Annotated in this window: 90 protein-coding genes and 3 pseudogenes (2 of these 93 running past the window's edge); 52 read left to right on the top strand and 41 right to left on the bottom strand. The window is 64.6% G+C overall.

Translation table 11 applies throughout. The features are described 5' to 3' along the window. The 9 genes from ACZ5BO_RS21335 to ACZ5BO_RS21375 all read left to right on the top strand — a co-directional run. Positions 1–748, top strand: the 3' portion of a protein-coding gene (locus ACZ5BO_RS21335; RefSeq protein WP_025129791.1) for a microcin C ABC transporter permease YejB. Its footprint begins 317 nt before the window's first position; the window shows 748 of its 1,065 coding nt (coding positions 318–1,065); the start codon falls outside the window, past its left edge; it ends in the stop codon at positions 746–748. Beyond that, positions 748–1,770, top strand: coding sequence for an ABC transporter permease (locus ACZ5BO_RS21340; protein ID WP_025129790.1), 1,023 nt, complete (start codon positions 748–750; stop codon positions 1,768–1,770). Before ACZ5BO_RS21335 ends, ACZ5BO_RS21340 begins: the two co-directional genes overlap by 1 nt. A gap of 14 nt (positions 1,771–1,784) precedes the next feature. After that, positions 1,785–3,359, top strand: a complete 1,575-nt coding sequence (locus ACZ5BO_RS21345; protein ID WP_025129789.1) for an ABC transporter ATP-binding protein — start codon at positions 1,785–1,787, stop codon at positions 3,357–3,359. A gap of 345 nt (positions 3,360–3,704) precedes the next feature. Further along, a complete protein-coding gene (locus tag ACZ5BO_RS21350; RefSeq protein WP_025129788.1) occupies positions 3,705–5,120 on the top strand; it encodes a sigma-54 interaction domain-containing protein in 1,416 nt (471 codons plus the stop codon). 287 nt (positions 5,121–5,407) lie between these two features. Further along, positions 5,408–6,799, top strand: a complete 1,392-nt coding sequence (locus ACZ5BO_RS21355; RefSeq protein ID WP_464696379.1) for a GntP family permease — start codon at positions 5,408–5,410, stop codon at positions 6,797–6,799. Between the two features lie 7 nt (positions 6,800–6,806). Then, on the top strand, positions 6,807–7,580 hold the full coding sequence (gene hbdH, locus ACZ5BO_RS21360; RefSeq protein WP_025129786.1) for a 3-hydroxybutyrate dehydrogenase: 774 nt from the start codon (positions 6,807–6,809) through the stop codon (positions 7,578–7,580). A 125-nt stretch (positions 7,581–7,705) separates the two neighbouring features. Beyond that, entirely contained in the window at positions 7,706–9,661 is a 1,956-nt protein-coding gene (locus ACZ5BO_RS21365) for an acetoacetate--CoA ligase (RefSeq protein WP_464696380.1), read from the top strand. A 658-nt stretch (positions 9,662–10,319) separates the two neighbouring features. Then, the gene (locus ACZ5BO_RS21370; protein WP_464696381.1) at positions 10,320–12,860 is read left to right on the top strand and encodes a hybrid sensor histidine kinase/response regulator; all 2,541 of its coding nucleotides are present in this window, start codon (positions 10,320–10,322) and stop codon (positions 12,858–12,860) included. 51 nt (positions 12,861–12,911) lie between these two features. Next, the gene (locus tag ACZ5BO_RS21375) at positions 12,912–13,187 is read left to right on the top strand and encodes a peptidylprolyl isomerase (RefSeq protein WP_007932676.1); all 276 of its coding nucleotides are present in this window, start codon (positions 12,912–12,914) and stop codon (positions 13,185–13,187) included. A 452-nt stretch (positions 13,188–13,639) separates the two neighbouring features. Here the strand turns inward: ACZ5BO_RS21375 and ACZ5BO_RS21380 are convergent, their stop codons facing one another. The 5 genes from ACZ5BO_RS21380 to dgt all read right to left on the bottom strand — a co-directional run bounded on the left by ACZ5BO_RS21380 (position 13,640) and on the right by dgt (position 18,755). Continuing rightward, positions 13,640–14,548 carry a sugar kinase gene (locus ACZ5BO_RS21380; RefSeq protein WP_464696382.1) on the bottom strand — a complete coding sequence of 303 codons (909 nt, stop codon included), beginning with the start codon at positions 14,546–14,548 and terminating at the stop codon, positions 13,640–13,642. Between the two features lie 106 nt (positions 14,549–14,654). Next, on the bottom strand, positions 14,655–15,872 hold the full coding sequence (locus ACZ5BO_RS21385) for an amino acid deaminase (RefSeq protein ID WP_401017934.1): 1,218 nt from the start codon (positions 15,870–15,872) through the stop codon (positions 14,655–14,657). 50 nt (positions 15,873–15,922) lie between these two features. Then, positions 15,923–16,687, bottom strand: coding sequence for an IclR family transcriptional regulator (locus tag ACZ5BO_RS21390; RefSeq protein WP_401017932.1), 765 nt, complete (start codon positions 16,685–16,687; stop codon positions 15,923–15,925). A gap of 133 nt (positions 16,688–16,820) precedes the next feature. Continuing rightward, a complete protein-coding gene (locus ACZ5BO_RS21395; RefSeq protein ID WP_025129780.1) occupies positions 16,821–17,210 on the bottom strand; it encodes a RidA family protein in 390 nt (129 codons plus the stop codon). A 333-nt stretch (positions 17,211–17,543) separates the two neighbouring features. Then, entirely contained in the window at positions 17,544–18,755 is a 1,212-nt protein-coding gene (gene dgt / locus ACZ5BO_RS21400; RefSeq protein WP_464696383.1) for a dGTP triphosphohydrolase, read from the bottom strand. Between the two features lie 379 nt (positions 18,756–19,134). Here dgt and ACZ5BO_RS21405 point away from each other — a divergent pair, with 379 nt between their 5' ends. Next, positions 19,135–19,407 (top strand): hypothetical protein, encoded by a 273-nt coding sequence (locus ACZ5BO_RS21405; RefSeq protein ID WP_464696384.1) that lies wholly within the window; start codon positions 19,135–19,137, stop codon positions 19,405–19,407. A gap of 534 nt (positions 19,408–19,941) precedes the next feature. Here ACZ5BO_RS21405 and ACZ5BO_RS21410 read toward each other — a convergent pair. The 7 genes from ACZ5BO_RS21410 to ACZ5BO_RS21440 form a co-directional block, all read right to left on the bottom strand. Continuing rightward, positions 19,942–20,487 carry a hypothetical protein gene (locus tag ACZ5BO_RS21410; protein ID WP_464696386.1) on the bottom strand — a complete coding sequence of 182 codons (546 nt, stop codon included), beginning with the start codon at positions 20,485–20,487 and terminating at the stop codon, positions 19,942–19,944. Between the two features lie 46 nt (positions 20,488–20,533). Then, on the bottom strand, positions 20,534–20,713 hold the full coding sequence (locus ACZ5BO_RS21415) for a hypothetical protein (protein WP_025129778.1): 180 nt from the start codon (positions 20,711–20,713) through the stop codon (positions 20,534–20,536). A gap of 249 nt (positions 20,714–20,962) precedes the next feature. Further along, positions 20,963–22,396, bottom strand: coding sequence for an RtcB family protein (locus tag ACZ5BO_RS21420; protein WP_464696387.1), 1,434 nt, complete (start codon positions 22,394–22,396; stop codon positions 20,963–20,965). Positions 22,397–22,610: 214 nt separating this feature from the next. Next, a complete protein-coding gene (locus ACZ5BO_RS21425) occupies positions 22,611–22,922 on the bottom strand; it encodes a hypothetical protein (protein ID WP_464696388.1) in 312 nt (103 codons plus the stop codon). A 15-nt stretch (positions 22,923–22,937) separates the two neighbouring features. Then, positions 22,938–23,339, bottom strand: a complete 402-nt coding sequence (locus ACZ5BO_RS21430; protein ID WP_464696389.1) for a hypothetical protein — start codon at positions 23,337–23,339, stop codon at positions 22,938–22,940. Continuing rightward, the gene (locus ACZ5BO_RS21435; protein ID WP_464696390.1) at positions 23,323–23,790 is read right to left on the bottom strand and encodes a hypothetical protein; all 468 of its coding nucleotides are present in this window, start codon (positions 23,788–23,790) and stop codon (positions 23,323–23,325) included. The genes ACZ5BO_RS21430 and ACZ5BO_RS21435 overlap by 17 nt, the downstream gene beginning before the upstream one ends. A gap of 117 nt (positions 23,791–23,907) precedes the next feature. Next, the gene (locus tag ACZ5BO_RS21440) at positions 23,908–24,699 is read right to left on the bottom strand and encodes a hypothetical protein (RefSeq protein ID WP_464696391.1); all 792 of its coding nucleotides are present in this window, start codon (positions 24,697–24,699) and stop codon (positions 23,908–23,910) included. Between the two features lie 745 nt (positions 24,700–25,444). Between ACZ5BO_RS21440 and ACZ5BO_RS21445 the strand changes: the two genes are divergently transcribed. Further along, positions 25,445–26,017: a type 1 glutamine amidotransferase family protein gene (locus ACZ5BO_RS21445; protein WP_464696392.1), complete on the top strand. Its 573-nt coding sequence runs from the start codon at positions 25,445–25,447 to the stop codon at positions 26,015–26,017. A gap of 319 nt (positions 26,018–26,336) precedes the next feature. Here the strand turns inward: ACZ5BO_RS21445 and ACZ5BO_RS21450 are convergent, their stop codons facing one another. The 4 genes from ACZ5BO_RS21450 to ACZ5BO_RS21465 form a co-directional block, all read right to left on the bottom strand. Beyond that, positions 26,337–26,729 carry a hypothetical protein gene (locus ACZ5BO_RS21450; protein ID WP_025129771.1) on the bottom strand — a complete coding sequence of 131 codons (393 nt, stop codon included), beginning with the start codon at positions 26,727–26,729 and terminating at the stop codon, positions 26,337–26,339. A 133-nt stretch (positions 26,730–26,862) separates the two neighbouring features. Beyond that, the gene (locus tag ACZ5BO_RS21455) at positions 26,863–28,125 is read right to left on the bottom strand and encodes an NAD(P)/FAD-dependent oxidoreductase (RefSeq protein ID WP_464696393.1); all 1,263 of its coding nucleotides are present in this window, start codon (positions 28,123–28,125) and stop codon (positions 26,863–26,865) included. Between the two features lie 10 nt (positions 28,126–28,135). Continuing rightward, positions 28,136–29,224 carry a polyamine ABC transporter substrate-binding protein gene (locus ACZ5BO_RS21460; protein WP_025129769.1) on the bottom strand — a complete coding sequence of 363 codons (1,089 nt, stop codon included), beginning with the start codon at positions 29,222–29,224 and terminating at the stop codon, positions 28,136–28,138. A 51-nt stretch (positions 29,225–29,275) separates the two neighbouring features. Continuing rightward, positions 29,276–30,577 (bottom strand): NAD(P)/FAD-dependent oxidoreductase, encoded by a 1,302-nt coding sequence (locus ACZ5BO_RS21465; protein WP_464696394.1) that lies wholly within the window; start codon positions 30,575–30,577, stop codon positions 29,276–29,278. Positions 30,578–30,713: 136 nt separating this feature from the next. On the opposite strand from ACZ5BO_RS21465, the gene ACZ5BO_RS21470 reads away from it, so the two are divergent. The 7 genes from ACZ5BO_RS21470 to ACZ5BO_RS21500 all read left to right on the top strand — a co-directional run bounded on the left by ACZ5BO_RS21470 (position 30,714) and on the right by ACZ5BO_RS21500 (position 41,205). Next, on the top strand, positions 30,714–31,634 hold the full coding sequence (locus ACZ5BO_RS21470; protein ID WP_025129767.1) for a LysR substrate-binding domain-containing protein: 921 nt from the start codon (positions 30,714–30,716) through the stop codon (positions 31,632–31,634). A 58-nt stretch (positions 31,635–31,692) separates the two neighbouring features. After that, on the top strand, positions 31,693–32,235 hold the full coding sequence (locus ACZ5BO_RS21475; protein WP_464696395.1) for an AAA family ATPase: 543 nt from the start codon (positions 31,693–31,695) through the stop codon (positions 32,233–32,235). Between the two features lie 536 nt (positions 32,236–32,771). Then, positions 32,772–33,923: a non-hydrolyzing UDP-N-acetylglucosamine 2-epimerase gene (gene wecB / locus ACZ5BO_RS21480; RefSeq protein ID WP_464696396.1), complete on the top strand. Its 1,152-nt coding sequence runs from the start codon at positions 32,772–32,774 to the stop codon at positions 33,921–33,923. After that, a complete protein-coding gene (gene nfrB, locus ACZ5BO_RS21485; protein WP_464696397.1) occupies positions 33,920–36,097 on the top strand; it encodes a cyclic di-3',5'-guanylate-activated glycosyltransferase NfrB in 2,178 nt (725 codons plus the stop codon). Before wecB ends, nfrB begins: the two co-directional genes overlap by 4 nt. After that, positions 36,094–39,258 (top strand): NfrA family protein, encoded by a 3,165-nt coding sequence (locus ACZ5BO_RS21490; protein WP_464696398.1) that lies wholly within the window; start codon positions 36,094–36,096, stop codon positions 39,256–39,258. Before nfrB ends, ACZ5BO_RS21490 begins: the two co-directional genes overlap by 4 nt. Next, complete coding sequence (locus ACZ5BO_RS21495) at positions 39,258–40,139, top strand: DUF4434 family protein (protein WP_464696399.1); 882 nt, start codon at positions 39,258–39,260, stop codon at positions 40,137–40,139. The genes ACZ5BO_RS21490 and ACZ5BO_RS21495 overlap by 1 nt, the downstream gene beginning before the upstream one ends. After that, a complete protein-coding gene (locus ACZ5BO_RS21500; protein ID WP_464696400.1) occupies positions 40,123–41,205 on the top strand; it encodes a GGDEF domain-containing protein in 1,083 nt (360 codons plus the stop codon). Before ACZ5BO_RS21495 ends, ACZ5BO_RS21500 begins: the two co-directional genes overlap by 17 nt. Positions 41,206–41,331: 126 nt before the next feature. Here ACZ5BO_RS21500 and ACZ5BO_RS21505 read toward each other — a convergent pair whose 3' ends face one another. The 3 genes from ACZ5BO_RS21505 to rpiB all read right to left on the bottom strand — a co-directional run bounded on the left by ACZ5BO_RS21505 (position 41,332) and on the right by rpiB (position 44,920). Further along, positions 41,332–42,894, bottom strand: a complete 1,563-nt coding sequence (locus ACZ5BO_RS21505; RefSeq protein ID WP_025129760.1) for a TerC family protein — start codon at positions 42,892–42,894, stop codon at positions 41,332–41,334. Between the two features lie 427 nt (positions 42,895–43,321). Then, positions 43,322–44,302, bottom strand: coding sequence for a sugar-binding transcriptional regulator (locus tag ACZ5BO_RS21510; protein WP_025129759.1), 981 nt, complete (start codon positions 44,300–44,302; stop codon positions 43,322–43,324). A 156-nt stretch (positions 44,303–44,458) separates the two neighbouring features. Next, positions 44,459–44,920: a ribose 5-phosphate isomerase B gene (rpiB, locus tag ACZ5BO_RS21515; protein WP_025129758.1), complete on the bottom strand. Its 462-nt coding sequence runs from the start codon at positions 44,918–44,920 to the stop codon at positions 44,459–44,461. Positions 44,921–45,204: 284 nt separating this feature from the next. Here rpiB and ACZ5BO_RS21520 point away from each other — a divergent pair, with 284 nt between their 5' ends. The 7 genes from ACZ5BO_RS21520 to dhaL all read left to right on the top strand — a co-directional run bounded on the left by ACZ5BO_RS21520 (position 45,205) and on the right by dhaL (position 52,435). Next, the gene (locus ACZ5BO_RS21520) at positions 45,205–46,692 is read left to right on the top strand and encodes a sugar ABC transporter ATP-binding protein (RefSeq protein ID WP_464696401.1); all 1,488 of its coding nucleotides are present in this window, start codon (positions 45,205–45,207) and stop codon (positions 46,690–46,692) included. Further along, positions 46,689–47,684, top strand: a complete 996-nt coding sequence (locus ACZ5BO_RS21525) for an ABC transporter permease (RefSeq protein ID WP_025129756.1) — start codon at positions 46,689–46,691, stop codon at positions 47,682–47,684. Before ACZ5BO_RS21520 ends, ACZ5BO_RS21525 begins: the two co-directional genes overlap by 4 nt. Before the next feature lie 60 nt (positions 47,685–47,744). Then, positions 47,745–48,752: a substrate-binding domain-containing protein gene (locus ACZ5BO_RS21530; RefSeq protein WP_025129755.1), complete on the top strand. Its 1,008-nt coding sequence runs from the start codon at positions 47,745–47,747 to the stop codon at positions 48,750–48,752. Between the two features lie 66 nt (positions 48,753–48,818). Beyond that, positions 48,819–49,577 carry an SDR family oxidoreductase gene (locus tag ACZ5BO_RS21535; protein WP_025129754.1) on the top strand — a complete coding sequence of 253 codons (759 nt, stop codon included), beginning with the start codon at positions 48,819–48,821 and terminating at the stop codon, positions 49,575–49,577. Positions 49,578–49,616: 39 nt separating this feature from the next. After that, the gene (locus ACZ5BO_RS21540; protein WP_025129753.1) at positions 49,617–50,735 is read left to right on the top strand and encodes an MDR/zinc-dependent alcohol dehydrogenase-like family protein; all 1,119 of its coding nucleotides are present in this window, start codon (positions 49,617–49,619) and stop codon (positions 50,733–50,735) included. 53 nt (positions 50,736–50,788) lie between these two features. Then, positions 50,789–51,790 (top strand): dihydroxyacetone kinase subunit DhaK, encoded by a 1,002-nt coding sequence (locus ACZ5BO_RS21545; RefSeq protein WP_464696402.1) that lies wholly within the window; start codon positions 50,789–50,791, stop codon positions 51,788–51,790. Positions 51,791–51,793: 3 nt separating this feature from the next. Beyond that, positions 51,794–52,435 carry a dihydroxyacetone kinase subunit DhaL gene (dhaL, locus tag ACZ5BO_RS21550; protein WP_025129751.1) on the top strand — a complete coding sequence of 214 codons (642 nt, stop codon included), beginning with the start codon at positions 51,794–51,796 and terminating at the stop codon, positions 52,433–52,435. A gap of 123 nt (positions 52,436–52,558) precedes the next feature. Here dhaL and ACZ5BO_RS21555 read toward each other — a convergent pair whose 3' ends face one another. After that, a complete protein-coding gene (locus tag ACZ5BO_RS21555; RefSeq protein ID WP_025129750.1) occupies positions 52,559–52,936 on the bottom strand; it encodes a VOC family protein in 378 nt (125 codons plus the stop codon). A gap of 75 nt (positions 52,937–53,011) precedes the next feature. Further along, positions 53,012–53,893, bottom strand: coding sequence for a LysR family transcriptional regulator (locus tag ACZ5BO_RS21560; RefSeq protein ID WP_025129749.1), 882 nt, complete (start codon positions 53,891–53,893; stop codon positions 53,012–53,014). Positions 53,894–53,996: 103 nt separating this feature from the next. Between ACZ5BO_RS21560 and ACZ5BO_RS21565 the strand changes: the two genes are divergently transcribed. After that, positions 53,997–54,494: a GlcG/HbpS family heme-binding protein gene (locus ACZ5BO_RS21565; protein WP_464696403.1), complete on the top strand. Its 498-nt coding sequence runs from the start codon at positions 53,997–53,999 to the stop codon at positions 54,492–54,494. Beyond that, positions 54,491–56,029: an MFS transporter gene (locus ACZ5BO_RS21570; RefSeq protein ID WP_464696404.1), complete on the top strand. Its 1,539-nt coding sequence runs from the start codon at positions 54,491–54,493 to the stop codon at positions 56,027–56,029. Before ACZ5BO_RS21565 ends, ACZ5BO_RS21570 begins: the two co-directional genes overlap by 4 nt. Here ACZ5BO_RS21570 and ACZ5BO_RS21575 read toward each other — a convergent pair. Beyond that, complete coding sequence (locus ACZ5BO_RS21575) at positions 56,002–56,163, bottom strand: hypothetical protein (protein ID WP_464696405.1); 162 nt, start codon at positions 56,161–56,163, stop codon at positions 56,002–56,004. The genes ACZ5BO_RS21570 and ACZ5BO_RS21575 overlap by 28 nt on opposite strands. 128 nt (positions 56,164–56,291) lie before the next feature. On the opposite strand from ACZ5BO_RS21575, the gene ACZ5BO_RS21580 reads away from it, so the two are divergent. Further along, positions 56,292–57,359: an NAD(P)/FAD-dependent oxidoreductase gene (locus tag ACZ5BO_RS21580; protein WP_464696406.1), complete on the top strand. Its 1,068-nt coding sequence runs from the start codon at positions 56,292–56,294 to the stop codon at positions 57,357–57,359. Between the two features lie 206 nt (positions 57,360–57,565). After that, the gene (gene poxB / locus ACZ5BO_RS21585; RefSeq protein WP_464696407.1) at positions 57,566–59,305 is read left to right on the top strand and encodes a ubiquinone-dependent pyruvate dehydrogenase; all 1,740 of its coding nucleotides are present in this window, start codon (positions 57,566–57,568) and stop codon (positions 59,303–59,305) included. A 51-nt stretch (positions 59,306–59,356) separates the two neighbouring features. Here poxB and ACZ5BO_RS21590 read toward each other — a convergent pair. The 5 genes and pseudogenes from ACZ5BO_RS21590 to ACZ5BO_RS21610 form a co-directional block, all read right to left on the bottom strand. After that, positions 59,357–59,704 (bottom strand): annotated as a pseudogene (locus tag ACZ5BO_RS21590) (alpha-hydroxy acid oxidase); the annotation flags it as partial. Positions 59,705–59,736: 32 nt separating this feature from the next. Beyond that, a complete protein-coding gene (locus ACZ5BO_RS21595; RefSeq protein ID WP_464696408.1) occupies positions 59,737–60,771 on the bottom strand; it encodes a fimbrial protein in 1,035 nt (344 codons plus the stop codon). A 2-nt stretch (positions 60,772–60,773) separates the two neighbouring features. Continuing rightward, positions 60,774–63,374, bottom strand: a complete 2,601-nt coding sequence (locus ACZ5BO_RS21600) for a fimbria/pilus outer membrane usher protein (protein ID WP_464696409.1) — start codon at positions 63,372–63,374, stop codon at positions 60,774–60,776. Positions 63,375–63,430: 56 nt separating this feature from the next. Beyond that, a complete protein-coding gene (locus tag ACZ5BO_RS21605; RefSeq protein WP_464696410.1) occupies positions 63,431–64,162 on the bottom strand; it encodes a fimbrial biogenesis chaperone in 732 nt (243 codons plus the stop codon). Between the two features lie 48 nt (positions 64,163–64,210). Next, a complete protein-coding gene (locus ACZ5BO_RS21610; RefSeq protein WP_464696411.1) occupies positions 64,211–64,756 on the bottom strand; it encodes a fimbrial protein in 546 nt (181 codons plus the stop codon). A 738-nt stretch (positions 64,757–65,494) separates the two neighbouring features. Between ACZ5BO_RS21610 and ACZ5BO_RS21615 the strand changes: the two genes are divergently transcribed. From ACZ5BO_RS21615 to ACZ5BO_RS21625, 3 genes and pseudogenes are all read left to right on the top strand, one after another. After that, a complete protein-coding gene (locus tag ACZ5BO_RS21615; protein WP_464696413.1) occupies positions 65,495–66,799 on the top strand; it encodes a ferredoxin reductase family protein in 1,305 nt (434 codons plus the stop codon). Between the two features lie 204 nt (positions 66,800–67,003). Then, positions 67,004–67,129: pseudogene (locus ACZ5BO_RS21620) on the top strand (transcriptional regulator); the annotation flags it as partial. Then, a pseudogene (locus ACZ5BO_RS21625) lies at positions 67,122–67,751 on the top strand (GTP-binding protein); the annotation flags it as partial. The pseudogenes ACZ5BO_RS21620 and ACZ5BO_RS21625, both read left to right, overlap by 8 nt. 257 nt (positions 67,752–68,008) lie before the next feature. Here the strand turns inward: ACZ5BO_RS21625 and ACZ5BO_RS21630 are convergent. Both ACZ5BO_RS21630 and ACZ5BO_RS21635 read right to left on the bottom strand, forming a co-directional pair. Beyond that, entirely contained in the window at positions 68,009–69,163 is a 1,155-nt protein-coding gene (locus ACZ5BO_RS21630; protein WP_025129744.1) for an alpha-hydroxy acid oxidase, read from the bottom strand. 92 nt (positions 69,164–69,255) lie between these two features. Further along, complete coding sequence (locus ACZ5BO_RS21635) at positions 69,256–70,173, bottom strand: LysR substrate-binding domain-containing protein (protein WP_025129743.1); 918 nt, start codon at positions 70,171–70,173, stop codon at positions 69,256–69,258. 227 nt (positions 70,174–70,400) lie between these two features. Between ACZ5BO_RS21635 and ACZ5BO_RS21640 the strand changes: the two genes are divergently transcribed. The 6 genes from ACZ5BO_RS21640 to ACZ5BO_RS21665 all read left to right on the top strand — a co-directional run bounded on the left by ACZ5BO_RS21640 (position 70,401) and on the right by ACZ5BO_RS21665 (position 79,754). Next, entirely contained in the window at positions 70,401–71,429 is a 1,029-nt protein-coding gene (locus tag ACZ5BO_RS21640; protein ID WP_464696414.1) for an ABC transporter substrate-binding protein, read from the top strand. A gap of 355 nt (positions 71,430–71,784) precedes the next feature. Then, entirely contained in the window at positions 71,785–72,822 is a 1,038-nt protein-coding gene (locus tag ACZ5BO_RS21645; protein WP_464696415.1) for an ABC transporter substrate-binding protein, read from the top strand. Between the two features lie 236 nt (positions 72,823–73,058). Continuing rightward, a complete protein-coding gene (locus ACZ5BO_RS21650) occupies positions 73,059–73,508 on the top strand; it encodes a PTS sugar transporter subunit IIA (protein WP_464696416.1) in 450 nt (149 codons plus the stop codon). Between the two features lie 244 nt (positions 73,509–73,752). Continuing rightward, positions 73,753–75,459 carry an efflux transporter outer membrane subunit gene (locus ACZ5BO_RS21655; protein ID WP_464696417.1) on the top strand — a complete coding sequence of 569 codons (1,707 nt, stop codon included), beginning with the start codon at positions 73,753–73,755 and terminating at the stop codon, positions 75,457–75,459. Between the two features lie 96 nt (positions 75,460–75,555). Continuing rightward, positions 75,556–76,668, top strand: a complete 1,113-nt coding sequence (locus tag ACZ5BO_RS21660; protein WP_464701335.1) for an efflux RND transporter periplasmic adaptor subunit — start codon at positions 75,556–75,558, stop codon at positions 76,666–76,668. A gap of 8 nt (positions 76,669–76,676) precedes the next feature. Next, positions 76,677–79,754 (top strand): efflux RND transporter permease subunit, encoded by a 3,078-nt coding sequence (locus ACZ5BO_RS21665; RefSeq protein ID WP_464696418.1) that lies wholly within the window; start codon positions 76,677–76,679, stop codon positions 79,752–79,754. Positions 79,755–79,805: 51 nt separating this feature from the next. Here the strand turns inward: ACZ5BO_RS21665 and ACZ5BO_RS21670 are convergent, their stop codons facing one another. The 3 genes from ACZ5BO_RS21670 to ACZ5BO_RS21680 all read right to left on the bottom strand — a co-directional run bounded on the left by ACZ5BO_RS21670 (position 79,806) and on the right by ACZ5BO_RS21680 (position 83,824). Then, a complete protein-coding gene (locus ACZ5BO_RS21670) occupies positions 79,806–80,234 on the bottom strand; it encodes a TOBE domain-containing protein (protein WP_025129736.1) in 429 nt (142 codons plus the stop codon). Positions 80,235–80,353: 119 nt separating this feature from the next. After that, positions 80,354–81,664: an NtaA/DmoA family FMN-dependent monooxygenase gene (locus ACZ5BO_RS21675; RefSeq protein WP_464696420.1), complete on the bottom strand. Its 1,311-nt coding sequence runs from the start codon at positions 81,662–81,664 to the stop codon at positions 80,354–80,356. 75 nt (positions 81,665–81,739) lie between these two features. Then, the gene (locus ACZ5BO_RS21680) at positions 81,740–83,824 is read right to left on the bottom strand and encodes a TonB-dependent receptor (protein ID WP_025129734.1); all 2,085 of its coding nucleotides are present in this window, start codon (positions 83,822–83,824) and stop codon (positions 81,740–81,742) included. A gap of 258 nt (positions 83,825–84,082) precedes the next feature. On the opposite strand from ACZ5BO_RS21680, the gene ACZ5BO_RS21685 reads away from it, so the two are divergent. After that, on the top strand, positions 84,083–84,880 hold the full coding sequence (locus tag ACZ5BO_RS21685; RefSeq protein ID WP_177330297.1) for an IclR family transcriptional regulator: 798 nt from the start codon (positions 84,083–84,085) through the stop codon (positions 84,878–84,880). 19 nt (positions 84,881–84,899) lie between these two features. On the opposite strand, the gene ACZ5BO_RS21690 is transcribed toward ACZ5BO_RS21685, so the two are convergent. Further along, positions 84,900–85,706: an ABC transporter ATP-binding protein gene (locus ACZ5BO_RS21690; RefSeq protein WP_464696421.1), complete on the bottom strand. Its 807-nt coding sequence runs from the start codon at positions 85,704–85,706 to the stop codon at positions 84,900–84,902. A gap of 170 nt (positions 85,707–85,876) precedes the next feature. Between ACZ5BO_RS21690 and fepB the strand changes: the two genes are divergently transcribed. The 3 genes from fepB to ACZ5BO_RS21705 are packed head-to-tail and all read left to right on the top strand — an operon-like array spanning position 85,877 to position 88,863. Then, a complete protein-coding gene (fepB, locus tag ACZ5BO_RS21695; protein ID WP_464696422.1) occupies positions 85,877–86,782 on the top strand; it encodes a Fe2+-enterobactin ABC transporter substrate-binding protein in 906 nt (301 codons plus the stop codon). Between the two features lie 3 nt (positions 86,783–86,785). Then, positions 86,786–87,835 (top strand): FecCD family ABC transporter permease, encoded by a 1,050-nt coding sequence (locus tag ACZ5BO_RS21700; RefSeq protein ID WP_464696423.1) that lies wholly within the window; start codon positions 86,786–86,788, stop codon positions 87,833–87,835. Next, positions 87,835–88,863, top strand: a complete 1,029-nt coding sequence (locus ACZ5BO_RS21705) for a FecCD family ABC transporter permease (protein ID WP_025129729.1) — start codon at positions 87,835–87,837, stop codon at positions 88,861–88,863. Before ACZ5BO_RS21700 ends, ACZ5BO_RS21705 begins: the two co-directional genes overlap by 1 nt. A 27-nt stretch (positions 88,864–88,890) precedes the next feature. On the opposite strand, the gene ACZ5BO_RS21710 is transcribed toward ACZ5BO_RS21705, so the two are convergent. Beyond that, on the bottom strand, positions 88,891–90,510 hold the full coding sequence (locus ACZ5BO_RS21710; RefSeq protein WP_464696424.1) for a serine hydrolase domain-containing protein: 1,620 nt from the start codon (positions 90,508–90,510) through the stop codon (positions 88,891–88,893). Positions 90,511–90,742: 232 nt separating this feature from the next. On the opposite strand from ACZ5BO_RS21710, the gene ACZ5BO_RS21715 reads away from it, so the two are divergent. Further along, the gene (locus tag ACZ5BO_RS21715; RefSeq protein WP_464696425.1) at positions 90,743–91,537 is read left to right on the top strand and encodes an ATP-grasp domain-containing protein; all 795 of its coding nucleotides are present in this window, start codon (positions 90,743–90,745) and stop codon (positions 91,535–91,537) included. Here ACZ5BO_RS21715 and ACZ5BO_RS21720 read toward each other — a convergent pair. From ACZ5BO_RS21720 to ACZ5BO_RS21730, 3 genes are all read right to left on the bottom strand, one after another. Continuing rightward, entirely contained in the window at positions 91,534–92,076 is a 543-nt protein-coding gene (locus ACZ5BO_RS21720; RefSeq protein ID WP_025129726.1) for a TetR/AcrR family transcriptional regulator, read from the bottom strand. The genes ACZ5BO_RS21715 and ACZ5BO_RS21720 overlap by 4 nt on opposite strands. Next, positions 92,069–92,617 (bottom strand): dihydrofolate reductase family protein, encoded by a 549-nt coding sequence (locus ACZ5BO_RS21725; protein ID WP_464696426.1) that lies wholly within the window; start codon positions 92,615–92,617, stop codon positions 92,069–92,071. Before ACZ5BO_RS21725 ends, ACZ5BO_RS21720 begins: the two co-directional genes overlap by 8 nt. An 87-nt stretch (positions 92,618–92,704) precedes the next feature. Then, positions 92,705–93,610 (bottom strand): LysR family transcriptional regulator, encoded by a 906-nt coding sequence (locus tag ACZ5BO_RS21730; protein ID WP_025129724.1) that lies wholly within the window; start codon positions 93,608–93,610, stop codon positions 92,705–92,707. A 92-nt stretch (positions 93,611–93,702) separates the two neighbouring features. Here ACZ5BO_RS21730 and ACZ5BO_RS21735 point away from each other — a divergent pair, with 92 nt between their 5' ends. Further along, positions 93,703–94,665 (top strand): SDR family oxidoreductase, encoded by a 963-nt coding sequence (locus ACZ5BO_RS21735; RefSeq protein ID WP_464696428.1) that lies wholly within the window; start codon positions 93,703–93,705, stop codon positions 94,663–94,665. Here ACZ5BO_RS21735 and ACZ5BO_RS21740 read toward each other — a convergent pair. Beyond that, positions 94,647–97,769 (bottom strand): autotransporter outer membrane beta-barrel domain-containing protein, encoded by a 3,123-nt coding sequence (locus ACZ5BO_RS21740; RefSeq protein ID WP_464696429.1) that lies wholly within the window; start codon positions 97,767–97,769, stop codon positions 94,647–94,649. The genes ACZ5BO_RS21735 and ACZ5BO_RS21740 overlap by 19 nt on opposite strands. A gap of 142 nt (positions 97,770–97,911) precedes the next feature. Between ACZ5BO_RS21740 and ACZ5BO_RS21745 the strand changes: the two genes are divergently transcribed. Genes ACZ5BO_RS21745 through ACZ5BO_RS21760 form a run of 4 tightly spaced genes read left to right on the top strand, consistent with a single transcriptional unit; the run spans position 97,912 to position 105,905 of the window. After that, entirely contained in the window at positions 97,912–100,758 is a 2,847-nt protein-coding gene (locus tag ACZ5BO_RS21745) for an ATP-binding protein (RefSeq protein ID WP_464696430.1), read from the top strand. A gap of 2 nt (positions 100,759–100,760) precedes the next feature. Continuing rightward, positions 100,761–102,029: an EAL domain-containing response regulator gene (locus tag ACZ5BO_RS21750; protein ID WP_464696431.1), complete on the top strand. Its 1,269-nt coding sequence runs from the start codon at positions 100,761–100,763 to the stop codon at positions 102,027–102,029. A gap of 5 nt (positions 102,030–102,034) precedes the next feature. Continuing rightward, positions 102,035–105,193 carry a hybrid sensor histidine kinase/response regulator gene (locus tag ACZ5BO_RS21755; protein ID WP_464696432.1) on the top strand — a complete coding sequence of 1,053 codons (3,159 nt, stop codon included), beginning with the start codon at positions 102,035–102,037 and terminating at the stop codon, positions 105,191–105,193. A 58-nt stretch (positions 105,194–105,251) separates the two neighbouring features. Next, positions 105,252–105,905: a response regulator gene (locus ACZ5BO_RS21760; protein WP_025129718.1), complete on the top strand. Its 654-nt coding sequence runs from the start codon at positions 105,252–105,254 to the stop codon at positions 105,903–105,905. Between the two features lie 78 nt (positions 105,906–105,983). On the opposite strand, the gene ACZ5BO_RS21765 is transcribed toward ACZ5BO_RS21760, so the two are convergent. Further along, positions 105,984–106,481 carry an Lrp/AsnC family transcriptional regulator gene (locus ACZ5BO_RS21765; protein ID WP_464696433.1) on the bottom strand — a complete coding sequence of 166 codons (498 nt, stop codon included), beginning with the start codon at positions 106,479–106,481 and terminating at the stop codon, positions 105,984–105,986. Between the two features lie 124 nt (positions 106,482–106,605). Between ACZ5BO_RS21765 and ACZ5BO_RS21770 the strand changes: the two genes are divergently transcribed. The 4 genes from ACZ5BO_RS21770 to ACZ5BO_RS21785 all read left to right on the top strand — a co-directional run bounded on the left by ACZ5BO_RS21770 (position 106,606) and on the right by ACZ5BO_RS21785 (position 111,593). Continuing rightward, the gene (locus tag ACZ5BO_RS21770) at positions 106,606–107,634 is read left to right on the top strand and encodes a histone deacetylase family protein (protein WP_464696434.1); all 1,029 of its coding nucleotides are present in this window, start codon (positions 106,606–106,608) and stop codon (positions 107,632–107,634) included. Positions 107,635–107,690: 56 nt separating this feature from the next. Next, positions 107,691–108,764, top strand: coding sequence for an ornithine cyclodeaminase (locus ACZ5BO_RS21775; RefSeq protein ID WP_464696435.1), 1,074 nt, complete (start codon positions 107,691–107,693; stop codon positions 108,762–108,764). A gap of 138 nt (positions 108,765–108,902) precedes the next feature. Next, complete coding sequence (locus tag ACZ5BO_RS21780) at positions 108,903–110,315, top strand: amino acid permease (protein WP_025129714.1); 1,413 nt, start codon at positions 108,903–108,905, stop codon at positions 110,313–110,315. A gap of 117 nt (positions 110,316–110,432) precedes the next feature. Then, positions 110,433–111,593, top strand: a complete 1,161-nt coding sequence (locus ACZ5BO_RS21785; protein ID WP_464696437.1) for a hypothetical protein — start codon at positions 110,433–110,435, stop codon at positions 111,591–111,593. Positions 111,594–111,596: 3 nt separating this feature from the next. Here ACZ5BO_RS21785 and ACZ5BO_RS21790 read toward each other — a convergent pair whose 3' ends face one another. Beyond that, positions 111,597–112,772 carry an acetyl-CoA acetyltransferase gene (locus ACZ5BO_RS21790; RefSeq protein ID WP_464696438.1) on the bottom strand — a complete coding sequence of 392 codons (1,176 nt, stop codon included), beginning with the start codon at positions 112,770–112,772 and terminating at the stop codon, positions 111,597–111,599. A gap of 340 nt (positions 112,773–113,112) precedes the next feature. Then, positions 113,113–115,343 carry the 3' portion of a glycosyl hydrolase family 18 protein gene (locus tag ACZ5BO_RS21795; protein ID WP_464696439.1) on the bottom strand. Its footprint extends 5,326 nt past the window's final position, so 2,231 of the gene's 7,557 nt are visible here — the last part of the coding sequence; its start codon lies off the right edge, out of view; it ends in the stop codon at positions 113,113–113,115.

Genomic DNA, 115,343 nt, shown 5'->3' on the forward strand with positions numbered 1-115,343 from the left:
CTTCTTCCGCGGCGCCACGGTCACCGACCTGATCCTGGAAAAGATGCCGGTGACCATTTCCCTGGGCCTCTGGGCCACCCTGATCACCTACCTGGTGTCGATCCCCCTGGGGATCCGCAAAGCGGTGCACCACGGCAGCCATTTCGATATCTGGAGCAGCACCGCGATCATCATCGGCTACGCCATGCCGGCCTTCCTGTTCGCCATGTTCCTGATCGTGCTGTTCGCCGGCGGCACTTCGCTGAACTGGTTCCCGGTGCGCGGCCTGGTCTCGGACAACTTCGAGCAACTGAGCACCCTGGGCAAGATCGCCGACTACTTCTGGCACCTGGTGCTGCCGGTCAGCTCCCTGGTGATCGGCGGCTTTGCCACCCTGACCATCCTCACCAAGAACTCCTTCCTCAACGAGATCACCCGCCAGTACGTGGTCACCGCCCGGGCCAAAGGCCTGAGCGAGCGCCGGGTGCTGTATGGGCATGTGTTCCGCAACGCCATGCTGCTGGTGGTCTCGGGGATTCCCCAGGCCTTTATCAGCGTGTTCTTCGCCGGCTCCCTGCTGATCGAAGTGATCTTCTCCCTCGACGGCCTGGGGCGCATGAGCTACGAGGCCGCCGTGTCCCGGGACTACCCGGTGGTGTTCGGCTCGCTGTTCATCTTCACTCTGTTCGGCCTCCTGATAAAACTCATCGGCGACCTGTGCTACACCCTGGTCGACCCGCGTATCGACTTCGCCGCGAGGAACGCCTGATGTTCACGCTTTCCCCCCTGGCGCGCCGGCGCTTCGACCGTTTCAAGAAAAACCGCCGTGGCTGGTGGTCGCTGTGGCTGTTCATCGGCCTGTTCATCCTCACCCTGGGCGGCGAGCTGATCGCCAACGACAAGCCGCTGGTGGTCAGCTACCAGGGCTCGCTGTACTTCCCGGTGTTCAAGCGCTACACCGAGCAGGAATTCGGCGGCCAGTTGCCGTTCCAGGCCGACTACCGCAGCGACTACGTGCAGCAACTGATCCGCAAGGACGGCGGCTGGCTGCTGTTCCCGCCCATTCCCTTCAGCGAGGACACCCCCAATTACGACCTGAGTCGCCCAGCCCCCAGCCCGCCCACCGCGGTGAACTGGCTGGGCACCGACGACCAGGCCCGGGACGTGGCCGCGCGAGTGATCTACGGCGCCCGTGTATCGATCCTGTTCGCCCTGGCCCTGACCGCCATCAGCGCCCTGATCGGCATCGCCGCCGGCGCCCTGCAAGGCTACTACGGCGGCTGGGTCGACCTGCTCGGCCAACGCCTGCTGGAGGTCTGGTCGGGGCTGCCGGTGCTGTACCTGCTGATTATCCTTTCGGGGTTTGTCGAACCGAACTTCTGGTGGCTGCTGGGGATCATGGCGCTGTTCTCCTGGCTGGCCCTGGTGGACGTGGTGCGCGCCGAGTTCCTGCGCGGACGCAACCTGGAGTACGTCAAGGCCGCTCGGGCCCTGGGCCTGACCGACCGCAAGGTGATCCTGCGACACATCCTGCCCAATGCCATGAACGCCACCCTGAGCTACCTGCCGTTCATTCTCACCGGTGCCATCTCGACCCTCACCGCCCTGGACTTCCTCGGCTTCGGCATGCCCGCCGGCAGCGCCTCCCTGGGCGAGCTGATCGGCCAGGGCAAGCAGAACCTGCAGGCGCCCTGGCTGGGATTGACGGCCTTCTTCACCCTGGCGCTGATCCTCTCGCTGCTGGTGTTTATCGGCGAGGCATTGCGTGATGCCTTTGACCCAAGATCGTGAAGCGGATGCAAGCAATGACTGACAACCTGATTGAAATCCGCCAGCTCAACGTCGCCTTCGGCGAGCACCGCGTCGTCCGCGACCTGAGCCTGGACATCCGCCCCGGCGAGTGCCTGGCCCTGGTGGGGGAATCCGGCTCGGGCAAATCGGTAACCGCCCATTCGATCCTGCAACTGCTGCCGCAGACCGGTTGCAGCAGCACCGGCAGCGTGCGCTATCGCGGCCAGGAACTGATCGGTGCCAGCCCCGCGACCCTGCAAAAACTGCGGGGCAACCGCATCGCGATGATCTTCCAGGAGCCCATGACCTCCCTCAACCCGCTGCACAGCATCGAGAAGCAGATCGGCGAGACCCTGCTGCTGCACCGCGGCATGGGGGGCAAGCAAGCCCAGGCGCGGATCCTCGAATTGCTGGAGCTGGTGGGCATTCAAAAACCCGGGGAACGCCTCAAGGCCTACCCGCACCAGCTCTCTGGCGGCCAGCGCCAACGGGTGATGATCGCCATGGCCCTGGCCTGCGAACCGGAACTGTTGATCGCCGACGAGCCCACCACGGCCCTGGACGTGACGGTGCAGCGCAAGATCCTGCTGCTGCTCAAGTCCCTGCAACAGCGCCTGGGCATGTCCCTGCTGCTGATCAGCCACGACCTCAACCTGGTGCGGCGCATCGCCCAGCGAGTGTGCGTGATGAAGGCCGGGGAAATCGTCGAACAGGCGGACTGCGAAACCCTGTTCAACGCCCCGGTCCATCCCTACAGCTGCGAGCTGCTGCATGCCGAGCCCGAGGGCGAACCGCTGTGCCTCGACACCCGCGCCACCGTGCTGGAAGTGGACCAGCTCAGCGTCGAATTCCAGATCGGCGGCGGCCTGTTCCGGCGCAAGGAATACCTGCGGGCAGTGGACGGCATCAGCCTCAGCGTGCAACAGGGCAAGACCCTGGGGATCGTCGGCGAATCCGGCTCGGGCAAATCCACCCTGGGCCAGGCGATCCTGCGCCTGCTGGATTCCCAGGGCGGCATCCGTTTCCAGGGCGAGGCCCTCGATGGCCTGAACCAGAAACAGCTGCGGCCCTGGCGCAAGCGCATGCAGGTGGTGTTCCAGGACCCCTTCGGCAGCCTCAGCCCGCGCATGTCGGTGGCCCAGATCATCAGCGAAGGGCTGGAGGTGCACAGCCAGTACGACGCCCGGCAATGCGATGAACAGGTGATCCGTGCCCTGGAGGAAGTGGGCCTGGACCCCGACAGCCGGCACCGTTACCCCCACGAGTTTTCCGGCGGCCAGCGCCAGCGCATCGCCATTGCCCGGGCCCTGGTGCTGAAGCCGGCGCTGATCCTGCTCGACGAGCCCACCTCGGCCCTGGACCGCACAGTGCAGAAACAGGTGGTGGCGCTGCTGCGCGAACTGCAGGAGAAACACGGACTGACCTACCTGTTCATCAGCCATGACCTGGCGGTGGTGCGGGCCCTGGCCCACGACATGATCGTGATCAAGGACGGCAAGGTGGTCGAGCGCGGCCCCAGCCACCAGGTGTTCGAGGCTCCGCAGCATCCCTACACCCGGGAGCTGCTGGCCGCTGCCCACCCGGGCTGAGCGCTGCAGGGGCAGGCTTGCCAGCGAAGGCGTCCGCCGGAGCCGCGCCCCATCCAAAGGCCCCTTCGCCGGCAAGCCGGCTCCTACAAGATCCGCGGCAGCCTCCAGCCCTGTAGGAGCTGGCTTGCCAGCGAAGGCGTCCGTCAGAACGACGCCCCATCCAAAGGCCTCATTCGCCGGCAAGCCGGCTCCTACAAGATCCGCGGCAGCCACCAGCCCTGTAGGAGCTGGCTTGCCAGCGAAGGCGTCCGCCAGACCAACGCCCCATTCAAAGGCCTCGTTCACCGGCAAGCCGACGCCCGCAAATCGGGCATAATCCCTGGCGCCCATTTTCAGGATGCCACCATGAACGACAGCGACAGCCTCAAGGATTACCAGCGTGTGCGCCAACTGGCGATCCGCTCGCTGTTCGAGATCATCGAGCAATCCAGCGAAGGCACGGTGATCGTCGATCGTGACGCCAATATCGTCTGGATGAACCAGCGCTATGCCCGGCGCTTCGGCCTGGAGTCCGCCGAATTCGCCATCGGCAAGCCCTGCGAAAGCGTGATCCCCGGCAGCCTGCTGCGCGAAGTGGTGCGCACCGGCCGGCCGATCCTGCTGGACATGCAGGACACCCCCAAGGAACCCCTGGTGGTGATGCGCCTGCCGATCCATGACGACGCCGGCACGGTGATCGGTGCCATCGGCTTTGCCCTGTTCGACGAGCTGCGCAGCCTGTCGCCAATGCTCAAGCGCTACCTGAGCATGCAGGAAGAACTGGCTTCCACTCGCTCCCTGCTGCGAGCCCGGCAGACCAAGTACAACTTCGCCCATTTCATCGGTACCAGCGCCGCCAGCCTGGAGGTCAAGCGCCGGGCCCGACGCAGTGCCAGCGCCGATTCGCCGGTGCTGCTGCAAGGCGAGACCGGCACCGGCAAGGAGCTGCTGGCCCAGGCCATCCACGCTGCATCGCCTCGGGCCCACAAGCCCTTTGTCAGCATCAACAGCGCGGCGATTCCCGAGGCGCTGCTGGAGGCGGAGTTCTTCGGCACCGCCCCTGGCGCCTTCACCGGCGCCGACCGCAAGGGCCGCGCCGGCAAGCTGCAGATTGCCCAGGGGGGCACCTTGTTCCTCGATGAAATCGGCGACATGCCGCTGCCCCTGCAAAGCAAGCTGCTGCGGGTGCTGCAAGAGAAGGAGTTCGAACCGCTGGGCTCCAACGAAGTGATCAACAGCGATGTACGGGTGATCGCCGCCACTTCCACCGACCTTGCGGCGGCGATCAAGCGCGGCGAGTTCCGCGCCGATCTGTACTACCGGCTCAACGTACTGCCGATTCAGGTGCCGGCCCTGCGCGAACGCCTGGATGACCTGCCGGCCCTGAGCGAGGGCATCCTCGAAGAACTGCGCAGCCAGCACGAACTCGACCGCGACGCCTTGCAGTTGCTGGCCCAGCACGCCTGGCCGGGGAATATCCGCGAGCTGCGCAATGTGCTGGAGCGAGCCGCGCTGCTCAGTGACGACCTGATGCTCAATGCCGCCGACATCCGCGCGGCGATCGGCAGCTTCAGCCCGGTGCAACGCGACGCCGCCAACTTGCCGCAGCCCTTGAACAGCGAAACCTTTGCCCAGGCCCGGGAGCGCTTCGACCGGCAACTGATCAGCGCCACTCTGGCCCAGTGCGCCGGCAAGGTGGATGACGCCGCCCGCAGCCTGGGGCTCGGGCGTTCGACCCTGTACAAGAAAATGGCAGCACTGGGGATTACCGAGTCTCTATAGCGAGACACAAATCTCCATTTAGAGAACCTGCCAATCGCGCTGCGCGCTTTTCGCTGGCAAGCCAGTGCCTACGGTGAGCTGATCAATCTCTGTAGGAGCTGGCTTGTCAGCGAACAGGCCGGCCAATCCCAAAAAAATCTCAAAACAGAGACAAGCAACTTCAGCCCGCCCCCATAAAAATAAAAATACCTATACATTTCAACTACTTACACAGATGGCACAGTTCTCGCTATAAGCCTCTCCACACGCACCACCCGACAACAATAACAATCCTGGAGAGACACACCATGAGTGTGATCATTGCCTTGGCAGCCCTGGCGCTGCTGATGCTCGCGGCCTACCGTGGCTACAGCGTCATCCTCTTTGCCCCGATCGCCGCCCTCGGCGCGGTGCTGCTCACCGACCCGTCCGCCGTGGCGCCCGCCTTCACCGGGGTGTTCATGGAAAAAATGGTGGGTTTCATCAAGCTGTACTTCCCGGTGTTCCTGCTCGGCGCGGTGTTCGGCAAGCTGATCGAGCTCTCGGGGTTTTCGCGCTCCATCGTCGCCGCCGCCATCAAGCTGCTCGGCACTCGCCAGGCAATGCTGGTGATCGTACTGGTGTGTGCCCTGCTGACCTACGGCGGGGTCTCGCTGTTCGTGGTGGTGTTCGCGGTCTACCCGTTCGCCGCGGAGATGTTCCGCCAGAGCAATATCCCCAAGCGGCTGATCCCCGCCACCATCGCGTTGGGGGCGTTCTCCTTCACCATGGACGCCCTGCCCGGCACCCCGCAGATCCAGAACATCATCCCCAGCACCTTCTTCAACACCACCGCCTGGGCCGCGCCCTGGCTGGGAGTGATCGGCACCATTTTCGTGTTCTGCGCCGGCATGCTGTTCCTTCAGCGCCAGCGCAACAAAGCGCAAAAGGCCGGTGAAGGCTACGGCAGCGAACTGCGCAACGAACCGGAAACCGCCGCAGACTTGCAGTTGCCCAACCCCTGGATCGCCCTGTCGCCGCTGCTGCTGGTGGGGCTGATGAACCTGCTGTTCACCCACTGGATCCCCCTGTGGTACGGCAAGACCCACAGCCTCAGCCTGCCGGGCATGGCGGCGCCGGTGACCACCGAGATCGCCAAGCTCACCGCCATCTGGGCGGTGCAGGCAGCCTTGCTGGTGGGCATCCTGATGGTGCTGGTGTGCGGCTTCTCGGCGATTCGCAGCAAGCTCGCCGAAGGCACCAAGAGTGCGGTCAGCGGCGCCCTGCTGGCGGCGATGAACACCGCCTCGGAATACGGCTTCGGCGCGGTGATTGCCTCCTTGCCGGGCTTCCTGGTACTGGCCGACTGGCTGAAAAGCATTCCCAACCCGCTGGTCAACGAAGCCGTTACCGTGACCTTGCTGGCGGGCATCACAGGTTCGGCTTCGGGTGGCATGAGCATCGCCCTGGCGGCCATGTCCGACAGCTTCATCAGCGCCGCCCACGCCGCCAACATCCCCCTGGAAGTGCTGCATCGGGTGGCCGCCATGGCCAGCGGCGGCATGGACACCCTGCCCCACAACGGCGCGGTGATCACCCTGCTGGCTGTCACCGGGCTGACCCATCGTGAAGCCTACAAGGACATTTTCTGCATTACCCTGATCAAGACCCTGGCGGTCTTCGTGGTGATCGCTACTTTCTACGCCACCGGCATTGTGTGAGGTATTCATGACCACTCTTAACGGCAAGACCGCACTGGTCACCGGTTCCACCAGCGGCATCGGCCTGGGCATCGCCCGGGTCCTGGCCCAGGCCGGGGCCAAGCTGATTCTCAACGGCTTCGGCGATGCCGCCCAGGCAATCGCCGAGGTTGCACAGTTCGGTGGCCAGGTCGGCCATCACCCGGCGGACGTCAGCGACCCGGCGCAGATCGCCGAGATGTTCGCCTATGCCGAACGGGAGTTCGGCGGCGTCGACATCCTGGTGAACAACGCCGGCATCCAGCATGTGGCGGCGGTGGAGGAGTTCCCCGTGGAACGCTGGGATTCGATCATCGCCATCAACCTGTCGTCGGTGTTCCACAGCACTCGCCTGGGGCTGCCGGGGATGCGCGCCAAGGGCTGGGGACGGATCGTCAACATTGCCTCGGTGCACGGCCAGGTGGGTTCGGTGGGCAAGGCCGCCTATGTGGCGGCCAAGCACGGGGTGATCGGCCTGACCAAGGTGGTGGGCCTGGAAACCGCCACCAGCAATGTCACCTGCAACGCCATCTGCCCGGGCTGGGTACTGACCCCGCTGGTGCAGAAGCAGATCGACGACCGCGTCGCCGCCGGCACCGATCCCCAGCAGGCGCAGCACGATCTGCTGGCGGAAAAACAGCCGTCCCTGGAGTTCGTCACCCCGTCGCAGCTGGGGGAACTGGTGCTATTTTTGTGCAGCGAAGCCGGCGCCCAGGTGCGCGGCGCGGCGTGGAATATCGACGGTGGCTGGCTGGCGCAATGACGCGACGCCCAGGCTGATGCCTTCGCTGGCAAGCCGGCTCCTACACGGCTCATCACCGCCGTGCAGGAGCGGGCTTGGCAGCGACAAGCCCGACCCGGAAAAACAATAAGAACATGAGGCCTTGCATGTCCGACATTCTCTGGCAACCCAGCGCCGAGCGCATCAGCAAGACGCGCATCGACGCCTTCCGCCGCTTGATCAATCAGCGCCACGGCCTGGACATTCGTGACTACCCCGAGCTGCACCAGTGGAGCATCGACCAGCGCGAAAGCTTCTGGCAGGCCATCGTCGACTTCTTCGAAGTCCGCTTCCAGCAGAGCGCCGAATGCGTGCTCCGCGAAGGTTCGCAGATGCCCAGTGCCCAATGGTTTCCCGGGGCCACCCTGAACTTTGCCGAGCACCTGCTCAAGCGCCGGGATCACAGTGTTGCGCTGGTGGCGATCAACGAGAACGGCCAGCGTGAGCAACTGACTTACGCCGAACTGGCGGCCCAGGTCGCCGGTCTGCAGCAGAGCCTGCGGGCCGCCGGGGTCGGTCTCGGCGACCGGGTCGCGGCGTGCATGCCCAACACCTGGCAAACCCTGGTGGCGATGCTCGCCAGTACCAGCCTCGGCGCGGTGTGGTCATGCTCCTCGCCGGACTTCGGCACCCAGGGGGTGATCGACCGCTTCGGCCAGATCGAACCCAAGGTGCTGATCACCTGCGCCGGTTACCGCTACGCCGGCAAGGACATCGACCAGACCGCCAAGGTCAACGAAATCCTTGCGCGCCTGCCATCCCTGGAACAGCTGATCATCGTGCCCTATGCCCGGCCCCAGGCGCGGTCCGAGGATTTCATCGGCAACGCTCAAATCAGCCTGTGGGACGACTTCTACCGCCCTGGCGGCGAACCGCAATTCGTCGCCGTGCCCTTCGACCACCCGCTGTACATCCTCTATTCCAGCGGCACCACCGGAGTGCCCAAGTGCATCGTCCACGGCACTGGCGGTGTGCTCTTGCAGCACCTCAAGGAGCACGGCCTGCACGCCGACCTGGGCCCCGGCGAGCGCTTGTTCTACTACACCACCTGCGGCTGGATGATGTGGAACTGGCTAGTCTCGGCCCTGGCCACCGGCGCCAGCCTGGTGCTCTATGACGGCTCGCCGTTCCATCCGAGCACGGAACACCTGATCGACCTGATCGACAGCGAGACCATCAACGTCTTCGGCACCAGCCCCAAGTACCTGGCCGCCCTGGAAAAAGCCGGCAGCCAGCCACGCCGCAGCCACCGCCTGGACAGCCTCAAGACCCTGCTCAGCACCGGTTCGCCGCTGTCGCCGCAGAGCTACGACTACGTCTACCGCGAGATCAAGAGCGACCTGTGCCTGGCTTCGATGTCCGGTGGCACCGACATCGTCGCCTGCTTCGTCGCCGGCAACCCGCTGCAGCCAGTGCGCCGTGGCGAAATGCAAGGCAAGGGCCTGGGCATGGCCATCGAAGTGTGGAACGACCAGGGCCGGCCGGTGATCGGCGAGAAAGGCGAGCTGGTGTGCACCCGGCACTTCCCGAGCATTCCCGTGGGCCTGTGGAACGACCCGGACCACAGCAAGCTGCGGGCCTCCTACTTCAGCCTGTTTCCCGGGGTCTGGGCCCAGGGCGACTACGCCGAGCAACTGCCCCACGGCGGCTGGCTGATCCACGGCCGCTCGGACGCAGTGCTCAACCCGGGGGGAGTGCGCATCGGCACCGCGGAAATCTACCGCCAGGTGGAAAAACTCGAACAGGTGGTGGAAAGCCTGGCCGTCGGCCAGAGCTGGGAGCATGACGTGCGGGTGGTGCTGTTCGTGCGCCTGCAACCCGGCGTGCAGCTCGACGAGGCCCTGCAGGAACGCATCCGCCAGGTGATCCGCGCCAACACCACGCCGCGCCACGTACCGGCAAAGATCCTTGCGGTCACGGACATTCCGCGCACCATCAGCGGCAAGATCGTCGAGCTGGCCGTACGCAATGTGGTGCATGGGCTGCCGGTGAAGAACACCGACGCCCTGGCCAATCCCGAGGCCCTGGAGCAGTTTCGCCAGCGCGAGGAATTGCGCAGCTGACCCCATCCCTTGCCGGCGAACCGCGCAGCGATCGGTGGGTGCGGTTCATGGCGAGGGAGTGCGGTGCTCTTGCGGGCCCCTTCGCTGGCAAGCCAGCTCCTACGGCTGGCGCGATAGCGGCGTCGTCCTTGTAGGAGCCGGCTTGCCGGCGAACCGCGCAGCGGCCGGTGAGTGCGGTTCAAGGCTAGGGCATGCGGCGTTCTTGCGGGCCCCTTCGCTGGCAAGCCAGCTCCTACGGCTGGCGCGATAGCGGCGTCGTCTTTGCCGGCGAACCGCGCAGCGGCCGGTGAGTGCGGTTCAAGGCTAGGGCATGCGGCGCTCTTGCGGGCCCCTTCGCTGGCAAGCCAGCTCCTACGGCTGGCGCGATAGCGGCGTCGTCCTTGTGGGAGCCGGCTTGCCGGCGAAGGGGGCATCCAGGCCGGAGCACAGGCCCGGCCCTGTTCGCTGGCCAACCGGCACCCGAAGCTGGGTCGATGCTCGCGGACTACCGTTCAGCCCCTCTAGACTGGTCATCTGCCGCAAAAGCAGGTGAAAATAACCCCGCCGAACCCCCGACAATCCATCCGTTTGAATATGCACCGCATGTCCATGCGACTTTTCGAGTGAGCGAGCCTGACGCCTCGCCGCGCGCGACTGCTCCACCCAGGACACCTTCGACATGAATGCCCCCCACCCAGGCAGCGAAGCCGCCAACCTGATTGCCCGCCTGGACTGGTCCGCCACCGCCCTCGGCGAATCCAGCCACTGGCCCCAGAGCCTGCGCACCGCGGTGGACATCGTGATCCACTCACCGATGCCGATGCTGCTGCTCTGGGGCCCGGAGCTGGCGCAGATCTACAACGACGGCTTTGCCCTGCTGGCGGGCAACAAGCACCCCGGGGCCTTCGGCCAGCCGGCGCACCTGACCTGGCCGGAGCTCAAGGACTTCACCGGCCCGATCTACAGCGCCGTGCTCAACGGCCAGGTGCGCACCTTCAGTGAGCGGCGCTTCACCCTGCAACGCAGCAACGGCAGCGAGTACGACCTGTGGCTGGACCTGACCTACAGCCCGATCCGCGATGAGCGTGGGGTGGTGGCGGGGATCCTGGTCACGGCCATCGAGACCAACGAGCGCCGGCGCATCGCCCTGGAGCTCAAGCAGCGCTCCGACGACAGCCTGCGGGCCCAGCATGAAACCGAAGAACGCCTGCAGCTGGCACTGGCGGCTACCGACGCGGTGGGTACCTGGGACTGGGACATCGGCGAAGACCGCTTTATCGCCGACGCCCATTTCGCCCAGTTGCACAGCGTCGACCCCCAGCAATCGCGCCAGCTGCCCATCAGCGAATACCTCAAGGGCGTGCACCCTGAAGACCGCGGCATGGTCGCCCGGGGCATCAAGCACTGCATCACCCACGGCACCGAGTACGCCGAGGAATACCGCCTGCAACTGGCCGATGGGCAAGTGCGCTGGGTCTTCGCCCGGGGCCGCTGCTACAAGGACCACCACGGCCGGCCCATGCGCTTTCTCGGCGCCGCCCTGGACCTGACCGAACGCAAGCAGACGGAACAGGCCCTGCGCCAGAGCCAGACCGAGCTGCAACTGATCATCAACGCCATGCCGGTGCTGATCGGCTATGTCGACCGCGAAGAGCGCTTTCGCCTGAACAACAGCGCCTACCTCGACTGGTACGGACTGACCCCGCAAGAGCTGTACGGCAGGACCATCCGCGAAGTGGTGGGCGACGAGATCTATGCCACTCGCGCCGACAACATCGCCGCGGCCCTGGCCGGCAAGCCGTGCAGCTTCGAGGCCAACTCGCCACACCGCGACGGCCGCCCGCGCCACGCCCTGATGAAGTACCTGCCACGCTACGGAGCCGATGGGGCGATCAACGGCTTCTACATCTTCGTGATCGACGAAACCGAGCGCAAACAGACCGAAGAAGCCCTGCGCAACCTCAATGAAACCCTGGAAGAGCGGGTCAACCAGCGCACCGAGGCCCTGGCCACCGCCAACCAGCGCCTGCAGAACGAGATGTTCGAACGTGAGCGCGCCGAAGACGCCCTGCGCCACGCACAGAAAATGGAAGCCGTGGGCCAGCTCACCGGCGGCATCGCCCATGACTTCAACAACATGCTCACCGGGATCATCGGCAGCCTGGACCTGATGCAGCGCTACATCGACAACGGCCGTGGCGACGAGATCGGCCGCTTCACCGAGGCGGCCATGTCTTCGGCCAAGCGCGCCGCAGCCCTGACCCATCGTCTGCTGGCCTTCTCCCGCCGCCAGTCCCTGGACCGCCAGCCCCTGGACCCGAACCAGCTGGTGCGCTCCCTGCAGGAGCTGTTCAACCACACCAAGGGCGAGCACATCGAGCTGCACATGCAACTGGCCGAAGGCGTGTGGCCAGTGAACACCGACGCCAGCCAGCTGGAAAACGCCCTGCTCAACCTGGTGATCAACGCCCGGGACGCCATGCCCAACGGCGGCCAATTGACCATCGAAACCGCCAACAGTTACCTCGACGGCAGTGACATCAGCACCCTGGAACCGGTCAAGGCCGGTGATTACGTGATGCTCGGGGTCAGTGACAACGGCGCTGGCATGAGCCCGCGGATCCTGGCCAAGGCCTTCGACCCGTTCTTCACCACCAAGCCCATCGGCCAGGGCACGGGCCTGGGCCTGTCGATGATCTACGGCTTCGCCCAGCAGTCCGGCGGCCACGTGACCATCAGCAGCGAGCCAGACCAGGGCACCTGCGTGCGCCTGTACCTGCCACGGTTGTATGCCGCCGCGCCGGAAGCGGCAAACAGCGCCACCGCCAACCAGGCGCCCCAGGCCCTGGCCGGGGAAACCGTGGTGGTGGTCGAAGATGATCCGGCGGTGCGCATGCTGGTGCTCAATGTGCTGAGCGAGCTGGGCTATCGCGCCTTCGAAGCCGAGGACGCGCGCAGCGCCCTGCCCTTGCTGGAGTCGCCGATGCGCGTCGACCTGCTGGTGACCGACGTCGGCCTGCCGGGCATGAACGGCCGGCAACTGGCAGAGATCGCCCGCCAGCATCGTCCGCAACTGAAGGTGCTGTTCATGACCGGCTACGCTGAAAAAGCCGCCGAGCGCCAGGGCTTCCTCGAACCCGGCATGGACCTGATGGCCAAGCCGTTCTCCATCGAGGACTTGGCGCAGAAGATTCGACGGATGATCGGCCAGCCGGATTGAATTCAGGCATAATCCGCGGCCGCCGTTTACCCGCTACAAGGTCACCTGCCCATGAAAGCCCAAGCCCGTCACATCCTGGTGAAAACCGCCGAAGAGGCCGAACAGCTCAAGCAGCGCATCGCCAAGGGCGAAGCCTTCGACGTCCTGGCGAAGAAGTACTCCACCTGCCCGTCCGGCAAGCGCGGCGGCGACCTGGGTGAGGTGCGTCCGGGGCAGATGGTCGGCGCCATCGACCAGGTGATCTTCAAGAAACCCCTGCGCACCGTGCATGGCCCGATCAAGAGCAAGTTCGGCTACCACCTGGTGCAAGTGTTCTACCGCGACTGACCCCGGACCTTGCAGGAGCTGGCTTGCCAGCGAAAGCGCGCGCAAGGTCAACGCCCGGTTCAATGGCCTCCTTCGCCGGCAAGCCGGCTCCTACAACCTCCACCTGCCCTGTAGGAGCTGGCTTGCCAGCGAAAACGCGCGCAAGATCAACGCCCGGTTCAATGGCCTCTTCGCCGGCAAGCCGGCTCCTACAACCTCCACCTGCCCTGTAGGAGCTGGCTTGCCAGCGAAAGCGTCCGCAAGGTCAACGCCCGGTTCAATGGCCTCTTCGCCGGCAAGCCGGCTCCTACAACTTCCACCTGCTCTGTAGGAGCTGGCTTGCCAGCGAAAGCGTCCGCAAGGTCAACGCCCGGTTCAATGGCCTCTTCGCCGGCAAGCCGGCTCCTACAACCTCCACCTGCCCTGTAGGAGCTGGCTTGCCAGCGAAAACGCGCGCAAGGTCAACGCCCGGTTCAATCGCGGGGGATCAGGGCGCCGGGATACTGGATCACCCGACTCGCCAATCGATGCCCCGCCTGCGCCGCTTGCTCCGGGCTCTCACCCCGCAAGCGGCTGGCCAGATAAGCCGCGCTGAACGAATCCCCCGCGGCGGTGGTGTCCACCACCTTGTCCACCCGCTGCGCGGGCACATCAAACGCGCCACCCACGCCCCGAACCAGGCAGGACTCGGCCCCGCGCTTGAGCACCACTTCCGGCGTGCCGCGATACGCCTCGAACACCGCCTCAACATCGCTGTAGGCAAACAGCGCCTGTTCATCCTCCAGGGTCAGCAGGGCCAGATCCACCTGGGGCAGTACCTCCCGATAAGCCGCCCGGGCCTGCTCCACCGAGGCCCACAAACGTGGCCGGTAGTTGTTGTCGAAGACGATCAGTGCCTGGCGCTGGCGCGCTTCGCTCACCATGGCCAGCAGTTTGCTGCGTCCCGATTCACCCAGCACGGCCAGGGTGATGCCGCTGAAATACAGCACGTCGTAACCCTTCAAGGCCTCAAGAATCGGCCCCGCCGCCACGCTGGTAAAACAGTCGCGTACCGCGGCCTCGTTGCGCCAATAGAGAAAGCGCCGCTCGCCGCGGGCATCGGTCTGGATGCAATACAAGCCGGGCAAACGCCCCGGCAAGCGCTGCACCAGCTCCAGGCCGATGCCCTCAGCCGCCCAGCCCTGGCACATGGCATCGCTGAAGCTGTCGTCGCCCAGGGCGGTGACATAGTCCACCCGGGCCAGCTCGCCCAACTCACGGGACAGATACACCGCGGTATTCAAGGTGTCGCCACCAAAGCTCTGTTGCAGACGGCCATCGTGATGCTGTTGCAACTCGATCATGCATTCACCGATGCAGGCGATGCGTTTCTTCTGGTTCATGTCCTTGCCCTCCTCCCTCCCACACAACCCATCCTGCACAAGCCGGTGCGCCGGTGAAGTCCTCATGCGATCGTCTTCAGCGTCACACCGCTTATGCCATCAGCGGTTAGAAGCAGGTTTCCAGGCTCTCGACCACCTGCAAGCGCTCATCCACCAACAGCCCGGTGCGCCACTTGTCGAAGGTCAGGCATGGGTGCGACGTGCCAAAGGAGAGGATGTCGCCCACCCGCAACTCGATACCCGGCGCCACGGTCATGAAGGCGTGCTGGTCCATCACCGCCGTAACCTTGCAGGTGCTGACATCATCCCCCTGAACAGCACCTGCCTGCGGCTTGTAGCGACGCAGCGGCACCGGCAACCCGGCGTCATAGGCCACGTCGCGCTTGCCCAGGGCCACCACGGCGAACCCCGGTTCCGGCAGCGATTGCACATGGGCCCAGACCTCCATGGCCGGGCGCAGGCCCTCCTGCAGGTCCGAGCGGCGCTCCAACACGCAGCACTGCGCAACCTTGTAGATGCCATGGTCATGGGCCACGTAACTGCCGGGACGCAGCACGCTGAGGAAACGCCCCTTGGCGTTGTGCGTCTCGAAGGATTCGGCGATCAGGTCGTACCAGGCCGACCCCGAAGCCGTGATGATCGGCCGCTCGATAGCAAACAGCCCGTCGTTGTGCAGGTCCACCGCCAGGCGCACCAGGGAGTCGGCGAAGCGGCGAATACCCTCAATGGCCTCGTCGCCATGGATCACCCCTTCGTAACCCTCGATACCGCACAGGGCCAGGGCCGGCTGCGCCTGGATCGCCTTGGCCAGGGCCAGCACCTCCTGCTCGCTGCGACAGCCACAGCGACCGCCAACCACGCCGTACTCGATCATCACCTTGAGGGTTACCCCGCGCTGGGCAAAAAAAGCGCCCAAATCGGCAACGTTGTCCGGGTGATCGACCATGCAATAGAAATCGAAATCCGCGTCCGCCAGCAGCTCGGCGATCAGCGCCATGTTCGGCGCCCCTACCAGCTGGTTGGCCATCAACACCCGACGCGCACCGTGGGCATAAGCCGCTCGGGTCTGCACCGCCGTGGCCAGGGTGATGCCCCAGGCTCCCGCGTCCAGCTGCCGCTGGAACAGCCCCGGCATCATGCTGGTCTTGCCATGGGGCGCCAGCTCGGCACCGCTGTCGCTGACGAACGTCTGCATCCAGCCAATGTTGTGTTCCAGAGCCTCGCGGTGCAGCACCAGGGCCGGCAGGCTGACCTCGGTCAACAGGTTCGCGCCCTTGCCAGCGGCACCCTTTTCCACCAGCGGCAGGTTCAATGGAGAATTCATCTTGGCACTCCTTATCAAGGCGGCTGCGCACAGCCGCGGTGTACAACCTATTAGTCGTTGATCCGCCGGGCCAACTGGTTGGCGCTATCGATCAGCACCCGGCGGTACTCCTGGTAATTGCGCAGGGCATCGGCCCTCGGCGCGACGATGCAGAGCGTGCAAATGCACAGCCCGCGCTCATCGCGCACCGGCGCGGCAAAACAATGGGTAAAGGTGTCGGCCACACTGTCGAAGGAAAAGAACCCATCCTCGGTGGCCTGACGGATTTCCTTGAGGAAAATCTCCAAGGGCAGACGTTCACCACTGGGCAGAATGAAGTCCCGTTCATCGATCAGATCGACAATCTGCGCGTCGCTCAGATGCCCCAGCAGCAGCCGCCCGGAAGCGGTCCAGGGAATCGGCGCGTTCTCGCCGATGTCCGAGGAAATGCGGAAATGCCGCTCGCCCTCCTTCATCAGGGCCACCGTGTATTTGCGCCCGTTGAGCAGGCACATCTGCGCAGTTTCGTGGGTCTGGCTGACGATTTCCTGCAAGACCTGATCGGCCTCACGGGTCAGGTCGAAATGACGCAAATGGGCCTGGCCGAGAAAGTACAACTGGCGGCCCAGGTACACATGCCCGTCCTTGCCCACAGGCTCCAGAATCCGCCGCTCCAGCAAGGACGCCACCAGCTCGTAGACCGTGGACTTGGGGCTGCCAATGCCCTTGGCAATATCGTTGGGGCGCAACGGCTGGCCGACTTCCTTGAGGAAATCGAGAATATCGAACGCCCGATCCAGGCCCCTGGCCCGGCGCTTGATGGTGTCTTCGCTCATCTACCTGCGCCCCCTCTATCGAACCGCAGGAACCGGCTTGCCGGCGAAGAGGCTTTCAAGCCTTGTACCGCCCTCACGGGCGCCTTCGCTGGCAAGCCAGCTCCTACAGGCCAGCTCCTACAGACCGTGGCCATCAGGCCTTCTTCTTGTACGCCACGCAATCGATCTCGACCTTGCAGTCGACCATCATGCTGGCCTGCACACAGGCCCGGGCCGGCGCGTGTTCGGGCTTGAAGTACTCGCCGAACACCTTGTTGAAACTCCAGAAATCCCGCGGGTCTTCCAGCCACACGCCAACCCGCACCACATCCTCCAGGCCGTAGCCGGCCTCTTCGAGAATGGCCACCAGATTGCGCAGCGTCTGATGCGTCTGCTCAACGATTCCACCGTGAATGATCTCGCCCTCCAGCGCTGGCACCTGGCCGGACACATGCAGCCAGCCATCGGCTTCGACGGCGCGAGCGAAAGGACGCGGCTGGCCACCGCCTGCGGTGCTGCCGGTGCCGTAACGGGTGATGCTCATGGGGGGGGATCTCCTGATTGAAAGAGTTAAAGGTGGTATCAATAAAACGCCTGCTTGTGCCTCCAAAGCGCGTGGCTGTTGCCGAGGACCTCATCACAGAACGTACCTGAGCACTCATTCCCGCTTGTTGCTCGTCTACATACCAACCAATGCAGAGCGGGCAATAGCGGCAAAAAGGTCGGGGCATTGAGTCACAATAAACGCGTCGAAGGCCGCAAAAAATTCCGCTATAACAGACCAAGTAATGAAATAGCGGAAAATAGGGCTAGAAGTGTGTCACGGGGAAATCTCTATTGCAAAAAAAGCACGCTTCAAAGCGTGCAAAAAACAGACTCAGCCAAATATTTTCTCTAAAGAGCCTTTCCCAAAGTATCTCTCGTACTCTTGCGCTGCAAATGCGTCCATCATCCCAGCAATATAGTCCACTACCAAGCGACCCTTATTATCTCCCCGCCAACGAAGTTCCGCAGGAAGCAAAGTGTTATTTACATTATAACTTTCATCAGATAACACTTCAAAAAGCCCTTTAATTATTTTTTCACCTCGCTTCTCATAAAGCTGTACATCTTTTTTCCTCAACACAGCTCTAAATAGTAATTTTTTTAGCCCTTCAGCAAGCTTACTCTTTGTCCTATAGCCAAGTTCAGAACCATTAACCCCAGAAACAACACCTATATCACGACACAGGCAGCTTACTATCGAGGAAGTTAGTTCCTTCCTGAGTACAACCGAGTACTCCTCCGAAGTACCATGCTTATAAGACTTGAGCGCCTCACCCTGAACCATTTTAATTATTTCAGAAAAATCATCATAAGCAGAGTTATACTCTTCACTTATTTTAAACTCATGAGCAATCTCTCCCACGGTTACAACCCTATGACTTAAAGCGTCTTCCAAGTCATGCGCCGCATATGCAATTTCATCCGACAGATCCATGATTTGTGCATCAATACTTTTAGTTACATCAACACCTTTCTCACTCAATTCATTCTGAAGAAAAACAAAATCATCTTCATAAAGAAATTTTTTAGAATTATCAGATATTCTATAAAAGTATTTTGTAACACCAAACAGTGTCCGAACAGTCAAATTCAACCCATCATAAGAATAATGCTTCTTCTCTAATGTCCTCAGTATTCGAAAAGCCTGGGCATTCCCCTCATATCCCCCAAAGTCTTTACTCAATTGATTAAGAACCACCTCGCCATAGTGGCCAAATGGAGGATTTCCAATATCGTGAGAGAGCGAGCACACTTCTGCAACAACGGCCTTACTTAAACCGAGATCACTAGCAATCGAACGAGCTATTTGTGCAACCTCAAGACTATGAGTCAACCTATTACGATTAAAGCTATGCGAATCAACTCCAAGAAGCTGCATTTTCCCCTGCAAACGCCTAAATGATGAGGAGTACAAAACTCGCGCATAATCACGCATACACTCCTCTCTAGGTCTAACATCCTCAGTTTTTACCGCTCTATATTCCAAACACTGAATTAAATTTTCTTGTTCCCGCGCAAACTCTCTGGTCTCTTCTGAGTACATAAATATCCCTATCTATAGTTATTAGAAACCCCAAAAAAGCTACTATTTTGACATCGCACTGTCCACTACCGATTATCAAATCAGGTCATTCTTTAGTAGAAGGCTTGGAGCTATAAATTTATTTCGTCTACAATTCAGGCTGTCGCTGCCAATTCAGCGACCTGACTTGGCCGTCAGCATCCTAAGCGCACAGGCGCTCCCCATAACAAGGCAAGCGCTTTTTTTGCGCTCGCACGTTCGTGTTATGGCGACTGTGCGTGGGACACCTTCGGGTGTGCCGGGATGCTTAGGCCCGGTCGGCCAACCCGCGTACAGTTGCCACCCTGCTTCGCTTGGCCGCGATTGGTGGTAGCTACCTAAGTTATGGAGCGTCACTGATATGGATTACCAACCGTTCACTTCCTCCAGTACCACCGACCACCCCGTCGCCTTCATCAACCCACAAGCGCCGTTGCTCGACCTGCTGACTTACGCCGGCCTGCGCATTCGCGCCGTCCGGGACATGCTGGACAGCTTTACCGACATGACCAGCCGCAATGCCGATCACCTCGACCTGCAGCGCTTCTCCAGCGTGGCAACCCTGTTGTTGCGGGACGGCTGCGATGTGTTGCAGGTAGTGGAACAACAAGCGCTGCAACTGCCGGAACCCTAACCCAAGGCACAGCCAAGGCTCCCGCTCTGCTTTGCGTTGGCTTTTGATCCTGAAGGCCCCGTTAACCACGATGGCCGAACGCAGGCATTGAGCCGTGGGTAACCGGCAGGGATGCCGGGTTAGCCGCCACCCGGCCAGGGATGGCCGGTGGCGGCGGCCCACGGCTCAATGCCTTCGTTTGGGCATGCCGAGCCTAGGCGAGGCATCGAGTGGAGGGGCAAGCGTTTTTGCTTACTTTTTTGGCGTTTGAAAAAAGTGAGTCGCCGTAAGGGCGAAACCGCCAGTGACCGCACCCGCAGCAACGGATATGTACACCTGCTAAACCGGGGAATCCGGTTTACCCCCGCTACACGCCGGGACACCGGCCGATTTAGCGGGAGCAAGCTCTCCCGCCACAGGGGTTGCGTGGCCATGGCAGACGACTGAGGGACAGGGCAGCAACCGATACCTGCAACACCCAATCCCCTGGTGTTCTCGATGCCGCCTTCGCTGGCAAGCCAGCTCCTACGCAAAAAGCCTTGCGCCCGAAGGGCATCAATCAAAGTCAGCAACGCACAGCACCCACCAAAGATTCCGAGCGCCCTGGCAGGCGACATAGGCGGAAGAAAGGGTCGAGCTCCGGGTCAATTCACACCAATCGAGACTGTCCAACCGGTACACCACCAGCTCGGAAAACGGCCCCGGAAACACCGCCTCCAGCGCCTCGTATACCAACTTCCGAGCATTGGCCAGGCTCAACCCACGGGTCGAATGATGACACCCGCCCCGTAGCACCACCGCCAGCAACGAGCCCTCGAACTCATATCGATTCAGCATGGAAAAGGGCCCGAACTCACGCTCAACCTGCCCAATAGCCGTCGACCTGGCGAGGTTGCTGAAACGCTCCAGAAACTCGGCCAGTCGCTGCCTCTCATCCCACGCCTTGATTGAGGGGGCTGGCTTGACGAAGCTGGACACCAGCTCGCCACATTCAGCAAGCACGGCAAGTAGTTCGACAAGGGGTTGCTTGTCGACGAAGCACTGGCTGGCACCTGTAAATGGCGCTACAGCATCGTGCTTCAGACTTTCATCTTGATTCATGATTGAGCACCCGACTTTGGCCGCAAACAGGCAATCACCATGGTGGCTACCGCGCCCTGGGCTTTTGCGGCCGCAGATAATAGCCGGAGAGAAAGGCAATCATGACCAGCATCAACGCCAGGCCCGGATCACCTTTAGGCAGCATGAATTGATAAAGGCCAGCGCCCATCGTCAGCCCAGAGGCAATACACAAGACAAACCAAATAGCTTTTTTAAGCAGTTTCACGATCTGATGACACCCCTTCCATAGACGACTTGAACGCATCCCATTACCAGCGAACGGTGGCCGGGGGACGACAATGTATCGGCCAGTACCCTGAACGGCAAATCCGAAATCAGCGCCCCCACGAACGGTACAGCCGACTTGAAGCGAGCGCTCATGCCTACCACCGAGACCATCTTTGAACGCATCGCTTCAACCCGAGACGCCGGTTACCCACGAGGATGAGCCCTCATCCCCGTGGCCCCAACGCACTCAGGCCTTGAAGGTCAGAATCGGCGAAAACCTGGCGATCACCGATACCGTTTCCTCTTCCACCTGGGACCGGATCACCTGGCCGATTTCCTTATAGGCTCCCGGGGCTTCCTCGATCATCCGCTCTTCCTTGGTGGTGATGCACTCCACCCCTTGCAGGCCAAGGAAGGCCTTGTCGCGCTTGGCCTTGACCAGAATCTCACTGCGCGACATGGAACGCCCGGCGCCATGGCTGGCCGAACGCAACCAGCGCTCATTGCCCAACCCGTTGAGCAGGTAGGAATCGTGCCCCATGCTCCCCGGAATCAGCAGCGGCTGGCCGGCATAGGCCGGGGTCGCGCCCTTGCGGTGGACGTTACCGCCCTCTTCACGCAGCACGATGTTGTGGGGCACATCGACGATCAGCGGGGCCTCGATGCTGGCACCGAACACTTGCCGGGTACGCTGACGCACCATCTCGGCAATCAGCGCCCGGTTGGCGTCGGCGTAATGGGCCGCACTGTGCATGGCCAGCAGGTACTGGTCGGCCATCTCCCCCAGCAGGGCAAAGATCTTCGAGTCCGGGTGCTTGATCCCCGCCGGCCACAGGGCCTTGGCCTTGTCCATCCAGCGCCGCCCGACGTAGAAGCCGACATCCCGGGAGCCGGTGTGAATCATCATCACCACCTGCCCCACCGACAGCCCCTGGGCGAAGCAGGCCTGACGGTCCACCAGTTCGGTGACCACCTGGATCTCGACAAAGTGGTTGCCACCGCCCAGGGAGCCCAGCCCCGGGTCCCGCAGGATCTTGCGCGAAGCATCCTGCAGGGCTTCCGGGGCGTACTGCGCACTGCCCTGGGCAAAGGACGACTCATGCAGGCCGGCCAGTTCACGCTGCAGTTGCTGGAAGTCCGCCCCGGCAAACAGGCCCACCGGGGCCTGCTGCTGCACCTGGCTCCAGAAATCACCGAGCCCGGACTGAAACAGCGCGCTCATCGCCGTCGGGCTGGTGGGGATATTGCGTGTGCCTTCCAGCAGGTCGCCGCGCACCAGGGCCGTCCATTGCGCCTTGTGGGCCATGAAGCGCTCGTAGCTCAGGTCGAGCTTGTGCAGGCGCATGCCGCAATTGATGTCGGTGCCAATGGCTTGCGGCACCACCATGTCGTGGCTGGTGACAATCACGCTGCCCACCGGTATCGGGCTACCGGTGTGGAAGTCCGGAGTGGCACAGGCGCACTTCACTTCACCGCCGTCGGGGTGGGCGACCTTGGCGAAATCCATCAGTTGCAGGATGGCTTTCTCTTCGATGGCAAAACTCTCGGGCAGCAGCAGATCCACCTTGAGCCCGGCGTCGTTGATCGAGGAGATAGAGAGGGAATTGGAATTCAGGCGTTCGATGGCCACCCCGGAACGGGCGAGCTTGTGCTGAATTCTTTTCAGAGGAGTCTTGGTCATTTTCAACTGCTTTTCTTGGACGCAACAAAACAACCACCCGATTGGTGGCTGGAATTGTCTGGTCAGCAGCGAAACTTAGACGGTGCGCATGGTGATGAGAATGGTGGGCGATGTAAAGACCCAGGGGCGTTTTTTTTCCAGGCGCAGCAGCGGCCGTACCGTTTAACGCCGGCCATAGTCCCAGCCGTCTGACTCAAAGAGCTCGGCACAGGCCTCACTCCAACCGAAACGAAAGGTCGGCCTCGATGGCCATAAATATCCTGCTCAACAAGGCATCTCCCGCCACGCAACCGGAAAGCAGGTAGTCCCCATCCGCCCAGTGACACCAGCCGGCTTCGATCAGTACCTCGCCCCGACGAAACGACTGGGCCACGCCTGCGTCCCAACCATCGGCCGTTTCACCGCAACGCTCGAAGCCCAGCCCTTGCACCAGAAAAGCGCCAACCGCCTGCTGCAGCTCGCTGCCATAAGCATCGAACTCCAGAGTGAGGTGGCCGTTGGCGGCCTTGAGCAGTCGCGGCTGCATCGCTATCCCTCCGCCTCAGAAATCGAAACGCACATCCTTGACCACCTGCACCTTGCCCCAGTGGAAATTGCACAACCGCGCCACTTCGGCACCATCCCGGCTTACCGGCACGCACCCGCCCTTGAGGGTCACGCTGTCCTGCCCTTGGCGAGACAGCATGTATTCCAGTGCCGGCCCCTTGGGGATCCGGTGAACCAGCGTCACGTCCTCGGCAAAGTCATCGGTCAGGCTGAAAATCAGTTCGCCATCGACCATCAGGCGATAGCTGTCATGCTTGAACGCCGCCCCTGGCAGCAGGCACATCTGCGCCATATGCCCCTGCACCTGCCGCTCTTCACAGCGAGCCATCTGCTCTGCCTGCACTGGCTGCCCCAGCAACAAGGCCAGCACTGGCAAGCATTTATAGAGTTTGAACATCTTTGCTGTCTCCCTGGCCACAGGCCGTTGCACAAGGTGTGCTATCCGCTATTCGCCCATCACCGGTGACCGGCTCGACCGCCAGCACCGCTTCATAGGTGCCGCTGTCCGGCGCAAAGGACACGAAACGGTGCTCCGCCCCGCGCTGGACCCACAAGCGCCCACAGTTCTGGCACTCATAGACACAGGTGCTGGACGCCGCATAAAGGTTGCACAACCGGTCCCCGAGGTAATCTCTCGCCTTGGGCCGCCACGCCGTCTTGCCATAGGTCCGGTCCAGCAATTGATCCAGGCTCCCGGCCTCGGCTGCGACCTGAAATGCCTGGCTCAAGTGGCCAATACCCTCGTACAGCGCCTCCTCATGCCCGTCTCGCATCAACGATGCCTTATAGGCAAGATCGTCAGTCTGATCGACGATCACATGCCCGCAACTGCAGCCTAATTTGCTCATTGACTGACCTTTTGACTGATTCCGCTGACGGCGTTGTTTTATTGCGCCCCCTGCCCCTGGGCATAGGCATCGTACCGAGAACGAGCCACGCCGACCTTGTCGGCCTGCGACCCGGAATCAAGGCTGCTTCGGCCCACCTTTCCAGGGTGAGTAAAACACGCTGGTGGCAATCGGCGGCACCTTGCCATCCACCAGCGCAAAGCCCGGCATCTGCCGCAGGTCCAGTTGCTCGCACAAGCCGGTCAGCTTGTTGCGCAGTTCGTTGTCGGGCTTGAACGACTCAGGCCGGTATTGCACCGCCCGCAGGTTGACCCAGCATTCCTGCACCTTGCCTTGGGGGTCGGCCTTGACCTCGAAACTGGCCACTCCAATGCTGTCCAGCGCTTGGCCCGCCAGGGTGCGCTCCCAGAAAAAGCGTCCCCGGGCGTAGTCCAGCGTCTGCAGATCCAGTGCCTTGCGTTGCTCGGCATTCGGGCTCGGCGGCGGGAAGATCATGGTTCCCTTCACCCGCAGCCGCTCGTCCCCATCAAAGGCCGTGGCCGGGGCCATTGGAAACACGCTGTCCCAGCAGATGCCCTTGACCAGCGCGCCCAGCTTGAGGCTATAGGGGTATACCTGCATCGCCGGGTTGGTGCTACGCCGCGCCTCGCAACTGACCACCTCATTCTGGCGATTGAAGGTCATCAGCAAATCGACGCTGCCGGACAATTGCTGGGCATTGGCCCTGATGCTTTCAGCGTGCAGCACTTGCTGCACGGTATTCGAATACCGTTGCATATCCGCTTGGCGCTGCTGTTCGTCGCTCACCGCCGACGGGCTCTGCGCAGGGGACTGACAACCGGCCAGGGCCAGGAGCCCCGCCATCCACAGGCTGCGCCGTGCCTGGGTCGTTCTGAACTGGGTATGCATGTTCAATTCCTTTGCCGGGCAGGATCGCCTGCCCTTCTTGCGCTGTGTTCTGCGGCGCGATCAATGCGCCGCGCATGTGCCTCTGGTTGAACGAAGCAGCAGGGGTTCGCTACAGGGCTGAGTGCTGGCAAGCGTCCTCTGTCGGCTCCCGAACCGGCCTGCCGGACAGGCTTGCCCAGGGTTCGGCCCGCCCTTCCAGGGGCTGGAATCCACCTTGACCGGGAACCGCTCCTGGCCCTGCCGATACTCGCGCTTGCCCGGCAGCTCGCGCCTCTCCAGTTGCCGGCAGCGCTGCCACAGAGGCTGTTGCAAGTCTGCATCGGGCCGGAACTGGCTGCCCCGGATAGGGGCCATGTCCAGCTCCACCTGGCAGCTGCGCCCCTGGCCCTGGTCATCCGTCATCCCTTCGGTTGCTGCGCAGTGGTCGCTGGCGCCAGGGCCTGACAGCCGCTCAGCAGCGCCAGGGCGCCGGCCAGCAGCAGTGCTTTCAAGGATGCGGGGAGACTGGAATGCATGCTCAGGTCCATTGAGAAACATATCGGGACAGCGCCGTGCCTAGCCCTCCCGTCGATCAAGGCGCGAAAGCATAAAGGCTATCACCCGCCTCACCAAGTGCAACCTTGATACCCCTGGCTGATGGCGTAACGGGCCGTTTCGCAGGGCCTTGCTCAAGCCCTGAATCACCCGGAAAAAACAGATATCCTGCAGCACCTGACTCCAGGTTCACCCAAGGAAGGACTGCCCCATGCCCCGCGCCATCACCCTCATCTGCGAGAACTTCGCCGATTGGGAAACCGCCCTGATCAACGCCACGGCCCGTGCCTATTACGCTTTCGACTGCCAATACGCTAGCCCCAAGGGCACCCCGGTGACCTCCATGGGCGGCCTGCGGGTGACCCCGGACCTGGCCCTGGAAGATATACGCCTCGATGAGCTCGACCTGCTGATGATCTGCGGCGGTCCGGTCTGGCAAAGCGCGCAGGCTCCCGAGATCAGCGAGCTGCTGCGGGCGGCGCAGGCACGCCAGATCGTTCTCGCCGGCATCTGCGACGGCACCCGCGCCCTGGCCAGGGCCGGGGTGCTGGACCTTGTGCGACATACCTCGAACTCGGCGGACAACCTGCTGGCGGAGGGATACGCCGGCGCGGCGCACTATCAGGACGTGCCCCACGCCGTGGCGGATCAGCGAGTGATCACAGCGCCTGGCAGCGCTCCGGTGAGTTTCATGGCGCAGATTCTCGGTGCTCTGGGCATCAGCGATGACAACCTCAGTGCCTACCTCGCCCTGCATGCAGCGGAACACCGCCCGAAGGCCTGAGCCCTCGCCTCCTGCGGCGGCCGGCGTGCCCAGCCACGGGGCTCCGACCGCCCCGGGCCTGGTGCCGCAGCGCAACAGCGCCACGAGGGACAGGCTCAGGGTTGTTTCGGCCCGCCCTTCCAGGGCCTGCAGCCGAGCTCCAGGAGAAACCGCCCACCCAGTCATCGAGGTTGTAGCGGCGAGCCTCCTCGCTCAAGGCCTCGGCGAACGCCCACCGATAAGCCTCGCGCGGGCTCTGCAACTGTTGCTCGGGGGGCTGTGGCGTGGCGCTCTTGCAGCCGCCCAGCGCCAGCAGGCCGAGGTCATGGCCACGACCCGTTCAAGGGCGGGTGTCGTTGATCCCCAGCACCTGATCCAGTCGCCGCATCTGCTCCTCGGTCAACAAAGGTGCAGGCGGTTGCAAAGGCGCTTGGCTGGAAACGGCCACCCCAGGCGCTCGAGGCTTGGCCCTGGCCGGCGGGGTGCGGGTCGAGCTGCTCGACGGATACAGCGCCTCATCCAGGCATTTATCGCGCATGCCCTGGCTCGACAGGCCCTGGCAACCCTTGCCATTGGACAGCGCCCGGGCCCCACAGGTGGCCCTGCTGTCAGGGTCTTGCAGGTCGACGCAGCTCAGGGAGCCAAAGCCATGGCCAAGCACCGAAGCCGGATCCTCGGCATGGGCGTTGGCCGCACACAACAACAGTGAACCGAGAAACAGGGCAATTCGCATAGATGCACATCCATGGCTGCAGAAACGGCCCCGGGCCAACCTAACGCCGGGCGCCGGTATTGCTGTCGGGGAAACCCTGTTCTAGCAGCCGAAGATGACCGTTTCGTGCTTTGGCGCTGCCACACCCTGGCCTCTAGCGGAAGCGCTGCGCCAGGAATGGCTGCAACGCCACGCTTGGCGTCAGTCCGCTGGCCTGCTCCGCCATCAGTTGCCCAGTGATCGCGGCCAGGGTCAGCCCGACATGGCCATGGCCGAAGTTGTAGTGCACCTGGGGCAATAATCGCGACTGGCCGAGCACCGGCTTGCTGTCCGGCAGCGACGGACGAAAGCCCATCCACCGGGACGACGGTGAGTGGTGCAGGGTCAGGAATCGCCGGGCACCGCGGGCCAGGTAGTGGTAGCGGCGCGGGTCCGGGGCGGCGTCGAGGCCGCCGAACTCGACGGTGCCCGCCACGCGCAAACCCTGGGCCATCGGCGTCATGTAGAACCCTCCGGCGCCCCAGCACAGCGGCCGGTTGACCAGGCCGCCGGCCTGCTCGAACAGCACGTGATAGCCGCGCTCGGTGTCCAGGGGAATGGCGTCTCCCAGGCGTTGTGCCAGGCTGCGGGACCAGGCCCCGGTGCACAGCAGCAGGCGCTCGGCCGGCAGTGACTCACCACTGCTCAAGCGTGCGCTGAGCCGTTCGCCGTGCTGGGCATGGCGCTCGATATCCAGCAATTCGCCCCGGCGAAACACCCCGCCGCGCTCGACAAAACGCTGGAACAGACGCTGGCTCAAGGCATAGGGATCAAGGGTGCGGCTGACCTGCGGCAACTCCAGGGCCAGGGCGGCCCGGGCATTCAGGGCCGGCTCCATGGCCCGCAACTCCGGCCCCGGCACCAGGCGCATCGGCACGTCGAAGGCCTGATGGTAGGCCAGCATGTCGATGGCGCTCTGCCGCTCATGGGCCTCGAACAGGTACAACGAGCCGTCGTGGCGTACCAGATCATTGGCCCCGGCGTCATCGAACAGGGTCTGCCAGGCCCCCATGCAAGGCTTGAGCAGGCTGTGCAGGTCGTGGCTGATGGCCTTGACCCGCGACGCACTGGAGCAGGCGAGGAAACGCCACAGCCAGGGAGCGATCCGTGGCAGGTAGCCCGGGCGGATGGCCAACGGGCTGTCGCGGCGCAACAGCATGCCCGGCGCCTGGCGCCAGATGCCGGGGGTGGCCACCGGCTCCACCGCATAGGTGGCGAACGTGCAGGCATTGCCGAACGAGGTGCCGCTGCCGGGGAGCTGGCGGTCCAGCAGGGTCACCTGCCAGTTCAGCCGCTGCAGCCACAAAGCACTGGCCAGGCCTACCACCCCGGCCCCCACCACTAGCGCATGGCCGCGTTGTTGCCGACTCGCAATCATGCCGGGCTCCTCATGTGCCGCTGACGACCCGGGTCCACAGGCGGGTGCTCAGGCGCATGCCGGCCGGGGTCATGGTCTTGATCGGGAACAGGCTGTCGAGCACCGACTGCGGCGGGTAGGCCGCCGGGTTGCTGCGCAATTGCGGCTCTATGTAAGGCAAGGACGCCGCGTTGCCGTTGGCGTACTGCACGAAGTTGCTGATGTTGGCGATCACTTTGGGGTCCAGCAGGTAATTCAGGTAAGCGTAGGCGTTGTCCAGGTGCGGGGCACCCTTGGGGATCACCACCATGTCCATGGCCACGGTGGAGCCTTCCTTGGGAATGCTGTAGCCGATGTTCACGCCGCTTTTCGCCTGGTGCGCGGTGGCCATGGCTTGCAGCACGTCGCCACTGAAGCCCACGGCCACGCAGATGTTGCCGTTGGCCAGGTCGCTGACGTACTTGGCCTGGTGGAAGTAGAGGATCGAGGGACGGATCGCCTGCAGCGCCGCTTCGGCCTTTTTCAGGTCCGCCGGCTGTTCGCTGTGGGGGTCCAGGCCCAGGGCATTGAGGGTGATGGGCACCATCTGCGTGGGGTTGTCGAGAAAGGCCACGCCACACTGCTTGAGCTTCTGGATGTTCTCCGGCTTGAACAGCAGCTGCCAGGACTGGGTGACGTCGGTATCACCGAAGATCGCCTTGATCTTGTCGACGTTGTAGCCGATGCCCACGGTCACCCACATATAGGGGATGCCGTACTGGTTGCCCGGGTCGCTGGTTTCCAACAGCTTCATCAGCTTGGGATCGAGGTTGTTCCAGTTGGGCAGCTTGCTGCGGTCCAGCGGCTGGATCGCCCCGGCCTGGATCAGCCGCGGCAGGAAGTGATTGGACGGGCTGGCCAGGTCGTAGCCGCTGCCGCCAGTCATCAACTTGGCCTCGGTGGTTTCGTTGCTGTCGATCACGTCGTAGGTGGTCTGGATACCGCTGCGCCGGGTGAACTCGGCCAGGGTGTCGGGAGCGATGTAGCCGCTCCAGTTGGCGATGCTCACAGTTTCGGCCGCGTGTACGCTTGCGCCGTACAAGGCCAGGGATAACAGTGCCGTAGTGGTGCGATTAATCATGTTTCCGCCCTCTGTGCTCTTATTATTGCGGCGTTTTATTCGCCGCGACGGTTAACGCTCGTGTCGCGCGCGCTGCACTTCCCAGCCCATGCGCAAGCTTGCTCCAATGTCGAAAAACGGTCGCGGCGGCAGGTAGCCGGGGCGGGCCTGGGACAGCACGTCCCGCAGCAGCGAGGAGTCGCAGCCGGCGGCCATTTCCGCCAGCAGCCGGCCCCACAGCGTGCCTCGGGCCACCCCCGAGCCATTGCAGCCGGCCACCGCGTGCAGGCCTGGGGCAACCCGGCTGAAGTACGGCTCGCCGGAGCGGGTGCCGCTCAGGTGCCCGGTCCAGGTGTATTGCAGGTCGGCGTCGGTGATGCCGGGAAAGCGCTTTTGCAGGCCCCGCAGGTGTTCCTGGCGGCGTACCGCCAACTGCGCCGGGCCGAGGTCGCGCTGGCGATATTCAACGGTGTTGCGCATCAGCAAGCGGCGCCCCGGCAGCAGGCGCACCGTGGCCGCCCCGGGCAAGGTGGAGAGCACGCCCCAGCCCTGCTCGTCCAGCAGCTGTTGCCAGTGCTCCTGGTGCAGGGGCCGGGTGATGCTGGCGCTCAGTTCCAGGGGGAAAGTAGCGCTGTGCCGGACCCCGACCCGGGGCAGGAAGGCGCCGACACAGGCCAGCACCTGGGACGCCTGGATCTCGCCCTCCCCGGTGGTGGCCCGCCAGCCCCGGCCCGCCAGGGGCTGCAGGTCCTGCACCGGGCTGTTCTCGAACACCGCCAGGCGTTCCGGCAGGCGCTCCAGCAGGCCCTTGACGTACTTGGCCGGCTGCAACAACGCGTTACCGCCGGCGCAGTGGATGGCCCGCTGGTAGAAGCCGCTGCCCAGGCGCTGCTGCAAGGCCGCGCCTTCCAGATACCGGGCCTGGGCGCCCGCCGCATTCAGGGTGGCAACCCGGGCGCTGCTGTCCTGCAGGTGCTGGGGCTGGTGCACGGCAAAGTGATAGCCGCCCGCGTCGAACTCGCATTCAATGCCCAATTCGTCAATGCGTTGGCGCACCTCTTCACCGGCAGCAACGCCGATTCCACAGGCCAGCTGATAGGCCTGATGCCCGGGTCGACCGAGCAATTCGTCGGCCCCGGGCAGCTCATGGCTGACCACGAACCCCGAGTTGCGCGCCGAGGCGCCCTGGGCCGCCCGTTGGCGATCCAGCAGGACGATGCGCTGCTGGGGAAACATCCGCGCCAGGGCGTGGGCCGCCGAGAGGCCGGTAATGCCACCGCCAATGATCAGCCAGTCGGCTTTCTGGAGGCCCTTGAGGGTTGGCCGCTGGGGAGTCTGCCCCGCCAGGGCGATCCAGCCACATACATTGTTCAAAGCCTGTCACTCCTGCACAATCCATGCGCCGGGAGCATTCAACAGAACATTCAATCCGGCGCCACATGCCTACAATTTAGGGATATGACGGCTTCATTTCGAACGTTATTAATTCATCCATCTATTCGGAAAACGCATGGATAACCCTCTTCGGCTGCCCTCGTTGCAGGCCCTGCAAACCCTGGTCAGCGTGGCCCAGACCCACAGCTTCACCGAGTCTGCGGCGCGCCTGCACCTGACCCAGAGCGCGGTGAGCCGGCAGATCCAGCAACTGGAGGAGCACTACGGCGCCAGCCTGTTCGAACGCAGCAGTCGCCGGGTCTCGCTGACAGACTCGGGGCGCGATGTCTGCAACGTGGCCACGCAGGTCCTCAGGTCCCTCGGCGCCTTGCAGGAACGCCTGGCCCCGGCGCCCCTGGACCGGCCGTTTCGCATCCGCATCTTTGTTTCCCTGGCGGTGCGCTGGCTGCTGCCCAGGCTCAGCGGTTTCTACGCCGCCAACCCCGGGCTGTGCCTGTCGATCGAGACCGTGGGCGGGGCCATGGTGGACCCCAGCGGCGATTGCGACGCCTACGTGCTGTACCTGCCGGAAGGCCTGGACGAACGGCCGCTGACCCCACTGTTCGACGAATACCTGGTGCCGGTGTGCGCGCCGCAACTCAGTGACGGGCAATTACCGCCGCGCTCCCTGGAAGAGCTGGCCGGGCACGCACTGATCCACGGCTCCACCAGCCGCCAGGAATGGACCGCCTGGCTGCAGGCCCAGGACGACCAGAGGCCCCGCAGCTACAAGCACCTGCTGTTCAACCTCGACGACCTGGCCCTGGACGCCGCTGCCCGGGGGCTGGGGGTGGCGATGACCGACCTGATCCTGGCCCAGGACTCGATTGCCCGGGGCAGCCTGCTGATTCCCTTCGGCCAAGCGCTGAAGACCGGCGGGGTCTATGCCCTGTGGCTGCGCGACAGCGGCGCCGCGCACCCGGCCTGCGAAACCGTCCTGAACTGGTTCCAGGCCCAGGCGGCCGAGCGGGATCTGCCCGCGCCAGGGCGGGCCTGAAACACCTGCACGGGGCAGCGGCCCGTCATCCCGCCTTTCTGGTTCAGGAGGAACTGCGTTGAAACCACGGATCTATCTGATCGGTGCCTCGGGCGCCGGCGTCAGCACCCTCGGCAGCGCCCTGGCCCGGCACCTGCACGTGCCCCACGTCGATGTCGATGAGCACTACTGGATTCCCAGCGATCCGCCCTTCACACAAGCACGCCCGCCCGAGGAACGCCTGGAGCGCCTGCACGCAGCCCTGGGCGAGGCGCCCTGGGTGGTGTCGGGTTCGATGGATGGCTGGGGCGACGCCATCATCGCCAAGGCCGACTGGGTGCTGTACCTGGACACCCCGACAGCGCTGCGCCTGCAGCGCATCGCTGCCCGGGAGCGGCAACGCTTCGGCCCGCGCATCCTGCCCGGGGGCGACATGCACTCCCAGCACCTGGCGTTTCTGCAATGGGCGGCGGCCTATGACAGCGGCACCCGGGCCGGCCGCAGCCGCCCACGGCACAACGCCTGGCTGGCGCAATTGCAGCAGCCCTGGGAGCGCCTGGACGGCAGTCGATCGAAGGATGAATTACTCGACCAGGCCCTGCGGATCATGGGCCGGGACTGATACCGCTGAAGGACCGCTGAACAGCGGTCCGGGAAAGGCCTGGACGCTACGGGGGGCTCAACTGTAGACAGTCGCCATCGCCCAGGCAAAGCACGCCAGCACCAAGGCCATTCCCACCACATACACCGCTAAAGCACGACCCACAGCAATACTCCACGAACTAGGCAGTCATCAAAACACTCACTCTCGGGGTGAGTCATGGCGCGCATTTTAACAGCAAGCGACGTCATTTTGACACCAGTCCTTGATCTGGATTTTAGACCTACCGACAAATGGCAATATCGTCAATTTTGTGGCGAAAAAAGCCATCCAGGCATTCTTGTCGAACAACCCGACACCGCAACATGATTTTGCATTTTTCCCAGGGCTTCTCCGCCGTTCGAGGAACTTGACGCCCAGGTCAATGCCAGACCCCCTTTTCCCGATAACCGCGCATTTGAGCGATGTCACAGCCTTCGCACCTGGTTGGACAAGAGTGATTCTCACTGCTTTCATTCAAGGTCAGGTCCGGTTATCACAATCCCAGGAGGGGATACATGCCTTTCAAAGTCATGATGGTTTTCGGTACGCGTCCTGAGGCGATCAAGATGGCGCCATTGGCCCGGGTGCTGCGCAACTGGCCAGGTATCGAGTTGCACATCTGTTCCACCGGCCAGCACCGGGAAATGCTCAAGCAGGTGCTCGACTCCTTCGAGCTCGAAGTCGATGTGGACCTGCAAGTGATGACCCAGGGCCAGACCCTCAACGGCCTGTCGCAGCAACTGCTGATCCACCTGGACACCAGCTACCAGCGCCTGCAACCGGACATCGTGCTGGTCCATGGCGACACCACCACCAGCTTTATCGCCGCCCTCGCCGCCTTCAACCGGCAACTGCCCATCGGCCACGTCGAGGCCGGCCTGCGTACCGGCAACCTCAAGGCGCCCTGGCCCGAGGAGGCCAACCGGCGCCTGACCGGCGTCATCGCCGACCTGCACTTCGCCCCGACCGCCAAGTCCGAAGCCAACCTGCTGCGGGAAAATGTTCGCGCCGAGAACATCGAGGTCACGGGCAATACGGTGATCGATGCACTGTTGTGGATGCGCACCCACCAGCAGCAAACCCACTGGCGCCCCGCCGCCGACTCGCCCCTGGCGATGCTCGACGACAACCGGCGCATGGTACTGATCACCGGCCACCGCCGGGAGAACTTCGGCGACGGTTTCCGCGATATCTGCCAAGCCCTGGCAACCCTGGCCCAGCGCTACCCGGACGTGCAGTTCGTGTACCCGGTACACCTCAACCCCCAGGTGCAGAACGCGGTCTACGGCCTGCTCTCGGACAAGCCCAACATCTACCTGGTAGCGCCCCAGGACTATCAGCATTTTGTCTGGCTGATGGGACGTTCGCACTTCATCCTCAGCGACTCCGGCGGGGTCCAGGAAGAAGCCCCGGCCATCGGCAAGCCGCTGCTGGTGCTGCGGGACGTCACCGAACGGCCGTCGGTGCTGGAGGGCGGCACCGTGCTGCTGGTGGGCACCGATCACCAGCGCATCGTGAGCCACGCCAGTGAGCTGCTGGACGATCCCCAGGTGTATGCCCGCATGAGCCGCGTGCACAGCCCCTACGGCGATGGCCACGCCAGCGAACGCATCGCCCGTCGGCTGTGCTCCTGGCTGGAGGCCCAGGCTGCGCGTGACCCGGCATGAGTCTGGGCTTGATCGATGTCTTCATCTATATCCTCTATGGCCTCAAGTACCTGGCGATCACCCTGGCCCTGCTGATGTTCCTGCTGGGCCTGGATGACCTGTTCATCGACCTGGTGTATTGGGGCCGCAAGCTGATCCGGCGCTGGCGGATCTACGAAAAATTCGAGGCGGCGGATGAGAAACGCCTCTACGAGACCCCGGAAAAACCCCTGGCGATCATGGTCCCGGCCTGGAACGAGGTCGGCGTGGTGGGCGAGATGGCACGCCTGGCGGCCTCCACCCTCGACTACCAGAACTACCAGATCTTCGTCGGCACCTACCCCAACGACGCCGAGACCCAGGCCGACGTCGACGCGGTGTGCCAGCACTACCCCAACGTGCACAAGGTGGTCTGCGCACGCCCCGGTCCCACCAGCAAGGCCGACTGCCTGAACAACATCATCGACGCCATCCTGCGCTTTCAGAACGAGGCCCGGATCGAGTTCGCCGGCTTCATCCTGCATGACGCCGAAGACGTGATCTCGCCCATGGAACTGCGCCTGTACAACTACCTGCTGCCCAACAAGGACCTGATCCAGATCCCGGTCTACCCCTACGCTCCGGCGTGGCAAGGCTTCACCGCCGGGCACTACGTCGACGAGTTCGCCGAGAACCACGGCAAGGACGTGATCGTGCGCGAGGCCCTGACCGGCCAGGTGCCCAGCGCCGGGGTCGGCACCTGCTTCAGCCGCCGGGCCATCAGCGCCCTGCTGGAAGACGGCGACGGCATCGCCTTCGACGTGCAGAGCCTGACCGAGGACTACGACATCGGCTTTCGCCTGAAGCAAAAAGGCATGAAGTGCATCTTCGCCCGCTACTCCATCAGCGATCCGAAACTGGCCCTGGACTACCAATGGGTGCCGGGCATGGACCGCCGCTTTGCCCAGGTGATCTGCGTGCGCGAGCACTTCCCCCGGGACTGGCAGCACGCCGTCCGGCAGAAGTCGCGATGGATCGTCGGCATCGTGTTCCAGGGCACCACCAACCTGGGCTGGAGCCGCAAGGGCCTGCTCAACTACTTTCTCTGGCGCGACCGCCGGGGCCTGATCGCCTACCTGCTGAGCTTCCTGGTGAACCTGCTGTTCCTGGTGCTGCTGAGCATGTGGCTGATCACCGTACTGTCCCCCGACGCCTGGCGCTTCCAGTCGATTCTTGCCGACAGCCCGCTGCTGGCGGCGCTGCTCTGGCTCAACGGCCTGATGCTGCTCAACCGGCTGTTCCAGCGGGCCTGGTTCGTCACCCGGTTCTACGGTGTGGTGCAGGGCCTGCTGTCGGCGCCACGAATGATGTGGAGCAACTTCGTCAACTTCTTCGCCAACCTGCGGGCCCTGCGCCAAGTACTGCAGATGGGCGACTCGCGGCGCGTGGCCTGGGACAAGACCACCCATGAGTTCCCCGCCCTGACCAAGGCCCAGCGCAGCCCCCTGGGCCACCGCCTGGTGGACAAGGGCCTGCTCACCGAAGAGCAGCTCGAAGCCGCGATCACCAGCCCGGTACGCCGGCGCCTGGGGCGCGAACTGCTGCTGCGCGGTTACATCGACACGACCCAGCTGGTGCAGGAACTGGCCGAACAATTCGATCTGCCATGGGCGCCCCTGAACCCGTTCAAGATCGATCCGCAACTGATCGCCGGCGTGCCGCGGCAGATTGCCGTGCAGTACGGCGTACTGCCGGTGGAGGAACAGAGCGAGACCCTGGTCCTGGCCGCCGAAGACCCGGTCAGCCAGGTCTCGCTGGGGGCCATCAGCCGCCAGCTCAAGCGCCCGGTGAGTTGCCGCCTGGCCCCCCAGGGCCGGGTCACCCTGGGCATCCGCTACTGGTACGCCGGCAAGCATCAGAGCGAGGACACCCGACGCATGCTCGAGACCCTCAAGCGCCACCAGGATGACGAAGCCCTGCTGGAGCGCATCAGCCTGCACCAGGTGCAAGTCGGGCACCTGCTGCAGGTGCGCGGCCTGGTGCCCCCCAGCCTGTTCAACCAGGCCATGATCGACTACGACGCCGATCGCGGCTCCCTCGGCGAGCACCTGATCGAACGCGGCATGATCACCCCCCAAGTACTGCAGCAGGCCCTGGCGGACCAGGCCTCGGAACAACAGGCGGCCTACCGCATCGTCGCGCAGGTGGCCCCATGAACCCAGGCCATCAACTGTTGCTGTGCAGCCTGCTGCTGAGCCTTGGCGGCACCGCCATGGCCCAGACCGAACCACTGACCGACTTCGAGCGTTTTCGCAGTTACCCCTACCTCGACCGCAGCTACCGCGAGGCGCAAAAAGGCAACTGGAAGGAGGTCGAGCGCCTGACCCGGCACCTGCTGCAACAGGTGCCGAAGAACCAGGAAGCCCAGGGCCTGCTGGCCCAGTCCCTGGCTCGCCAGCGACGCTACAAGGACGCCGTGCAGGCCATGAACACCCTCCCGGGCGACAGTGAGGCGCTACTGGAACTGCGCCTGACCTGGATCGAACAGGATCCGCCCGGTACCGAACAGGTGGAAAGCTGGATCGCTGCCAGCTCGCTGGCGCACCGGATACGCCTGTGGCAGGCCTACAGCATGAGCCTGGCCAAGTTTGGCGGAGCCCGGCGCGCCTACGACTGGCTGGCGCAACTGCCGGCCAAGGGCGACGACACGGCCCTGCGCCAGGCCCGGGCCAACTGGTCAGAACAACTGCGCAACTGGGATGAAACCATCGCCCAGCTTGAACCCGTGGCAGCTCGCGGGCAGCTCGACGCCGAAGGCTGGCAGCGCCTGGCCACCGCCTACACCCAGCGCCTGGACGAGATGAAGCTCGAAGCCCTGCTGAAACAGGCCCCCAGCCCCGAGGCCGCGCACCAGGTGCACCTGGCGATGATCGAGCGGGCGATTGCCCTGGGCCACCGCAACCAGGCGCAACGCTGGATCCAGCGCCTGTCGCCGGCCGAGCAGGCCGACCCGGCCCTGCGCCAGCAGCACTGGGAACTGGCCCGCCAGGAGAACGACAGCGACACCGTGCAACGCCTCAGTGCCGAGTTGCAACGGCCATGCCTGGAGACCGCTGAATGGCTGTCCCGGCACGACCCGGACGCCGCGCTCAAGCAATTGCACCAGTGCTCGCCCCAGGACGATCCGCAGGCCTGGCTGGTGCTGGCCCAGCGCCTGCAAGCCAGCGACCTGCTGCAAAGTCAGCGCCTGCCCGATCCTTGGGACACGGCCCGGCGCGAACGCCTGGTGGAGGTCTGGCAAGAACAGGGGCAAGGCGCCCAGGCCCTGGCCTGGCTGAGCCAGCAACCGCAGACCCCGGCCGTGCTGAGAAAACGCGCCGAACTCCTGCAGGCCCAGGGCCGCCACCAGGAAGCGGCCGAGCTGTGGGAACGCCAGTACCGCCAGACCGGCAACCTGGCGGCCCTCGACCAAGCCACTTACCTGGCCCTGGGCAACGGCCAGCAAACCCGCGCCCAGTCACTGCTGGAACAGGCCTATGAGCGCCACGCCGGCGGCTTGCCCAGCCCCCTGCTGCAGCGCCTGGCCGGGCTCTACGCCGCCTCGCCGCGCCTGAGTCCAGCGCAGCTGCAACGCATGGGCGCGCTGGTCAAGCGAGTCGACCCGGCCACCCGTGGCCAGCTACTGGCGCAACTGGCGGAAAACGATCGCTGCGACATCGTGCAACAGGCCATCGGCCAACAGCCCAGGGAAGCCGTGGAATACCGCGCCCTGGGCCGCTGCGCCATGCCCGAGCAACCCGGGGCGGCCGTCGCCTACTACCAGGCTGCCGAACGCCTTGGCGAGCGCGGCAACCGCCTGCCCCTGGCCTATGCCCTGGAAGCTTCCGGCGACTCGGCCGGGGCCCTGGCCATCTGGCGCAGCGTGCCGGACACCCAACTGAGCGACAACGCCCGGCTCACCGCCAGCCGCAGCGCCCTGACCGTCGGCGACAACCCCGGCGCCGAACATTACTGGCAGCACAGCCAGGCCCGTGGCGCTGATGAGTGGGCCCTGGGGGCGGCGATCGCCGAGCAGCGCGGTGACACCGCCACAGCCCTGGAGCGTCAGCGTCAGGCCCTCAGACAGGCACCGAATGCCGAGCACTACTACGCCGCGTCGGTCACCGCACAGAAGGCCGGCGACCCGGAGCAAAGCACCCAGTGGCTGGCCGAAGCGGTGCGCCTTGAGCCGGACAACCCGCGCTTTCGCGCCGACTACGGCATGCGCCTGTCCGCTACCCAGACCCCGCAACAGCGACGCCTGGCGATTCCCTACCTGCAACAGGCGACCCGCGACTTCCCCGAGGACTACCGCCTGGGCGAGACCCTGGCCTGGCGCTACGACGAAATCGAAGACAGCGCCGCAGCCCGCCAGGAACTGCGTCGAGTAATCGACCTGGAGCAGAACCCGGTGGCCGCCGATGACCACAACGGCAGCCTCGAAGCCCGTCGCTACCGCCAGCGCCGCGCCCATGAAAGCCTGTCCCGGCGCGACAGCGTGACCATCGCCAGCACCTGGTCGCCAGGCGGGGTGTCCACCAACAACAGCCTGCTGCCCAACAGCAACACTCAGGGCAGCCGGCGCAGCCCGCAGTCGCAGAACGTCCAGGTGGCGATGTGGGACCACGCCCTGGGGGACGAGCCCAGCCGCAACGGCAGCACCCTGTCGGTCTATGGCCGGACCCTGCTCGGCGGCCTCGGTCGCTCGTCCTACGCCGAGTCGGCCGCCGCCGGCCTGGGCCTGCGCTACAAGCCCTGGGGCAACGCCAACATCAATTTCTATGGCGAGATCTACAAGCAGAGCCAGTTCGACGACCAGGACAACCATGGCCTGAGCCTGGGCCAGATGCTCGACCCCGGCCGCCTGCTGGACCAGCTCAACGATCACCGCAAGCGCGGCCACACCAGCACCGACTACCTGCTGCGCACCACCGCCTCGTTCTTCGACCAGGGCAAGTACCGCAACGACTGGCGAATCGACGAGAGCGACTGGGACGAGCGCTTCCTGTACCTGGACGCCGCCTGGTGGACCAAGGCCGGCGACCATCAATGGCTGTCGCGCTACCAGCAGGGCCACGCCTGGAAACTGCCGCTGAGCACCCCGCAGACCCTCATGCCCTACGGCTTTCTCGAGTTTGCCGCGCAAGACCCGAGCAACGACTGGCGCCAGGACCTGCGCACCGGGGTCGGCCTGCGCTGGCAATACTGGTTCGACGACGACAAGTACAACGCCTACCGCGCCCACCTGACCGTGCGCACCGAATATCAACAGTCCCTGGGAGGCAATCTGTACGAAGGGGGCAATGGCGTCCTGGTGGGCGTGGAGCTGAATTTCTGATGAAACGACTGATGCTGACCACCCTGCTATGGCTGGGCCTGCAACTGACGACCCACGCCGAGGAGCGGCTGTTCTACCAGCCGCTCAACAGCGATGCCGCCCTGAGCCGCGAGCAGTGGCGCGAAATCTGGCAGGCCAGCGCCCGGCACGGGGTCAAGACCCTGATCGTGCAATGGACCGCCTACGGCGACTCGAACTTCGGCAACGCCCACGGCTGGCTCGCCGACAGCCTGCGCCAGGCCCGGGACCAGGGCCTGCAGCTGGTTCTGGGTCTGTACATGGACCCGGCCTACTACCAGCGTATCGAGCAACTGGACAGCGCCGGCCTGGAAACCTACTGGCAAGCGCAACTGGCCAGCTCCCTGGACCGCCAGCGCAAGCTGCGTGAAGACTGGAAGCTGCCGGTCAGCGGCTGGTACCTGCCCATGGAACTGGACGACCTGCACTTTCAGGCCGCGGACCGCCGCACCACCCTGCACCGCCAGCTCAAGGACTTCGCCCGCCAGCTCGACGCGCCACTGCACCTGAGCGCCTTCAGCGCCGGCCACCTGGCGCCCCAGGTCAATGCTGCCTGGCTCGGCGAACTGGCCAGTGCCGGCCTGCAGCTGTGGTGGCAGGACGGCGCCGGCACCGGGCGCCTGGCGCCGCTGGTGCGCGATACCTATGCCAGTGCCCTGCCCTGCAGCGTCGGCATCGTCCACGAAGCCTTCCGCCAGACCAGCGCCGCGGGCCAGCCGTTCCACGCCGAGCCGGCCGCCCCGGATGCCCGGCCCGGCGGTTGCCACGCCAGCGCGGTGTTCTCCCTGCGCTACCGCCCGTGGGGCAAGCCACTGCTCGATCATCCGCTCACGACCAAGGCCCGCAATGTTCAGAACCATTGAAGAGCAAGTGCTCAAGCAGGCCGCTCCAGCCGCCTTGAAAATTGAATTCGCGCAACATGATTTCGAACGTCTGCGCAGCTTCTGCATCCTGATCTACATCGCCAGCACCGTTATCTGGCTGATCTTCGACCTGATTGTCAGTTTCCCCGGACGGCAGGGCTTCACCGTCTACTCGATGGTGTTCCTGGCGATCCTGGCCCTCACCACCATCATCCTGCGCTTCACCCGCAAGGCCCGGCATTTCCAGTGGGTCAACCTGCTGTTCGTGCTGACCATCACCATCGGCGTACGCCTGGTGATCGAGGGCCTGCCCATGGACCTGCACCCCGGCTGGCTGATCCTCGGCGCTTCCAGCATTCTCTACAGCGCCTCGGTGATGCCCTTGCGGCGCTGGTCGTTCTTCGCCGCCATCCTCATTACCTGGGCAGTACTCAATCCGTTCTGGGCCACCCAGATCGCCATCAGCGAGCTCAAGGGCCTGATGGTGCTGGTGTATGCCCTGTTTCTCAGCACCCTGACCCTCTACAGTTTTCTCAAGCTGCGCCAGGCCAAGCTGCACAACTACATCATGTCCAAGCTGCTGCTGGACCAGGCCTACCTCGATACCCTCACCGAAATCCCCAACCGCCGCTCCTTCATGACCCGCGCCGACCAGCGCCTGCAGGCCCTGCCCCGGGAGCACGAGCACTACCTGGCGATGATCGACATCGACAATTTCAAGAAGGTCAACGACCTGTACGGGCATGACATCGGCGACGAAGTGCTCAAGCGCATCGCTGCCGATATCAAGTCGGTGATGGTGGATTTCGACTATGCCCGCCTCGGCGGCGAGGAGTTCGCCATCTACCTGGCCGGGGTCCGCCGCGACGATGTCGAGGCCCTGGCCGGGCGCCTGTGCCAGGTGGTACGGGACCAGATCACCCAACACCCGGTGACCATCAGCATCGGCCTGGCCCGGGTCGAGGAAGGCGACAGCCTGAACCAGGCGCTGATCAATGCCGATCGGGCGCTGTACGAGTCCAAGCACAGCGGCAAGGACAGGTACACCTTTCACGTCCCATCCTAGCCACGCCCTGTGCTCCTGCCGGAGTAGTGCCTGTGCAGAGGCTCGGGCCGGCATGGGATGAGCCCCGGGGCTGCTGCGCGGCCCAGCGCGACCCAGCCCCCTCGCCACCGGGCCTGCCGCTGACGGTCAGACGGGTTCCTGGCGCGACAGCAGGACCCGGGTCACCCGGCGCTCTTCCACGGCCATGACCTGCAGGCTCCAGCCCTCCCACTCCACCCGGTCGCCCTTGACCGGCAAGCGATCCAGCAGGCTCATCACCAACCCGGCCAGGGTCTGGTAGTCATCGGTGGGCGGCGCATTGAAGCCGGTGCGCTGGCGGACCAGGGGCAGGTTCAACGCACCGCCCACCAGGAAGCCGCCATCCTCCTCGACCACATCCGGGCCTTCGATCTCGCTGGCATCAGGCAGCTCACCGGCGATCGACTCAAGGATGTCCGTCATGGTCAGGATGCCGACAAAGTCACCGAATTCGTTGATCACGAACGCAATGTGGGTCGAAGCCTTGCGCATCTGCTCCAGGGCATTGAGGATCGAAAAACTGTCCAGCAGGTTGAGGGTCTTGCGCGCCAGGTGCGCCAGGTTCGGCTCGTTGCCCGCCAGGTACTCCTTGAGCAGCTCCTTCTTGTGCACAAACCCCAGGGGCTCATCCACCGCACCATTGCGAATCAGCGGCAGGCGCGAGTAGGACGAATGCATCAGTTGGGTGCGGATGGTTTCCGGGCTGTCGGCCAGGTCGATGGTGTCGACCTGGGCACGCACGGTCATCAGGCTGCGGATCGGCCGCTCGGCCAGTTGCAGCACGCCACTGATCATCACCCGCTCGCGGCGGTCGAACAGCTCGGCAGCCGGCGCCTCGCCCTCTTCCAGCAGGTCGGCGATTTCCTCGCCCACTTCCTCGGCCGCCAGCTTGCGCCCGCCCAGCAGGCGCATCACCGCATAAGCGGTGCGCTCACGCATGGGCCGCAGGCCCTGCATGGACTTCTTGCGCCGGGCCCGGGCCACCTGGTTGAACAGCTCGATCAGGATCGAGAAGCCAATCGCCGCGTACAGGTAGCCCTTGGGAATATGGAAACCCAGGCCTTCGGCGGTCAGGCTGAAACCGATCATCATCAAGAAGCCCAGGCACAGCATGATCACCGTCGGGTGCTCGTTGACGAAGCGAGTCAGCGGCTTGCTGGCGATGATCATCACGCCGATGGACACCACCACCGCGATCATCATCACCGCCAGTTCCTCGACCATGCCCACGGCGGTGATCACCGCGTCCAGGGAGAACACTGCGTCGAGCACCACGATCTGCGCCACGATCGGCCAGAACAGCGCATAGGTGGCGCTGCCGGTGCGCACGCTGACATGGCCTTCCAGGCGTTCATGCAGTTCCATGGTGGCCTTGAACAGCAGGAACACACCGCCGAACAGCATGATCAGGTCACGGCCCGAGAAGCTCTTGTCGAACACCTCGAACAGCGGCTGGGTCAGGGTCACCATCCAGGAAATACTCGCCAGCAGGCCCAGGCGCATCAACAGCGCCAGGGACAGGCCGATCAACCGCGCACGGTCACGCTGCTCCGGCGGCAGTTTGTCCGCGAGGATGGCGATGAACACCAGGTTGTCGATGCCCAGCACCAGTTCCAGGACGATCAGGGTCAAGAGGCCAAGCCAGGCCGTGGGGTCTGCGATCCATTCCATAAAAAACACTCGATACCTTCAGAGGGGTCAAACAGCCGGACGCGACAAGGCACCAAGGTGCACGCGATGCACAACCTCGGGGCCGGGTAGATCAGGGCAGAAAGTGGCCAGGGCCGGAAAAGCCGGCAAGGCATGAGGGCGGCCTGAGCGTCTGGGGCTCAGTATGGCCGGAAGGCACGAAATACTGGACGTGGAAAGCGAGGGTTGCAGCAGGAAAGAGCGCCGACTGGGAGGCTCCGAGAGACTGTTCATGCAGGTCCTGGATGGAAAAACGGACTTGAAGATTACAGGGCCGGCGCGGAGTTTCCCCAGCGGGAAATTATTTCAAAAGTTTATCGATTTGCACGCCCGGCCCCTGCGGGCCTTGCGGCCAAGACCGCTGGTCGCCCGAGCGAACGCCAGTAGCCACCGGCCACTGCCAGCGCGGTCAGGGCTTACGGGTGGCGTCGTCCAGGGCGAGGATGGTATGGGCGTTGGTCACAGTGGTGGCCAGGGTGTTGATCACCCCGGAACGCAGCGCCCCAAGGGTGGCCGCGGCCTTGGTGTTCTCGCTGGCGATGGCCACCACATCGGGAATCCGCACCAGCTCCTGCACGCTCAGGCCGATCACCCGCCCCTGCATGGCGTTGACCGCCGGCTGGCCGTGAATGTCGATGAAGTCGTAGCCCATCATGTCGCCCACGGTGCCCGAGAGCCGCGCCTGGGCCACTTCCTGGGGCGAGAACCAGCCCATGCGCACCATGTTGCTGTTCTCGCTCATGTCACCGATGCCGATCAGGGCGATGTCGGCGCGCCGTGCCCGGTCCAGGGTCGAGCGCACGGTGTCGTTGCTGATCAGCGCGCTGCGCAGCTCGGGATTGGCCACCAGGGCCGGGGCGTACAGAGTCTCGCTCTCGGCGCCGAAGCGCTGGGCCAGGCGCCGGCAGATATGGTCGGGGTTCATGTACTCGCCGGCCCGCAGGGAACCGCCGATGGCGCAGACGAAGGTGCAGTTGCGGGTCACCGGCAGGAACACGTTGTCGGCCACCGCGCCGACATTGCGGCCCATGCCGACGGCGACGATCATGCCGTCGCCCAGGGTCTTGTTCAGGTAGTTGGCCACCAGGCTGGCCACCGCCGAGCGCTGGGTATCCGGGTCGCTGTGGTCCACCGCGATCAACGCCCGGTCGAGCTTGAAGCGCTGCACCAGGGCCTGCTCCAGCTCGTTGTTCATGGCCGGGTGCTGCAATACCCGCACCTCGACGATGCCCTCGTCCCGCGCGCGCTTGAGCAGACGGCTGACCTTGGCCCGAGACAGGTCGAAGCGCTTGGCGATGACCTCCTGAGTGACGTTCTCCAGGTAGTAAAGCATCGCCACTTCGGTCATCAGGTCGATGTCGCTGGCCCCGCGCAGGGTACTGTCACTCATGTGGACTGGCTTCCGTTTCGGCGTCAAAGGCGCATTCTCCTAGTGGATGTCGATGGCGTCCAGCCTTGGTGCGCCGCCACGGCGCCGGCGTGCCCTGCCCGGTGCCGGTCGCAGCCCCGACCAGTTCCACCCAGTCCTCGGCGGCGCCGACCAAGCCTAGGAATGCCCATCGCGCTCGATGGCGTTGATGCGCTCCACCTTGGCCCCGGAGCGCGCCACTTCGAACTCCGATTGCAGGAAGGCACTGACAATGCCCTTGGCCACCTCCGCCCCGACCACCCGGGCGCCAATGGAGAGAATCTGCGCATCGTTGCTCTTGCGTGCGCGCTCCGCCGAATAGGTGTCGTGGGCTTGCGCCGCGCGTATGCCCTGAACCTTGTTGGCCGAGATGGCCATGCCGATGCCGGTGCCACAGACCAGTATTCCCAGGCGATGCCGCCCGGCCTTGATCGCCGTGGCCACGGCCAGGGCGATGTCCGGATACAGCACCGGTTCCAGTGAATGAGTGCCGAAATCCTCCAGCGGATGCCCCAGCGCCTCAATGTGCCCCTTGAGCAATTCCTTGAGCTCGAAACCCGCTTCATCACATCCAATGGCCACCGAAAAGGCGCTGTTCATGGCAGTTCGCTCCGCAAAGTGAGGTAAGAACGAGATTGATCATATGATCATTGACTGAAACTTTGCTCAGCTATTTTTTCAATATTACACGCCGAGGTGTCAAGCGAGATTTACCTGACACCCGAGTCAAAGCCCTACATAGAGGGGTAAAAAGCCCTATAACCCGTTCAGGAAGAATTATTCCGAAAGCGATTGACTGATCAGAATTTCATTTGATACACATATGATCACTGGGAAACATGACTCTGCGACCTAATAAGAATTCACCGCACGAGGACACGCCGATGGCCACGCCATTACTGCTCCAGGCTCGACATGTCGCCAAGGCCTACGCCGGGGTTCCCGCCCTGCGCGACGGCTGTCTTGATCTGCGGGCCGGCAGCGTGCACGCCCTGTGCGGCGGCAACGGCGCCGGCAAATCGACCTTTCTCAACATCCTCATGGGCATTGGCCAGCGTGACGCCGGCAGCATCCTGCTCAATGGCCGGGCCGTGCGTTTCGAGCGCCCCGGCGACGCCCTGGCCGCCGGGGTGGCGATGATCACCCAGGAGCTGGAACCGATCCCCGACATGACCGTGGCCGAGAACATCTGGCTGGGGCGCGAGCCCCGTCGCCTGGGCTGCATCGTCGACCGCAAGGCCCTCGTTCGGCAGACCCGCGAGCTGCTGCAGGGCCTGGAGTTCGAGGTCGACCCCCAAAGCCCCATGCGCCACCTGAGCGTGGCCCAGGTGCAGCTTGTGGAAATCGCCAAGGCCTTCAGCCACGACTGCCAGGTGATGATCATGGACGAACCGACCTCGGCCATCGGCGAGCAGGAAACCCAGACCCTGTTCCGGGCCATCCGCCGCCTCACCGAACGCGGCGCCGGGATCATCTACGTGTCGCACCGCCTCAGCGAACTGGCCCAGATCGCCGACGACTACAGCATTTTTCGCGATGGCGCCTTCGTCGAGAGCGGGTCCATGGCGGACGTCGACCGTGCCCACCTGGTGCGCGGCATCGTCGGCCAGGAACTGCAACGCATCGACCACAAGGCCGGCCGCCAGCAAGCCGCGCAAACCTGCCTGGAGGTCCAGGGCCTGTGCCGTGATGGCGAGTTCCAGGACATCAGCCTGCAACTGCGCCAGGGCGAAATCCTCGGCATCTACGGCCTGATGGGTTCGGGGCGCAGCGAATTCCTCAACTGCCTCTATGGCCTGACTACCGCCGATGCCGGCAGCGCCAGCCTGCAGGGCCGGCCCCTGACCCGGGGCACCCCGGCAGCCAGCCTGCGCGCCGGCCTGTCCCTGGTGCCCGAAGACCGCAAGGACAGCGGCCTGGTGCTCGATGGCAGCATTCTCAGCAACATCGCCCTCAGCGCCTACGGGCAACTGTCGCGCTGGTCGCTGATCAATGCCCGCAAGGAACAGGCCCTGGCCCGGGACATGATCGGCCGCCTGCAGATCAAGGTCAGCTCCCTGGACCTGCCGGTGGCGTCCATGAGCGGCGGCAACCAGCAAAAAGTGGTGTTGGCCAAGTGCCTGTCCACCCAACCGGTGTGCCTGCTCTGCGACGAGCCGACCCGGGGTATCGACGAGGGCGCCAAGCAGGAGATCTACCACCTGCTGGACCAGTTCGTGCGGGCCGGCGGCGCCGCCATCGTGGTGTCTTCCGAAGCCCCGGAACTGCTGCACCTGAGTGATCGCATCGCGATCTTCAAGGGTGGCCGGCTGGTGACCATCAGCCACGACACCGACCTCTCCCAGGAAGCCTTGTTGAGTCTCGCCTCATGAATGCCAAGACCCGGATCTCTCCTGCCAGCACCGCCACCGCCGTCAGCCCCGCCGCCCGCAGCCACCTGCGCCGGGCCCTGGACCGCTTCGGCCTGCCCCTGGTGTTCATCCTGCTGTGCGTGGCCATGGCCTTTGCCAGCGAGTACTTCATGACCTGGCGCAACTGGATGGACATCCTGCGCCAGACCTCGATCAACGGCATCCTGGCGGTGGGCATGACCTACGTGATCCTGACCCGGGGCATCGACCTGTCGGTGGGCTCAATCCTCGCCTTCGCCGGGCTGTGCAGCGCCCTGGTGGCGACCCAGGGCTACGGCCTGCTGGCGGCGGTGAGTGCCGGCATGTTCGCCGGGGCCATGCTGGGCATGGTCAACGGCTTCATGGTGGCCAACCTGTCGATCCCGCCCTTTGTCGCCACCCTGGGCATGCTCAGCGTCGCCCGCGGCATGACCTTCATCCTCAACGACGGCAGCCCGGTCACCGACCTGCCGGAACACTACCTGGCCCTGGGCATCGGCAAGATCGGCCCGGTGGGCGTGCCCATCGTGATCTTCGCAGTGGTGGCGCTGATCTTCTGGCTGGTGCTGCGCTACACCACCTACGGCCGCTACGTGTATGCGGTGGGCGGCAACGAGAAAAGCGCGCGCACCTCCGGGATCGGCGTGCGCAAGGTGATGTTCTCGGTGTACGTAGTCTCGGGCCTGCTGGCGGGGCTGGCCGGCGTGGTGCTCTCGGCCCGCACCACCTCGGCCCTGCCCCAGGCCGGCACCTCCTACGAACTGGACGCCATCGCCGCGGTGGTGATCGGCGGCACCAGCCTGTCCGGCGGCACCGGCAGCATGGTCGGCACCCTGTTCGGCGCCCTGTTGATCGGGGTGATCAACAACGGCCTGAACCTGCTGGGGGTGTCGTCCTATTACCAGCAAGTCGCCAAGGGCCTGATCATCGTCTTCGCGGTGCTGATCGATGTCTGGCGCAAGAAGAAAGGCTGACCCCCGCCACCGCGCGGTACAACCACAACAACAATGGAGTTCCCCATGAAGCTTTCTCCGATCCGGCTTGGCACTTCCCTGGCAGCAGTGGTGGCCATCACCCTGCTCTCCGGCAACCCGGCGCTGGCAGCCGAAAAGACCTACAAGATCGGCGCCGCGGTCTACGGCCTCAAGGGCCAGTTCATGCAGAACTGGGTGCGCGAGCTCAAGCAGCATCCGGCGGTCAAGGACGGCACGGTGCAGATCACCGTGTTCGACGGCAACTACGACGCCCTGACCCAGAACAACCAGATCGAGACCATGGTCACCCAGCACTACGACGCAATCATCTTCGTGCCCATCGACACCAAGGCCGGGGTCGGCGCCGTGGCCCGGGCCCGGGAGAACGACATTCCGGTGATCGCCTCCAACACCAAGGTGGCCAGCGCCAGCGTGCCCTACGTCGGCAACGACGACGTCGAGGGCGGGCGCCTGCAGGCCCAGGCCATGGTCGACACGCTCAAGGGCAAGGGCAATGTGGTGATCATCCAGGGCCCGATCGGCCAGTCGGCACAGATCGACCGCGAAAAAGGCGAGATGGAAGTGCTCAAGCAGCACCCGGACATCAAGGTCATCGAGATGAAGACCGCCAACTGGTCCCGGGCCGAAGCCCTGTCCCTGACCGAAGACTGGCTCAACGCCCACCCCAATGGCGGCATCTCGGGGGTCATCGCGCAGAACGACGACATGGCCCTGGGCGCCCTGCAGGCGATCAAGTCCCGCGGGCTGTCCCCCAGCGACGTGCCGGTGACCTCCATCGACGGCATGCCGGATGCCATCCAGGCAGCGAAAAAAGGCCAACTCACGACTTTCCTGCAGGACGCCCAGGCCCAGTCTCAGGGTGCCCTGGACGTGGCCCTGCGGACCTTGGCCGGTAAGGACTACAAGCCGCGCTCGGTGATCTGGGAGCGCTACGCCAGCAATCTGAAATGGGGTGATGGCAGCGACACGCTGTACATCCTGCCCTGGGTGCCGGTGACCCCGGCCAACGCCGACGCGCTGTACCAGCAGGTCAGCGGCAGCAAATAGCCCCTGCGGTGACCGGCGAGCCTGCTCGCCCGGCACCGGCCACCACCTACAACAAGGAGTCATGACATGTCCGGATTCTGGGACCAGGCCTTCGATCTGAGCGGTCGTTGCGCCGTGATTACCGGTGGCGCCGCCGGCATCGGCCTGGCCTGCGCCAGCCTGCTGGTGGAGCGCGGCGCCCGAGTGGCCCTGCTCGACCGCGACCCGGCGGTGCTGCGCATGGCCGCCAACCTGGGCAGCCAGCACCTGGGGGTGCCGGTGGACCTGCGGGAGCTGGACCAGTTGAACCAGGCAGTGGAGCAAGTGGCCGAGCACTTCGGGCGCCTGGACTTTCTGGTCAACAGCGCCGGCGTGGCATTGCTGGACAAGGCCCTGCAAGTGACCGAAAGCGCCTGGGACACCACCCTCGACATCAACCTCAAGGCCAGCTTCTTCATGGCCCAGGCCTGCGCCCGGCACATGCGAGACCAGGGCGGCGGGCGCATCGTCAACCTTGCCTCCCAGGCGGCGGTGATCGGCCTCGACCGGCACGTCGCCTACTGCGCCAGCAAGGCCGCCGTGGTGGGCATGACCAAGGTCCTGGCCATGGAGTGGGCGGCGGACGGAATCAACGTCAACGCCGTCTCGCCAACCATTGTCGAGACCGCCCTGGGCAAGCAGGCCTGGGCCGGCGAACTGGGGGAACGGGCCAAATTGCAGATCCCGGTCGGGCGCTTCGCCCAACCCGAGGAAATCGCCGGGCTGGTGCTCTACCTGCTCAGCGACGCCGCCAAGATGATCACCGGCGAGAACGTGGTGATCGACGGCGGCTACAGCATTCAATAACCCGCAGACATTCCAGCCATTGCGCCGAGGTGCCCGTTTATGTCCAGCCAGCCTGAAACCGCCAGCGCCCATCAGTTGCCGCCCGCCATTCCCGCCACCATGCAGGCGGTGGTCTGCCACGGTCCCGAGGACTACCGCCTGGAACAGGTGCCCGTCCCCATACCGGGGCCCGAGGAGATCCTGACCCAGGTCGAGCTGTGCGGCATCTGCATGGGTGATATCAAGACCTACCGCGGCGCGCCGTCGTTCTGGGGCGACGCCGAGCAGCCGCGCTACGTCAAGCCGCCAATGATCCCCGGCCACGAGTTCGTGTGCCGGGTGGTGGCCCTGGGGCCGGGCGCGGAAAAACGCGGGGTCAAGGTCGGCGACCGAGTGATCTCGGAGCAGATCGTGCCCTGCTGGGGCTGTCGCTTCTGCAACCACGGCCAGTACTGGATGTGCCAGAAACACGACCTGTACGGTTTCCAGAACAACGTCCAGGGGGCCATGGCTCAGTACATGATCTTCACCCGGGAAGGCATCGTGCACAAAGTGCCGGACAGCATTCCAGCGGACGAGGCCATCCTCATCGAACCCCTGGCCTGCTCCCTGCACGCCGCCGACCGCGCCGATGTCGGCTTCGACGACATCGTGGTGGTGGCCGGGGCCGGCACCCTGGGCCTGGGGATCATCGGCGCGGTGCGCATGCGCAACCCCAAGCGCCTGATCGTCCTCGACATGAAGCCCGAGCGCGCCGAACTGGCCCTGCGCATGGGCGCCGACGAGGTCTGGAACCCGGCCGAGGAAGACGTGCTGGCGAAGATCCGCGGCCTCACCGAAGGCTATGGCTGCGACATCTACATCGAAGCCACCGGCCACCACAAGGCGGTCAACCAGGGCCTGGCGATGCTGCGCAAACTGGGACGCTTCGTCGAGTTCAGCGTGTTCAACGACGAAGCCACGGTGGACTGGTCGATCATCGGCGACCGCAAGGAACTGGACGTGCTCGGCTCGCACCTGGGGCCCTACATGTACCCGCGGGCCATCGACTTCATCGGCCAGCGCAAGATCGACATGCGCGACGTGGTCACCCACACCTTCGCCCTGGCGGACTTCAAGCAGGCCTTCGCGGTGATGGAACGTGGCGATCGCTCCCTCAAGGTGGTACTCAAGCCCTGAGCCGCCCCCACTCACCGCGCCACGGCCAATAACAAGAACACAGGAAAACCGTCATGAATCGAGTGATCAACGACCCGGACCAGGTGGTCGAGGACATGCTGCAAGGCATCCTGCTGGCCCACCCGCAACTGGCACAGTTCGAAGCCAATCCACGGGTCATCGGCAAGCGCCAAGCCTCGCCGCAGGGCCAGGTGGGCATCGTCACCGGCGGCGGCTCGGGCCATGAGCCGGCCTTCCTCGGCTATGTGGGGCCAGGCCTGGTGGACGCCGTGGCAGTGGGCGAGATCTTCTCCTCGCCCACCGCCAAGAGCTTCTTCGACGCCTTTCGCGCCGCCGACCGCGGGGCCGGCGTGGCCTGCCTCTATGGCAACTACGCCGGCGACAACATGAATGTCAAACTGGCGATGAAGATGGCCGCCAGCAGGGACTTGCAGGTACGCACGGTGGTGGCCAACGACGACGTGGCGTCAGCACCACGGGAAGAGATCCACAAGCGACGCGGCGTGGCCGGGGAAATTTTCATGTGGAAGGTCGGCGGCGCGGCGGCGGCCCGGGGCTACGACCTCGACGGGGTTATCCGGGTCGCGCAGAAAACAGTCGACCAGTGCCGCTCCATCGGCGTCGGCCTGACCCCCTGCACCATTCCCGCCGTGGGCAAGGCCAACTTCCAGATTGCCGACGGCCAGATGGAACTGGGCATCGGCCACCATGGCGAGCCGGGCATTGAAGTGGTCCCCACTGAATCCGCGGCGGCCATGGCCCAGCGCATGCTGGCACCGATCCTTGCCGACCGGGAGTTTGAGCACGACGCGTCGGTGGTGGTCCTGGTTTCAGGCCTCGGCGCCACCCCGGTAATGGAGCTGTACATCTTCTACGCCGAAGTCGAGCGCCTGTTGCGCGCCCAAGGCCTGAACATCCACCGCTGCTACGTCGGCAACTACTTCACCTCCCTGGAGATGATGGGCGTGACCCTGACCCTGCTGGGCCTGGACGCCGAACTGGCAACCCTGATCGACCACCCTTGCCGCTCCATCGGCATGACCCAGGCGGAGTGAGCCATGAACCAGCAGTTTTCCAGCCAGGACGGCAGCGCCATCGTCAGCGATCTGGTGACGGTGATCGTGGCCAACCGCGAGTACCTGAGTGAAGTGGACGGCGCCATCGGCGATGGCGACCACGGGATCAACATGGCCAAGGGCTTCGCCCATTGCGGGCGCGCCCTTGAAGGTCGCGAACTGGGCCTGGCAGAGGCCCTCGACGAACTGACCCTGAGCCTGATGGAAGGCATCGGCGGCTCCATGGGGCCGCTGTACGGCAGCCTGTTCATCGGCATGGCCAACGAGGTGCGCGGCGCCACCCGGATCGACGCCGCGGGTTTCTCCCGCCTGCTGCGGGGCGGCCTGACCTCCTTGCAGGACATCACCGAGGCCGGCGTGGGCGACAAGTGCCTGATGGACACGCTGATTCCGGCGGTGGAGGCCTTCGAGCAGGCCGAAGCTGCCGGAGCCTCGTTCCAGGAGGCCTTGCAACGCATGAAAAGTGCGGCGTCCCAAGGCCGGGACTCGACCCGCGACCTGGTGGCGCGGATCGGTCGGGCCAGCCGCCTTGGGGAGCGCTCCCTGGGGGTACTGGATGCCGGGGCAGTGTCCTGCTGCCTGATTCTCGAGCGCCTGGCGGACTCCATCACCGCGCGCCTTTGATCAGCCCTGCGCGCGCCCTGGCGATCCGGGCTCGGCATGGGTTGGGCCACTGCCGAGCCCGGAGGAGCCGGGCGCTCTGCCAGCCCAGGGCTCCTGCCGGTCGAGCCCTGCCGATGACTGCGGCTACACCTGTTCGGCAATCTCGATCAGGTTCAGGTCCGGGTCCCGCAGGTACACCGAACGGATCGGCCCCGTGGCCCCGGTGCGCGCCACCGGGCCTTCGATGATCGGCCAGTCGACCTGCTGCAGGTGGGCAATCACCTGCTCCAGGGGCACGCTGGCGATAAAGCACAGGTCCAGCGCCCCCGGCACCGGCAGGTGCGCCTTGGGTTCGAACTCATGGCCGCGCACATGCAGGTTGATCTTCTGGTTGCCGTACTTGAACGCCTTGCGTCCGCCGGCAAAGGTCTGCAGTTGCATGCCCAGCACCCGCACGTAGAAATCCTCGGCGGCGACCGGGTCGACGGTGGTCAGTACCAGATGGTCAAGGTGGTCGATCATGGGCGGTTCAGCTCCTGAAGAAAAACGCACAAGGCGAGGATTATGCGCGCCAGTCATCTGCTTGAACACGCCTTCTCAGGCCTTGTTCCGGTACTCGCGCCGGACCTGTTCGATGTAGCGCACCACTGCTGGAGCCTGCTCGAAACGGCGATGGATCAACGACAGCCAGGACGATGCCGAACTGCCGCCGATGGGCCGGTACAGGACATTGGGCAGGCTGACATGGCCCACCACCGACTCGGGAACCACCGCCACCCCCTGCCCCAGGGACACCAGGGCCAGCACCGCCACCAGGCCCCCGGGCTGTGCCCCGAGCTTGGGAGCGTAGGCGCCCTGGGCCGCCACCTGCAGGGTGCCGCTGATCTGCTCGGGCAGAATGAAGGTCTCGTTGAGCAGGTGCTCGGAGGCGATCTGCGGCAGGCGGCACAACCAGGACTCGGCTGACAGCGCCAGGACAAAACCCTCGGCGTCCAGGCGAATGGCCTCGACCCCCTCCGGCAGGGGCATGGGCGAGCGGATGTAGCCAACATCGAGGCGCCCGTCGGCGATACGCGCCGGCAGTGTCGCCATGGGCATCTCCCGCACATTGAGGCTGACGTCCGGGCAATCGCGGCCAAAGCCCTGCACCTGTTTCTGCAGCAACCCGGAATACACCGCCGAGGCCACGTAGCCCAGCTCGATGTGACCGATCTCGCCGCGCCCGGCGCGCTGCGCGTTGCGCTGGGCAAACTCGAACTGGCGCACCGTCGCCTCGGCCTCCAGCAACAACGTGGCACCGGCCTCGGTGAGGCTGACCTCGCGCTGCTGGCGCAGGAACAGGCGCGTGCCCAGGGCTTTTTCCATGTCCTGGATCTGCCGGCTCAGGGTCGGCGGGGCAATGCCCAGTTGCTCAGCGGCACGGGTGAAATTGCGCTGCCGGGCCACCGCCAGGAAGTAGCGAAAGTGACGAATTTCCATAAGGGCATTAGCTCAAAGGTAATGAACTGCCCGCCAGCAGCTAACAAAGACCCTAAAGGGCCGGGATAAGCTGAGCGGACCTTCACAGTAGAGAGCCACGGCCATGCGCGTCAAACCCCTGTTTCTGGCAATGATCACCTGCTGCAGCCTGCAGACTGCTGTAGCTGGGGAGATTCGACCCGACGTTGCCCACAAGGCAATCCTTACCCTGGACAATGCCCAGAGCCTGCTGCGAGCAGCCCAGGAAACCGCCAACGCCAAGGGCTGGCCCTGCGCGGTGGTGATCGTCGACGACGGTGGCTGGCCGATTCTCGGCGCACGCATGGACGGCGCCCCGGTGGTGGCCGGGATCGAACTGGCCCAGGGCAAGGCGCGCACTTCGGCGCTGTTCAAGCGCCCCTCGGGGGACCTGGAAAACGCCGTCAATGGCGGCCGCCCCGCCGCCCTCAGCGCCGGCCTGCTGATGATGAAAGGCGCGCAGCCGATCATCGTCGACGGCCAGGTGGTCGGGGCCATCGGGGTCAGTGCCGACACCCCGGCCCACGACGATGAAATCGCCCTGGCGGCCATCGCCACCCTGGCCCAGCGGGTGACCCCATGAGCGCCGTCAACCCGCGCCTGACCCTGCTCACCGCCTCCGGGGTCTGTTCGCTGATCGTCCTGGACACCAATATCGTCGCCGTGGCCCTGCCCAGCATCGCCCGCGACCTGGGGGCCAACTTCGCCGACATCGAATGGGTGGTCAGCGCCTACATGCTGGCCTTTGCCGCGCTGCTGCTGCCGGCCGGCAGCCTGGCCGACCGCTTCGGCCGCAAGCGCGTGCTGCTCTGCGGCCTCGGCCTGTTCATCCTCGCGTCCCTGGGCTGCGGCGCGGCGCCCAACGCCTTGCTGCTGGACATCGCCCGGGCGCTGAAAGGCGTGGGGGCGGCCCTGCTGCTGACCTCGGCCCTGGCCTCCATCGGCCATACCTTCCACGACGAAGTGGAACGGGCCAAGGCCTGGGCCTTCTGGGGTGCCTGCATGGGCATGGCAATGACCGCCGCCCCCACCGTCGGCGGGCTGATCACCGAATACTTCGGCTGGCGCTGGATCTTCTACTTCAACCTGCCGGTGGGCCTGCTGCTGTTATGGAGTGTGCTGCGCAACGTGCCCGAATCCCGCGATACCCAGGCCGCGCGCCTGGACCCCTGGGGCAGCCTGGCCTTCAGTGCCAGCCTGCTGTGCCTGATCTGGGGCCTGATCGAAGCCAACCGCATCGGTTGGAGCCATCCCGCCACCAGCACCCGGCTCCTGGCGGGGATCGCCCTGCTCGGCCTGTTCGTGCTGATCGAACGAGTGCAGCGCCGGCCCATGGTCGACCTGCAACTGTTTCGCCACCCGCGCTTCATCGGAGCCCTGCTGGGCATGTTCGCCTACGCCGGCTGCGCCCAGGTGATGATGACCCTGCTGCCCTTCTACCTGCAGAACGGCCTGGGGTTCTCGGCCATCGCCTCGGGCCTGGGCATGCTGCCCTTTGCCTTGACCATGCTCATCTGCCCGCGGATCGGCGCACGCCTGGCCGGGCGCTATGCCCCGGCCACACTGATGGCCGCCGGCCTGACCCTGGTGGGCTGCGGCAACCTGCTCAGCGCCTGGGCGGTGCAGGCCGGAGGCTACCTGAGCTTCGCCCTGGCCATTGCCGTGACCGGTGCCGGTGCTGGCCTGCTCAATGGCGACACACAGAAAAACATCATGGCCTGCGTGCCCCGGGAGCGTACCGGCATGGCCTCGGGCATGAGCACCACCATGCGTTTCAGCGCCATCATGCTGGCCATCGGCGTGTTCGGCGCGTTGCTCGGCAGCCACACCCAACAGCGCTTGCAGCAGAATCTTGAAACCCAGGCCGGACAATGGCTGCAACAGGCGCCGGAAATTGCCTCGCGGGTGGTCGCCGGCGACATGCAGGGAGCCCTCGCCGGGCTGCCGCAAAGTGCCCGAGCGTTGATCGAGCCACTGGCCAACCAGGCCTTTGTCGCCGGTTTCGCCCTGGTCCTGACCGTCGCCGGGTTCCTCGCCCTGCTGGGCGCACTGGTGGTCGGCAGCCTGATGCGCAAGCCCCTGCCCCAGGCTCAGGGGCTGGCACTGAAGACCGAATAGATCCACGGAGCAGCCGCCAGGCCGGCATTGGCGACCGCGGCATCGACCGGCGCCTGCTGGCCTGCGGCAACCGCCAGGGGCAGCGACACAGGCAGCGCCATCCGGTCTTCGCCGATGCCTGCAACAACCAGCACCGAATCGCCTTTCAGGCTCCGGTTGCACTTTCATAACACTGTGCAAATTGCCCAGACCTCTGGCGAGGATTAAGGTGCGCCAGGCTTGCGCTCAATGAGCCGCCCGGCAAACCAGACAATGAGGTCAAATGGTGCAGGATAAAAACATCATCGTGGTGGGCGCGGGCATTGTCGGCGCGTCCATCGCCTATCACCTGGCGAGCCTTGGCGCCCGGGTCACGGTGCTGGAACAGGCTACCCCGGCCGCCGGTGTCAGCAGGCAGTCCTTTGCCTGGATCAACCAGGCCGACGAATCCCCCGACGCCAGCAATGCCCTGCGCCGCCTGGCGCTCACGGACTACCGACGCCTGCAACAGGCACTGCCGCAACTGGCGATCAACTGGAGCGGCGCGCTGTCCCACACCCGGGCCACCCTGGACTCGGAACAGCGCTGCAAGGTCGCGCCCATCGGCTCGGCCCGCTGGCTGACCCGCGCGCAAATCAGCCAGCTGGAGCCCAACCTCAACTCGCCAGCGCAGCGGGCCCGCTACGCCCGGGACGAAGGCAGCCTGGATCCGGTCGCCGCCATCCACACCCTGCTCGACGCCGCCTGTGCCCACGGCGCCCAGGTGCTCGAACACACCCCGGTGCTGGGCCTGGAGGTCGAAGGCCAGCAGGTCGTCGCGATACGCACCGCCAACGCAGTGCTGCGCGCCGACTGCGTGGTGCTCGCCGCCGGTTGTGCCAGCCCGCTCCTGCTGGCGCCCCTGGGCATCAACCTGCCAGTGCAGGCCTCGCCCTCGATCCTGCTGCGCTTCGATGCACCGCCAGGGCTGGTCAAGACCCTGGTCTCCAACGATCAGCTGGAGGTCCGCGAGGACAGCGACGGTGGCTTGCTGGCAGCCGAAGACTACCTTGACGCGGACGGCCCCAGGGGCCCACAGGCCATCGCGCAGCAGGCCCTGCAAGTGCTCCGCTCAGCGCTGCGCGGAGCCGAGGCCATCAGCCTGCGCAGCGTGGAGGTCGGCCAGCGGCCGATGCCCGTGGACCGCCTGCCGATCATCGGCCACTGTCCCGGGCAGCAGGGCCTGTACCTGGCCGTGATGCACGCTGGGGTAACCCTGGCCGCCAGCGTCGGACGCCTGGTCAGCGAGGAAGTGGTCCATGGCCAGCGCTGTGTCGAACTCGATGCCTGCCGCCCCGAACGGTTCACCTGAAGCCTGGCAGCGCCCCATCCATCCGCGCCCCGGCACGCAACACCCTGGCTCAGGCCTTTGGCGCTCCGCCGCGCCGCGTCAGCCCGCGCCACGCCGCCGTTCACTGCCTGCGACAAGCGCGCCAGTGAACCGGCGGAATCATCTGCCCCCGCCTGTTGTCCTCTGTTGATCGCAACGATTTCTTACTCGAACGGTTGGAGAACTCCATGGCGAACATCACGATTGCCCAGCAATTGGCGACCACCCTTGAGCAAGCCGGGGTCAAGCGCATCTGGGGGCTGACCGGCGACAGCCTCAACGGCCTCACCGATGCCCTGCACAACATGCAAAGCATCCAGTGGATGCACGTGCGCCACGAAGAAGTGGCGGCCTTCGCCGCCGGCGCCGAAACGGCGCTCACCGGGCAACTGGCGGTCTGTGCCGGCAGTTGCGGGCCGGGCAACCTGCACCTGATCAATGGCCTGTTCGACTGCCACCGCAACCATGTGCCGGTGCTGGCGATTGCCGCGCAGATCCCGTCGTCGGAAATCGGCCTCAACTATTTCCAGGAAACCCACCCCCAGGAGCTGTTCAAGGAGTGCAGCCACTTTGTCGAACTGGTGAGCAACCCGGCGCAGATGCCCGAAGTGCTGCACCGGGCCATGCGCAGTGCGATCCTCAATCGTGGCGTGGCAGTGGTGGTGATCCCCGGCGACGTGGCCTTGCAACAGCTGCCCGCCGCCAGCAAACCCTGGCCGGCGCTGCAGGCGCCGCGCACCCTGCCCGCCCCCCATGACCTCGACCGGCTGGTGGAGTTGCTGAGCCAGAGCAAGGCCGTGACCCTGCTGTGCGGCAGCGGTTGCGCCGGCGCCCACGACCAGGTGGTGGCCCTGGCCGAGGCCCTCGGTGCACCGGTGGTGCATGCCCTGCGGGGCAAGGAGCACGTGGAATGGGACAACCCGTTCGACGTCGGCATGACCGGGCTGATCGGCTTCAGCTCGGGTTACCACGCCATGCTCAACTGCGACACCCTGGTGATGCTCGGCACCGACTTTCCCTATCGCCAGTTCTACCCCGGCGACGCCACCGTGGTGCAAATCGACCATGATCCCCAGGCCCTCGGGCGGCGGGTCGGCCTGGACCTGGGCATCGTTGCCGACGTCAGCGAAACCCTTGCGGCGCTGCTGCCGCGCCTGCCCTACAAGGGTGATCGCAGCTTTCTAGAGCAGTCCCTCAAGCACTACGCCAAGGCGCGCCAGGGCCTGGACGACCTGGCCCAGCCCTCCGCTGCCGACCGGCCGATCCACCCGCAATACCTGACCCGCCTGCTCAGCGAACTGGCGGACGACGATGCGATCTTCTGCGCCGACGTCGGCACCCCCACGGTCTGGGCCGCGCGCTACCTGAAGATGAATGGCCGCCGGCGCTTGCTGGGTTCCTTCAACCACGGTTCCATGGCCAACGCCATGCCCCAGGCCATGGGCGCCCAGGCAACGTACCCGGATCGCCAGGTCATCTCACTGTCCGGCGACGGCGGCTTCAGCATGTTGATGGGCGATTTCATTTCCCTGGCCCAGCTCAAGCTGCCGGTCAAGATCATCGTCTACGACAACGCCTCCCTGGGGTTCGTCGCCATGGAGATGAAATCCGCCGGCTACCTGGACACCGGCACCGACCTGCACAACCCGGACTTCGCCGCCATGGCCAACGCCATGGGCATCCTCGGCCTGCGGGTGGAAAAATCCGAGGAACTGGAAGGCGCCCTGCGCACAGCCCTGGCCCATGACGGCCCGGTGCTGGTGGACGTGCTCACCGCCAAGCAGGAACTGGCCATGCCTCCGGCGATCAAGCTGGAACAGGCCAAGGGCTTCAGCCTGTACATGCTCAAGGCAGTGATGAGTGGACGGGGCGACGAGGTGATCGAACTGGCCAAGACCAACTGGCTCAAGGGCAAGCTGTTCAGCTAGGGCCAGGCGCGGCCCGCCAGCCAGGCTGCGAGCACCCGCTCGCAGCACTGCCTAGGGCAGAGGGTAACTGCCCGGCAACAGGATGCGGTGATCCAGGTGCTGCACATCGGTGTGCCCGCACAGCGCCAGGGTCAGGTCCATTTCTCTGGCGATGATCTCCAGAGCCTTGGCCACCCCGGCCTCGCCCATTGCTCCCAGGCCATACAGATGCGCGCGCCCGAGCATGACCCCTTGGGCTCCCAACGCCAGGGACTTGATCACGTCCTGCCCGCTGCGGATACCGCTGTCGAGCCAGACTTCGAGCCGATCACCGACCGCTTCGACGATCGCCGGCAGCATGCGGATGCTGGAAGGCCCGCCGTCCAGCTGACGGCCGCCATGGTTGCTGACGATCCTGGCAAGCGGTGGGCCGAACGGCGCTGACGGAGAACTCACTCGTAGTACAGGGTGAAGAATGCCGTGGTCGATACGAGACCCGAGCTCATGGCCGAAGCACTCGCAGCGGTACGAACGTAACGAGCCGTCAGCGGAATCTTGACCCGCGAGTTGCTGGAAGATGTCGTCTCATACAGGAGTTTTGAGCCCAGTTGTAGTTGAGTGATGCTGCTCATATCGCCCCTGAAAAGTGTGACACCCACTCCGCTCGCCATACCCCTGCCACTGTCGTTGACCAGCACATTGCTGCCGGCGGCGGTCTGTGTACCGTCAACCTGGTAGCTGACCTTCACGCCACTGTCGCAGACCAGATTGATGTTGAAGGTCTTCGCCTTGTCGTTGGCCTGAGGGATCGGCGAATCCCCGAAATCGGTCTTGGCGATGGTCGGCAGGCGCACATCGATGGAGCGGCTGTCAGCGTCCATTTCGCAACCGAGCCCGGTGATTTGCGAACTGCCTACGAGCGATAACGTCGCCACGACCAGTTCGTTATAGGTCACTGTGGAAGTCCCACCAACAGTGACAGCTCCCGCCGAAACATCGATGTCATCGATCTTGATCAGGCGCACCCTCCATTTGGGAGCCAACGGATACGTCGTTGATATTGCCACCTGCCAGTCCAGGCTGGGCAGCGGGGTGATTTGAGTTGGGTCCGGGTGACAGTTGATTGCATGGTTGCACCAAAACACCGAAATACCGATGCCTGGCACGTCTGTGGCAAATACAGAGGCGCCGCCATTGCTGGTATAGCCAGGAACTGCTGCGCCGATGCCGCCGGCATGAGTGCCCTCCACCCGACCGTATCTATTACAATTGACTACGGTTGTGGAGGATCCCATCCAGCCACTGTCCCACACTGCGGTGCCATTGCTGGCGTTGCGCGGGATGCTTAAGGTCGACGGTAGTGCGATTGTAGCCGGCACAACTTGATTGCTGTCCTTGAAGGCGCACCCCTCCTCCGCCAACGGCGAAGACACCGGCACAAGGGCAACGAGTAACAACAAGGCGACGAGCAGAAGCAAAGTTCTCATGATTACCTCGTGAACGTAGGAGGCGGCTGGGGCGCCCCGGAAGATTTGCGGCACAGCGCCTCTGCCTTGATGAAGGGCGACTCGCGCTTGTGCTCCAGCGATGGCAAGCGGTAGCGCACCAGACACTGGCGATCGCTGCTCTCACCCCAGCGCACGGTCAGTTGGCCCTGCTGATCGGTGGCTCGGAAGAACACCTGACTGCCCTGTCCTACCAACGTCAGGCTGTTGCCCTTCGCATCGAACACCTCCGCCCCCACGGGCAGCGCTTTGCGCTGTTCATCTCGCACCGTCAGCAACACGGGCTCACCCGTCACGGTTGGGTAGTTCAGCATCACCACCGCGCCATAGCGCGGTGCAGTGTTCTGCGAGGTGAGTTGTAACTCGACGTCGTCGGCGATGCCCTTCGGATCAAGCGCCACTTCGTTCTGCCGATACGGCATCAAGCTCGACACCACGCCATAGCCGCTGCCATTCACTTCGGCGCCGCTGCTGTTGAACAGCCGGGCGCCCTGCGCGCCCTTCGCTTCGACGATGGCGCGGGTTTCACCCTGGGTCTGACTGAAGGTGATGCCGCCCGGGTGCACCACCACACTGCCGGACAAGCCCAACCCGAGCTGGCGGTAACCATCGCCTTCGCTGTAGTTGCCCGACAGGTTGGTGCTGGCGGCGCGGTACTGCACGTTGCCGCCGCCCGAGTTGCTACTGTCTCCATCGGTGCGCGAACGCGAGCCGTAGACGCCATAGTTGAACTGGCTGAACTCGCCGAGCGCACCTGAAACGCTCAGCTGGCTGTTCAGATCGCCCTTGCCCGAATAGGTGGTCGAGCTGCTCAGGTAGGGCGCATGGCTTGAACGGCCTAACGGCAGCGACAGGGTGAGCATGTACTGCGTGTCGGTTTCGCCGCGTCTCATCTCGGTGCGGCTGGCCGACAGGCTCATGCTGCCCCAGCGATAGCTGTTGGAGTAACCGGCCTGGTAGCTGGTGTCGCTGGACTGGCCAGCATGCCAGTAGTTCTGTGAGGAACCACTGAGGAAGAGGCTGCCGTAGCCATCGGCCAGGGGCTGGTTGACGTTCATCTGCAAGCGGTTGCGCTGACGACGCGGCGACGTGGCGCTGGGATCCTGGGCCTGGGCGTAGTCCCCGAAGTTAAGGTAGCCCTCGCTGGAGAACCGATAAGCCGCAACAACGAAGTTGGTGCGCGTACTCTCCAGTAGCTTGCTGTAGCTCAGGCGATAACTCCGGCCGCTGGCCGAAGGGCCCAGGCCATTATGCCTCTGCAGGCCGGAGGCGCTGGAATGGGTGGCATCAAGGGCGAACGCCCCCAGCGAGGTACTCAGTGCCAAGCCGCCTTGTACCGCCAGATACTGGTCGGCGATGATGCCGCCGGTGTAGCCGGTCCACTGGTTGGAGATACCGCGCTGATAAGTACCCTGGGCGAATCTTGGCTCCTCCTTGAGCCGGTCATCGCGGTACTTTCCGGCAGTGACGCTGTAGCGCGAAGTGCCTGGGCGCAGCAGCTGGGCCACCGAGGCGAAGGGCACGGTGAAGCTGCGGGTGCGGCCGTCGGCCTCGGTCACCATCACTTCCAGGTCGCCTGAGTAACCGGTGTTGTACAGATCGTCGATGACGAACGGGCCGGGCGCCACGCTGGTTTCATAGAGCACGCTGCCACCCTGGCGCACGGTCACCCGCGCATTGCTCTCGGCGGTGCCACGGATGGCCGGGGCGAAACCGCGCTGCGAGTCGGGCAACATGCGATCGTCCGAAGCCAGCTGGACGCCCGTGTAAGGCACGCTATCGAACAGATCCGAAGGCGTGTAGTACTCACCCAGCGTCAGCTGCGACTTGAGGCCGGTCAGATCGCGCTGAACATAACTGCTCACCGCATCGTAGTGGCTGGTCGTCGGACCGCTGCCACTGCTACGGCTATAACTGCCGTTGTGGCGCAGACGCCAGTCACCCAGGTTCACCCCGGCGTTGAGGCCGGCGTAGTACTGGGTGCTGTTCTGGCCGCCACCGTCGTTGCGGTAGGCGTTGGCGTTGTAGTCAACGAACCCGGCGGTGACGCCACGGTCCCAGTCGCGCGGGTCTACATAGCCGCGGCTAGTGCGATTGAGGAACGCCTGCGGAATGCTCAGGTCCAGACGCAGGCCCGCCAGGTCCAGCTCAGCACGGGCATCCTTCACATGCCGGGCGACATCCACACAGTCAGCCTCCAGCTCCGCCGCATCGGGCAGACGCGCCGCGTCCAGCCCGAGGCTCGCCAGTTGGCTGCGCTTGAAGCAATAGAGCGGTGTCTGGCCATCCTTTTCTTCTTGCACGCGGACGTACTGCCGTCCGACCCAGTTCTGGTTTACGTAGACATCTAGCCGATAGCTTCCTGGCGCCACCTGATTGCCACGTTCGAAACGCGCTATATCCACCTGCTGGCTGGCCGGGCCCTGAAGAAACTTTGGGTTGAAGGAAGCTTGTAGGACGTCTGTACCCGCTGCCGCCTGACTCGCACCTCCGGCAAAAACGATACTCGCGATGGCAGTCAGTAGTCCGGGAAGGTCACGTATACCAATAGTGCAATAACGAGATAAGCGAACCGTCGTGCTCATGTAAATACCTAACATACGAAAGAGCAGTCGCAACACCATCTCTTCTCTGTTGTGACTCAGCGCAATCTGGCGGTCTGCTCGGGGGCGGCACCGAAGTCGCTCATCCAGCGGAAGCGCACCTTGCCATCGCCCGTGTCACCGCTGTAACTCGGCAACGGGAAATCACGATGACTGAACGGCACGATCATTCCGCCGCCGGTATCCGTTAGGCGGCCTCCTTGCTCTAGCGACAACGCACTGAACGACAGGTGATAAGGGCTGGGATTCTCGCCACGCAACACATAGCCGTCGCCCTGGTGCTGTACATGCCAGGTCACCTGTTCGATAGCTTTGGGCAGATCGGCCGGCAGGCCGCTGGGGCGGTAGAACAATTTCAGGCGCGAGCGCACAGCGATTTGCATCATGTTGGCGCCGGTGTCCTGCGGCAGCGGCGGGATCTCCAGCGCGTTGAACCAGAACAGGCTCTCGCGCTCCTGCGGAAGGGCTTCGCCGGTAAAAGTCAGGCGTACGCTCTGCCCTTTCTGCGGGTCGAGACGGAAGATCGGCGGCGTCGCCAAGAAGGGCGCATCAGCATCCTGCGCCTTGCTTTGGGGGTCACCACGATCGACCCAGATCTGCATTAGAACGGGGACTTGCCCTTTGTTGGTGAGCTTTATGGTGACTTCGCGTTCCTTCGCGGGGTATACGATTCGCGTTCCATCGATCAATACGCCGGCGTGGGCGACGGATAGAGTGGACAGGCAAAGCAGTACGCTGCTGAACACGTAGCGTAACCAATAAGCAGACATTGCTGGTTCCTCTGAATGACCCGGGACTTACGCCCCGGGCTAAGCGGATTACTCGTAGGTCAGCTGGTAGTTCGCCATGGCTGCTACATCACCGATGCCAGCGCTACCCGCTTGCGAGTAGTACTGCACGTAGTACTGCAGGGTGACCGGCGTCGAGCCGCTAACAGTGACCGCACGAGCCAACTGGCTGGTGGCGTCGTCGGTATTGATGTTGATCGCCGCATAGTTTTTATCGAGCACTTGCACCTGCACGTCACTCGCCGCATTAGCGGCGGTGTTTTTCAGGTTGCCATAGGCATCCACATTGCTGTCCGGAACGAACGCAGCGGAAACCTTCACCCCGTCGGCGCAACCAGTCACCTTCATAGAAAAGCCGCCACGACCGGTGCTGCTCTGCGGGGCAGCGAGCAGATCCTTGTCGATGGGAGGCAGCTTCACACTGACACTTGTGGCAGTGGAGTCGAACACGCAACTGGTCTCAGTGACCTTGCCGGTGATGTTGATCACGCCGGTCTGCGGGGGAGCCGCGTAAGCTTGGGTGCAAAGACCGGCGCTCGCTATACAGAGCAATGCAGCGCGTAGTTTAAATTTCATTTCACTCTCCCGAATATTTAAAAACACCAATTGCCAACCTGTCGACCAGGAACTTTCCTAGTACGGATACCACAACGTTAGTATGACTACCGACTGGTAACCTCATCGCAAAAACCACTGACCAACAACACAATAAAAACAGGAAAAATCCGATCAAAACACCCTTCAATTTAAATACTCAAACACCAACTGACCCACATCAACATCAATGCAGAAAACTACCAAGAACTTTCTTGAAGATTCACAAGACCACTTCCAAGACCACTCCATATACTTACAGACAAGTTGCAGATCGAAGACCTTTGTAAATTGAAGCTTCTCGTAACCGTTCAGCCTGTCGCGACAAGCCTCACCGTGCCAAAAACCACACTCACCACGAACAACACCAATCCCCTCAACACCAGCAGCTTCAGCGATGAGGTGATCGACCGAGCCTGTCTGACGAGGAATAAATCGGCTCGCGCCAACTGTTTGAAAGTGCCTTCAGCGAAACTTATCAATAGTTCGCGCACGCATATTTAACATTGGAATGATTCGCAATAATATTTCAATATTTTTGCAAATTAGCCGGGACTTAACACATCAAGTGATCCTACGTTTGACACACAATTATAGCGTCGATGACACTACCATCAACCCATACTAAATTAATGACCACCTAAATAAGCCATATGGTTTTCTTATAAACTCAAGGCCTTGGGAACCAAACAACTACACCCCAACTAAACAGGAGGACTTATGAAGATCATCTGGATCATATTGTTGGCCGTGGTGGCCACCTTCGGGCTGACACTGGCAATTGCCCCAACTACAACACTGGATGTCTGGGTCGTACGCAAGCAGGCCATTCTCCTAACCGGGGTGACAGCATTCGCGCTGATGTCACTGATCATGCTGCTAGCGGTGCGTCCCACATGGCTGGAGAAGCCGCTGGATGGCTTGGACCGCATGTACCGTGCACATAAATGGGCAGGTATCCTCGCCATCGCACTGGCTTTACTGCACTACTTACTGGAACTGGGCGGACCACTGCTCGCCAAGTTCATCGTAAAGCCGGCCAAGGGGCCACGTGTGGAAGCCTTTTTCGATGCCTTCCGGGGCTCAGCAAAGGATCTGGGCGAGTGGTCGGCCTGGTTGTTGGCCGCGATGTTGGTCATCACCCTCTGGCAGCGGTTTCCTTATCACCTGTGGCGCTATGTCCATAAAACCCTAGCTGCGGTTTACCTGGTGCTCGCGTTCCATGGTGTGGTGCTAGCGCCAGCGGGTTACTGGACACAACCGATAGGCTGGCTGATAGCGCTGTGCGCGGCTGTGGGCAGCTTGTGTGCACTCTGGTCGTTAAGCGGGCAGATAGGTCGCCAACGCATCCACCAAGGCGTGGTGATCTCGATCGACCGTCCCGGAGATCGCGTGCTAGAGGCGACCTGCAAACTGCAAGGCCGTTGGCAGCACCGTGCTGGTCAGTTCGCCTTTCTCACTTGTAACCGTCTGGAGGGCCAGCATCCGTTCACGATCTCCAGTTCTGATCGTGACAACGGTGAGGTGCGCTTCAGCATCAAGGCGCTGGGGGACTACACCCAACGGCTGCAGGACAGCCTGGGCGTCGGTGACCCGATAAAGGTTGAAGGCCCCTACGGCTGCTTCAACTTTCACCGCGAAAAGGGCGAACGCCAGGTGTGGATCGCCGGCGGCATAGGTATCACGCCTTTCCTTGCCTGGCTTGAGTCGCTGCAGGAGCATCCCAAAGATAGTCCTGAAGTGATGCTGTTCTACTATGTTGCCTCACCGTCCGATGCGATCTATGCCAGCCGCTTGCGTGAACTGTGCGAAAAACTTCCGTTTATTGACCTATGCATTCACTTCAGTGAGAGCGACGGTTACCTGCAGGCGGCCGATTTGGGTATGCAACCTGACGCGCTCGGACGCTGGCCGAGCGTCTGGTTCTGTGGTCCGCGAGTGTTAGCCGCACGACTACGGAGTGATCTGCACCGGCAAGGCATGCCGCGCAGGTGCTTCCATCTTGAAGCATTCCAGATGCGCTAGAAAGTTCCATCCTGTTCAGTGAATCCACCAGCGCCCTAGAGCGGATGCTCCCACACCGCGCTAGGGAACGACCCACAAGCTACCAATAGATCTGTTGAACCGTCACTCAGCAACCGGGAATCATCTGAGCAACTTATGCCTCACATGTAGTGTTTGTGTTTTTTGTGCACAATACCTCCAATTGATATGGATTGAGGTTCTTAGATATCCCAGCCCCCTCTAGACGAGCGTCTGATCAAGGCCCTCGCCGTTGCTATCGTTGCCCGCCCGCGCGCGACCTTGAAAGAGCTGGCCGAGTCCGCCTGCGTCAGTAAAGCCACTCTGCATCGACGAAGAGCTGCGTGATCGCTACATTCTCGACGGCATCATCACCCTGGTGGATGCGGCGCACGCCGACCTGCACCTGACTCAAACCATCGCCCAAGTGCAGGTGGGCTTTGCCGATCGCCTGCTGGTGAGCAAGACCGACCTAGTCGACACCGCCAACTTCCAGCGCCTGAGCGAGCGCCTGGGGCGGATCAACCGCCACGCACCGATCCGGGTGGTGGAGCACGGCAAGATTGACCTAGCCGAGCTGCTGGATGTGCGCGGTTTCAATCTTAATGCCGATCTAGTTAACGGTTTACACCTTCGCCCTATCGGGCAGACGGCAACGCCGGATCGCATCTCAAGCCTGGTCCTGCACACGGATTCGCCCCTGGACATCGATCGGCTCAGCGACTTCATAAGCCAGTTGCTAGAAGATCACGGCAAACAACTGCTGCGCTACAAGGGCGTGCTGAACATCACCGGAGAGGATCGGCGACTGGTGTTCCAGGGCGTGCTCAAGCTCTATGGTTTTGAGTGGGATAGCGAGTGGAGCGAAGGCGAGGCGCGCGCGAGTGTGATGGTGTTTATTGCCGAAGACTTGCCGGAGGCGAAGATTCGCGCCGGATTTGCTGCGCTCTCTTGAGCGTGCCTTGACGCAGTTCAGCGACAGAGGGACACCTCATACCGCCTCTGCATGGCTGAGGGAAGGCGCATTCCGCTCAAGGAGGCTAACGGACCGATTCTCGCGATGAAGGGCTGGGCAATCCTGCCGATCCACAGCCCCCCTCCCCCTGCCTAAATCTTACATATCCGCCAAACATGGATGGGCAATGCAAGACTCGACACTACGACCAGGCGCGACCCGCCAGCCAGGCTGCGAGCACCCGCTCGCAGCACTGCCTAGGGCAGAGGGTAACTGCCCGGCAACAGGATGCGGTGATCCAGGTGCTGCACATCGGTGTAACCGCACAGCGCCAGGGTCAGGTCCATTTCTCTGGCGATGATCTCCAAAGCCTTGGCCACCCCGGCCTCGCCCATTGCTCCCAGGCCATACAGATGCGCGCGCCCGAGCATGACCCCTTGGGCCCCCAACGCCAGGGACTTGATCACGTCCTGCCCGCTGCGGATACCGCTGTCGAGCCAGACTTCGAGCCGATCACCGACCGCTTCGACGATCGCCGGCAGCATGCTAATGCTGGAAGGCGCGCCGTCCAGCTGACGGCCGCCATGGTTGCTGACGATCAGCGCATCGGCGCCGCTGGCCAACGCCAGGCGCGCGTCCTCGACATCCAGGATGCCCTTGAGAATCAGCGTGCCGCCCCAGCGCTCCTTGATCCATTGAATGTCGTCCCAGCTCAGGCGCGGGTCGAACTGCTGGTAAGTCCACTCAGCCAGTTGCTGCATGTCATCAACACCTTTGACATGCCCCATGATGTTGCCGAAATGGTGCCGGCGCGTGCCCAGCATCCCTTTGATCCAGCGTGGCTTGCAAAGGATGTTCAACAAGCTGGAGGGGGTCAGTCGCGGTGGAATGCTGAGGCCGTTTTTCAGGTCCTTGTGGCGCTGGCCGCTCAACTGCAGATCAAGGGTCAGGACCAGGGCATCACAACCGGCGGCCTTGGCCCGGTCGATCAGGCTGGCGACGAACCCACGGTCGCGCATGACATAGAGCTGGAACCAGAACGGCGCGGCAATGGCTTCGGCGATGTCCTCCAGGGAGCAGATGCTCACCGTCGACAAGGTGTAGCGAATGCCCGCGGCGGTGGCGGCGCGAGCGGCAAGAACCTCGCCGTCGGCGCAGATCATTCCGGCCAGGCCAGTGGGCGCGATGGCCAGCGGCATGGCCATGTCGATGCCCAGTCGCCGGGTGTTGAGCGAGCGATGCTCGATGTTGCGTGCGACCCGCTGGCGCAGCTTGATCGCGCTGAAGTCGGCCTGGTTGGCCTGGTAGGTGCTTTCGGTCCAGGAGCCGCCATCGACATAGTCATAGAACATTCGCGGCACCCGCCGCCGAGCCATTGCACGCAGGTCTTCGATACAGGTGATGATGGGCATTGGCCCGCTCCCGATTGAGGTTCAGCGCGAGATTAACGGCCCGCCCGAGGCGTTACCGGGAAAAGATTTCGCACTTATCGGGCGTAACTTTCCTACAGCGAATGCTGCAAGCGTGCCTCCGCCTCAAGCACAGTTTCATGGCAGACCCGGGTCAACCAGGCGCTGAAGGCTGCTGCCGCCGGCGATGGCTGCCGAACCCGCAGTTGATAGTGAAAGGAGGGCTCGCTGCGTACCTTGCCAATCGCCACCAGTTGCCCATCGGCCAGCCACGCCTGTGCCAGTGAGGGCCGCGCCAGGACCACGCCCTGAGCCTTGGCCGCGGCCTCAAGCATCATGCCCAGGTCCAGCAGGGCCGGCCCCTGCCTTGGTTCGAGGAGCTCCAGGCCAGCCTGCATGAACCAGGGCCGCCAGGGCTCCAGGGGAGAACGCAATAAGGGTAAGCGGGCGAAATCCCGCACCGGGTCCAGGTCCGGGAAACGCGCCAGCAAGGCCGGCGCAGCCATGGGCTGCAGTTGCTCGTCGAGCAGCCGCTGGCCTGGCGCGACCTCGGCGCTGTCGCCACTGATCAGCACATCGCAAGCACTACCATCGACACTGCCCATGGGCGCACTGAGCTGGATCTGCAGGTCGACGTCGGGGCAGGCCAGGCTGTGCTCCTGCAGCCGCGGGATGAGGACCTGGCGGGCGAAGGTCGGCGGGCAGCTGACCATCAGGTGCTGCTTACGCTGCACGGGCCGCTGATGCCCGGGGATCGCCAGCAACTGCGCGAGGATCGGGCTGATCTGCTCCAGGTAGACCTGCCCCTGCACCGTCAGCATCAAGGTGCCACCCTGGCGCTCGAACAACGACACACCCAGCAGTTGTTCCAGGCCCGCAATGCGCTTGCGCAAGGCGCTGCCGGTGAGCGACAGGGCATCGGCCGCGCGTTCGAAACTCTGCAACTGCGCGCCCGCCTGGAAGGCCAGCAGTGCATCCAGGGAAGGCAGGCGATAGTCAGTGAAATTGTTCATGGCTGGGCTCCTGAGCGCACTCCGACAATGGTCCAGACACAGTTCCGGTACAGGGTTGCGCCAAGGTCCGGATCTTACCCAGGCTGCTGGTGCCAGGGCGACATCTATGCATCGCCGTGAGAAAAAACCTCCCGCGGAGCGCGCCTTTTATTCCTCATCGGCGCCAGCCGTGCTCGCTAGGATGATTCTCGCGATCTTTAAAACAACAACAAGAAGGAAGACCAGCCATGCTTAAAATCGCTCTCAGTACCCTGGCCCTGGCGCTGCTCTGCCACGCGGCCCAGGCCGACAGCCTGACCGTGGTCTCCGTCGGCGGGCTGAACAAGCAGGCCCAACAGCAGGCGTTCTACACCCCCTTCGAACAACAGCACTCGATAAGCGTCCGAGCCGGCGAGTACAACGGCGAGATCGGCATGATCAAGACCATGGTCGAGACCGGGAGCGTCGGCTGGGACGTGGTCGAAGTGGACCATGCACAAATCCAGCGCGGCTGCGACGAGGGCTTGTTCGAACGGCTACCGGCCATGCCCGAGCTGGCTCAAAACGACTTTGTCGAGGGCGCCCTGAGCGAATGTGGGGTGGGCATCTTCATCTGGTCCACCGCCCTGGTCTACAACCCCAAGGCCGTGCCCAAGGCTCCGACCGGCTGGGCCGACCTTTGGGACCTGAAGACCTTTCCCGGCAAGCGGGCCCTGCACAAAGGCGCCAAGCTGACCCTGGAGATCGCCCTGATGGCCGACGGCGTACCTCGCCATCAGGTATACAGCGTGCTGCGTGAGGCCGGTGGCGTGGACCGGGCGTTTCGCAAGCTGGACCAGATCAAGCAACAGATCCAGTGGTGGGAATCGGGGGCCCAGCCCCTGCAGTGGCTGGCAGCCGGGGATGTCAGCCTGACCTCGGTCTACACCGCCCGCGCCGTCAGTGCCCAACAGGCCGGCTATGACTTCCCGCTGGTGTGGGACGGCAACCTCTCCGACATGGACAGTTGGGGCATCGTCAAGGGCAGCCCGAATGTGCCGGCGGCGTTGAAGTTCATCGCGTTCGCCAGTTTGCCGGCGCAGCAGAAGCCGTTCGCCGAAATCATGCACAACGGCCCGACCCACAAGCAGACGCTGGCACTGATCGCAGCCGAAACCCAGCGCAACTTTCCCACCGCGCCACAGAACAGGGCCGTCGCGTTGAAAGTCGATAGCGAGTTCTGGATCGAACATGGGCATGAGCTGGAGGAACGCTTCACCGCCTGGGCCGCACGCTAGGCCGGCGAGCCAGGCGGCGGTGGTCGACGGTTGAAACCCGAGGCTGCAGCGAGCTTGAACCTGGACCCTCGGTTTGGATGACCGCCAGCGCGCCGACCATTGCTCGGCCAAGGGCACGCGCTGCCGGCAATAGTTTAGTCCTGGACGATCCAAGGATCAGGACTGCCAGGTATTCAGATCATGCCCCCCATGCCATGTTGGCAGGTGGAGCAACAACGCTGGCCCCCGATCCAGCCTGAGCTCTGGTTGTGCGGCTTCGCGACAGTCGCCCCGGTGTTCCGAGCAACGCAGTCGGAACGACCCCGGCGTGCCGGAATGTCTCGAAGACATCCTTGTAGCGTAGGAGATAATAATAATGATCAGCATCCTGAAGTTCAGCGCCCTGGTAACAGGCTTGATAATCACCCCCCTTGGGCTTGCAGCCGACCTCACCATTGTTTCCTTCGGTGGCGCCAACAAGGAAGCTCAAGTGAAGGCCTTCTACCAGCCCTGGCAACGCAGCAACGGCGGCAAAATCATCGCTGGCGAATACAACGGCGAAATGGCCAAGATCAAGGCGATGGTCGACACCGGCAGCGTCTCCTGGGACGTCGTCGAAGTGGAGTCCGCCGAGTTGGCCAGAGGCTGCGACGAGGGGATGTTCGAAACACTGGACCCTGTTCAACTCGGCCTCGACAACAAGGAGTTCGTGCCCGGTGCACTCCAGCCCTGCGGCGTTGGTTTCCTGGTCTATTCAACAGTCCTGGCCTACAACGCCAACAAGCTGGCGCAAGCGCCCACCGGCTGGAAGGATTTCTGGGACGTAAAGAGATTCCCCGGCAAACGTGGCCTGCGCAAACTGGCCAAGTCGACCCTGGAGTTCGCGCTGATTGCCGATGGTGTCGAAGCTCGTGACCTCTATTCGGTGCTCGCCACCAAGGCAGGCCAGGACCGTGCGTTCGCCAAGCTGGATGAGATCAAGCCCCATGTTCAATGGTGGGAAGCCGGTGCCCAACCGCCGCAATACCTGGCAGCCGGTGACGTGGTGATGACCTCGGTGTACAACGGCCGCCTCTCGGCTGAGCAGCGCAAAAAATACGGCCTGGACATTGTCTGGTCCGGCGGTCTCTACGAATTCGATTCTTGGGCCATCCCGCGCGGAGCCTCACAGCAGGCCAAGGCATACCAATTCATCAGCTTCTCCGTCTCACCGGGGCAGCAGAAGCTGTTCTCCGAGCATATTGATTACGGCGCGGCCAACCTCGCCGCCATGGATCTGCTCGATAAGGCGCGTATAGCCGAACTGCCCACGGCGCCGCAGAACCTCGCGCAACAGGTTCCGGTTGATGCGCTGTTCTGGGCCGACCATGGCGAGCAACTGGAACAGCGCTTCAACGCCTGGGCGGCACGCTGACGTCGCCAGCCCGGGGTCGAACTGACGCCGGGCTGCAGGTGACCCAAGGCTACCGGTAACGACCGTCATCGCCATGCTGGTCGATTCAGGGCTTGGCCAGCCTTGCGTTCTGCCAGGCGACGCGCGTCTAAAGAGTTCGTAAAGACTGCCTGCCCATTGCTGCCCCGGCTCGGCAAATGCGCTTCAATGGTCCTTGAGACGCACCTGAAAGCCTCCCGCCATTCCCGGAGCAGCCCATGAGCAAGCTTGCCCGTTACCTGCAGGTCGAAGACATCCTCCTGGACGTCAATCTGTCGAGCAAACAGCGCCTGTTCGAACAGGTCGGCCGGCACCTGCAAGAGACCCGGCAACTGCCGGCGGACGGGGTCACCGCCAGCCTGTGGCGCCGGGAACTGGCCGCCAGTACGGCGATCGGCGAAGGCGTGGCCCTGCCCCATGCGCGGCTGGCCGAGCTCGAGCGCATCCACGCGCTGTACCTGCGACCGCAAACCGCCATGGCCTTTGGCGCCCAAGACCAGCAGCCGGTCAGCGATATCCTGGTGCTGCTGGTGCCCGCCCCCGCCGACCAGCAACACCTGGACCTGCTGGCGGACGCCGCCCGGCTGTTCGCCAACCCGCGCTTTCGCCAGGCGCTGCTGCGTTGCAGCGAGACGATCCAGGTCAAGCAGCTGTTCGATCACTGGTAGCCTGTGCCTGCCACCTGCGCCGACCCCGCTACAGGTTGGCCATCCCACGGCAGCGAGCAGGATAGCCCCAGCCCACTGATCACCGCCCAGCACAAGATTTCGTCTATTGGCGGTTAGCTGACTCATCCATTAACGTTCATTGCACCTCGCGCTGCCCAGTGCTCGAGGGGGCGCCTGTCCAACCGTTGCGCCGGTCTGCATATTCCCGTTGAACCCACTCACGGATCGCTCGACCAGAGAGAATATGAACAAACCACAGCTGCCGCCTGTAGCCACTGGCGGCCGGCGCCCTCGTCAGGATGAGGACACCGGTCGAGACCCCGCTGGGCCCCCATCTGTTCTATTGCTCGCCCGCTCGCCCCTGAACCTGATCTGTATCGCAGTCCTCGCCGGTTGTGCGGTGGGGCCGGACTTCGTGCGCCCCGATCTCGCGGACACTGCCGGCTACAGCGCCAGCCCCTTGCCGGCGGTCACCGCGGCGGCGCCGATTGCCAGCGGCGGCGCCGCGCAGCGACTGGTGAGCGGCATGGATATTCCCGGGCAATGGTGGGCACTGTTTCGCTCCCCGGAGCTCGATGCCCTGGTGCAGGAGGCACTGCGGGCCAACCCGGACATCGAGGGCGCCCAGGCCGCATTGCGCCAGGCCAATGAGCTGCTGTATGCCGAACAGGCGTCGCTGTTCCCTGCCCTCAGCGCCTCGGCCTCGAAGACCCGCGAGAAAGTGTCCAGCGCCAGCGCCCTGGGCTCCAGCGGCGCAGCGGCCGGGGGCTCCGCGGCGCAGATCTTCACGGTCAACTCGGCCTCGCTGAGTGTGTCCTACGCCCCTGACGTGTTTGGCGCTACGCGCCGGCAAATCGAGGCCAGCGGCGCCCAGGCCGAGTACCAGCGCTATCAGCTGGAAGCGACCTACCTGACCCTGAGCGCCAACCTGGTCAACACGGTCATCAGCCTGGCTTCGGTGCGCGACCAGATCGCCGCCAGCGAAACCGTGATCCGCCTGCAACGCGAGCAACTCGATCTGTTGCAGGCACAACATCAACTGGGCGCCATCGGCAACAGCGACGTGCTGACCCAGCAAGCGACCCTGGCCCAGACCCGCGCCAGCCTGCCGCCCTTGCAGAAACAGCTGGCCCAGACCCGCAACCAGTTGCAGGCCTACCTGGGCCGTTTCCCCAGCCAGGAGCCCGGCGAACACTTTCAGTTGGCGTCCCTGCACCTGCCCGAGGAACTGCCCCTGAGCCTGCCTTCGGCCATCGTCGAGCAGCGGCCCGATGTGCGCTCGGCCGAAGCGCAGTTGCACCAGGCCAGCGCCGATATCGGCGTGGCCCTGGCCAATCAGTTGCCGCAGTTCAGCATCACCGGCTCCCTGGGCTCCACGGCGCTGGCTGGCACCAAGCTGTTTTCCTCCGGCACCGGGGTCTGGAGCCTGGCCGGGTCCATCGCCCAGCCACTGTTCGATGCCGGCGCCCTGGAGCATCGCAAGCGCGCCGCGGTGGCCGCCTATGACCAGGCCGCCGCGCGCTATCGCGGCACGGTGCTCGCCGCCTTCCAGGATGTGGCCAATGCCCTGCGGGCGCTGCAGGCTGACGCCGAAGCCCTGCAACAGCAAGTGGCCGCGGAACAAGCCGCGCGCCAGAGCCTGGACCTGGCCCAGGCCCAGTACCGCCTGGGCGCGGTGGGCTACTTGAACCTGTTGACCGCGCAACAGACCTACCAGAACGCGATTGTCAGCCGGGTGCGGGCCCAGGCCGCCCGCTACAGCGACACCACGGCGCTGTTCCAGGCCCTGGGAGGTGGCTGGTGGCAGCGCCAGGATGTCGACCCGCGCAGCCTCGGCAGCCCTGACCGCTTCGGCTGGCCGTCACTCAAAGAACTGTACCCGCCAGCAGCGAGTCAACGCGCGCGCCCCCAAGCCGCCGCGCCGCCCCTTCGACCTGCACCCTTGCCCTAAGTGAGATCCGCCATGGCCGACGTCCACTCCAGCCCTTCCACCGTGCCCCCGGCTACGGCCCCCCAGGCGCCGCGCAAGCGCCGGCTGCTGCGGCCGATGCTGATCATGCTCGGCGTGGTGCTGCTGATTGTCGCGGTGATCGGCGGGGTCAAGTTCGCGCAGATCTCCAAGCTCATCGCCCAGGCCAAGGTGCCCCTGCCACCGGCGGTGGTCACCGCCCTCAAGGCCCAGTACGAGGAGTGGCAGCCCAGCGTCTCCGCCGTCGGCTCGATGAAGACCGTGCGCGGGGTGGATGTCACCACCGAAGTCGGCGGCATTGTGCGCAGCATCGGTTTCAAGCCCGGCCAGGAAGTGGCCGCCGGCGACCTGCTGGTGCAATTGAATGCCGATTCCGACATCGCCCAACTGCACTCCCTGGAAGCCACCGCGGCCCTGGCCGGCACGGTGCTCAAGCGCGACCGGGCACAACTGAAAGTGAGCGCGGTGTCCCAGGCCCAGGTCGAGGCCGACGAAGCCGACCTCAAGGCCAAGCTCGCTGCCGCCGAACAGCAACGCGCGCTGGTGGCGAAAAAGAGCATCCGCGCGCCCTTTGCCGGGCGCATCGGCATCACCTCGGTGAACCCCGGGCAGTACCTCAACCCGGGAGACAAGATCGCCAACCTGCAGACCTTCGACCCGATCTACATCGATTTCAACGTGCCCCAGACCCAGCTGCAGCAGGTGGCCCTGGGCCAGAGCGTCACGGTCAGCGCCGACGGCCTGCCCAAGCAGACGTTCACCGGCCGGGTCAGCTCCATCGACACCCAGTTCGACCCCAACACCCGCAACGTCACGGTCGAAGCCACCATCGACAACCCCCAGCGCAGCCTGGTGCCCGGCATGTTCGCCCGGGCCGTGGTGGCCTCCGGCGGCATCCAGCGCTACCTGACCCTGCCCCAGACCGCAGTCACCTATAACCCCTACGGCACCACGGTGTTCATCGCCAGCCAGCAGAACAACGACCAGGGCGACACGCTGCTCACCGCGCAGCAGACCTTTATCGAAACCGGCCCCAAGCGTGGCGACCAGGTGGCGGTGCTGTCGGGAGTCAAGGAAGGCGACCTGGTGATCACCAGTGGCCAGATGAAGCTCAAGAACGGCTCGCCGATCAAGGTCGACAACAGCCACGCCCCCCTGAACGATCCTTCGCCGACGCCGCAAGAGCGCTAGGGCCCGCCATGAACTTCACCGATACCTTCATCAAGCGGCCGGTCTGGGCCGTGGTGGTCTCGCTGTTCATCCTGATCCTCGGCCTGCGCTCGATCTTCGAACTGCCGGTGAACCAGTGGCCGCGCACGGAAAACACCGTGGTCACCATCAGCACCTATTACTACGGTGCCGACGCCGCCACCGTGGCCGGCTTCATCACCCAGCCCCTGGAAGCGGCGATTGCCCAGGCCCAGGGCATCGACTACCTGTCGTCCACCAGCATCACCGGGCTCTCCACCATCACCGCGACCCTGCGCCTGAACTACGACTCGAGCAAGGCGCTGACCGAGATCAACACCCAGGTCAACTCGGTGAAGAACCAGTTGCCGGCCCAGTCCCAGGAACCGGTGCTGACGGTCGCGGTGGGCCAGACCACCGACGCCATGTACCTGGGGTTCTACAGCGACACCCTGGCCACCAACAACATCACCGACTACCTGGTGCGGGTGGTCAAGCCCAAGCTCGATTCCCTGGAAGGGGTGCAGACCGCGGAGATCCTCGGTGGCCGCCAGTTCGCCCTGCGCGCCTGGCTCGACCCGGACAAGCTGGCGGCGCACAACGTCACCGCCCAGGACGTGGCCAGTGCCCTGGGCAACAACAACTACCTGTCCGCCGTGGGCTCCACCAAGGGGCAGATGATCACCGTCGACCTCACCGCCGGCACCGACCTGCACACGGTGGACGAATTCAAGCGCCTGGTGGTCAAGCACAATGGCGACGCCCTGGTGTACCTCGAGGACCTGGGCAACGTCACCCTGGGGGCGGAAAACTACGACAGCAGCGTGGCCTTCTCCGGCAAGCGCTCGGTGTTCATCGGCATCAAGGCCGCGCCCACCGCGAACATCCTCAACGTCGCCGACAACGTGCGCAAAGTGTTCCCCGACCTGCAGTCGCAACTGCCCGCCGGGGTGCGCGGCGAGATCGTCTACGACTCCACGGCCTTCATCAACACCTCGATCTTCGAGGTGGTGAAGACCCTGGTGGAAGCCATGATCATCGTTTCGGTGGTGATCTACCTGTTCCTCGGCTCGTTCCGCGCAGTGATCGTGCCCCTGGTGGCGATCCCGCTGTCGCTGGTGGGCACCTTCTTCGTCATGTACCTGCTGGGGTATTCGATCAACCTCCTGACCTTGCTGGCCCTGGTGCTGGCCATCGGCCTGGTGGTGGACGACGCCATCATCGTGGTGGAAAACGTCGACCGGCACATCAAGGAAGAAGGCCGGGGCGTACTGGCGGCGGCATTGCTGGGGGCCCGTGAACTGGGCGGGCCGATCATCGCCATGACCGTGGTGCTGATTGCCGCCTACGTGCCCATCGGCCTGCGCAGCGGCCTGACCGGGGCGCTGTTCAAGGAGTTCTGTTTTTCCCTGGCCGGGGCGGTGACGGTGTCGGCGGTGATCGCCCTGACCCTGTCGCCGATGATGACCTCGCGGCTGTTCAACAGCGGCCAGGAGGAAGGCCGCTTCGCCAAGCGCCTGGACCGCTACTTCGACTGGCTGCGGGGCCGCTACCACCGGGTGCTGGCCGCCGGGCTGGACAGCTGGCCGGTGCTGGTGACCTTCGGCTTCCTGCTGTTCCTGTTGGTGGCCGCCAGCGGCATGACCGCCAAGAGCGAGCTGTCGCCCACCGAGGACCAGGGCCTGGTGTTCATGCAGATCAAGGGCGCGCCCACCGCCTCGCCACAGCAGATGGAATGGATTGCCGACCAGGCGTTCCAGATCGCCAACAAGGAGCCCGAGTACCTGCAGATGTTCCAGCTCACCGGCCTGCCGTCGCTGAACCAGGGCCTGGGCGGGGTGCTGCTCAAGTCCTGGGAGGACCGTGACCGCTCCCAGGCGCAGTTGATTCTCGACCTGCAACAGAAGTGGAACCAGGTGCCCGGCGCCACCATCGCTGCCTTCCCCCTGCCCTCGCTGCCCGGCGCCCAGGGCCTGCCCGTGCAGTTCGTGATCAGCACCACCGAGTCGGTGGCCAACCTCAACGAAGTGGCCCAGGCGGTGCTGGCCGAAGCCACCAAGCAGCAGCTGTTCTGGTTTTCCGACCTCGACCTCAAGCTCGACAAACCCCAGGCCAGGCTGGTGGTGGACCGGGAAAAGATCGCCGCCCTGGGCATGACCCAGGCCGACGTCGGCGCGGCGCTGTCGGCGGCCCTGGGGGGCAACTACGTGAACTACTTCTCCACGGCCGGGCGCTCCTACAAGGTGATTCCCCAGGTGCTGCAGGTGGACCGGCTGAACCCCGAGCAGATCCTCGACTACTACATTCGCACCCCATCGGGGACCATGATCCCGGCACGCACCGTGGCCCATATCGAGACCTCCACCGAGCCGGAGTCGGTCAACCACTTCCAGCAGCTCAACTCGGCCACCCTGTCCGGGGTCAGCGGCGTGTCCCAGGGCGAGCTACTGGCCAGGCTCAAGGGCATTCTCGAACAAGTGGCGCCGTCCGGTTACTCCACCGACTATGCCGGCGAGTCGCGGCAGTTCATCCAGGAATCCGGCGGTTTTGTCGGCCTGCTGCTGTTCTCGATCCTGATCGTCTACCTGGCCCTGGCGTTCCAGTTCGAGAGCTACCGCGACCCGGTGGTGATTCTGTTTTCGGTTCCGCCGGCGCTGTTCGGCGCCCTGGCCTTCATCACCATGGGTTTTGCCTCGATCAACGTCTACACCCAGGTCGGGCTGGTGACGCTGCTGGGGTTGATCACCAAGCACGGGATCCTGATCGTGCAGTTCGCCAACGAACTGCAGCGCGCCGGCCACAGCAAGCGCGAAGCCATCGAAGAAGCTGCCGCGGTGCGCCTGCGGCCGATCCTGATGACCACCGCAGCCATGGTCCTGGGGGTGGTGCCGCTGGTGTGGGCCTCCGGCGCCGGCGCGGCGGGCCGCCACGACATGGGGCTGGTGATCTTTGCCGGGCTGTCCATCGGCACCCTGCTGACCCTGTTCATGGTGCCGGCCATGTACCTGTTCATCGGCACCACCCACTACGCCGAGACCGCGCAGCAGCAAGACGGCGCGCAGGCGATCGAGCCATCCAGCAGTCACTGAGCGCGGGGCCAACGACTGCTGGACGAACGCTGAGGCGAGTACCGGCAAGCCTCAGGCAGACACGCCAAGAATGATGTGGGAAGCCTTGATCACCGCCGTGGCGCTAACGCCCGGGGCCAGGCCCAGCTCGGTCACCGCGTCGCGGGTGACGATGGAATACACCCGGCTGCCGCCGCTGAGCTCAAGCACCACTTCGGCATTCACCGCACCGTCGGTAACGCTGATCACCTTGCCCTGCAGGCAGTTGCGCGCGGACAGGCGAATGCCTTGGGCATCGGTCATCAGCATCACCCAGGGCGCCTTGACCAGGGCCAGGGCCTCGGTGCCCGGCGCGATCCCCAAGGTCCGCAGGCTCTGCAGGGTCACCACCGCCACCAGTTGCTCGCCACCGTCCAGGGACAGCACCACCTCGGCGTTGACCGAGCCCTCTTCGACCTGGCTGACCCGACCTTTGAACACGTTGCGTGCACTGACTTTCATGGAGCGTTCCTTTTATTGACTTCAGGGTTAGGATTGCCCGGCATGATCCGGGCGCACGTTGTGTAGAAACAACCATAGCGCCCGTCACCCAAGGCCGGAGTTTTGTCCCTGGCCCCGGGTCAATCCTGCTCTTGCAGGTGCTCGATAAACGTCGTGCCGCTATAGCGCTGGCGAAACAGCCCCGCTTCCACCAGCATCGGTATCACCTGTTCCAGGAAAATGTGCATCGAACGGATCGAGCCCCCCGGTGCGGCGATAAAGCCATCCATGGCGCCGGCCTCGGCCCAATCGAGGATCTGTTCAAAGGCGTCCTCGGCAGTGCCGATCACTTGCCAGTGGGCCGCGGAAATCACTTCCGGACGTAGCAGCAGTTCGTCCAGGCGCAGGGTCTCGCGCTCGATCAGGCGCCGCAGCAGGTTGGTGTGGGTGCGACTGTCGGGGTTGGCGGCCGGGGCCGGCAGGTCCGCGGCGCTCACCGGCCGGTCCAGGGGCCAATCGCTGAGGTCGAGGCCGATCATCTGCTTGATCGAGGCAAACTTGCGCGCATTGTCCGGGCGCCCGTGGGTCTGCATGAACAGCTCGCGGGCCGCCTCCCGGGTCGGCGCCAGGTACAGGCTCAGGCCCGGCAACAGGCGGATGTCCTGGGGCGCGCGGCCGTGACGTTGGGCCCGCCGGGACAGGTCGCGACGCAGCTCCAGGGCAGCGTCCTTGTCCGGGGTCGGGGCGAACACCAGGTCGGCCACCGAGGCGGCGAAGTCGCGCCCGGTGTCCGAGGCGCCGGCCTGGATCAGGGGGATGCGCGCGCCGCCGTAGGCCGGCAGGTTGAGCGGGCCACGGACCTTGAAGTGCGCCCCGTCATGGTCCACCGGATGCACCTTGGAACGGTCAGCGTAGCGGCCGTTGTCGCGGTCGAGCAACAGCGCCTCGGCGGGATAGCTGGCCCAGAGGTCATGCACCAGGCGGGTGAACTCCGCTGCCCGGGCATAGCGCTCATCCGCGCTGGGCATGGCCTCCAGGCCGAAGTTCTCATGGCCCTGCAAGGCAGTGACGATGTTCCAGCCGACGCGCCCCTTGCTCACCCAGTTCAGCGATTGCAACTGGCGCGCCACCACGTAGGGCGGGAAGAAGGTGGTGGACACCGTGGACACCAGGCCGATGTGCGAAGTCTCCCGGGCAACGGCGGCCAGCAGCACCGTGGGGTCGAGGCTGGCAAACCCCGAGCCGCTTTCCAGCCCTTCCATGTTCAGGCAGCTGACATCCGGGCGGAACACGAAATCCAGGTGGGCGGCCTCCGAGCGTTTGGCGATGTCCACCGCGAAGTCCGCGCTGTAGATACCTTCGATATTGCTGTCCGGCTGGCGCCAGGCATCGCCGCTGAGCCAGGTGGGGGCCAGGGACATGCCGATATGCAGGCGTTTGCGAGTACTCATCTGTTGCCAATCTCCTGTGCTGCAAGGTCAGCCGGCCAGCCCTCGAAGGGGCGCCGGCCTTGAGTCGTGGTGCAATCAGAAACTGCCCTTGACGCCGATGCCGAGGGTGCGCGGCTGGGTCATGCTGGCCTCGATCCCGCCAATGCCACGGTTCTGTTGCATGTAGGTGGGCGAGCGGTCGTCGAAGACGTTCTTCACGTAGCCGTAGAGCTGCACCTGCTCGCTGAAGCGATAGCTCATGCGCGCATCGGTCAGGGTGTAGGGCTTGACCGAATAGCTGGAAGTGTTCGCCACATCCGAGTAGTAACCGTCCAGGTAGCGCACCTGGGCATTGAGGTTGAGGCGCTCGGTGATGTCCCAGCTGGGGCCGAAGCTCAGGGTGTAGCCCGGCGAGCGGGCGAACTCGTTGTGGGCATAGCCGGCGTTGCTGGAGATCTTGTCGATGCGCGTACGCAGGGTCCCGGCACTGGCCTTCAGGCGCAGGTTGTCCAGCAGGCGATAGTCGAAATCCAGCTCCAGGCCATAGGCGTGGGCCTTCTCGGCGTTGATGGTGTAGGACTGGGCAACCCCCGGGGAGATCACCACCGGAATGTTGTACTGGGCGTCCTTGAAGTCCATGTAGAACAGGTTGGTGTTGATCAGCAGGCGGTCGTCCAGGAGGCTCGCACGGCTGAACAGTTCATAGTTCCAGATCGACTCCTCCTTGAAGTAGGCCCACTGCCGGGTCGACAGGTTGAGCGACACGCCTCCCGGGTTGTAGCCGCGGCTGACCAGGCCACCGACGGTCCACTGCGGTGTTGCCGCATAGGCCAGGGACACCTTGGGCAGCAGGGCCGAGAAGGTCTTGTCGTAGTTCAGCGCCCGCGGTGCCAGCACCGAGTTGCCGGTGCGCTCGACCCGGTCTTCCTGATAGCGCAGGCCGGTGCTCAGGGTCCAGAGATCACTGAGCCGATAGTTCAGTTCACCAAAGATGCCGAGGTTGGTCTTGGTGTCGTCGAACGCCGAGCGGCCCATCAGGTTCAGGGTTTCGTCAGTGCGGGTGCGGGCGACGTAGACGCCGCCCATGCCGCTCAGCACATCTTGCTGACTGCCGAAGGTCAGGCGCGATTCGTTGGAGCCGTTCTTCTGGTGGATGCGCGCGTCGCCCTCGCCCGCCGCGCCGGTGACCCGCTGCACCGACGACAGCGAATACTGCGCCTGGTTGAACAGCTTGAGGCCGTTGCCCAGGTCGTAGGAGACATCGAGGATGCTGGTGTTGGTGTCCTGCTCCCAGGACGGCATGGTGGTGGTCCGGTGGTCGAGCTTGTGGTACGGGGCCGAGGCGGCCTCCTGGCTCGGCCGGTTGCTGTCGGTGTGGGAGAAGGTGAACTGGCTTTCCAGGCCCGGGATATCGGTCGGCAGCCACAGCAGCTTGGCCCGGGCGTTGAGGTTGCGAAAATCCTGGTCGGTCCCGCTGCCCTGGAAGCGCGGGTTGTCGTAGTCGATGAAGGTATCGCGGGAGGAATAGTCCACCGCCAGGCGTCCGGCGAAATCCTCGGCCAGGGGCCCGGACACCGCCACCGAGCTGCGCCGCGTCTGATAGCTGCCGATCTCCGCCTGGTAGGCCGCCTCGGGGGTGAAGGTCGGGTTCTTGGTGTTGACGATGATCGCCCCGGCAATCGCGTTGGCGCCCTGGGAGGTGGTCTGCGGGCCACGGAAGACTTCGATGCTGTCCACATCCCAGACCGAGGTCGCGCCGAAGAACATCTCGTTGTAGTTCAGGTAGTGCCCGTCGAGGTTGATGGTGGCCCGGGGCACGGTGCCGCCCCAGAACACGTTCTGCCCGTTGTTCGGCCCCTGGGTGTCCTGGCCGCGGATGATCGGCGCGCCCACCGAGTCGGTGTAGATCACGTTGGGAATGCCGTTGATGACCTCGGACACCGACGCATCGCCGGTCTTGTTCTGGTCGATGTCCTTGTCGCTGATGATGGAAACCGACGAGGCCGTGTTCTTCATCCCGCGCTCCAGCTTCTCGCCGGTCACCACCTGGGCATCCAGGGCCAGGCTGGCCTTTTGCCCGGCCGCGGATTCCTCGGCCATCAGCGGCGGGGCCGCCAACAGGGTGGACAGGGTGAAAACGCCAATACCGTGACTGAATGTGCGATGCGTATGGGCCATCAAGGCCTCCCTCCAAATGAGAATGATCCTCTTTCACGATTAGGCTATCACGCAGCCATCACATTCCTCAATGAGGAATTCATTCTGCAAAATGGAATCGTCTACACTCTTGGCCCTGACGCATTCGAGCGTCCCTGGCGGCGGGCAGAACCGGTATCATGGCCGCCGCGAGCGCCATCGCTGCGCGGGCCGCAGCCTGCGCCATGACCGCCGCCAGACTTTGGTGAGGAGACCAAGCCGTTGAACACTTCGCAGACCCTGCTGGACGAGACCCAGGATTCACCACCGGAAAAACGCTCCGGAGTGATCCAGTCGGTGTCGATCGCCGCGCGTTTTCTCAACACCCTGGCCAACGCCGAAGGCGAGCTGGCCCTGGGCGAAGTGGCCCGGCGCACCGGCACCGGCGGCTCCACCGCGCACCGCTATCTGCAGAGCCTGGTCAAGGAAGGGCTGGCCAAGCAGGATCCGGTCAGCGGCCTGTATGACCTGGGGCCGGCCGCCCTGAGCATCGGCATCGGCGCGTTGAAGCGCATCGACGCGGTGGACATCGCCGCCCAGCACATGAAAGCCCTGGCCCAGCGGCATGCTGCCAGTGGCGGCGTGGCGATCTGGACCGACCGCGGGCCGACCCTGGTGCGCTGGTATCGCAGCGCCTATTTCTCGATCAACCCCCTGGCCCTGGGGGACATCCTGCCCATCGACAACACTGCCTGCGGCCTGGTGTTCCAGGCATTCCTGCCCAAGGCCACCATCGACGCCGCGCGCAAGCAGCAGCCTGCGCACTTTCGCGGCACCCCGCCCGGCAGCGCGGTACTGGACGAGGTTCGCCGCACGCACTGGGCCGAGCTCACCAGCCACCTGCTGTCGAATGTCACCGGCCAGGCCGCTCCGGTATTCGACGCCCAGCAGGAAATCGTCTGTGTGATGACCACGGTCACCGACCTGGGACAACTGCAGGCACCGGAAGACCGTGATGCGCTGTTTCACCAGGCCACTCTGGTCAACCAGGCCACCGGCGGTCAGCGGATCCCTCAAGCTCCACTGCCGCCCCGCCGCTGAGCCCGGCCACATCCGGGCTTCAAGCGCTCGTGGTGACGCTTGCCTCGAGCCGTCCTTTGGGCACCATCAGCGGCGTGCCGCTGACCGGGTCGGCAATGATCACCGAGTCCAGGCCGAACACTTGCGCCACCAGGGCCTCGGTGAAAATGGCCGAAGGTGCACCCTGGGCCACAATCGCCCCGCCTCGCAGGGCGATCAGGTGGCTGGCATAGCGGCAGGCCTGGTTCAGGTCGTGCAGCACCGCAACGATGGTGCGTCCCTGGCGGTTGAGTTCGGCCAGCAGTTCCAGCAGCTCGATCTGATGGACGATGTCCAGGTAGGTGGTGGGTTCGTCCAGCAGCAGGATCGGCGTGTCCTGGGCCAGCACCATGGCAATCCACACCCGCTGGCGCTGCCCCCCGGACAGCTCGTCCAGCAGCCGTTCGGCCAGGTCCCCGACCCGGGTCGCGGCCATCGCCCCCAGCACCGCCTGCTCATCCTCTTTCGACCACTGGCGCAGCAGCGACTGATGGGGATAGCGCCCGCGCGCCACCAGCTCGGCCACGGTGATGCCGTCCGGGGCCAGGGCGCTTTGCGGCAGCAGGCCCAGGCGCCGGGCCACCTCCCGGGCCGGCAATTGGCGAATGTCCTTGCCGTCCAGCACCACCTGGCCCCTGGCCGGGGTCAACAGCCGTGACAAGGCCGCCAGCAGGGTGGATTTACCACAGGCATTGGGCCCGACGATAACCGTGAACGAGCCGTCGGGAATGGCCAGGGAAAGGTCCTGGGAGATGGTCCGTGCGTCGTAGCGCAAGGTCACGGCATCCACGTGCAAACGGTGAGTCATGGAGAGGTTTTCCTTGGGGGACAAGCGCTTGCAGTATTGCAATTGCGGAATGGATTCTACAATATGGAACACATTGTATGAGAAGCATTAGCATATGCGTTCCGCCGTCCCGGCCCTTCGCTTGCTGTCAAACGGGCCCCACCTGCCCCCATCCACCGCCCAACGGATCGATGATGAACCCACGCCTTCCCGCCCGCCTGCTCTGCGCAGCGGTCCTGGCCCTGTCCGGCCACCTTGCCTGCGCCGCCCCTGCCACTCCTGCGCGGATCGTCTCCACCAGCCCCAGTGTCACCGGGATCCTGCTGGCCATGGACGCGCCGCTGCTGGCCAGCGCCGCCACTACTCCCAGCCGCCTCACCGATGAGCGCGGGTTCTTCTCGCAATGGGCGCAAGTGGCCGAGCAGCGAGGGGTCCAGGTGCTGTACCGCAACCTGCAGTTCGACATCGAGGCGGTGATCGCCAGCGACCCCGACCTGCTGGTGGTCTCTGCCACCGGTGCCGACAGCGTGATCGCCCATCGCAGCGAACTGCAGGCCCAGGGCATCAACACCCTGGTGGTCGACTACTCGAACCAGAGCTGGCAGGACATCGCCACGCAACTGGGCAAGCACACCGGCCTGGAACACCAGGCCCAGGCCGCGATCCAGCGCTTCGACCAGTACACCGCGCGCACCGCCGCCAGCATCACCCCGGCCACTGGCCCGGTCAGCGTGGTCGGCTACAACATCGCCGGCAGCTACTCCATCGGCCGCCTGAGCAGCCCCCAGGCGCGGCTGTTGAGCAGCCTGGGCTTCACCGTTGCCGAACTGCCCCAGGCGCTGGCGGCAAAGGTCACCCGGGCCTCGGACTTCCAGTTCATTTCCCGGGAGAACCTGCCGGCAGCGATCACCGGCGACAGCGTGTTCCTGCTGAGTGCCACTGACAGCGACGTGCAGGCGTTTCTCGCCGACCCGGTGCTGGCCAACCTGCCGGCGGTGATCAACCAGCGGGTGTACGCCCTCGGGCCCAGTTCGTTTCGCATCGACTATTACTCAGGACGGCAGATGATCGACGCCGTTGCCGCGCACTTTCGCTGAAACATGAACCTGCTCGCCCCCCTCGCCCGCCCCGCTCTGTCGCTATCGGGCCGCCAGCGTGCACGCACCTGGGGCCTGCTGGCCGGGCTCGCGCTGCTGGTCTTGCTGGCCCTGCTCAGCCTGGCCACGGGTTCGCGTGCCATTGCCCTGGACGTGACCTGGCAGGCCCTGGCCGCCCCTGACCTGCACAACGACCAGCACCTGATCCTGCGGGAGCTGCGCCTGCCGCGCACCCTGGTGGCCCTGCTGGCGGGGCTGGCCCTGGGCGTGGCCGGTGCGGTGATGCAGGCGGTGACCCGCAACCCCCTGGCCGAACCGGGGCTGCTGGGCATCAATGCCGGCGCCGCGCTGGCGGTGATCAGCGGGGTGGCATTGCTGCAACTGACGAGCATGGCCCAGTACCTGTGGTGCGCGTTCTTCGGCGCCGGGCTGGCCGGGATCGTGGTGTTCGTCCTGGGCCAGGCCCATGAGACCGGGACCAACCCGGTGCGCCTGGTGCTGGCCGGAGCCGGGCTGTCGGTAATGCTCGGTTCACTGACCGGGATCATCGTGCTCAACAGCCCACCCGAGGTCTTCGACCATTTCCGTCACTGGGCCTCCGGCTCGCTGGCCGGCAGCGGTTTTGGCCTGCTGCACATTCCGGCCCTGGCCATTGGCTGCGGCCTGGCTGCTGCCCTGGCCATCGCCGCGCGCCTCAACGCCCTGGCCCTGGGCCACGACCTGGGCCGGGCACTGGGGGTCAACCTGCGCCTGACCTGGCTGCTGGCCTGCCTGGCGGTGATGCTGCTGGCCGGCGCGGCCACCGCCGTGGCCGGGCCCATCGGTTTCATCGGCCTGGTGGCCCCGCACCTGGCGCGGATGCTGGTGGGCCCGGACTACCGCTGGATCCTGCCCTACTCGGCGCTGTTGGCCGCGGGCCTGCTGCTGGGGGCCGACGTGCTCGGCCGGGTGCTGGCGGCGCCGGAGGAAATCGCCGCCGGAATCATCACCCTGCTGCTGGGTGGCCCGTGCTTCATTGTCCTGGTCAGGCGCTTTCGCCTGAGCCGCCTGTGATGCGCCGCAACGCCCTGCGCCTGGGTGCCCTGTCGCTGCGCTGGCGTCCGCGCAGCATTGCGGTCTGTGGGGTTCTGGTGCTGCTGGTACTGTTGCTCTGGGCCCTGCTGCTGGGTACCGGCAGCCTGGCCCTGGGGCCGAGCGAAGTGCTGAGCAGCCTGCTGGGCCAGGGCCAGGACCCTACCGCCCAGCGCGTGATCCAGCGCGTGCGCCTGCCCCGGGCGCTCACCGCCACCCTGGTGGGCGCGGCCCTGGGCATGGCCGGAGCGATCTTCCAGTCGATCTCCCGCAATGCCCTGGGCTCGCCGGACGTCATCGGCTTTACCACCGGTGCCGCCAGTGGCGCCATCGTGCAGATCATGCTGTTCGATTCAGGGCCCCTGGCCACCTCCCTGGCGGCGGTCGCTGCCGGCCTGTGCACCGCCTTGATGGTGCTGCTGCTGGCGCGCAAGGGACGCACCAGCGGCGGCTATCGCCTGGTGCTGGTGGGCATTGGCGTAGGCGCCAGCCTGTCGGGCCTGAACAACATCCTGCTGGTGACCGGCAACCTCGACCAGGCGATGTTCGCCCAGCTGTGGCTGGCCGGCTCGCTGAACACCCGCACCTGGTCCCATGTGCTGCCGGCAGCCCTGGGCTTGCTGGCCATCGCACCGATCGCCCTGTACCACGCCCGGCGCATCAACCTGCTGGAAATGGGTGACGCCACCGCCACCCAACTCGGCGTGGCCGTGGAGCGCACACGGTTGGTCATGGTCCTGGCCGCTGTCGGCTTGACGGCCATCGCCACCGCCGCTGCGGGGCCCATCGCCTTTGTCGCCCTGGCCGGCCCACAACTGGCCCGGCGCCTGACCCGCTGCGCCGAAGTGCCGCTGGTGTCGGGAGCGCTGATGGGGGCAGTGTTGCTCCTGGCCGCAGACCTGTTGAGCCAGCGCCTGGCCTTCCACGCCAACCTGCCCATCGGCCTGATGACCGGCTTGCTGGGGGGCTTTTACTTGCTGTGGCTGCTGGTGCGCAGTCGGCGGGTGTGAAGGAGGCAAACCCTCGCGACCGAGACCTTACTGCAGCGGCACCTTCCTGAACCGCAGATGGCGCGCCACGCTGCTGGTCAGCACCGCCCGCTCCTCGGCAAAGCTGATCACCCCCAGTTCTCCGGCGCTGAAACGCTCTGCGGTCAAAGGTTGCATTGGGTAGGTGTACTGGCCGATTCGCATATAGAGCTTGCCGTGCCGGGCATAGACCTTGAGTTGCCCGGGACTGGTCTGCAGGGCATAGAGGCCGACGTAGGGGCGAATATCCTCGGGCTTCCAGGCCGGGGCCAGGGCATAGGTCGAGGCCGGGTTGTTGAGCGCGATCCGCCCTCCCGAGGTCGCCGCAAGGTAGATCGGGGTGCCGTCGTTGTCTGCCGCCAGTACCTCATCGCTCTGCCGGGTCAGCGGCAGGACGTCGGGGAAGGTTTCCAGGATCCACTCCTTGCCGCTGCGCCGCAGCTGCAACTGATGGCCGCCATCGCCCAGGTAGGTGCCGGCCACCAGGGTTTTCAGCGAGGCCTTGGGCAGTGCCCGGATGCTCGGGGGGGGCGCCGGAATGTCCGCTTCCCCAGACGGCGCCGGCGAGCCCAGCAGGGTATCGAGCAATTGGTGACCGCGCTCCGAGGCCCGGCCATCGTCCAGATTGCACAGGACCACAGTGGCCACGTCGAGCTTGGGGTACCAGGCCACATCGGTGCTGAAACCGGCCCAGCTGCCGCTGTGGGACAGCTCTTGCAGGCCGCGGTAGCTGCGGTTGGCGAGGCCCGCGCCGTAGTAGCCCGGGTCACCGTCGTTGAAGGGCTCGGTCTGGCGCATGTTCTCCACCAGAACCTTGCCCCCGACCCGCCCGGTGGAGAGGTTGCGCAGCCAGCGCATCAGGTCCGCCACGTTGCTGTGCACCTGGCCGTCGCCGGTCTGTTCCCAGCGCGCCTCAACCGCCACATAGGCCTTGCCCTGCGCGTCCGGTTCATAGCCCCGGGCCAGGTTCGGCAACTGCACCGGGTATTGGTCGACGATGCTTGAGTGATCCATGCCCAGGGGCAGGAAGATGTTCGCCCGGGAGTAGTGCTTCAGCGGCAAGCCGCTGGCTCGCTCGACGATGCTCGACAGCAGGAGGTAACCGCTGTTGCTGTAGCTGAATTCGCTACCGGGCGTGAACATCAGGCTGTCCTGGCGCACCAGCAGGTCCAGTGCCTGTTGCTGGGTAAAGCGCTGGGTCAGGGGAATCCCCGCCAGCTCGGCCAGCAGCATGTAGTCCTGCAGCCCGGAAGTGTGGTGCAGCAGGTGGCGGATCTTGACGCCCTGGGCATAGGCCGGCAGCTCAGGCAGAAAACGCCGCACCGGGTCTTCCAGGCTCAGGCGCCCCTGGGCTTGCAGTTGGAGGATGGCGAAACCGGTGAACTGCTTGGACACCGACGCCAGGTTGAACCGGGTGTCGGCCTGGATCGCCGCGCCGCTGGCCAGGTTGGCGGCGCCATAGCCCGCGCTCCAGATCAGCTGGCCGCCACGCATCACCCCCGCGGCGCACCCGGGCTGGTCGGCCGGGATGTCCGCGAACACCGCGGGGAATGCCGGGAGCGCGTCGGCACGAGCCATAAAGGCCACCCCCAGGGTCGAGATCAGCACGGCGGTCAACAGTGTACGCATGGGGTTCTCCAGTCGCGTCGGTCCTTGGCGCTCCAGCGGAGCAGGCGCCAGTATCCCCAGCAGCGGTGTTGGAATCTGTCGTGCTCTGGTGATTTTCTGTGAACAAAGGTGCAGGGATGTAACGAACATCCGAGCCCAGAGGATTGCCCGGGAGAATCCCGTTATCATCGGCCACCGTGCCACTTCACCGGCGTCCATGGACCCGGGCAAACCCTCACTGGCAGGACTCGCCATGCACCTTCTGTACCCCAGCGACCCCTTCGACCCCAAGCGCCCGGACGAGCAATACCTCGACGAATACCAGGCGATTCTGGCCGCTGGCCTGAGCGCTTCGCTGTTCTGCTTCGAGGATTTCGAGAGCGGCCGTTTCCGGCCGCGGCCGGCCATCGAAGAAGGCAGCCAGGTGCTGTACCGCGGCTGGATGCTGACGCCCGAAGGCTACGGCGAACTGGTGGCGCAGCTGCAGCGCCTGGGCGCCGACGCCTTCACCCAGGTGGCCGACTACCGGGGCTGCCACCACTTGCCGCAGTGGTATCCACGGCTGGCCCGCTTCACCTGCGAAACCCGGGTGCTGACGGCCGATGCCGACTTCACCCAGGCCCTGGCGGACCTCCACTGGCCGGGGTACTTCATCAAGGACTACGTCAAATCACTGAACACCGGCAGCGGCAGCCTGGTGGACTCCCCGGCGGACATCGCGCCATTGATCGAGCGCATGCGCCAGTATCGCGGCCAGATCGAGGGCGGTGTCTGCGTCAGGCGTCGCGAGGAGTATCTGGATGACACCGAGCGCCGCTATTTCGTGCTCCACGGCCAGGCCTACGGCGCCAGCGGTGAAGTACCGGCACTGGTGCACGAATGCGCAGCGCTGATCGACAGTCGGTTCTTCTCGGTGGATCTGGTGCTGCGGGCCGACGGCGTGCTGCGCCTGGTCGAGGTCGGCGACGGCCAGGTGTCGGACCGCAAGGAATGGCCGGCCCAGCGGTTCGCCGCGATGCTCGCCGGCGCCCTGCAAACAGCGGCTTAGCGCAGCAAGCGGCGCAGCCCCGCCTCGAAAGCCCCCTCCAGCGCCTGCGCGTCCTCCCCGGCCAGGGCCAGCGCCAGGGCGTGGCCATGGCTGTAGTCCACCAGCAGGTCGAACAGCACCGGGTCTGCATCGAAGGCCCGCACTGCCTGGCGCAGGCGTTGGCTGAAGGCGGCCAGGGAACCGCCGAACAGCTGCGGGTCACCGAGGATGCACAGGGTCAGCGCCGGGTGACGGCGGACCCGGCTCATGTATGCCTCCAGCAGCGCCTGGATATGGCCCGCGGGCGGCAACGGCGGGTCCGGTTCCGCCAGCGGCTCGGCGTGCACCCGTTCCACCAGCAGGCGCATCAGGTTGCGCTGGTCACCCACGTGGTAGGCCACCGACATCGGAGTGATCCCCAGTTGCCGCGCCAGGGCCCGGCCACCGAAACCCTGGGGGCCCAGTTCTTCCAGCAGTTCCAGGCCGACGTCGAGAACCTGATCGAGGCTCAGTTCGCGCCCCGCTGCGGGACGGCCGCTGCGCTTGGGTCGGTCAGCCATGGGCGCCGTCCCGTTCCACCCGGTAGCGGGTGCTGACCAGCCCGTCTGCATACCGCCTGGAGTCGATGCAGTGCAGGCGCAGGTCCTGGGGCAGTGCGCCGAACAGCGGGCGGCCCGTGCCCAGCAGCACCGGCACCCGGGTCAGGGTCATTTCATCGATCAGGCCGGCCTGGAGAAAGGCTTGAATCAGCGTGCCGCCATCGATGTAGGCGGTTTTCCAGCCCTCGGCCTGCAACTGCGCCACCAGTTCCAGCGGCTGCACCGCGCTGATCCGCACCTTGCCTTCCAGGCGCTGGGGCAGGTCCTGCGCGCCGAGGGTGCGGCTGAGCACCACCACCGGCTTGTCGAACGGCCAGGGGGTGAAACCCAGCACGCTGTCGTAAGTCGCACGGCCCATGACAATCCCGTCCACCGATGCCATGAACGCGCCGTAGCCGTAGTCCTCGCCGGATTCGCCACTGGGCAGCCAGTCGATGGCTCCGTCGTTGCGGGCGATGAAACCATCCACCGAAGTGGCGATGAAAACCTTGCCGAATGCCATGGGCGTTGCCTCCTGAAAGCCTAAACATACAGCGTATGATAAACCCCTACAGGCAGCCGCTGACAAGCGGCTTCTGCCTCCCGGCCGTCAACCGCCCTCGGCGTAGGCCGCCAGCCCTTGCGCCAGTGCGGCGAAGGTCACCGCGCAGCGCGGGCTGTCGCGCAGGTCCTCATGCATCGCCACCCAGGTTTCCAGGCGCGGTGCAAACTGCTCCGCTAGGACCCGCACCAGGCGCGGATCGTTATCGGCCAGGCGCACCTGGCAGGCGCCAATGCCAAACCCCGCGCGCAATGCCGCCAACTGCGCCAGGTCACTGTCGCTGCGCCAGGCGAAAGCACCCCGGTTGAACTGCGGGTATTGCTGCTGCATGCGGCGGATAAACGCGGTCTCACGGTCGAAACCGATCAACCCATGCTCGGCCAACTGCTCCAGCTCCCGCGGCGTGCCCTGGCGTGCCAGGTAGTCCCGGTGGGCATGCAGGCCCAGTTCGATGTCGGCGACCCGGCGCACCAGCAGCGCTTCCTGGGTCGGGCGGAACATGCGCACGGCGATATCCGCCTGGCGTTGCAACAGGTCGTCGGCACGGTTGGACAGCACCAGCTCCACCACCAGTTGCGGATGCTGCTGGCGCAAGGTGGCGAGAATCGGCGGCAGTACCTCGACGCCAATGATTTCGCTGGCCGAGATCCGCACACTGCCCTGCACAGCGGCGCCATGGCTGCTGGCCACTCGGCGCAAGGCTGCCTCGCCCGCCGCCACTTGCAGCAGGTAGGGCTTGAGTTCCAGCGCCGCTTCAGTGGCGGCGAAACCGTCGAAGGAGCGGGTGAACAGCTTCAGGCCCAGGGCCGCTTCCAGCTGATCGATGTGCCGCCCCACCGTGGGCTGGGTCAGGCCCATGGCGCGGCCGGCGGCAGACAGGGAACCGCTGTCCAGGACCGCGAGAAAGGTCCGGTACCAGTCCCAGTTGGGGGGAGTGTCCGCAGGGGTATGCATTTTTTTATAGAAACCATCAAAGACTGGGCAATTTCCATTTAGCCGAGGAACTCGCACTCTGCAAGCCCTGTTCATCCACGAGGAACCCCGCCATGCCCCAAGTAGCCCTGTTCGGCGCCGTTGGCGCCATCGGCCAAAGCATTGCCAGCACCCTGCGCAGCCAGGGCCAGCCCTACCGCGTGGTGGGCCGCAGCCAGAGCAGCCTGCTGCAGGCCTATGGCGCCGACCCGCTGGCCGAGCCGGTCACCTGGGACCCGGACCAGCCCGCCTCGGTCGAGGCCGCCGCGGCCGGCATCGACACCCTGATCTACCTGGTGGGGGTGGACTACTGGCGCTTCGAACTGCACCCGCAACTGATGCGCAAGACCCTGGACGGCGCCATCGCCGCCGGGGTGCGCCGGATCCTGCTGATCGGCACCGTGTATCCCTATGGCATGGCCCAGGGCAATCCCGTGGCGGAGCACCATCCGCGCCAGCCCAACAGCTTCAAGGGCCGCATGCGCAAGGCCCAGGAAGACCTGCTGTGGAAGGCCCATGCCGAGGGGCGGATCCAGGCCACGGTGTTGCGCCTGCCGGATTTCTACGGGCCCGGGGTCGACAAGAGCCTGCTGCACGGTGCATTCCAAGCTGCGCTCCAGGGCGGCACGGCGAACCTGGTGGGGCCCCTGGACCGCCCCCACGAGTTTGTCTTCGTGCCAGATGTAGGGCCGGTGGTCTGCCGCTTGATCCGGCAGCCCGAAGCCTTCGGCAAGACCTGGCACCTGGGCGGCGCCGGGGTTACCAGCCAGCGCAAGCTGCTGGAGCTGATCCGGCAGCACGGCGGTGCGCCCTTCAAGCAGCGGGTGATCGGCAAGCCCCTGCTGCGCCTGCTGGGGCTGTTCGATCCGCTGCTGCGCGAGATGGTGGAAATGCACTACCTGATCAGCTCGCCGCTGATCCTCGACGATTCGGCCCTGCAAGGCCTGCTCGGGCCGATCGCCAAGACGTCCTATGCCGAAGGGGTGCGCCAGACATTGGCGGCGACCACCAATGCCCCTCAGAACGTGAAGCGGTAACCGAGATTGGCGGCCCAGGGCCGGTCGATATTCGAGCCTTCGCTGGTCTCGACCTCGGCATACAGCTGGTGCTTGCGGCTCAGCTCGCCGGTCACCCCAGCCCCGGCGTACCAGCCACCGCCGCTGCCATCGGGGCGGCTGGCGATGCCATTGGTGCGCACCTTGTTCTGCGCCGACAGGTCCTCGATCCAGCCGGCCTTGAGGTAGGGCTGCAAGCGCGTGCCGTTGTCCAGCTGCAGGTTGCGCCCGGCCCGGGCACCGCTGCGGATCTGGGTCGACAGGCCTTCGCCGGGCTGCACCTGCAGGCCGTTGTCCAGGCGGTAGTTGTCGGAACGGGCATAGAGCATGGAGACCTGAACCTGAGGCTCGACGAACCAGCGGTCGCCCAAGTCGATCTGCTTGCCGGCTTCCACCGACAGGCCCGCGCCCTTGCTGCGCGAATGCCCGGAGACCTTGGCGCCGTCAGTGCCCCACACATCCAGGCGGGTGGACCAGCGGTTCAGGGTCAGCAAGGTGTCGGTGTACCAGCCCGAGTCATCCAGGTAGGTGGCATAGCCGCCCAGGTGGTAGCTGTCGAGCTTGCCGCTGCCCTCGCTCTTGAAGTTGCGCTCGGTCTGGCTGTAGCCGGCCAGCGCGCCCAGCACCAGGGTGCCGCCGGCGGTGTCGAGCCGGGTGTCCACGCCCAGTTGGGTGCCCTGCACTTGCTGGGAAAAGGTGCGGCCGACGCCGTTGTCCAGGGACTGCTGCTGGCCGAAACCGCGGATCCACAGGCCCTGGCGATCGCTGCCCTGGCGCAGCTCGCCCACCCGTTGCACCAGGGTCGCGCGCTCGGCATCCCAGGTGGCCCGCAAGGTGGCGATGGCGCTGCTGTTGACCGCCGCGCTGGCGCCAGTGGACAGGTTGTCCGGTCCTGGCTCCGGCTGGTTGCGGCCGACGTTGACCAGGTTCCAGTTGCCCTGGGTGTCGGCCGCAAGACCGTAGCGATAGGTCCCAGCGTCCACCACACCACCGCGGTTGGCCAGGCTGAACGAGCCCGGGCCGCCGGCGCTTTGCACCAGGGTCAGGCTCTGGCCCTCGGCATCGGGCTCGGCACCGGAGTTGCGCACCAGGATATCGTTGTTGCCGGTGACCTGGCCGCCGACGATCAGGCGGTCGCCCAACTGCTGGCCCAGGTCGGTGTTCATGATGTAATGACCGTCGCCGGCAAGGTCGCCGCTGACCTGCAACTGTTTGAAGGCGCCCCCCAGCCCGGGGTCGGCAAACTCCACCACGCCGTTGTTGGTCAGGCGGGTGAGTTGCGAATCACCGCGCAGCATCCAGCGACTGCTGTCGTCCAGGCTCAGTTGGGTATCACGGCTGCCCCCCTTGATCGCCCCGTCCAGGCTGGAGTGGTCGGCCAGGGACAGTTGCAAGCTGCCGGCGTCCACCTGCACATCACCGAACAGGTTCGAGCGCACGGCGTCCAGTTGCACCGCATCGGCCAGCACCCCGCCCGCCCGGTCGGTGATCCACAGCGCGGTGCCTGGCTGGCTGCCGCTGCGGCCGATCAGGGTGCTGTCGGTGAAGCGCGTGCTCAGGCCACCGCCATTGACCAGGATGCCCGCACCGTCCTGGGTCTCGATCCAACTGCCATCGACCTCGACACTGTTCGTCACGCCGCTGCCCGTGGCGTAGCTGACGATACCGTTGGCGCCCGCACCCGTGGTCTTGAGGCTCGACCCCTTGAGCTGCGAGGTGGCATTGTTGCTGATGGCCAGGCCATGGGCCGTCTCGCCCTCGGTCAGCACCTGGCTGTCGGTCAGTTGCACGCTGGCGCCGCGACCGGAGGCAAACAGGCCGTAGGCGGAAGCGCCGTGGGTGACGATGCTGCTGTCACTGAGGCTGACCTTCGCCCCCGCCATCCGCGCCAGTGCCCCAACGGCGCCCCGGCCGCTGGTTTCGATCTGCACGCGGCTGACGTTGAACACCGCGCCTGGGCTGCCGGGGTTGTCCGGCGAGGCGTACAGGGCATGGGCGTTGTTGCCCAGGGTGCTGATGGAACCGCCGTCCATGGTGAACACGCCGCCACGGTTGTCGATGGCCACGGCCTGCTGGCCACGGGTCTGCAGAATGCTGTCCTTGATGTCGACCCGAGTGTTGCTGCCCGGCATCCAGATCGCCGAACCATAGTCGCCCAGGGTAGTGATCTGCACGCTGTCCAGGTCGGCAGCGGCCTGGTTGGCGTTGACGTTGATGCCGTAGCCGTTCTGCGAGGTGATGGTGCTGTGGCTCACCACTGCGGTCCCCCCCGGGGTCTGGTAGAGGCTGCTCAAGATGATGCCATCGCCCTTGGCGTCGATGCTGCCATTGCGAAACGTCAGGGCGCCACTGTTGGCCTCGATGCCCCGGCCATTGCTGGCGGTGACGTGAACCCCATCGGCGCTGATGGAGGAGCCCAGCCCGCGAGCCGACATCGCGCCCATGAAACCCTCGGACTTGACGGTCACTCTTGCCAACTCGATGGCCGCACCGTTCGAAGCGCTGACCGCCAGGGCCATGCCCGTCGACTGGGTGGTCAGGGTCATGTCCGACGCCTTGAGCACAGACCCCTTGTCGCTGGCCGACAGCGCATCGGCCTGGCTGCCCGAGGTGGTGATCGAGCCGCCGGACAACTCGGCCTGGCCGCCGGCCGTGACGACCACCCCACGGCTTTGGCTGCCGCTGGTTTCTATCTGCACATCGGTCAGCGTCAAGCGGCTGCCGGTCCCCGTGGACAACGCGCCATCGGCGACATCGGAGCCACCGGTGGTGATCCGCACGTCGCTCAGATCGGCCTTGCCCCCGCTATCCACCCGCACCCCCACCACCGCATTGCGCGTGGTGGCCGCCGTGGCATGGATGTCGAAGCCCTTGCCCTGCAGCGAATTCTGAGCACCGCTGACGCGCACCGCGGCGCCTGATCCGGTGAAGTCCACGCGTGCATCGTCCAGGGTCAGGGATTGGCCCTGCGACGAGGACAGGTCGATTTGTTGATAGTCGGCCGCCTGCACGGACTGGATGGAAACAGTCAGCACCGACAGCGCCGAACTGATCGCCACACTTAGCGTTTTCTTAACCAGGTTCATAACTTTCAAGCCTTTGTGTTACAGCACAAGAGGCCTGAATAGTTAACCCACAAGATCAACTAACAAATGAGAATCTTCTTAAAGACCCTCTATTAAGAATTTTCTGAAGAGAAGCCGAGAATCTTCTCTTTATCATGGGCCAATGCCAACCCAAGCCCATCTGCCCCCTGTCACCAGTCACTTTTCCGGCCCCCGTATCCCGGTGGTTTTGCTGCGTCTGTTCATGGTCAGCCTGCTGTCCAGCATCCTCATCATCGCCGGCTTCGTGATTCATGGTTCACTCAATGAAACCCTCTCCGGCTATCGACGGCAGATGAACGCTGCAGCATTTAACGCACAGCAGTTCTTCAATCAGCGAGAGAGTCTGCTCAAGGCGATTATCTCTTCAGCCGTGCACACTACCGATAATCGCCTTACTTCAGGAAACAAGGAATTTCTTGCAAGTAATGACCAATTACGCGTATGGCCACTGAGTGATAATGCTGCGCTGCCGCACTGGACCCTGATTCTCACCGCATGGGATCTGGTGGAGATCGACAGCACCCGCAGCCAGTTGCTGTACCTGGTACCGGAGCAAGGGATTGTCCGTGGCCTCCACGGGGTCTCGGGCGCGGGCGCCGCCGGCAGCCGAGAGCCGCGCGTCGATCCGCAATGGCTGAAAACCCTCGATCAGCAAGCCGCACGGAAGCTGCTGGAGCAGCATCCCGGCGCACGAACCCTGTGGTCCTGGACCACCGCCGAGGACGGCAGCACCAAACAGGTGTACCTGCTGCGCCCGCTGGACCTGCACCTGGCGACCGACGGCTGGCTCGGCCTGTCGTTCAACGAGATCGACCTGGCCCTCGATCCCCTGGGGCTGCATCAGGGTAAATACGTGCTCTATGACGCCGAGGGTGCGGTGGTGCTGCACAGCAACTCCTGGCAGGTCCCCGGCAGCCTGTCGCGCTTCCAGGCCAACGAGGACTCCTTCGGCCTGCACCGGCAACAGGGCCTGCCCGACTACATCGTGCTCAACAAGTCCGTGGGCAACGCCGGCTGGCGCCTGGTGTACTACGCGCCGATCAGCCAACTGCTGCAGGACAGTGCAGCGTCCCTGTCCACCACCGGCCTGGTGACCCTGCTGCTGTTTGCCGTGGTGTTTCTCGGCGCGCGCTACATCCGCTTGCGTCTGGTAGAGCCCTCGGTGCGTCACTACAGCGCCTTGACCGACAGCGTTTCCCTCAATCGCCGCTTCATCGAGGTGGCCCCGGTGGGCCTGTGCCTGATACGCCGCGACAATGGCCGGATGATCCTGTCCAACGAGTCGGGCCGGCGCTGGCTGGCCTCGGTCCCCGAACTGCGGGCACAGATCCTCGACGCCCCCCTGCCCCAGGCCCGCGCCATCGACCATGCCCTGGACGATGGCCGCTTCATACAACTGAGCTGCGCCCCGACCGGCTACAACGGCGTGGCCGCGGTCTTGTGCTGCATCAACGACATCACCGACTTCAAGCTGGCCGAGCAGTCGCTGCTCCAAGCCAAGCAGCTGTCGGACCAGGCCAACCGCGAGAAGACCCTGTTCCTGAGCACCCTCAGCCATGAGATCCGCACCCCCATGTACGGCATCCTCGGCTCCCTGGAAATGCTCCGTACCACGGCCCTCACGCCCCAACAGGACGACTACCTGGAAGCCACGCAGCAAGCCTCCTCGGTGCTGATGCGGACCATCAACGACACCCTCGACATGTCGCTGATCGAGTCCGGGCGGCTGACCCTCGACACCGCGCCGTTTTCCCCGGTGCGACTGGTGGAAGAAGTCGCCTTCAGCTACTCGGCCCGGGCCCGCGGCAAAGGCCTGCGGCTCTATGTGGTCCTCGACCCGGACGTGCCGGAGCGGGTACTCGGCGACGGCGGGCGGATTCGCCAGATCCTCAACAACCTGGTCAGCAACGCCATCAAGTTCACCGAGTCCGGCCATGTGGTGCTGCGCCTGCACCTGGAACCGTTGCCCGAGCAAGCTGCGCAATTGCGCTTCCAGGTGGTGGACACCGGCCCCGGGATCGCCCCGGAATTCCAGGTCAGCCTGTTCGAGCCCTACTACCGCGTGCCCAACTGGCTGGGCCAGAAGACCTCGGGTACCGGGCTGGGCCTGGCCATCTGCGAACGGCTGGCGTTCATGATGCAAGGCACGCTGACGGCCATCAGCGAACCGGGCCTGGGCTCCAGTTTCAGCTTCAGGCTGCGCCTGCACAGCTGCACCGAGGCCATCGATTCCGAACAGCCGCACCTGGGCGTGACCCCGGTGTATGTGCAAGGGGATGTGCAGGAAGTGGTCCTCAACCTCTGTCACTGGTTGCGCCGCTGGGGCGCCCTGGCCATGCCCTACAGCACCGGCCGCAACTCCCCGGGACGCAAGGCGGTGCTGGTGGAAGCCTTCCTCGGACCGTCAAGGGCGACGTCGTGGACCGGCCCGCGGGTGATCATGCATGCCCCCGGCATGGGCCCACCGCAACGGCAGGCCGGCGACCACTGGATCGCCCGGACCTTCAGCCTCGACAGCCTGCGCAACGCCGTGGCCCAGGCCCAGTCCGGGATCGTCAGTGAGCGCCGCTTCGCGCCGCCGGCAGCCCTGGCGCCGGGCCTGGACCTGAAGCTGCTGGCGGTGGACGACAGCCCCCTGGCCCTGCAGGTGATCGTTCAACAGGGCCGCTACCTGGGCAATCGGGTCGTGGCCTGTGCCAGTGCCATCGAAGCCTTGAAGTGCAGCGACCTGCTGTCCTTCGATGGGGTCCTGACCGACTTGCAGATGGAGCACATGGACGGCCTGTCGTTCGCCCGCACCCTGCGTGAGCGGGGCTTTGACGGTCCGATCATCGGTATTACCGGGGAACTCTCCCCGACACTGCGCAGCCATTGCGAGGCTGCCGGAATCCGCCATCTGCTGATCAAGCCGGTGCCGCTCGACGCCCTGAGCGAAGTCCTGCAATCCATCAAGAGGAAAGTCATGTGAGCATGCCCAAGCCCCTGCGTGTCCTGGTGCTGGACGACCACCCGATCCACTGCATGCGCGCCCGCCAACTGCTGCAGGACGCCGGCTTCGGTCCGGTGGACAGCGCCCTCGATGCGCGCCAGGCCCTGGCCATGCTGAACCAGCAGGTCTACGACCTGGTGCTGGTGGACCTGCACATGCCGGAAATGGACGGTGTGCAGTTCATCCATGCCCTGGCCGGCATCGAGCAGGTACCGATGCTGGCGATCGTCTCCTCTTGCCCGCGACGGTTGATGAACAGCGTCAGCCTGATGGCCAAGGAGCAGGGCCTGGCGGTGCTGGGCAGCTTTCCCAAGCCCCTGGAAGCGGCGCACATCGTCCAGCTCAGCGCCATCATTGGCACCGGTGGCTCCCAGCCGCCCCGGCTCGAGCACGCCTCGGTGTTTGATCGCCAGGCCCTGGAACACGCCATCGAGCGCCATGAACTGCAGGCCCGTTTCCAGCCACGCCGCTCGCTGTGCAGTGGCCTGATCGTCGGGGCCGAGGCCCTGGTGCGCTGGCACAACCCGTCCTTCGGCTTGCTCATGCCCGATTCCTTCCTGGCGTCCATCAGCCGCTGCCAGCTGGATCGCGAGCTGTTGCTGCTGATGCTCGACGATGCCATCAAGGCGCAGCAGCACTGGCAGCACCTGGGCTACCGCATCACGGTATCGGTGAACCTGCCCACCGGGTTGCTGGACGACCCCGAGCTGCCGGACCTGCTGCAACAGATCACCCTCGCCTCGGGGCTGGCCACCAGCGATATCTGTTTTGAACTGCTGGAGACCGAGCGGCCCTTGTCCCCCGGCCAATACCACATGGGCGCCAGTCGCCTGCGCCTCAAAGGCTTCGGCCTGGCCCAGGACGACTTCGGCATGGGCTACAGTTCGATGTACAGCCTGATCTCCACGCCGTTTACCGAAATGAAGATCGATCGCCACTTCGTCCATGGCGCAGCAGCCGACGATTCCCGGGCCGCGGCCTTGATGGCCGCGGTACAGCTCGGACGGCAGCTGGGCCTTGAAGTGGTGGCTGAAGGTGTAGAATCGGCCCGTGATCTGGAGTTCCTGCGGCACATCGGCTGCGACAGCGCCCAGGGCTACCTTATTTCTCCGGCACTGGAGCTGGACGCTTTTACACAACTGCTGGGATGCACTGCGGTACCACCTTTTTCCTCATCCATCCGGCCAGCGTCCCCTCCCCCATGCCAGATACCCCACTACGACGCATCGCGCAAAACTTCCGGCGACTGAACCTCGTGCTGTTCGTCATTCTGCCGCTACTGCTGTTCATGGGAAGCGCGCTGTTCCTCGGCGGTCGGCGGATCATCCAGCAGGAACAGGAACGGATCACCGTGGATTTCGAGCTGCTGACCCGCTACATGGCCGAACAGGAGGCCCTGCTCAAGCGCCTGCTCAGCGAGCCGGTGCTCGAGGACACCAGCGTCCCCACCAACTCGGTGCGCACCTTTCGGCCCATGGAGCCCGCCCATGCCTTGGGCATGGCCCTGTTCCAGGGCACACCGTCGGCGGTGGACACCCCCTTTACCCTGGTCTGCGAGGACCTCGAGCACTGCCCACTGAACAATGACCGGGCCGCGGGGCTCGGGCGCTACCTGGCGGACCTGTATTCCAGTTTCTGGGTGCGCTCCAGCTTTCCCGCCTCGGTGCTGCTGGTGGTAGACGCCGGCACCGGCACCACCTTCACCGTGCCCACCATCGGCAGCAGCCTGCCCCAGTTGCCTGCGTCCCTGGTCTTGGCCAGCATCAACGCGATACGCACCAGCGCCCCCCGCAGCGACGGCATCCACTGGATCCGCCCGAAGGGCTTTGCAGAGCACATGATCGCCGTCGTCCCGCTGCACAACCTGGCCCTCGGCGACGGGGTCGAGAGCGGCAACGCCTTTGCCGCCGCCCTCACCCACCGCCAGCGCATCAATGTCTTTGCCCGGCCGCAGCAACGGTACTTCTACGATGCCTTCTGGCTGCAAAGCCGACGCGACGGCCTGCTGATGGGCGAATCCCCCTTGCCCACGACCATCAGCCGCGGGATCAACCTGCGCAGCGACGGCCTGCTGTTCCGGATCGACGATGCTGGCGCGAACTGGACCGGCTATTACCTGCTGAGCTACCGGACCCTTTTCCTTGGCCACCCCTGGCCCCTGCTCGGCGTCCTCCTCCTGCTGCTGCTCAGCCCCCTGGCCGGCCGCGTCTATGCCCGCTGGTACCAGCGACGAGTGATACTCCCGGCGCAGCGGGCCCACACCGAACTGGTGGAAAGCGATCAGTTCAGCCGTACCTTGCTGGAGACCACCCCCGTGGCCCTGTGCGTGCTCAGCCGCGAGCACAGCCACGTGGTCTTCGCCAACCACCTGGCCCTCACGTGGTTCTGCGCCCGGACGGGACGGGAGCTCAGTGACAGCGGGCTGGAGCCTTCGTTGTTGGAGCGCATCAGCCAGGCCAGGGAGCCCGGCGAGGTCGAGAACTACCAGAGCCGCGACGGCCGTTCGTTCTACATTGCCTACACGCCGACCCGCTACCGCAACCAGGAAGTGCTGATCTGTGCCTTTGCCGACCTCAGTGCACGGGCCCAGATGGAACACCAACTGACCCAGGCGAAACAGGCGGCCGACAAGGCCAACAGCGCCAAGTCGGTGTTTCTCGCCACCATGAGCCACGAGATCCGCACCCCACTGTACGGTGTCCTCGGCTCACTGGAACTGATGGGCCTGACCCACCTGGACGGCGAGCAGCAGCAGTTGCTCGAACGCATCCAGGTGTCTTCCGGGCTGCTGCTGCAGATCATCAGCGACATCCTCGACATCACCCGCATCGAATCCGGCCAGTTGTCCCTGAGCCGCCAATCGTTCGATCCACGGGCCCTGGTGCAGCGCTGTACCGCCAGCTTCATCGACAGCGCCCGGAACAAGGGGCTGCTGCTGTTTTCCCTGGTCGATCCGACGCTGCCACCGGCCCTGCTCGGCGATGCCGGGCGGATCAGCCAGATCCTCACCAACCTGATCAGCAACGCGGTCAAGTTCACCCACTCGGGGCAGGTGATAGTCCGTGCCCGCGCCGAACAGGCCAGCCAGGGGCAGGTCATGCTGTGCCTGCAGGTGGCGGACACCGGCATCGGCATTGGCAAGGAAGAACAGGAGCAGTTGTTCATCCCCTTCTATCAGATCGATGCTCACTCCCACACCGTGCATGGCGCCGGCCTGGGCCTGTCCATCTGCGCCAGGCTGGCGGCTTTGATGCACGGGCAGATCCGCGTGACCAGCGAGCTGGGGCTGGGCAGCAGCTTCTCCCTGCAGCTTGCACTGCCGGTGGTGGCCGAGCCTCTCACCGAGCCTGCGCCAGCACTCGATGGCGCCCGGGTCCATGTGCAAAGCCCCCATCACGAACTCACCCGCAACCTGTGCCAATGGTTGGAAAAGTGGGGAGCCCGGGCCACGCCCCTTGACGGCTCGACTCCCGGGCCCCATGACCCGGGGATCCTTCTGCGGCTGTTCGACGACAGCTGCGAACCCGCCGAGGACCTGGACACGGGCCTGATCCGAATCGACCTCGCCAGCCATGGCCAGGCCTCGGGGGCAGGCCTGGCCGAAGCCTGTGGCTTCGACGCCATTGGCCGCCTGATCGAACGCACCCTGGGGCGCGAACCGCGCAATGCCGCGGGCCCCGAGGAACAGGCCCTGGACCTCGCGACCCTGCCGCCGCTGCGCCTGAACGTGCTGGTGGCCGAAGACAATCCGATCAACCAGGCAACCCTGAGCCAGCAATTGCAGCAACTGGGCTGCCACAGCACCCTGGCTGCCGATGGCGCACAAGCCCTCGACCTGTGGCGGGTGGGCGACTATGACCTGCTGCTGACCGACGTCAACATGCCCCGCATGAACGGCTACGAACTGGCCAGCGCCCTGCGCGCCGCGGGGGATGACCGTCCCATCATCGGCATCACCGCCAACGCCATGTGCGAAGAGGAAACCCGCTGCCAGGCCGCCGGCATGGATGCCTGGCTGGTCAAGCCCGTCCCCCTGCAGACCCTGCGCGCCAGCCTGGCCCGGCTGTCCAGCCTCGATGCGGCGCTGGACGATCAACCCCCGCTGCCCTTGCCAGCATCGCCTCCCTCAGCGCCCCCCGGGGCCTTGCCGGGGAACCTGCGGGAGCTCTTCGTCAGCACCATGACGGTCGATCTCGAACAATTGCACCAGGCGCTCGACAGGCAGGACTACGAACGCCTCTTCCAGCTGCTGCACCGGATCCGTGGATCCCTGGCCGTGGCCGGCTACCCGGCGCTGATCCAGCAGCTGGAAGCCCTGGAACAAGGCCTGCGCCAGAGTGGTTTGACGGCCACCAAACGCACGCATAGCCTGGCGCTGCTGCACGCCTTGCAGGACATCAGCCAGCCCGACTGACCGCTCGCACTTCCCGCACCTCTGCGTATTTCCTATAGAAAAATGGATCGTGTCCACCATGAAAAAAATCCGAGTTGCCTTGGCCGACGATCATCCCGTAGTGCTCGCTGCCGTCAGCGACCTGTTGAACAAGACCCGCGAATACCAGGTGGTGGCTGCCGTGACCACCCCCAGTGCCCTGATCCAGCAACTCTCGGACGACCCACGGATCGACGTGGTGATCACCGACTACTTCATGGAGGGCGACGAGATATTCGGCGACGGCATTCGCCTGGTGACCTACCTCATCCGCCACTTTCCACGGGTCCAGGTGCTGGTGCTGACCATGATGTCCAACCCGATGATCGTCGCCGCGCTGTACGACATCGGCGTGCGCTCGGTGCTGCTCAAGCGCCACGACATGAGCGAGTTGCTCTGCGCCCTGCAGAACGTCCGGCTCGGGCGCATCCACCATCCGCCGAGCCTGCAGCAGCACGAGCCGCACAATCCGCCGCTGCGCTCCATGGCCGACGGCCTGCGCAGCCTCACGCCCAAGGAGTACGAGGTGCTGCGGCATTTCGTGCGGGGCGAGTCGATGATGCAGATAGCCGCCAACCTCAAGCGCAGCGTCAAGACCGTCAGCGCGCAGAAGATCTCGGCGATCCGCAAGCTCAGCCTGGACAGCGACCAGGCCCTGGTAGCCTTCTGCCTGGAGTCCGGCGAGTTCCAGTAAGGGCCTGAAGCAGGCCGATGCCTCCCTTGCTCGCTGGCGATGCCTGCGCCCGGGCCGGCCAACGGCGGGTGAGCGCACTCACCTGGACGTGGGCAGCCCGATCGCCACGCGGCTGGTGGCCTTGACCTCGCGCAGGGCCAGGCTCGACTGGATCGAGGCAATGCCGGGCTGGCGCCTGAGCACCTGCTCGACAAAATCGCTGTAGCTGTCCAGGTCCTGGGCCAGCACCTGCAGCAGGTAGTCGGCGTCGCCGGTGATCTTGTGACAGGACTGGACCTCGGGCAGGCGCATGATCACCTCCTCGAAGGCGTCGGGGGTCTGGTCGGAGTGAGTGGCGAATCGCACATGCACGAACGCCAGGATGTCCAGCCCCAGCAGGCGTCGGTCGAGGTTGGCCTGGTAATCCCTGATCACCCCCTCCTCCTCCATGCGCTTGCGCCGGCGCCAGCAGGGCGTGAGGCTCAGGGACAGGCGCTCGCTGAGCTCGGCATTGGAAATGCTCGCGTCCTGCTGCAGCAGCGAAAGGATCGCCAGGTCGGTATCGTCCAGGCTTACCTGCCGAGTTGTTTTTTTCATATCAGGCCACCAACGGGAAAAATATTACCCAAATCTCTCATTTCCCAAGAACAAAAAGCAAAGAAATCGCAGCCATGCCGGAACAAAATATTTGCACCGGACAATAACAATGGATGCGTTCAGCATGCTTACCGTCTTCAGCGAGTCCCATCGCCTGCACCATGGCACCGAGTTGAAGGATGGCGTTCTCAAGCCGTCGTTCGAGCAACCCAGCCGGGCCGATACGGTCCGCGACCGAGTCAGGCACGTGGGACTCGGCGAGATCATCGCGCCGCGGCGCTTCGAGCGTTCCTGCTACGTCGCCGCCCACAGCGAACGCTACGTGGCCTTCCTGGAACATGCCTGGAGCGAATGGAGCGCCAGCGGCCGCCGCCATGACGCCCTGCCCCTGGTGTGGCCGGTGCGCGACCTGGCCAACCAGCAGGTGCCCGAAGTCATCGACGGCAAGCTCGGCTTTTTCGCCATGGATGCCGGCTCGCCGATCACCGCCACCACCTGGGAGGCCGTATGTACCAGTGCCGACATCGCCCTCACCGGCCTGGCCCTGATCGGCGAAGGCCAGGACAGCGCCTTTGCCCTGTGCCGCCCGCCGGGCCATCACGCCGCCCGGGAATACATGGGCGGCTACTGCTACCTGAACAACGCCGCCATCGCCGCGCAGCACGCCATCACCCAGGGCGCCCGGCGAGTCGCGGTGCTGGACGTGGACTTCCACCACGGCAACGGCACCCAGAACATCTTCTACGATCGCAGCGACGTGCTGTTCGTCTCGCTGCACGGCGATCCGGCCGTGTCCTACCCCTACTACTCGGGGTTTGCCGACGAGCGCGGCGCAGGGGCCGGCGAAGGCTGCAACCTGAACCTTCCCCTGGCAAAAAACACCACCTGGCCGCGCTACCGCGAGGCACTGACGCAGGCCTGCAAGCAACTGCGGGCGTTCGCCCCGGAGCTGCTGGTGGTGTCCCTGGGCGTGGACACCTTCAAGGACGACCCCATCAGCCACTTCCTTCTCGAAAGCCAGGATTTCCTCGCCATGGGCCAGGTCATCGCCAGCGTGGGCGTGCCGACGCTGTTCGTCATGGAGGGCGGCTACATGGTGGACGAGATCGGCATCAACGCGGTCAACGTGCTGCACGGCCATGCCGACCGCTAGCCCATCACAACCAGGCTTCCAGCCATTTTCAACGTTCTGACGAGAGGGAAATCAACATGACCTTGTTCATCGATGTCGATCACGCCGCGACCTTGTATTCACGCCTGGGCATTGGCCGGGCGATCCGCGAAATGGCCGGGTACATCCAGGCCGACTACCAGCGCTGGGACGCCTTCGAAAAATCCCCGCGCACCGCCAACCACTCGGCCACCGGGGTCATCGAGCTGATGCCCGCCGACGACGGCCGCCAGTACGCCTTCAAGTACGTCAACGGCCATCCGGGCAACCCCGCCCGACAGTTGCTGACGGTGATGGCCTTCGGCGTGCTGGCGGATGTCGACAGCGGCTACCCGCTGCTGCTCAGTGAACTGACCCTGACCACGGCAGTGCGCACGGCCGCCACCTCGGCCCTGGTGGCCCAGTCCCTGGCGCGCCCGGAGTCACGCTGCATGGCCTTGATCGGCAACGGCGCCCAGAGCGAATTCCAGGCCATCGCCTTCCATGAAATGCTCGGCATCAAGCAGTTGCGGATTTTCGACATCGATGCTGCCGCGTCCCGCAAGCTCAAGCACAACCTGCAGGCCTGGCCGGACCTTGAGGTCATCGTCGCCCACTCGGTGCGCGAGGCGGTGAAGGGCGCGGACATTGTCACCACGGTGACCGCGGACAAGGCTTACGCCACCATCCTCACCCCCGACCTGATCGAGCCCGGGATGCACCTCAATGCCGTGGGCGGCGACTGCCCGGGCAAGACCGAGTTGCACGCCGAGATCCTGCGCAGGGCCCGGGTGATCGTCGAGTTCGAACCCCAGACCCGTATCGAAGGCGACGTCCAGCAACTGCCCAAGGACTTCCCGGTGACCGAGTACTTCCGCATCGCCCAGGGCCTGGAGCCGGGCCGGCAAGGGGCCGAGCAGATCACGGTGTTCGACTCGGTGGGCTTTGCCCTGGAAGACTTCTCGTCCCTGCGCTACCTGCATGACCTGGCCCGGGAACACGCCATCGGCGAGCCGATCCACCTGGTGCCCACGCCGAGCGACATCAAGGACCTGTACCAACTGATTGCGCCGAGCCCTGAAGCATCGGTGGCGCCGGCAGCAAGCGTGCCGCGCCAGATCGCCGCCGGCTGACGGGCAGTTGAACCGGGCGCCCGGCACGGCGCCCGACTCACCGCAGCCCCCGACCTTGCTGCACCGAAACAACAACCCCTGCCCCCTCGTACCTGCTCCTGCCAAAACTCGACAACTATAAGACCAAGAGGTTTTGAGATGACTCCAGATCCGCTCCCGGCCCCGGCACGCCCGGCGCTGCAACGCACCCTGCACAACCGTCACATCCAGCTCATGGCCATGGGCGGCGCCATTGGCACCGGGCTGTTCATGGGCTCGGGCAAGATCATCGCCATGTCCGGCACCTCGATCATCCTGATCTACATGATCATCGGCCTGTTCGTGTACCTGGTGATGCGCGCCATGGGCGAGCTGCTGCTGTCGAACCTGTCGTTCAAGAGTTTCGCCGACTTCGCCGGCGCCTACCTGGGACCGCGCGCGGCGTTCTTTCTCGGCTGGTCCTACTGGCTGAGCTGGAGCGTGGCGGTGGTAGGCGATGCGGTGGTGGTGGGCGGCTTCTTCCAGTACTGGTTTCCCCAGGTGCCGGCCTGGATGCCGGCAGTGGCCATGATGCTGACCCTGTTCGCCCTCAATGTGCTCACGGTGAAGCTGTTCGGTGAAGTGGAGTTCTGGTTCGCCATCATCAAGATCATTGCCGTGGTCACCCTGATCGGCGTCAGCCTGGTGCTGATCGCCACGGCCTTCGTCTCACCCTCCGGCGTGACCGCCTCCCTGGGGCACTTGCTAGATCGCCAGGCAGCCTTTCCCAATGGCCTGCTGGGGTTCTTCGCCGGCTTCCAGATGGCGATCTTCTCCTTCGCCGGCACCGAGCTGATCGGCACAGCCGCGGCGGAAACCCGCGACCCTCACCGCACCCTGCCCAAGGCCATCAACGCGATCCCGCTGCGGATCATCCTGTTCTACGTGCTGGCCCTGGCCTGCATCATTGCCGTGACCTCCTGGCAGCAGGTGTCGCCGAACAAGAGCCCGTTCGTCGAGCTGTTCCTGATTGCCGGCTTCCCGGCGGCGGCGGGCATGGTCAATTTCGTGGTGCTGACCTCCGCCGCGTCCTCGGCCAACAGCGGGGTGTTTTCCGCCAGCCGCATGCTCTTCGGCCTGGCCGACCAGGGCAACGCCCCCCGCCTGTTCAAGCGCCTGTCGCGCCATAGCGTGCCGGTCGCCAGCCTGGCCTTCAGTGCCTTGCTGATGCTGCTGGGAGTCCTGCTGCTGTACATCGTCCCCGAGGTGATGACGGCCTTCACCCTGGTGTCCACGGTGTCGGCGATCCTGGTGATCTTCACTTGGTCGACCATCCTTGCGTCCTACATTGCCTACCGCAAAAAGCACCCGGAACTGCACGCCCGCTCGCGCTACAAAATGCCCGGCGGCGTGCCCATGGCCGGCTTCGCCCTGGCCTTCCTGCTGTTCGTCCTGGGGCTGCTGGCCCTGCGCCCGGACACCCGCCTGGCGCTGTGCGTGATGCCGGCGTGGTTCATCTGGCTGGGGATTGCCTACCGCCTGACGGCCGGGCGCAAGGGGCGGGTTCATGGTCAGGCGGCCTACCCGCGCTGAAGCGAGACAGTGCCAAGGATGGCACTTGCGCCAACGGCACTGGACGCAAAAACATCGACACACACCCTGCGGTCTTGCTCTACTTCCGCGCCATCCATGTCGCCAAGGAGTGCCAGCATGCAAGTCGCAGAACCCAGTTTTAAAGAAGTCTTGCGCAAGAGTCTCAAGCGCGTGCTCACCTACTGGGGCCAGATTGGCACAGTCATGGGCTTGGGCGCCGCCGGCTTGGGGTTGATCAGCCTGTACATGTACACCCGAGCAATTGGTCGCACCGACCTGTTCATGGCATCGGTCGATGCGAAATCGGCACTGGTGATCTGGCTGGTCATCGTGCTGGTGCTCATGAGCATGTTTGTGTTTCTGCTAACCGTCACCTCCCTGCTGTTCGGGATATCCACCAGCCTGTTTCACAGAACCCCGGAACGCCTGAAGGATGTGGTGTTGTGGCTGATCCCTCCGTTCCTGGTGGGATTCTCGGGATATGTCTTTATCATTTATTACGATCCTGGCTGGCTGCCGGAGTGGCAATCCCTGCTTGTGCTGCTGGCGCTGTTTCTGCTCAGTTGCGGAGGCCTGCTGTCACACCCTGGATTCAAACAGCTGATTAAAGAAAACCTGACGCCCACCAGAGACAAAACTGACTTTCTAGTGGTGTTGATGATCTGTCTGCTGGGCACGTTCTGCGCGGCTATTATCCCCATCCTGGTGATACTCAATGCCTACGTGAACGAAGTGAGCAGTGACTCTCCACACTACGTGGCAGTGTTGACGCTGCTGATACTGGTCCTGACGTTGCTGCCGGTGGTGATTTTCTACCGCAAGATCGGAAGCCTCTACAAACGGGTCCTGTATTCAGCCCTGTCGGTGGTAATGATTGCCCTGGCGGTTCTGTTTGTACTGCCCGGGGCCATGAGCCAGATCACCTACAAGGCGGCCGGGGGGCTGGATGTGCGCCAGGACGGAATCGAACGCTTCGTCCTGCTGGACGATCTCGAACTGCATGACCTGGACCCGCTGATGTGGAGTACCCGCCTGACCTCGCAGCGCCACCTGGAGATCCAGGGCTTTCAGCTGTTCTCTTTCGGTGAAACGCTGTTGATCTGTCCCAAGGGGCTACGCAGCTTACGGCTCAACCAGATGCACACCTATACCCGCCACTGCATCAAAACCCGCAACAGCGCAGTGAGCCGCAAACCGCCAGGCCCGCTGTACATCTCTAAACCGGCCTGTGCCAGCCTGGCGCCCCCTGCGGCATGCTGGAAGCCGCAGGGGTCCTGACCCTCACACTCTGACGGCCTGCAACACCGAGGCGTAGTTGGCCACCGCCATGCCGCCCATGTTGAACAGCAGGCCAAACTCCGGCGAGCGCGCGGGGAGGCCGATGGGCTCGCCGATCAACTGGCGAAAGCCCAAGGCGTGCATCGACACCCCGGTGGCGCCCACCGGGTGCCCCTTGGCCTTGAGGCCGCCGGAAAGGTTCACCGGCAGGCGTCCGTCGGCATTCACCCAACCCTCGTCCAGGGCCCGATGGCCCTCGCCCTTGGGCGCCAGGCCCATGGCTTCGTAGATCAACAACTCGGCGATGGTGAAGCAATCATGGACCTCGGCAAAACCCAGTTCGTCCAGGCTCACTCCAGCACCGTGCAAGGCACTCTGGATCGCCAGTTGCGGACCTTCGAAGGCCAGCACGTCGCGCTGCGACATGGGCAGGAAATCATTCACCTGGCTCAGTGCGCGAATCGCCACCTGACGGCGAAACGTTGCGGCGCGCCGGGGCGAGGCCAGGATGATCGCTGCCGCGCCGTCGCTGATCAGCGAACAATCGGTCAGGCGCAGCGGGTCGGCGATCAGCGGGTTGCTCGCCGACACGCTGTTGCAATGGGCAAAGTCCATGGCCCGGTGCATCTGCGCCAGGGGGTTGGCCATGGCATTGGCGTGGTTCTTCACCGCGATCGCCGCCATCGCCGCCAGCGGGCTCTGGTAGCGCTCGGTGTAGCGCTGGGCCACCTGACCGAAGAGTTGCGCAAAGCTCAGGCCGGCCTCCTGCGGATCGTTCTGGTAACCGGCACCGGCCAGGGCCCGGGTGACCTCGGCAGTGCTGTTGCTGGTCATCTTTTCCGCGCCCACCACCAGCACCAGTTCGGCGGCGCCGCTGCGGATCGCGTTGATCCCGGCCTGGATCGCCGCCGAGCCGGAGGCGCAGGCGTTCTCGCAGCGGGTGGCAGGTTTGAAGCGCAACTGTGGATCGGCCTGGAGCATCAGGGAAGCGGGAAAGCCGTCGGGCACCAGGCCGGAGTTGAACTGCCCGAGATACAACGCGTCGATCTGCCCGGCATCGATGGCGGCGTCCACCAGGACGTCGCGGGTGACCTCGACGATCAAGTCTTCCAGGCTGCCATCGAGGCGTCCGAAGCGGGTGTGGGCAGCAGCGACGATGCAAACGGATTCGTGGTTCATGCGCAGGCTCTCCTGTAGGTGTAGCGAGCAGTCCCTGAAATCAACCCGCGCCTGAATCGCACGGGGGGGTGGTCACTATGTATAGCAGCAAGTCCTGCCCGAGCCACGCCAGGGCACGGTAATCATCCCGGTCTCTGGTCGACGACCTGGACGGCAAGCAGCAGGCGCGCGGGTGGCGAACCATGCGCCACGCCATGGAAGCCCAACGCTCGCCTCCCAGAAAAAGGCTCCGGGGCAAAAGCCGCCCGGAGCCAGTATCGAAGACTCTGCCGACGGGCTCGCACCCATCGCCCATGGCGAGCACCCGGCATCCCCTAGCGTGAATGCCGGGCGCCGGGAGTCAACTGAGCAACGGCGCTCCCGGCTCCTCCTCAGCCATCAGCCATACCCCTTCGAGCCAAGCTTGCGGCCCCTCGCCTTCCAGGCTGAAACCCAGGCTGACCAGTTTTGCTTGGGCCTCGCTGCTGCCCAGTTCCACTTGCGCGATCCCGGCCTGATCCAGGTCCACCGCCTGTACCCCCAACTGGCCGCTCTGATCGCTCCAGGTCAGGTTGAAGCGACCACTGCCCGACAAGGTCAGGCGACTACGGCGCGACAGTGGCAAAGCCGGCGTGACCGGCAAAGTCATACCGCTGCGCAATTGCTCCTGGCTCAGGCGGATGCAGCCATCCTGCGCCGCCACTCCCAGGTCGAGCCAGGCCTGGCTGATCCGCGTGCCTGCCAGCTCATCCCGCAAGCCCCGCGCCTGCAGCAGCAGGGCATCCAACTCCGTCAACAGCCGATCCCTGAGGGACGGCAACTCTGGCACAGGCGTCGGCGTCACCTCGCGCAACACGCTCTTGAGCAGCCCCTTGGCCTGCTCCACTAGGTCGCTGGTATAGAACGCCAATTGGCCAAACGGCGGTGACAGCTGGTCCGCTGCCGGGCCCGGGCCGGCCCCCTGGCGTTGCAGATAGCCCTGGACCCTCTGGCTGTCCCAGCACGAACCGAGAACCCGCGCCAGTTGCTCGGTGCTCAGGCCTGCCAGCCCGAGGAACAGCGCCAACCAGGAAACGCTGGTGTCCAGGGCCTTGAGCTCAGCGACACAATCCATAGGGATGCGACGGTTGTAAGTGGCGATCCACTGCTGCCGCACCTGCTGGTTGAGTTGCCCCAGGGCGGCGAACAGCGCATTGTCCTGCTCCAGCAACCGGGCGCTGATCAAGCGGTTGTTCTGCAACGTCAACTGCACCAGGCCAATGCTCCGACCGGCGAATACCATGCCCAGCTGGCGCTGCGAGTCGTCGCCAGCCAGGTACAGATCGCAGGCGCCCAAAGCGTGCCCCAGGGCCAGGGTCCGGCCGATTTTCTGCAGCCGCCAATTGCCGGCGGGGGCATTGAGAAACGCTTGCACGGCGGCCAGGTCATCGTCACGACGCTCGGGGCGATCGCTGGCAACGGTCTCCGATACCAGCTCGGTCAAGGCCAGGCGGGCAAAGCGATCGAACATCAGCGGCAACAGGTAGGGGGTCTGTGTCAGGCGCTCGGTGGGCAGGCGCAAACTCTGGCCAAACTCACGCACCGCCACCCTCTGGCAGGCACCGTGCAAACTCAGCGCTCGATCCAGGTACTGGTTCAGCAAATGCTCGAAAAAGTCCGTGTTGCCAGGCAGCTCGAGCAGAAACTCGCGGGACTTGGCCACCGGTGACTCCACCAGCTCCAACACCGGCCCCATCACGCTGAGCGGGTTCTCCAGCCAGGGGGCGTACCACGACTGCATGCGCACATAGTGCCGGGCCAGGGGCAAGGCGACGACAGTCGAACGCCAGACCTTGCTCGAACGGTCGTAAGAATCGGACTGCTGAGTCGAGTAATAGAACGCGAAACACTCAGCGAAATGTTCGGTGGCCTGGGTCTGGGCACTGTCCATCAGCGCCGCCGGGTCAAAGCTGTCGAAGCACAGTTCGGCCAAGGGCTGCGCAATGCCCCCGGCGAGCAGCTTGTGGCGCAGGCCGCTGTCCAGGCGATCACGCAGGGCCTGCAAGCGTGCCGGATCCTGGCGCAGCGCGAGCAACGCGCTGGGCTTTCCTTGTTCCCGCCCGGCATTGCTCAGAATGACGTCGATTTCCTCAAGGTCGGCCAGCATCTGGGTATTCATCAAGGCACTGAGTCCGGCCAGGTCGGTTCTCAGTTCCCGGTTCGACAGCGCCATCCGGTTGGCCAGGTCGTCGTGGCTCCAGACGATGCTCGCCAAGGTCTGCTGGGTCGCCGAACGCAGCTCTGCGCGGCTCATGCGAAAGCCGCTTACCAGCGCATTGTTCAGGTGCTCCAGGGAACTGCCGAGCTGGCTCGACATTTCATCCAGCTGACGCTGCAAACCATCGAAACGTGCGTCCATCTGATGATTGAGAATACTCACCTGCTGGCTCAATCCCTGCAACTGCTGCATCACCCGATCCAACTGCTTGCTGAGGTTTTCATAGACCTGGGTGAGCTGCTTGGAAATGGCCTTGGCCGCTTCCAGGTAAGGATCAGGCTGGGGATTGAACATGTTGAACAGACTGACCGCGATGTTGAACACCGCACCGGCGA

The sequence above is a fragment of the Pseudomonas sp. FFPRI_1 genome (assembly GCF_055384485.1).

Bases quoted from the DNA above. Each gene is read 5' to 3' on its own strand.
- ACZ5BO_RS21340 (WP_025129790.1), top strand. From the start codon at position 748: ATGTTCACGCTTTCCCCCCTGGCGCGCCGGCGCTTCGACCGTTTCAAG.
- ACZ5BO_RS21345 (WP_025129789.1), top strand. From the start codon at position 1,785: ATGACTGACAACCTGATTGAAATCCGCCAGCTCAACGTCGCCTTCGGC.
- ACZ5BO_RS21350 (WP_025129788.1), top strand. From the start codon at position 3,705: ATGAACGACAGCGACAGCCTCAAGGATTACCAGCGTGTGCGCCAACTG.
- ACZ5BO_RS21355 (WP_464696379.1), top strand. From the start codon at position 5,408: ATGAGTGTGATCATTGCCTTGGCAGCCCTGGCGCTGCTGATGCTCGCG.
- hbdH (WP_025129786.1), top strand. From the start codon at position 6,807: ATGACCACTCTTAACGGCAAGACCGCACTGGTCACCGGTTCCACCAGC.
- ACZ5BO_RS21365 (WP_464696380.1), top strand. From the start codon at position 7,706: ATGTCCGACATTCTCTGGCAACCCAGCGCCGAGCGCATCAGCAAGACG.
- ACZ5BO_RS21370 (WP_464696381.1), top strand. From the start codon at position 10,320: ATGAATGCCCCCCACCCAGGCAGCGAAGCCGCCAACCTGATTGCCCGC.
- ACZ5BO_RS21375 (WP_007932676.1), top strand. From the start codon at position 12,912: ATGAAAGCCCAAGCCCGTCACATCCTGGTGAAAACCGCCGAAGAGGCC.
- ACZ5BO_RS21380 (WP_464696382.1), bottom strand. From the start codon at position 14,548: ATGAACCAGAAGAAACGCATCGCCTGCATCGGTGAATGCATGATCGAG.
- ACZ5BO_RS21385 (WP_401017934.1), bottom strand. From the start codon at position 15,872: ATGAATTCTCCATTGAACCTGCCGCTGGTGGAAAAGGGTGCCGCTGGC.
- ACZ5BO_RS21390 (WP_401017932.1), bottom strand. From the start codon at position 16,687: ATGAGCGAAGACACCATCAAGCGCCGGGCCAGGGGCCTGGATCGGGCG.
- ACZ5BO_RS21395 (WP_025129780.1), bottom strand. From the start codon at position 17,210: ATGAGCATCACCCGTTACGGCACCGGCAGCACCGCAGGCGGTGGCCAG.
- dgt (WP_464696383.1), bottom strand. From the start codon at position 18,755: ATGTACTCAGAAGAGACCAGAGAGTTTGCGCGGGAACAAGAAAATTTA.
- ACZ5BO_RS21405 (WP_464696384.1), top strand. From the start codon at position 19,135: ATGGATTACCAACCGTTCACTTCCTCCAGTACCACCGACCACCCCGTC.
- ACZ5BO_RS21410 (WP_464696386.1), bottom strand. From the start codon at position 20,487: ATGAATCAAGATGAAAGTCTGAAGCACGATGCTGTAGCGCCATTTACA.
- ACZ5BO_RS21420 (WP_464696387.1), bottom strand. From the start codon at position 22,396: ATGACCAAGACTCCTCTGAAAAGAATTCAGCACAAGCTCGCCCGTTCC.
- ACZ5BO_RS21425 (WP_464696388.1), bottom strand. From the start codon at position 22,922: ATGCAGCCGCGACTGCTCAAGGCCGCCAACGGCCACCTCACTCTGGAG.
- ACZ5BO_RS21430 (WP_464696389.1), bottom strand. From the start codon at position 23,339: ATGTTCAAACTCTATAAATGCTTGCCAGTGCTGGCCTTGTTGCTGGGG.
- ACZ5BO_RS21435 (WP_464696390.1), bottom strand. From the start codon at position 23,790: ATGAGCAAATTAGGCTGCAGTTGCGGGCATGTGATCGTCGATCAGACT.
- ACZ5BO_RS21440 (WP_464696391.1), bottom strand. From the start codon at position 24,699: ATGCATACCCAGTTCAGAACGACCCAGGCACGGCGCAGCCTGTGGATG.
- ACZ5BO_RS21445 (WP_464696392.1), top strand. From the start codon at position 25,445: ATGCCCCGCGCCATCACCCTCATCTGCGAGAACTTCGCCGATTGGGAA.
- ACZ5BO_RS21450 (WP_025129771.1), bottom strand. From the start codon at position 26,729: ATGCGAATTGCCCTGTTTCTCGGTTCACTGTTGTTGTGTGCGGCCAAC.
- ACZ5BO_RS21455 (WP_464696393.1), bottom strand. From the start codon at position 28,125: ATGATTGCGAGTCGGCAACAACGCGGCCATGCGCTAGTGGTGGGGGCC.
- ACZ5BO_RS21460 (WP_025129769.1), bottom strand. From the start codon at position 29,224: ATGATTAATCGCACCACTACGGCACTGTTATCCCTGGCCTTGTACGGC.
- ACZ5BO_RS21470 (WP_025129767.1), top strand. From the start codon at position 30,714: ATGGATAACCCTCTTCGGCTGCCCTCGTTGCAGGCCCTGCAAACCCTG.
- wecB (WP_464696396.1), top strand. From the start codon at position 32,772: ATGCCTTTCAAAGTCATGATGGTTTTCGGTACGCGTCCTGAGGCGATC.
- nfrB (WP_464696397.1), top strand. From the start codon at position 33,920: ATGAGTCTGGGCTTGATCGATGTCTTCATCTATATCCTCTATGGCCTC.
- ACZ5BO_RS21490 (WP_464696398.1), top strand. From the start codon at position 36,094: ATGAACCCAGGCCATCAACTGTTGCTGTGCAGCCTGCTGCTGAGCCTT.
- ACZ5BO_RS21495 (WP_464696399.1), top strand. From the start codon at position 39,258: ATGAAACGACTGATGCTGACCACCCTGCTATGGCTGGGCCTGCAACTG.
- ACZ5BO_RS21500 (WP_464696400.1), top strand. From the start codon at position 40,123: ATGTTCAGAACCATTGAAGAGCAAGTGCTCAAGCAGGCCGCTCCAGCC.
- ACZ5BO_RS21505 (WP_025129760.1), bottom strand. From the start codon at position 42,894: ATGGAATGGATCGCAGACCCCACGGCCTGGCTTGGCCTCTTGACCCTG.
- ACZ5BO_RS21510 (WP_025129759.1), bottom strand. From the start codon at position 44,302: ATGAGTGACAGTACCCTGCGCGGGGCCAGCGACATCGACCTGATGACC.
- rpiB (WP_025129758.1), bottom strand. From the start codon at position 44,920: ATGAACAGCGCCTTTTCGGTGGCCATTGGATGTGATGAAGCGGGTTTC.
- ACZ5BO_RS21520 (WP_464696401.1), top strand. From the start codon at position 45,205: ATGGCCACGCCATTACTGCTCCAGGCTCGACATGTCGCCAAGGCCTAC.
- ACZ5BO_RS21525 (WP_025129756.1), top strand. From the start codon at position 46,689: ATGAATGCCAAGACCCGGATCTCTCCTGCCAGCACCGCCACCGCCGTC.
- ACZ5BO_RS21535 (WP_025129754.1), top strand. From the start codon at position 48,819: ATGTCCGGATTCTGGGACCAGGCCTTCGATCTGAGCGGTCGTTGCGCC.
- ACZ5BO_RS21540 (WP_025129753.1), top strand. From the start codon at position 49,617: ATGTCCAGCCAGCCTGAAACCGCCAGCGCCCATCAGTTGCCGCCCGCC.
- ACZ5BO_RS21545 (WP_464696402.1), top strand. From the start codon at position 50,789: ATGAATCGAGTGATCAACGACCCGGACCAGGTGGTCGAGGACATGCTG.
- dhaL (WP_025129751.1), top strand. From the start codon at position 51,794: ATGAACCAGCAGTTTTCCAGCCAGGACGGCAGCGCCATCGTCAGCGAT.
- ACZ5BO_RS21555 (WP_025129750.1), bottom strand. From the start codon at position 52,936: ATGATCGACCACCTTGACCATCTGGTACTGACCACCGTCGACCCGGTC.
- ACZ5BO_RS21560 (WP_025129749.1), bottom strand. From the start codon at position 53,893: ATGGAAATTCGTCACTTTCGCTACTTCCTGGCGGTGGCCCGGCAGCGC.
- ACZ5BO_RS21565 (WP_464696403.1), top strand. From the start codon at position 53,997: ATGCGCGTCAAACCCCTGTTTCTGGCAATGATCACCTGCTGCAGCCTG.
- ACZ5BO_RS21570 (WP_464696404.1), top strand. From the start codon at position 54,491: ATGAGCGCCGTCAACCCGCGCCTGACCCTGCTCACCGCCTCCGGGGTC.
- ACZ5BO_RS21580 (WP_464696406.1), top strand. From the start codon at position 56,292: ATGGTGCAGGATAAAAACATCATCGTGGTGGGCGCGGGCATTGTCGGC.
- poxB (WP_464696407.1), top strand. From the start codon at position 57,566: ATGGCGAACATCACGATTGCCCAGCAATTGGCGACCACCCTTGAGCAA.
- ACZ5BO_RS21595 (WP_464696408.1), bottom strand. From the start codon at position 60,771: ATGAGAACTTTGCTTCTGCTCGTCGCCTTGTTGTTACTCGTTGCCCTT.
- ACZ5BO_RS21600 (WP_464696409.1), bottom strand. From the start codon at position 63,374: ATGAGCACGACGGTTCGCTTATCTCGTTATTGCACTATTGGTATACGT.
- ACZ5BO_RS21605 (WP_464696410.1), bottom strand. From the start codon at position 64,162: ATGTCTGCTTATTGGTTACGCTACGTGTTCAGCAGCGTACTGCTTTGC.
- ACZ5BO_RS21610 (WP_464696411.1), bottom strand. From the start codon at position 64,756: ATGAAATTTAAACTACGCGCTGCATTGCTCTGTATAGCGAGCGCCGGT.
- ACZ5BO_RS21615 (WP_464696413.1), top strand. From the start codon at position 65,495: ATGAAGATCATCTGGATCATATTGTTGGCCGTGGTGGCCACCTTCGGG.
- ACZ5BO_RS21630 (WP_025129744.1), bottom strand. From the start codon at position 69,163: ATGCCCATCATCACCTGTATCGAAGACCTGCGTGCAATGGCTCGGCGG.
- ACZ5BO_RS21635 (WP_025129743.1), bottom strand. From the start codon at position 70,173: ATGAACAATTTCACTGACTATCGCCTGCCTTCCCTGGATGCACTGCTG.
- ACZ5BO_RS21640 (WP_464696414.1), top strand. From the start codon at position 70,401: ATGCTTAAAATCGCTCTCAGTACCCTGGCCCTGGCGCTGCTCTGCCAC.
- ACZ5BO_RS21645 (WP_464696415.1), top strand. From the start codon at position 71,785: ATGATCAGCATCCTGAAGTTCAGCGCCCTGGTAACAGGCTTGATAATC.
- ACZ5BO_RS21650 (WP_464696416.1), top strand. From the start codon at position 73,059: ATGAGCAAGCTTGCCCGTTACCTGCAGGTCGAAGACATCCTCCTGGAC.
- ACZ5BO_RS21655 (WP_464696417.1), top strand. From the start codon at position 73,753: ATGAACAAACCACAGCTGCCGCCTGTAGCCACTGGCGGCCGGCGCCCT.
- ACZ5BO_RS21660 (WP_464701335.1), top strand. From the start codon at position 75,556: ATGCTGATCATGCTCGGCGTGGTGCTGCTGATTGTCGCGGTGATCGGC.
- ACZ5BO_RS21665 (WP_464696418.1), top strand. From the start codon at position 76,677: ATGAACTTCACCGATACCTTCATCAAGCGGCCGGTCTGGGCCGTGGTG.
- ACZ5BO_RS21670 (WP_025129736.1), bottom strand. From the start codon at position 80,234: ATGAAAGTCAGTGCACGCAACGTGTTCAAAGGTCGGGTCAGCCAGGTC.
- ACZ5BO_RS21675 (WP_464696420.1), bottom strand. From the start codon at position 81,664: ATGAGTACTCGCAAACGCCTGCATATCGGCATGTCCCTGGCCCCCACC.
- ACZ5BO_RS21690 (WP_464696421.1), bottom strand. From the start codon at position 85,706: ATGACTCACCGTTTGCACGTGGATGCCGTGACCTTGCGCTACGACGCA.
- fepB (WP_464696422.1), top strand. From the start codon at position 85,877: ATGATGAACCCACGCCTTCCCGCCCGCCTGCTCTGCGCAGCGGTCCTG.
- ACZ5BO_RS21700 (WP_464696423.1), top strand. From the start codon at position 86,786: ATGAACCTGCTCGCCCCCCTCGCCCGCCCCGCTCTGTCGCTATCGGGC.
- ACZ5BO_RS21705 (WP_025129729.1), top strand. From the start codon at position 87,835: ATGCGCCGCAACGCCCTGCGCCTGGGTGCCCTGTCGCTGCGCTGGCGT.
- ACZ5BO_RS21710 (WP_464696424.1), bottom strand. From the start codon at position 90,510: ATGCGTACACTGTTGACCGCCGTGCTGATCTCGACCCTGGGGGTGGCC.
- ACZ5BO_RS21715 (WP_464696425.1), top strand. From the start codon at position 90,743: ATGCACCTTCTGTACCCCAGCGACCCCTTCGACCCCAAGCGCCCGGAC.
- ACZ5BO_RS21720 (WP_025129726.1), bottom strand. From the start codon at position 92,076: ATGGCTGACCGACCCAAGCGCAGCGGCCGTCCCGCAGCGGGGCGCGAA.
- ACZ5BO_RS21725 (WP_464696426.1), bottom strand. From the start codon at position 92,617: ATGGCATTCGGCAAGGTTTTCATCGCCACTTCGGTGGATGGTTTCATC.
- ACZ5BO_RS21730 (WP_025129724.1), bottom strand. From the start codon at position 93,610: ATGCATACCCCTGCGGACACTCCCCCCAACTGGGACTGGTACCGGACC.
- ACZ5BO_RS21735 (WP_464696428.1), top strand. From the start codon at position 93,703: ATGCCCCAAGTAGCCCTGTTCGGCGCCGTTGGCGCCATCGGCCAAAGC.
- ACZ5BO_RS21740 (WP_464696429.1), bottom strand. From the start codon at position 97,769: ATGAACCTGGTTAAGAAAACGCTAAGTGTGGCGATCAGTTCGGCGCTG.
- ACZ5BO_RS21745 (WP_464696430.1), top strand. From the start codon at position 97,912: ATGCCAACCCAAGCCCATCTGCCCCCTGTCACCAGTCACTTTTCCGGC.
- ACZ5BO_RS21750 (WP_464696431.1), top strand. From the start codon at position 100,761: ATGCCCAAGCCCCTGCGTGTCCTGGTGCTGGACGACCACCCGATCCAC.
- ACZ5BO_RS21760 (WP_025129718.1), top strand. From the start codon at position 105,252: ATGAAAAAAATCCGAGTTGCCTTGGCCGACGATCATCCCGTAGTGCTC.
- ACZ5BO_RS21765 (WP_464696433.1), bottom strand. From the start codon at position 106,481: ATGAAAAAAACAACTCGGCAGGTAAGCCTGGACGATACCGACCTGGCG.
- ACZ5BO_RS21770 (WP_464696434.1), top strand. From the start codon at position 106,606: ATGCTTACCGTCTTCAGCGAGTCCCATCGCCTGCACCATGGCACCGAG.
- ACZ5BO_RS21775 (WP_464696435.1), top strand. From the start codon at position 107,691: ATGACCTTGTTCATCGATGTCGATCACGCCGCGACCTTGTATTCACGC.
- ACZ5BO_RS21780 (WP_025129714.1), top strand. From the start codon at position 108,903: ATGACTCCAGATCCGCTCCCGGCCCCGGCACGCCCGGCGCTGCAACGC.
- ACZ5BO_RS21785 (WP_464696437.1), top strand. From the start codon at position 110,433: ATGCAAGTCGCAGAACCCAGTTTTAAAGAAGTCTTGCGCAAGAGTCTC.
- ACZ5BO_RS21790 (WP_464696438.1), bottom strand. From the start codon at position 112,772: ATGAACCACGAATCCGTTTGCATCGTCGCTGCTGCCCACACCCGCTTC.